This is a genomic window from Streptomyces sp. ICBB 8177 (genome assembly GCF_003144095.1).
Taxonomy (GTDB): Bacteria; Actinomycetota; Actinomycetes; order Streptomycetales; family Streptomycetaceae; genus Streptantibioticus_D.
On record NZ_NSKH01000024.1, the window covers coordinates 134,455 to 246,324 of the forward strand.

Annotated in this window: 106 protein-coding genes, 1 tRNA gene and 3 pseudogenes; 50 read left to right on the forward strand and 60 right to left on the reverse strand. The window is 71.7% G+C overall.

The annotated features are described in order from the left end of the window. Positions 1-205: 205 nt before the first annotated feature. A complete protein-coding gene (locus CK485_RS26815) occupies positions 206-1,090 on the reverse strand; it encodes an alpha/beta hydrolase (RefSeq protein ID WP_109454526.1) in 885 nt (294 codons plus the stop codon). A 122-nt stretch (positions 1,091-1,212) separates the two neighbouring features. Here CK485_RS26815 and CK485_RS26820 point away from each other — a divergent pair, with 122 nt between their 5' ends. Both CK485_RS26820 and CK485_RS26825 read left to right on the forward strand, forming a co-directional pair. Then, a complete protein-coding gene (locus tag CK485_RS26820) occupies positions 1,213-2,217 on the forward strand; it encodes an aldo/keto reductase family protein (protein WP_109454527.1) in 1,005 nt (334 codons plus the stop codon). Positions 2,218-2,381: 164 nt separating this feature from the next. Next, a complete protein-coding gene (locus CK485_RS26825; protein ID WP_241968666.1) occupies positions 2,382-3,158 on the forward strand; it encodes a VOC family protein in 777 nt (258 codons plus the stop codon). A gap of 46 nt (positions 3,159-3,204) precedes the next feature. Here the strand turns inward: CK485_RS26825 and CK485_RS26830 are convergent, their stop codons facing one another. The 3 genes from CK485_RS26830 to CK485_RS26845 form a co-directional block, all read right to left on the reverse strand. Beyond that, on the reverse strand, positions 3,205-3,966 hold the full coding sequence (locus tag CK485_RS26830) for a DUF4239 domain-containing protein (RefSeq protein WP_109454529.1): 762 nt from the start codon (positions 3,964-3,966) through the stop codon (positions 3,205-3,207). A gap of 58 nt (positions 3,967-4,024) precedes the next feature. Next, complete coding sequence (locus tag CK485_RS28865; protein WP_158288251.1) at positions 4,025-4,882, reverse strand: hypothetical protein; 858 nt, start codon at positions 4,880-4,882, stop codon at positions 4,025-4,027. Between the two features lie 398 nt (positions 4,883-5,280). Continuing rightward, positions 5,281-5,478 (reverse strand): hypothetical protein, encoded by a 198-nt coding sequence (locus CK485_RS26845; protein WP_241968634.1) that lies wholly within the window; start codon positions 5,476-5,478, stop codon positions 5,281-5,283. 255 nt (positions 5,479-5,733) lie between these two features. Between CK485_RS26845 and CK485_RS26850 the strand changes: the two genes are divergently transcribed. Then, positions 5,734-6,141: a hypothetical protein gene (locus CK485_RS26850; RefSeq protein ID WP_109454532.1), complete on the forward strand. Its 408-nt coding sequence runs from the start codon at positions 5,734-5,736 to the stop codon at positions 6,139-6,141. Between the two features lie 195 nt (positions 6,142-6,336). Next, complete coding sequence (locus CK485_RS26855; RefSeq protein WP_109454533.1) at positions 6,337-6,528, forward strand: hypothetical protein; 192 nt, start codon at positions 6,337-6,339, stop codon at positions 6,526-6,528. Positions 6,529-6,707: 179 nt separating this feature from the next. Here the strand turns inward: CK485_RS26855 and hpnH are convergent, their stop codons facing one another. Continuing rightward, a complete protein-coding gene (gene hpnH, locus CK485_RS26860; RefSeq protein ID WP_109454534.1) occupies positions 6,708-7,712 on the reverse strand; it encodes an adenosyl-hopene transferase HpnH in 1,005 nt (334 codons plus the stop codon). A gap of 117 nt (positions 7,713-7,829) precedes the next feature. Here hpnH and CK485_RS26865 point away from each other — a divergent pair, with 117 nt between their 5' ends. Beyond that, positions 7,830-8,480 (forward strand): TetR family transcriptional regulator, encoded by a 651-nt coding sequence (locus tag CK485_RS26865; protein WP_109454535.1) that lies wholly within the window; start codon positions 7,830-7,832, stop codon positions 8,478-8,480. Between the two features lie 27 nt (positions 8,481-8,507). Here CK485_RS26865 and CK485_RS26870 read toward each other — a convergent pair whose 3' ends face one another. Genes CK485_RS26870 through CK485_RS26885 form a run of 4 tightly spaced genes read right to left on the reverse strand, consistent with a single transcriptional unit; the run spans position 8,508 to position 12,626 of the window. Then, the gene (locus CK485_RS26870) at positions 8,508-9,776 is read right to left on the reverse strand and encodes a histidine kinase (RefSeq protein WP_109454778.1); all 1,269 of its coding nucleotides are present in this window, start codon (positions 9,774-9,776) and stop codon (positions 8,508-8,510) included. Then, positions 9,773-11,299: a cation acetate symporter gene (locus CK485_RS26875; protein ID WP_109454536.1), complete on the reverse strand. Its 1,527-nt coding sequence runs from the start codon at positions 11,297-11,299 to the stop codon at positions 9,773-9,775. Before CK485_RS26875 ends, CK485_RS26870 begins: the two co-directional genes overlap by 4 nt. Next, complete coding sequence (locus tag CK485_RS26880) at positions 11,296-11,712, reverse strand: hypothetical protein (protein ID WP_109454537.1); 417 nt, start codon at positions 11,710-11,712, stop codon at positions 11,296-11,298. The genes CK485_RS26875 and CK485_RS26880 overlap by 4 nt, the downstream gene beginning before the upstream one ends. After that, a complete protein-coding gene (locus tag CK485_RS26885) occupies positions 11,709-12,626 on the reverse strand; it encodes a LytTR family DNA-binding domain-containing protein (RefSeq protein WP_241968635.1) in 918 nt (305 codons plus the stop codon). The genes CK485_RS26880 and CK485_RS26885 overlap by 4 nt, the downstream gene beginning before the upstream one ends. A 371-nt stretch (positions 12,627-12,997) precedes the next feature. On the opposite strand from CK485_RS26885, the gene CK485_RS26890 reads away from it, so the two are divergent. The 6 genes from CK485_RS26890 (at position 12,998) to CK485_RS26915 (ending at position 19,260) form a co-directional block, all read left to right on the forward strand. Further along, a complete protein-coding gene (locus CK485_RS26890; RefSeq protein ID WP_109454538.1) occupies positions 12,998-13,630 on the forward strand; it encodes an acetate uptake transporter family protein in 633 nt (210 codons plus the stop codon). A 62-nt stretch (positions 13,631-13,692) separates the two neighbouring features. Beyond that, positions 13,693-15,654: an acetate--CoA ligase gene (acs, locus tag CK485_RS26895; protein ID WP_109454780.1), complete on the forward strand. Its 1,962-nt coding sequence runs from the start codon at positions 13,693-13,695 to the stop codon at positions 15,652-15,654. Positions 15,655-15,981: 327 nt separating this feature from the next. Continuing rightward, positions 15,982-17,421, forward strand: a complete 1,440-nt coding sequence (nhaA, locus tag CK485_RS26900; protein ID WP_109454539.1) for a Na+/H+ antiporter NhaA — start codon at positions 15,982-15,984, stop codon at positions 17,419-17,421. Between the two features lie 70 nt (positions 17,422-17,491). After that, positions 17,492-17,968 carry a phage holin family protein gene (locus CK485_RS26905; protein WP_109454540.1) on the forward strand — a complete coding sequence of 159 codons (477 nt, stop codon included), beginning with the start codon at positions 17,492-17,494 and terminating at the stop codon, positions 17,966-17,968. Positions 17,969-18,038: 70 nt separating this feature from the next. Next, a complete protein-coding gene (locus CK485_RS26910; protein ID WP_109454541.1) occupies positions 18,039-18,959 on the forward strand; it encodes an alpha/beta hydrolase in 921 nt (306 codons plus the stop codon). A gap of 118 nt (positions 18,960-19,077) precedes the next feature. Then, positions 19,078-19,260, forward strand: a complete 183-nt coding sequence (locus CK485_RS26915; protein WP_109454542.1) for a hypothetical protein — start codon at positions 19,078-19,080, stop codon at positions 19,258-19,260. A 111-nt stretch (positions 19,261-19,371) separates the two neighbouring features. Here the strand turns inward: CK485_RS26915 and CK485_RS26920 are convergent, their stop codons facing one another. The 3 genes from CK485_RS26920 to nth are packed head-to-tail and all read right to left on the reverse strand — an operon-like array spanning position 19,372 to position 22,355. Continuing rightward, positions 19,372-20,574 (reverse strand): MarP family serine protease, encoded by a 1,203-nt coding sequence (locus CK485_RS26920; protein WP_109454543.1) that lies wholly within the window; start codon positions 20,572-20,574, stop codon positions 19,372-19,374. Between the two features lie 12 nt (positions 20,575-20,586). Then, the gene (locus tag CK485_RS26925) at positions 20,587-21,264 is read right to left on the reverse strand and encodes a CoA pyrophosphatase (RefSeq protein WP_109454544.1); all 678 of its coding nucleotides are present in this window, start codon (positions 21,262-21,264) and stop codon (positions 20,587-20,589) included. After that, a complete protein-coding gene (gene nth / locus CK485_RS26930; protein WP_109454781.1) occupies positions 21,261-22,355 on the reverse strand; it encodes an endonuclease III in 1,095 nt (364 codons plus the stop codon). Before nth ends, CK485_RS26925 begins: the two co-directional genes overlap by 4 nt. A 357-nt stretch (positions 22,356-22,712) precedes the next feature. Here nth and CK485_RS26935 point away from each other — a divergent pair, with 357 nt between their 5' ends. Beyond that, positions 22,713-23,387 carry a Crp/Fnr family transcriptional regulator gene (locus CK485_RS26935; protein ID WP_109454545.1) on the forward strand — a complete coding sequence of 225 codons (675 nt, stop codon included), beginning with the start codon at positions 22,713-22,715 and terminating at the stop codon, positions 23,385-23,387. Between the two features lie 573 nt (positions 23,388-23,960). On the opposite strand, the gene CK485_RS26940 is transcribed toward CK485_RS26935, so the two are convergent. From CK485_RS26940 to CK485_RS26955, 4 genes are all read right to left on the reverse strand, one after another. Next, on the reverse strand, positions 23,961-24,785 hold the full coding sequence (locus tag CK485_RS26940) for an MBL fold metallo-hydrolase (RefSeq protein ID WP_109454546.1): 825 nt from the start codon (positions 24,783-24,785) through the stop codon (positions 23,961-23,963). Next, positions 24,785-25,729, reverse strand: coding sequence for an NUDIX hydrolase (locus CK485_RS26945; RefSeq protein WP_109454547.1), 945 nt, complete (start codon positions 25,727-25,729; stop codon positions 24,785-24,787). The genes CK485_RS26940 and CK485_RS26945 overlap by 1 nt, the downstream gene beginning before the upstream one ends. 147 nt (positions 25,730-25,876) lie before the next feature. Further along, positions 25,877-26,341, reverse strand: a complete 465-nt coding sequence (locus tag CK485_RS26950) for a RidA family protein (RefSeq protein WP_109454548.1) — start codon at positions 26,339-26,341, stop codon at positions 25,877-25,879. Then, positions 26,338-26,499 carry a DUF4177 domain-containing protein gene (locus tag CK485_RS26955; protein WP_003975360.1) on the reverse strand — a complete coding sequence of 54 codons (162 nt, stop codon included), beginning with the start codon at positions 26,497-26,499 and terminating at the stop codon, positions 26,338-26,340. The genes CK485_RS26950 and CK485_RS26955 overlap by 4 nt, the downstream gene beginning before the upstream one ends. A gap of 184 nt (positions 26,500-26,683) precedes the next feature. On the opposite strand from CK485_RS26955, the gene CK485_RS26960 reads away from it, so the two are divergent. Then, a complete protein-coding gene (locus CK485_RS26960) occupies positions 26,684-27,694 on the forward strand; it encodes an ArsA-related P-loop ATPase (protein ID WP_109454549.1) in 1,011 nt (336 codons plus the stop codon). A 94-nt stretch (positions 27,695-27,788) separates the two neighbouring features. Next, on the forward strand, positions 27,789-29,144 hold the full coding sequence (locus CK485_RS26965; RefSeq protein WP_109454550.1) for an ArsA family ATPase: 1,356 nt from the start codon (positions 27,789-27,791) through the stop codon (positions 29,142-29,144). Here CK485_RS26965 and CK485_RS26970 read toward each other — a convergent pair. Continuing rightward, on the reverse strand, positions 29,126-29,461 hold the full coding sequence (locus tag CK485_RS26970) for a WhiB family transcriptional regulator (RefSeq protein WP_199239538.1): 336 nt from the start codon (positions 29,459-29,461) through the stop codon (positions 29,126-29,128). The genes CK485_RS26965 and CK485_RS26970 overlap by 19 nt on opposite strands. Before the next feature lie 408 nt (positions 29,462-29,869). On the opposite strand from CK485_RS26970, the gene CK485_RS26980 reads away from it, so the two are divergent. Beyond that, the gene (locus tag CK485_RS26980; RefSeq protein ID WP_109454553.1) at positions 29,870-32,131 is read left to right on the forward strand and encodes a transglycosylase domain-containing protein; all 2,262 of its coding nucleotides are present in this window, start codon (positions 29,870-29,872) and stop codon (positions 32,129-32,131) included. Positions 32,132-32,299: 168 nt separating this feature from the next. Here CK485_RS26980 and CK485_RS26985 read toward each other — a convergent pair whose 3' ends face one another. Next, positions 32,300-32,770, reverse strand: a complete 471-nt coding sequence (locus CK485_RS26985; protein ID WP_109454554.1) for a GatB/YqeY domain-containing protein — start codon at positions 32,768-32,770, stop codon at positions 32,300-32,302. Positions 32,771-32,849: 79 nt separating this feature from the next. Between CK485_RS26985 and CK485_RS26990 the strand changes: the two genes are divergently transcribed. The 3 genes from CK485_RS26990 to CK485_RS27000 all read left to right on the forward strand — a co-directional run bounded on the left by CK485_RS26990 (position 32,850) and on the right by CK485_RS27000 (position 35,153). Continuing rightward, positions 32,850-33,779: a metallophosphoesterase gene (locus CK485_RS26990; RefSeq protein ID WP_199239539.1), complete on the forward strand. Its 930-nt coding sequence runs from the start codon at positions 32,850-32,852 to the stop codon at positions 33,777-33,779. Between the two features lie 49 nt (positions 33,780-33,828). After that, a tRNA-Pro gene (locus CK485_RS26995) sits at positions 33,829-33,902 on the forward strand. Positions 33,903-34,163: 261 nt separating this feature from the next. Next, complete coding sequence (locus tag CK485_RS27000) at positions 34,164-35,153, forward strand: hypothetical protein (protein WP_109454556.1); 990 nt, start codon at positions 34,164-34,166, stop codon at positions 35,151-35,153. A 237-nt stretch (positions 35,154-35,390) separates the two neighbouring features. Here CK485_RS27000 and CK485_RS27005 read toward each other — a convergent pair whose 3' ends face one another. Next, on the reverse strand, positions 35,391-36,932 hold the full coding sequence (locus CK485_RS27005; RefSeq protein ID WP_109454557.1) for an ISL3 family transposase: 1,542 nt from the start codon (positions 36,930-36,932) through the stop codon (positions 35,391-35,393). Between the two features lie 135 nt (positions 36,933-37,067). Between CK485_RS27005 and CK485_RS27010 the strand changes: the two are divergent. Beyond that, positions 37,068-37,397 (forward strand): annotated as a pseudogene (locus CK485_RS27010) (ImmA/IrrE family metallo-endopeptidase); the annotation flags it as partial. Positions 37,398-37,607: 210 nt separating this feature from the next. On the opposite strand, the gene CK485_RS27015 reads toward CK485_RS27010, so the two are convergent. Next, positions 37,608-38,090: an ATP-binding protein gene (locus tag CK485_RS27015; protein ID WP_109454559.1), complete on the reverse strand. Its 483-nt coding sequence runs from the start codon at positions 38,088-38,090 to the stop codon at positions 37,608-37,610. A 381-nt stretch (positions 38,091-38,471) separates the two neighbouring features. Here CK485_RS27015 and CK485_RS27020 point away from each other — a divergent pair, with 381 nt between their 5' ends. Further along, positions 38,472-39,041 carry an amino acid transporter gene (locus CK485_RS27020; protein WP_109454560.1) on the forward strand — a complete coding sequence of 190 codons (570 nt, stop codon included), beginning with the start codon at positions 38,472-38,474 and terminating at the stop codon, positions 39,039-39,041. Here the strand turns inward: CK485_RS27020 and CK485_RS27025 are convergent. Genes CK485_RS27025 through CK485_RS27035 form a run of 3 tightly spaced genes read right to left on the reverse strand, consistent with a single transcriptional unit; the run spans position 39,028 to position 42,137 of the window. Next, positions 39,028-39,486 (reverse strand): DUF296 domain-containing protein, encoded by a 459-nt coding sequence (locus CK485_RS27025; protein WP_109454561.1) that lies wholly within the window; start codon positions 39,484-39,486, stop codon positions 39,028-39,030. The genes CK485_RS27020 and CK485_RS27025 overlap by 14 nt on opposite strands. A 28-nt stretch (positions 39,487-39,514) precedes the next feature. Further along, on the reverse strand, positions 39,515-40,516 hold the full coding sequence (locus tag CK485_RS27030; RefSeq protein ID WP_109454562.1) for an asparaginase: 1,002 nt from the start codon (positions 40,514-40,516) through the stop codon (positions 39,515-39,517). 58 nt (positions 40,517-40,574) lie between these two features. After that, entirely contained in the window at positions 40,575-42,137 is a 1,563-nt protein-coding gene (locus CK485_RS27035) for a helix-turn-helix transcriptional regulator (RefSeq protein ID WP_158288252.1), read from the reverse strand. A 156-nt stretch (positions 42,138-42,293) separates the two neighbouring features. Between CK485_RS27035 and CK485_RS29190 the strand changes: the two genes are divergently transcribed. The 11 genes from CK485_RS29190 to CK485_RS27085 all read left to right on the forward strand — a co-directional run bounded on the left by CK485_RS29190 (position 42,294) and on the right by CK485_RS27085 (position 51,321). After that, positions 42,294-43,055, forward strand: coding sequence for a hypothetical protein (locus CK485_RS29190; protein ID WP_199239540.1), 762 nt, complete (start codon positions 42,294-42,296; stop codon positions 43,053-43,055). After that, positions 43,052-43,738, forward strand: a complete 687-nt coding sequence (locus CK485_RS27045; protein ID WP_109454564.1) for a dTMP kinase — start codon at positions 43,052-43,054, stop codon at positions 43,736-43,738. Before CK485_RS29190 ends, CK485_RS27045 begins: the two co-directional genes overlap by 4 nt. Next, positions 43,731-44,600, forward strand: coding sequence for an isocitrate lyase/phosphoenolpyruvate mutase family protein (locus tag CK485_RS27050; protein WP_199239541.1), 870 nt, complete (start codon positions 43,731-43,733; stop codon positions 44,598-44,600). Before CK485_RS27045 ends, CK485_RS27050 begins: the two co-directional genes overlap by 8 nt. Positions 44,601-44,629: 29 nt before the next feature. After that, positions 44,630-45,061, forward strand: coding sequence for an NUDIX domain-containing protein (locus tag CK485_RS27055; protein ID WP_241968636.1), 432 nt, complete (start codon positions 44,630-44,632; stop codon positions 45,059-45,061). Positions 45,062-45,066: 5 nt separating this feature from the next. Beyond that, entirely contained in the window at positions 45,067-45,732 is a 666-nt protein-coding gene (locus CK485_RS27060) for a TylF/MycF/NovP-related O-methyltransferase (protein WP_109454784.1), read from the forward strand. Next, the gene (locus CK485_RS27065) at positions 45,729-46,652 is read left to right on the forward strand and encodes an NAD(P)-dependent oxidoreductase (RefSeq protein WP_109454566.1); all 924 of its coding nucleotides are present in this window, start codon (positions 45,729-45,731) and stop codon (positions 46,650-46,652) included. Before CK485_RS27060 ends, CK485_RS27065 begins: the two co-directional genes overlap by 4 nt. Beyond that, entirely contained in the window at positions 46,649-47,515 is an 867-nt protein-coding gene (locus CK485_RS27070) for a hypothetical protein (RefSeq protein ID WP_109454567.1), read from the forward strand. The genes CK485_RS27065 and CK485_RS27070 overlap by 4 nt, the downstream gene beginning before the upstream one ends. Positions 47,516-47,545: 30 nt before the next feature. Beyond that, positions 47,546-49,405, forward strand: coding sequence for a radical SAM protein (locus CK485_RS27075; protein ID WP_109454568.1), 1,860 nt, complete (start codon positions 47,546-47,548; stop codon positions 49,403-49,405). Beyond that, entirely contained in the window at positions 49,402-50,121 is a 720-nt protein-coding gene (locus CK485_RS27080) for a 2OG-Fe(II) oxygenase (protein ID WP_109454569.1), read from the forward strand. The genes CK485_RS27075 and CK485_RS27080 overlap by 4 nt, the downstream gene beginning before the upstream one ends. A gap of 90 nt (positions 50,122-50,211) precedes the next feature. Beyond that, the gene (locus CK485_RS28870) at positions 50,212-50,373 is read left to right on the forward strand and encodes a hypothetical protein (RefSeq protein WP_158288253.1); all 162 of its coding nucleotides are present in this window, start codon (positions 50,212-50,214) and stop codon (positions 50,371-50,373) included. Between the two features lie 57 nt (positions 50,374-50,430). Further along, positions 50,431-51,321 carry an HEXXH motif-containing putative peptide modification protein gene (locus CK485_RS27085; protein ID WP_109454570.1) on the forward strand — a complete coding sequence of 297 codons (891 nt, stop codon included), beginning with the start codon at positions 50,431-50,433 and terminating at the stop codon, positions 51,319-51,321. Positions 51,322-51,381: 60 nt separating this feature from the next. On the opposite strand, the pseudogene CK485_RS29905 reads toward CK485_RS27085, so the two are convergent. Continuing rightward, positions 51,382-51,981 (reverse strand): annotated as a pseudogene (locus tag CK485_RS29905) (glutamate--tRNA ligase); the annotation flags it as partial. A 535-nt stretch (positions 51,982-52,516) separates the two neighbouring features. On the opposite strand from CK485_RS29905, the gene CK485_RS27100 reads away from it, so the two are divergent. Next, positions 52,517-53,866 carry a DNA cytosine methyltransferase gene (locus tag CK485_RS27100; RefSeq protein WP_109454571.1) on the forward strand — a complete coding sequence of 450 codons (1,350 nt, stop codon included), beginning with the start codon at positions 52,517-52,519 and terminating at the stop codon, positions 53,864-53,866. Continuing rightward, a complete protein-coding gene (locus CK485_RS27105; protein WP_240509689.1) occupies positions 53,863-54,660 on the forward strand; it encodes a very short patch repair endonuclease in 798 nt (265 codons plus the stop codon). Before CK485_RS27100 ends, CK485_RS27105 begins: the two co-directional genes overlap by 4 nt. Here CK485_RS27105 and CK485_RS27110 read toward each other — a convergent pair. Next, positions 54,645-54,833 (reverse strand): hypothetical protein, encoded by a 189-nt coding sequence (locus CK485_RS27110; RefSeq protein WP_046422080.1) that lies wholly within the window; start codon positions 54,831-54,833, stop codon positions 54,645-54,647. The genes CK485_RS27105 and CK485_RS27110 overlap by 16 nt on opposite strands. 118 nt (positions 54,834-54,951) lie before the next feature. On the opposite strand from CK485_RS27110, the gene CK485_RS27115 reads away from it, so the two are divergent. Genes CK485_RS27115 through CK485_RS27130 form a run of 4 tightly spaced genes read left to right on the forward strand, consistent with a single transcriptional unit; the run spans position 54,952 to position 61,124 of the window. Then, positions 54,952-57,480, forward strand: a complete 2,529-nt coding sequence (locus CK485_RS27115) for an ATP-binding protein (protein ID WP_241968637.1) — start codon at positions 54,952-54,954, stop codon at positions 57,478-57,480. After that, positions 57,477-59,147 carry a DEAD/DEAH box helicase family protein gene (locus CK485_RS27120; protein ID WP_109454572.1) on the forward strand — a complete coding sequence of 557 codons (1,671 nt, stop codon included), beginning with the start codon at positions 57,477-57,479 and terminating at the stop codon, positions 59,145-59,147. The genes CK485_RS27115 and CK485_RS27120 overlap by 4 nt, the downstream gene beginning before the upstream one ends. Then, positions 59,144-59,743 carry a hypothetical protein gene (locus CK485_RS27125; protein ID WP_109454573.1) on the forward strand — a complete coding sequence of 200 codons (600 nt, stop codon included), beginning with the start codon at positions 59,144-59,146 and terminating at the stop codon, positions 59,741-59,743. Before CK485_RS27120 ends, CK485_RS27125 begins: the two co-directional genes overlap by 4 nt. Positions 59,744-59,756: 13 nt before the next feature. Further along, a complete protein-coding gene (locus CK485_RS27130; protein ID WP_158288255.1) occupies positions 59,757-61,124 on the forward strand; it encodes a sigma factor-like helix-turn-helix DNA-binding protein in 1,368 nt (455 codons plus the stop codon). Between the two features lie 510 nt (positions 61,125-61,634). Here CK485_RS27130 and CK485_RS27135 read toward each other — a convergent pair. Continuing rightward, positions 61,635-62,030 (reverse strand): nuclear transport factor 2 family protein, encoded by a 396-nt coding sequence (locus CK485_RS27135; protein WP_109454575.1) that lies wholly within the window; start codon positions 62,028-62,030, stop codon positions 61,635-61,637. Positions 62,031-62,141: 111 nt separating this feature from the next. After that, the gene (locus CK485_RS27140; protein ID WP_109454576.1) at positions 62,142-62,921 is read right to left on the reverse strand and encodes an alpha/beta hydrolase; all 780 of its coding nucleotides are present in this window, start codon (positions 62,919-62,921) and stop codon (positions 62,142-62,144) included. Positions 62,922-63,249: 328 nt separating this feature from the next. On the opposite strand from CK485_RS27140, the gene CK485_RS27145 reads away from it, so the two are divergent. Next, the gene (locus CK485_RS27145) at positions 63,250-63,546 is read left to right on the forward strand and encodes a hypothetical protein (protein ID WP_109454577.1); all 297 of its coding nucleotides are present in this window, start codon (positions 63,250-63,252) and stop codon (positions 63,544-63,546) included. A gap of 207 nt (positions 63,547-63,753) precedes the next feature. After that, positions 63,754-64,314, forward strand: coding sequence for a DUF1990 domain-containing protein (locus tag CK485_RS27150; RefSeq protein ID WP_109454786.1), 561 nt, complete (start codon positions 63,754-63,756; stop codon positions 64,312-64,314). A 61-nt stretch (positions 64,315-64,375) separates the two neighbouring features. Here CK485_RS27150 and CK485_RS29910 read toward each other — a convergent pair whose 3' ends face one another. From CK485_RS29910 to CK485_RS27165, 3 genes are all read right to left on the reverse strand, one after another. Further along, entirely contained in the window at positions 64,376-65,593 is a 1,218-nt protein-coding gene (locus CK485_RS29910; RefSeq protein WP_109454578.1) for a M23 family metallopeptidase, read from the reverse strand. A gap of 208 nt (positions 65,594-65,801) precedes the next feature. Beyond that, on the reverse strand, positions 65,802-66,560 hold the full coding sequence (locus CK485_RS27160; RefSeq protein WP_109454579.1) for a helix-turn-helix transcriptional regulator: 759 nt from the start codon (positions 66,558-66,560) through the stop codon (positions 65,802-65,804). Between the two features lie 49 nt (positions 66,561-66,609). Continuing rightward, positions 66,610-67,695, reverse strand: coding sequence for a class I SAM-dependent methyltransferase (locus CK485_RS27165; protein WP_109454580.1), 1,086 nt, complete (start codon positions 67,693-67,695; stop codon positions 66,610-66,612). 159 nt (positions 67,696-67,854) lie between these two features. Between CK485_RS27165 and CK485_RS27170 the strand changes: the two genes are divergently transcribed. Together CK485_RS27170 and CK485_RS27175 are read left to right on the forward strand one after the other, a co-directional pair. After that, on the forward strand, positions 67,855-68,046 hold the full coding sequence (locus tag CK485_RS27170; protein WP_109454581.1) for a DUF1059 domain-containing protein: 192 nt from the start codon (positions 67,855-67,857) through the stop codon (positions 68,044-68,046). A gap of 243 nt (positions 68,047-68,289) precedes the next feature. Continuing rightward, a complete protein-coding gene (locus CK485_RS27175; RefSeq protein ID WP_109454582.1) occupies positions 68,290-70,134 on the forward strand; it encodes a prolyl oligopeptidase family serine peptidase in 1,845 nt (614 codons plus the stop codon). A gap of 10 nt (positions 70,135-70,144) precedes the next feature. Here the strand turns inward: CK485_RS27175 and CK485_RS27180 are convergent, their stop codons facing one another. The 9 genes from CK485_RS27180 to CK485_RS27220 all read right to left on the reverse strand — a co-directional run bounded on the left by CK485_RS27180 (position 70,145) and on the right by CK485_RS27220 (position 80,367). Continuing rightward, the gene (locus CK485_RS27180; RefSeq protein WP_109454583.1) at positions 70,145-71,044 is read right to left on the reverse strand and encodes an SURF1 family protein; all 900 of its coding nucleotides are present in this window, start codon (positions 71,042-71,044) and stop codon (positions 70,145-70,147) included. A gap of 55 nt (positions 71,045-71,099) precedes the next feature. After that, complete coding sequence (locus tag CK485_RS27185; RefSeq protein WP_109454584.1) at positions 71,100-72,296, reverse strand: hypothetical protein; 1,197 nt, start codon at positions 72,294-72,296, stop codon at positions 71,100-71,102. After that, positions 72,293-72,958: a SigE family RNA polymerase sigma factor gene (locus CK485_RS27190; RefSeq protein WP_241968638.1), complete on the reverse strand. Its 666-nt coding sequence runs from the start codon at positions 72,956-72,958 to the stop codon at positions 72,293-72,295. The genes CK485_RS27185 and CK485_RS27190 overlap by 4 nt, the downstream gene beginning before the upstream one ends. 290 nt (positions 72,959-73,248) lie before the next feature. Beyond that, complete coding sequence (locus CK485_RS27195; protein WP_109454585.1) at positions 73,249-74,370, reverse strand: aspartate-semialdehyde dehydrogenase; 1,122 nt, start codon at positions 74,368-74,370, stop codon at positions 73,249-73,251. Beyond that, positions 74,367-75,638: an aspartate kinase gene (locus CK485_RS27200; RefSeq protein WP_109454586.1), complete on the reverse strand. Its 1,272-nt coding sequence runs from the start codon at positions 75,636-75,638 to the stop codon at positions 74,367-74,369. The genes CK485_RS27195 and CK485_RS27200 overlap by 4 nt, the downstream gene beginning before the upstream one ends. 315 nt (positions 75,639-75,953) lie before the next feature. Next, complete coding sequence (locus CK485_RS27205) at positions 75,954-76,787, reverse strand: DUF5063 domain-containing protein (RefSeq protein ID WP_342673506.1); 834 nt, start codon at positions 76,785-76,787, stop codon at positions 75,954-75,956. Further along, the gene (recR, locus tag CK485_RS27210) at positions 76,780-77,379 is read right to left on the reverse strand and encodes a recombination mediator RecR (protein ID WP_109454587.1); all 600 of its coding nucleotides are present in this window, start codon (positions 77,377-77,379) and stop codon (positions 76,780-76,782) included. The genes CK485_RS27205 and recR overlap by 8 nt, the downstream gene beginning before the upstream one ends. Before the next feature lie 74 nt (positions 77,380-77,453). Next, positions 77,454-77,798 (reverse strand): YbaB/EbfC family nucleoid-associated protein, encoded by a 345-nt coding sequence (locus tag CK485_RS27215; protein WP_109454588.1) that lies wholly within the window; start codon positions 77,796-77,798, stop codon positions 77,454-77,456. 292 nt (positions 77,799-78,090) lie between these two features. Next, positions 78,091-80,367 carry a DNA polymerase III subunit gamma and tau gene (locus tag CK485_RS27220; RefSeq protein WP_109454589.1) on the reverse strand — a complete coding sequence of 759 codons (2,277 nt, stop codon included), beginning with the start codon at positions 80,365-80,367 and terminating at the stop codon, positions 78,091-78,093. 230 nt (positions 80,368-80,597) lie between these two features. Here CK485_RS27220 and CK485_RS29205 point away from each other — a divergent pair, with 230 nt between their 5' ends. Next, positions 80,598-83,489: a family 2 encapsulin nanocompartment cargo protein terpene cyclase gene (locus CK485_RS29205; protein ID WP_275124693.1), complete on the forward strand. Its 2,892-nt coding sequence runs from the start codon at positions 80,598-80,600 to the stop codon at positions 83,487-83,489. Positions 83,490-83,505: 16 nt separating this feature from the next. On the opposite strand, the gene CK485_RS27230 is transcribed toward CK485_RS29205, so the two are convergent. The 8 genes from CK485_RS27230 to CK485_RS27270 form a co-directional block, all read right to left on the reverse strand. Then, on the reverse strand, positions 83,506-84,123 hold the full coding sequence (locus CK485_RS27230) for an HhH-GPD-type base excision DNA repair protein (protein WP_109454590.1): 618 nt from the start codon (positions 84,121-84,123) through the stop codon (positions 83,506-83,508). A gap of 60 nt (positions 84,124-84,183) precedes the next feature. Continuing rightward, a complete protein-coding gene (locus CK485_RS27235; protein WP_109454591.1) occupies positions 84,184-85,812 on the reverse strand; it encodes a hydrolase in 1,629 nt (542 codons plus the stop codon). Positions 85,813-86,053: 241 nt separating this feature from the next. Continuing rightward, positions 86,054-87,796 (reverse strand): HAMP domain-containing sensor histidine kinase, encoded by a 1,743-nt coding sequence (locus tag CK485_RS27240; RefSeq protein WP_241968639.1) that lies wholly within the window; start codon positions 87,794-87,796, stop codon positions 86,054-86,056. Between the two features lie 4 nt (positions 87,797-87,800). Further along, positions 87,801-88,541, reverse strand: coding sequence for a response regulator transcription factor (locus CK485_RS27245; protein ID WP_109454592.1), 741 nt, complete (start codon positions 88,539-88,541; stop codon positions 87,801-87,803). A 136-nt stretch (positions 88,542-88,677) separates the two neighbouring features. Further along, positions 88,678-89,496: a hypothetical protein gene (locus tag CK485_RS29210; RefSeq protein WP_199239543.1), complete on the reverse strand. Its 819-nt coding sequence runs from the start codon at positions 89,494-89,496 to the stop codon at positions 88,678-88,680. An 89-nt stretch (positions 89,497-89,585) separates the two neighbouring features. Further along, positions 89,586-90,797: an ABC transporter permease gene (locus CK485_RS27260; RefSeq protein ID WP_109454593.1), complete on the reverse strand. Its 1,212-nt coding sequence runs from the start codon at positions 90,795-90,797 to the stop codon at positions 89,586-89,588. After that, complete coding sequence (locus tag CK485_RS27265) at positions 90,794-91,678, reverse strand: ABC transporter ATP-binding protein (protein ID WP_109454594.1); 885 nt, start codon at positions 91,676-91,678, stop codon at positions 90,794-90,796. The genes CK485_RS27260 and CK485_RS27265 overlap by 4 nt, the downstream gene beginning before the upstream one ends. After that, on the reverse strand, positions 91,675-93,102 hold the full coding sequence (locus tag CK485_RS27270) for a hypothetical protein (protein ID WP_109454595.1): 1,428 nt from the start codon (positions 93,100-93,102) through the stop codon (positions 91,675-91,677). The genes CK485_RS27265 and CK485_RS27270 overlap by 4 nt, the downstream gene beginning before the upstream one ends. A gap of 262 nt (positions 93,103-93,364) precedes the next feature. Between CK485_RS27270 and CK485_RS27275 the strand changes: the two genes are divergently transcribed. Beyond that, positions 93,365-93,967, forward strand: coding sequence for a hypothetical protein (locus CK485_RS27275; RefSeq protein WP_109454596.1), 603 nt, complete (start codon positions 93,365-93,367; stop codon positions 93,965-93,967). Positions 93,968-94,096: 129 nt separating this feature from the next. Here the strand turns inward: CK485_RS27275 and CK485_RS27280 are convergent. From CK485_RS27280 to CK485_RS30230, 4 genes and pseudogenes are all read right to left on the reverse strand, one after another. Beyond that, positions 94,097-94,627, reverse strand: a pseudogene (locus CK485_RS27280) (NUDIX hydrolase). Between the two features lie 10 nt (positions 94,628-94,637). Next, positions 94,638-95,003, reverse strand: coding sequence for a hypothetical protein (locus tag CK485_RS27285; protein ID WP_109454597.1), 366 nt, complete (start codon positions 95,001-95,003; stop codon positions 94,638-94,640). Between the two features lie 198 nt (positions 95,004-95,201). Next, a complete protein-coding gene (locus tag CK485_RS30225; protein WP_342673507.1) occupies positions 95,202-95,759 on the reverse strand; it encodes a hypothetical protein in 558 nt (185 codons plus the stop codon). 140 nt (positions 95,760-95,899) lie between these two features. Continuing rightward, positions 95,900-96,271 (reverse strand): helix-turn-helix transcriptional regulator, encoded by a 372-nt coding sequence (locus CK485_RS30230; protein ID WP_342673508.1) that lies wholly within the window; start codon positions 96,269-96,271, stop codon positions 95,900-95,902. A 477-nt stretch (positions 96,272-96,748) separates the two neighbouring features. On the opposite strand from CK485_RS30230, the gene CK485_RS28880 reads away from it, so the two are divergent. Both CK485_RS28880 and CK485_RS27300 read left to right on the forward strand, forming a co-directional pair. Beyond that, positions 96,749-96,901, forward strand: coding sequence for a hypothetical protein (locus CK485_RS28880; RefSeq protein ID WP_158288256.1), 153 nt, complete (start codon positions 96,749-96,751; stop codon positions 96,899-96,901). Then, complete coding sequence (locus tag CK485_RS27300; protein WP_241968640.1) at positions 96,898-98,046, forward strand: methyltransferase domain-containing protein; 1,149 nt, start codon at positions 96,898-96,900, stop codon at positions 98,044-98,046. Before CK485_RS28880 ends, CK485_RS27300 begins: the two co-directional genes overlap by 4 nt. Before the next feature lie 99 nt (positions 98,047-98,145). Here CK485_RS27300 and CK485_RS27305 read toward each other — a convergent pair whose 3' ends face one another. The 3 genes from CK485_RS27305 to CK485_RS27315 form a co-directional block, all read right to left on the reverse strand. After that, complete coding sequence (locus CK485_RS27305) at positions 98,146-99,342, reverse strand: flotillin family protein (RefSeq protein WP_109454598.1); 1,197 nt, start codon at positions 99,340-99,342, stop codon at positions 98,146-98,148. 14 nt (positions 99,343-99,356) lie between these two features. After that, positions 99,357-99,608 carry a hypothetical protein gene (locus CK485_RS27310; protein WP_109454599.1) on the reverse strand — a complete coding sequence of 84 codons (252 nt, stop codon included), beginning with the start codon at positions 99,606-99,608 and terminating at the stop codon, positions 99,357-99,359. A 125-nt stretch (positions 99,609-99,733) separates the two neighbouring features. Next, complete coding sequence (locus CK485_RS27315) at positions 99,734-100,462, reverse strand: GntR family transcriptional regulator (RefSeq protein WP_109454600.1); 729 nt, start codon at positions 100,460-100,462, stop codon at positions 99,734-99,736. Between the two features lie 147 nt (positions 100,463-100,609). Between CK485_RS27315 and CK485_RS27320 the strand changes: the two genes are divergently transcribed. From CK485_RS27320 to CK485_RS27325, 3 genes are read left to right on the forward strand one after another with little or no spacing between them, the layout of a single operon-like run. Continuing rightward, positions 100,610-100,909 (forward strand): hypothetical protein, encoded by a 300-nt coding sequence (locus CK485_RS27320; RefSeq protein ID WP_109454601.1) that lies wholly within the window; start codon positions 100,610-100,612, stop codon positions 100,907-100,909. Then, positions 100,906-101,040: a hypothetical protein gene (locus tag CK485_RS30115; RefSeq protein WP_275124696.1), complete on the forward strand. Its 135-nt coding sequence runs from the start codon at positions 100,906-100,908 to the stop codon at positions 101,038-101,040. Before CK485_RS27320 ends, CK485_RS30115 begins: the two co-directional genes overlap by 4 nt. Continuing rightward, positions 101,037-101,432, forward strand: a complete 396-nt coding sequence (locus CK485_RS27325) for a hypothetical protein (protein ID WP_109454602.1) — start codon at positions 101,037-101,039, stop codon at positions 101,430-101,432. The genes CK485_RS30115 and CK485_RS27325 overlap by 4 nt, the downstream gene beginning before the upstream one ends. A gap of 98 nt (positions 101,433-101,530) precedes the next feature. Here CK485_RS27325 and CK485_RS27330 read toward each other — a convergent pair whose 3' ends face one another. Beyond that, positions 101,531-103,414: an FG-GAP-like repeat-containing protein gene (locus CK485_RS27330; protein ID WP_241968641.1), complete on the reverse strand. Its 1,884-nt coding sequence runs from the start codon at positions 103,412-103,414 to the stop codon at positions 101,531-101,533. Positions 103,415-103,849: 435 nt separating this feature from the next. Between CK485_RS27330 and CK485_RS29915 the strand changes: the two genes are divergently transcribed. Together CK485_RS29915 and CK485_RS27340 are read left to right on the forward strand one after the other, a co-directional pair. Then, on the forward strand, positions 103,850-105,910 hold the full coding sequence (locus tag CK485_RS29915; RefSeq protein ID WP_109454603.1) for a hypothetical protein: 2,061 nt from the start codon (positions 103,850-103,852) through the stop codon (positions 105,908-105,910). A 151-nt stretch (positions 105,911-106,061) separates the two neighbouring features. Further along, entirely contained in the window at positions 106,062-107,243 is a 1,182-nt protein-coding gene (locus CK485_RS27340) for an alpha-hydroxy-acid oxidizing protein (protein WP_109454604.1), read from the forward strand. Here the strand turns inward: CK485_RS27340 and CK485_RS27345 are convergent. From CK485_RS27345 to CK485_RS27365, 5 genes are read right to left on the reverse strand one after another with little or no spacing between them, the layout of a single operon-like run. Beyond that, positions 107,197-108,426, reverse strand: coding sequence for a HAMP domain-containing sensor histidine kinase (locus tag CK485_RS27345; protein ID WP_109454605.1), 1,230 nt, complete (start codon positions 108,424-108,426; stop codon positions 107,197-107,199). The genes CK485_RS27340 and CK485_RS27345 overlap by 47 nt on opposite strands. Continuing rightward, positions 108,423-109,091, reverse strand: coding sequence for a response regulator transcription factor (locus CK485_RS27350; protein ID WP_109454792.1), 669 nt, complete (start codon positions 109,089-109,091; stop codon positions 108,423-108,425). Before CK485_RS27350 ends, CK485_RS27345 begins: the two co-directional genes overlap by 4 nt. A 4-nt stretch (positions 109,092-109,095) precedes the next feature. Next, the gene (locus CK485_RS27355; protein WP_109454606.1) at positions 109,096-109,965 is read right to left on the reverse strand and encodes an FAD:protein FMN transferase; all 870 of its coding nucleotides are present in this window, start codon (positions 109,963-109,965) and stop codon (positions 109,096-109,098) included. Then, the gene (locus CK485_RS27360; protein ID WP_109454607.1) at positions 109,962-110,420 is read right to left on the reverse strand and encodes an FMN-binding protein; all 459 of its coding nucleotides are present in this window, start codon (positions 110,418-110,420) and stop codon (positions 109,962-109,964) included. Before CK485_RS27360 ends, CK485_RS27355 begins: the two co-directional genes overlap by 4 nt. Positions 110,421-110,451: 31 nt before the next feature. Beyond that, positions 110,452-111,831 (reverse strand): ferredoxin reductase family protein, encoded by a 1,380-nt coding sequence (locus tag CK485_RS27365; RefSeq protein ID WP_241968642.1) that lies wholly within the window; start codon positions 111,829-111,831, stop codon positions 110,452-110,454. Positions 111,832-111,870: the final 39 nt, after the last annotated feature.

A 111,870-nucleotide genomic window follows, 5' to 3' on the forward strand; every position in this document is an offset into this window, starting at 1 on the left:
GTACCCAACGCCCGCCGCGCGCACCGGCATTGTCACCGGTACGTGGGCGAGTCCCGCAGCAGGCGTGCCCGCCGCGTGGACGGGGCCCGCCCGAGCGACGGCTTCGGGCGGCCCGTCGAGGTCTCCCGGCTGGACGGCCGCCGGCCGGCCCGCTCGGGACGCGCGCTGCCGGCGTGAAGGACCGCGCCGCTCGCGGCCCGGCGGCTCACCAGCCCTCGGTGAGCCTCCGCGCCACCACCTCGGCCCCGGTGCCCATCAGGATCGTGTAGTGATTGGCTCCCGGAACCAGTTCGGTACGCAGTCCCGGAGCCCTCTCGCGCCACGCGGCGACCAGTTCCTGCGGAAGCATCCCGGGCGCCTCGCCGAACATGCCGAGTGGCGCGTAGGCCAACAGGGCGTCCACCGCTAGCCGTTGGAGGTCCTCGCCGAGCGAGGCCGCCGACGCGAGCAGGTCCCGGCCGTCGACGCGGACCGCCTCCGGCCGCACCCGGGACCTCAACCGCCCTTCGGGACCGGTCAGATCGGCGCGGACGTACGCCTCGACGTCGCCGTTCCAGTGCGGCCCCAGCGCGGGGTGGGCCCGGAAGAACTCCACGTAGGCGTCCGGACTCTCGTACGTCATCCCTAGCCGTGCGATCGCCGGGCCGAGGGAGGCGTCGAGCAGCGCGTCGAGGTCGGCACCCGCCGGGACCGGCAGCGGGAGCCCGCCGTCCACCAGCAGGACGCGGTCGAAGAGTTCGGGGCGAGCGGCGGCGGCGCGCACGGCCGCGTAGGCGCCCATGGAGTGCCCGGTCAGCGTGACGGGGGCGCCGCCGCCCAGATGCCGCGCCGCCGCGCACAGGTCCTCGGCGTGCCGCGCCAGCCCGTAGGGCCCGGGCTCCCCGGCGCTGCCGCCCCGGCCGCGCAGGTCGACGGCGACCAGGGTCCAGTCGGCGGGCAGCAGGCGGGCCACGGCGCGGAAGGCGAGCGCCGAGCCGGTGATGCCGTGCGCCGCGAGCGCGATCCGCGGTCCGTCACCGAACCGCAGGGCGTGCAGACGGCCGTCCCCGACCGGGATCGACGACTCCGCGGGCTGCTCCACCACGGCCATGGCTCTCCTCCCGTACGCCTCCGGCCACCCGGACCCCCGGGCGTCCCGGCAACCCCGGCGGCCGGACACCCGGGCGCCGCTGACGACCCGACCTCGGTCGGCTCGTTCTAGATTGAACCACCATGGAATACCGTCACCTCGGCCGCAGCGGCCTGGTCATCAGCGAGATCGCCTACGGAAACTGGCTCACCCACGGCTCCCAGGTGGAGGAGGACGCCGCGACCGCGTGCGTGCGCGCGGCGCTCGACGCCGGGATCACCAGCTTCGACACCGCCGACGTCTACGCCGGCACCCGCGCCGAATCCGTCCTCGGCCGCGCCCTGAAGGGCGAACGCCGCGAAGGGCTGGAGATCTTCACCAAGGTCTTCTGGCCGACCGGCCCCGGCCACAACGACCGCGGCCTGTCGCGCAAGCACATCATGGAGTCCATCGACAACTCGCTGCGCCGCCTCCAGACCGACCACGTCGACCTCTACCAGGCGCACCGCTTCGACCTGTCGACCCCGCTGGAGGAGACGATGGAGGCCTTCGCCGACGTGGTGCGGGCCGGCAAGGCGCACTACATCGGGGTCTCCGAGTGGACCGCCGACCAGATCCGGCGGGCGCACGCCCTCGCCCGCGAGCTGCGGGTGCCCCTGGTCTCCAGCCAGCCGCAGTACTCCATGCTGTACCGGGTCATCGAGTCCGAAGTGGTCCCCGCGTGCGAGGAGTTGGGCATCGGTCAGATCGTCTGGTCGCCGATCGCGCAGGGCGTGCTCACCGGCAAGTACCAGCCGGGCAAGCAGCCGCCCGCCGGATCGCGCGCCACCGACGACAAGGGCGGCGCCGACATGATCGGCCGCTTCCTGCGCGACGAGGTGCTCGAACGCGTGGCGCGGCTGCGCCCGCTGGCCGAAGAGACGGGCCTGTCGCTCGCCCAGCTGGCGGTCGCCTGGGTGCTGCGGCAGCCGGGTGTCTGCGCCGCGATCGTCGGCGCCTCCCGGCCCGAGCAGGTGACGGAGAACGCGAAGGCTGCGGGCGTGCGGCTGGACGCGGAGCTGCTGAAGCGGATCGACGAGATCATCGCGCCGGTCGCGGTCACCGATCCGCTCAAGACCCACGAGATGACTCCGCCCCGCCGCCTTTGAGCCTGCCCGCGGGAGCCGGGCGGCCGGACGCGAGGGCGCCCGGCCGCCCGCCCGGGGGACGGAGTCGCGCGGCGCCCTGGGAGCGGGCTTAAGCTGTACGCGGCCCTTGGGGCCTGTGTACCGGATTGCCCGCCCGCGGTCGGGAGTGTGCTGACGTGACCGGAATGCCGAAGGAGTGCGTGCCGGGGGCTCCCTGCTGGGTGAGCCTGATGGCGCGCGACCTCGACGCGGCCACGGGCTTTTACGGCCCGCTGTTCGGCTGGCACTTCGAGCCCGGGCCGGAGCGCTGGGGGCCTTATCTGCGGGTGCACTCCGGTGACTGGGAGGTCGCGGGCATCGGCGCGGTGGCGGCCCGCTGGGAGCTGCCGGTCGCGTGGACCACCTACTTCGGTACCGACAACGCCGACCGCACCGCCGACGCGATCCGCGAGCGGGGCGGGACGGTGGCGGTGGGGCCGCTGGAGTTCGACGCCGGCCGGCTGGCGCTGGCCGCCGATCCGGCGGGCGCCTCGTTCGGCGTCTGGGAGGGCGCGCAGGGCCGCCCGCAGCGCTCCCAGCCCATAGGCGCCCCGGTCTGGATCCAGTTGCGCACCCGTGACGCCTTCGCCTCCGCGCTCTTCTACGGAGGCGTGTTCGCGTGGGACGACGCCGATCCCCAGCGGTACGAGGTGGTCTGGGAGCACGACCGGGTCGTGCTGCGGGTCGACGGGCACAGCGTCGCCGCGTTGTCCGGCGGCGGCACGGAGGCGGCGGCCGACCCCCGGGTGCGGCCTCGGTGGCACGTGTACTTCTCGGTCCAGGACGTGGACGCCACGGTGGAACTCGCCGCCAAACTCGGCGGCGAGATCACCGGTGAGCCGGAGAACTCCGCCTACGGCCGGGTCGCGGGGCTGCGCGACCCGGAGGGCGGGCTGTTCTCCCTGATCAGCGGGCACTACTGAGGCGTGGACGGCCGCACGCGGCGGGGTGCCGCGCCGCGGCCGGGCCTCATACCGGGAAGTAGCTGGTGAAGGCGCTCTTGCCGACCGCGAAGACTCCGCTGAACGGCTGGTTGAGCTGCTGGATGAGCAGGATCAGGAAGACCATGAACCCGCCGAGCACCATCGCCATCACCAGATGGCTCCCACTGCGCTGAACCCCGAAGACGAACATGAACGCGAGCGTGAGGATGCCGCCGACGAACATGCCCGCCCACAGCACGTCCGACAGGCTGCTCTGCGCGTCGCTCGCACGGCCCCTGCGGGCCTGGTCCAGCGTGGAGAGCTGGGAGATGGCCTCCTGCCCGGCGTTCTGCTGGGCGGACGTGGCGTTGGCGGCCGGCGCCGTCTCGTAGGTGTCGCGCAGCTTGTCCAGCAACTGCCACCCGGCGGGCCCGAGTGACTCGTGCTTGGCCATCCGGGGCCACTCGACGGCGGTCACCTGGTGGGCGTAGGCGTTGACGGTGGTGCGGATCTCCTGCTGGCCGGCGGGCGGCAGGGCGTCGCTGAGCAGGTAGACCTGGTGCAACGCGCCGGCCTCGGTGGAGATGTCGGACTCTGCGCTGGAGTGGGTGTCCCACACCGAGACCAGGGCCAGGCCCAGGACGAGCGCGTAGATCACGCCGACCATCATCGAGATGTACTCGGCGACGTCGTCACTCGGCTCGTCGTCCGCCTTGAGCGGGAAGAAGCGGTGCTTGAGGACGACGCAGACGGCGGCCACCAGGGCGCCGCCCGCGACGATCGCTACGGTGCTGAGCAGATGGGACAAGGGTTCTCCTCGGGAGATCACCGGTGGCCGAGGTGGCGGCCGCCGGCGGGGTGGACGATCACCGGGAACGGGACATCGCGCGGGCGCCCGCGGCGACGGCGGCCACGGCGGCCGGAAGCAGGACGAGGAAGAGCGCGGCGGGCGTGCTCATCCCGCCCCCTGCGGGACTTTGCGCCTGCGGCGTCATCCGCAGGTACGCCGTGCGCGCCGTCGGCGTGGGCCTGGGCGTCGGAGGCGCGGCTGGCTTCGGCACCGGGAGGGCGACCAGGCGCGGCGCGGGCGTCGGCGCGGGGCTCGGCGGCGGCATGTGCGGCGCGGGCCTGGGCGGCGCGGGCCTGGGCGGCGCGACCGGCCGCGGCCGGGGTGTCGGCCGCGGCGCGGGCGGGACGGGCCTGCGGCAGTCGTGGTCGGCAAGCCCGGTCAGCCGCCGCAGCTCCGAGGCGTCGCCCCGGGTGCGCACGACGGCTTCGGCGCCACCCACGTCGACCACGAGCAACGGTGCGCACGCCACCCGGCGCACGGCGACCTCGCAGCCAAGCGGTCCGCCGTGGACGGCGACGGCGAACCCGATGCCGTGCGGGCAGCGCACCGCTGCCCGGGCCGCCGCGAGTCCCGGCAGCCGGAACCTGGCGTCCCCGCGCGGCATCCCGCCGTACGGGAACCCGTCATGCGGTGCGGCCTGGCCACGGCGGGACGCGGGCGTGCGCACCGCGCTCCCGTGTGCGACCCGCGGCGCCGGGCCGTGCCGGGGCATCGCGGGCATCCGGGTCGGCAGCCCGCTCATCCTGGGCATGCGCGGCATCGGCACGGGCGAGCCGCCGCCGGGCCAGCCGAGCGCCGCGCCCGCGGTCCCGGCCGCCAGCACGATGACGCAGCCCAGCAGCAGCGCCGGTGCCCCCCGGATCAACAGTCGCACCGCCCGTCCGCGGCGCCTGCCGGGTGCCGGAAGGCGCCGACGGCGTTCGTTCCACGACCGCGCGGGACCACCCGGTCGTCGTGAGGCATGACTCGGCCAGCGCACAGCGGCACCGCCCCCTCCTGCGTGCTCCCTGTGGGCACGCCGGTCACCACGGCGTGCCGCTCCCCCGGGGCGCGGCGTCCGCACCGACGCGGTCCGGCCCCCTGTGCCGCAGCCTGTCCCGGGACGTGCCGGCGCACGCCGACACGCCGGGGGAGTTCATGCGATAGGCGGACGAGGGCGGCCGGGAGGTTTGCGGGACGCGCGAGCGGGTGCGGAGCAGGTGGCGGGGGCGGGCGGGCCGGAACCCGGCGCCGGGGGCAGCGGGCCGGGACCCGGCCTCGGGGCGCAGGTGGCTAGCGCGCGTCGTCGGCGACCGGCCAGGGAGCCTGCCCGGCCAGTTCCGCCCACTCCACGTCGTCACGAGCCGGGACGCTCCGCCCAGCCAGGACCCAACCTTGGGCCAGCGCTTCGTAGATGGGCGCGTCAGGGATGCGCGGAATCGATTCTTCCCGCTTCCTGAGCGGCCTCCAGTACATCGTCATGGTGGTCATGCACCAACAACGCCGGGGCCCGGAGCGGGTCACACGAGGCCCCGCGCGTTCACCCGCTCCGGGGGCCCGGCTCACGTCTGTTCGACCCCGCTCACACCACCCGGCGACCTCCGCCGCGCCTATTACAAGACAGTGACATAGCAGGCCGCAACGATTTTCCTGTGTGCGCCGTCTAACCACCTGAGACCGCGCCAATCAGCCCGGATGAGCGGATAACGGCGCGAACCATGAAGTTCTCAGTGAAAAGGACTCGACATGATCGTCACCAAGCGGAACTCGCTGCGTCTGGCCGCCGTCGGTGCGATGGGCGCCGTCACCCTCGCGCTGGCCGGCACCACGGCGATGGCCGCGACTCCCGCCGCGCACCACCAGGCGGCCGTCACCGCGGCCCGCGCGTCGCTCACCGCCAAGCCCTCGGTCACCACCGTGAAGGCCTGGCAGCAGTTCCGGGTGACCGGCACCGCCACCGGCCTCAAGGCGGGCAGCAAGGTGACCCTCCAGCAGGTCCAGCACGGCAAGTGGGTCACCCTGCCGGCCAGCACCACCGTGACCCGCTCCGGCGCCTACTCGCTCCGCGTCGAGCTGGGTCTGAAGGGCAAGAACCAGCTGCGCATGGTCAGCGGAAGCACCGTCTCCGCGGTCTTCGACGTCACCGTGCGCTGACGGCCTCACGCCCCACTCCACCCGGATGCCCCGGCGACCGCCCGCCGGGGCATCCGCGCGCCCGTCCCCGCCCGCACACCCGGCGCGCGGGCCCGCGTGAACGTCCGCCCGTACGCATACGTACGACATGCGCCGGGCGGCGCCGCGTGCCAGCCTGGTGGCGCCCGTAGCGTTGAGTTCTCAGGAGGTACGGACATGGCTGCCGGGGACGACCTCAAGCGCGACGAGTTCAAGCGCAAGGCCAAGGAGATGGCGGAGAAGGCCCGGGCGGCGGCCCAGCGCGAGAAGGCGCGGGGCGGCGGTACGACCGGGGAGCGGGCCGAGGGCGGCGGCACTGGCACCGCACGGCGCGACGACGCCCGGGAGAGCGGATCGGGACGGCGGTAGCTGCGCGGGGCCGTCCGGGCCCGTCGCCGGGGCGGCGGGGAGTGGCGCTCCCCCGCCGTCGCCGACGGTGGTCAGGGCCCGGCCGGTGCGGGTGGGGCGGGTGCCCCGCGCGGCTGCGGCCTCGCCGCGCCTCCCACCACCTGGCCGGGCGGTCGGGGAAGATCGTGGAGAACCGGGGGTCAGTGCGCCGTGACGGCCCGCAGCGACTCCTTCAGGGAGCCCATCGTGGCCAGTACGGCCGTCGGCTCGTAGCCGCAGTGCGCCATGCAGTTGTCGCACCGCGGGTCCTTGCCCCGGCCGTACTTGTCCCAGTCGGTCTCCTCCAGCAGCTCCTGGTAGGTCTCCGCGTACCCGTCGGACATCAGGTAGCAGGGCCGCTGCCAGCCGAACAGGGAGTACGACGGGATCGCCCAGGGGGTGCACTCGAAGTCCGTGCGCCCTTCGAGGAAGTCCAGGTACAGCTCGGAGTGGTTCAGTCGCCACTTGCGGCGGCGCCCTTCGCCGAACGCCTTGCGGAACAGCTGGCGGGTCTGTTCCACGCCGAGGAAGCGGTCCTGGTCGGGCGCCTTCTCGTACGCGTAGCCCGGGGAGATCTCCATCCGGTCGACCTTCAGCTCGTCGTTGAGGTAGTCCAGCACCTCGATGACGTCCTGCGGGCTGTCGTTGTTGAAGAACGTCGAGTTGGTGTAGACGGCGAAACCCGCCGCCTTGGCCTGCCGGATGGCCTCGATCGCCTGGTCGAAGACGCCTTCCTTGCTCACCGACTCGTCGTGCCGCTCGCGCAGTCCGTCGATGTGCACCATCCAGGCGAAGTTGCGGTGCGGGCGGAACTTGTGGAGGTGCTTGGGCAGCAGCACCGCGTTGGTGCACAGCACGACGAACTTGCCGCGGGAGAGCAGCTCCCGGGTCATCACGTCGATCTGGGGATGCATCAGCGGCTCGCCACCGGCCAGCGACACCATCGGGGCGCCGCACTCCTCCACGGCTCCGATCACCTGCGCCACCGGCATCCGCTTCTTCAGCACTCCGGCGGGGTGCTGGATCTTGCCGCAGCCGTTGCACTTGAGATTGCAGGCGAAGAGCGGTTCCACCTCGACGATGAGCGGGAACTTCTCCCGGCGCAGCAGCTTCTGCTTGACCAGATAGGTGCCCATCTTGACGGTGAGGTTGAGCGGGAGTCCCATCGCGTCTCCGTTCCCGAGCCGCCGCGGGCTCTGGCCGGTGCGGCGGGGACCGGTGGTGCGAAGGCCGATCCCCTCTACCCCTACCAACATACAGTCTGTATGGAACAGGATGTACGTATGAAGGGACCCCGATTCCCCGGCGGGCGGGCCAGCCGCCGCACCGAGCACGTCACCGACACCCGGCGCGCCCTGATGGAGGCGGCCAGGACGCTGTTCGCCGAGCGCGGGTACGCGGCGACCGGCACGGAGGACATCGTGGGGGCCGCCCGGGTGACGCGGGGTGCGCTCTACCACCACTTCCGCGACAAGGCGGACCTGTTCCGCGCGGTCATGGCGGAGTGCGCGCAGGAGATGGCGGAGCGACTGGTCGAGCAGGAGACCCGCAGGGCCGAGGCGCATCCCGGTGACGCCTGGCAGCTGCTGCGCAGCGGGTTCCAGTCGTTCCTGGACGCGTGCACGGACGCCGACTTCCAGCGGATCGTGCTCATCGAGGGGCCGGCCGTGCTGGGGCACAGTGCCTGGGACGCGCTGGTGGAGCAGCACGGCTACCTGCTGCTCGCGGAGGCGCTCACAGAGTCGATCCAGGAGGGCCGGATCGAGGACCTGCCGGTGGCGCCGCTGACCCGCATGCTGGCCGCGCTGATCTCCGAGGCCAGCTTGTACATCGCGCGCTCCGAGGACACCGCCCGGGCCCGTGAGGAGGCCGGGCTGGTCCTGGACCGCATGCTGGCGGGCCTGGCCAGCCCGGCCGTCGCCAGCGGCGCGTGAGCGCGGGACGCTCCGGCCGCGGGCGCGTCAGGCGGGCCAGGGCGGCGCGGCGGCGTCCGCGGGCGCGGCTCGGACACCGGGGCGGTACTTCGGGATGCGCACGGTGATCCTCATGCCCGCGCCCGGCGCGGTCTCCATGACCAGGCCGTACGCGGCGCCGTAGGTCTGGCGCAGCCGCTCGTCGACGTTGGCCAGGCCGATGCCGGTGCGGGGGCCGCCGTCGCCGCGCAGGACCGCGCGCAGCCGGACCGGGTCCATGCCCGCGCCGTCGTCCTCGATCACCACGCGCGCCTGGGCGCCCTCGTCGGCGGCGGTGATGGTGACGCGGCCGTGGTCGGCTCGGCCCTCGACGCCGTGCTTGACGGCGTTCTCCACGAGGGGTTGCAGGCACAGGAAGGGCAGCGCGACGGGCAGCACCTCCGGCGCGATCCGCAGCGTCACCGCGAGCCGGTCGCCGAAGCGGGCGCGTACCAGGGCCAAGTACCGCTCGATGGAGTGAAGTTCCTCCGCGAGTGTGGTGAAGTCGCCGCTGGAGCGGAACGAGTACCTCGTGAAGTCGGCGAATTCCAGCAGGAGTTCGCGGGCCCGTTCCGGGTCGGTCCGGACGAAGGAGGCGATGGCGGCCAGCGAGTTGAAGATGAAGTGCGGGGAGATCTGCGCCCGCAGCGCTCGCGTCTCGGCGTTGCGCAGCCGCGTGCGCAACGCGTCGAGCCCGGCCAGTTCCAGCCGCGCCGAACACCATCGGGCCGCCTCGGCGACGTCCGGCGCGATGTCGGCCGCGTCCGCACGGACGTGGACGGCCAGCGCGCCGAGCACCCTGCCCTCCACCACGAGCGGGGCCGCGACGACCCGGAGCACGGCGCCGTAGGCGTCACCGTCCCGGTGGTCCCCGGTGCCGGTGTGGCGGCCCCGCCCACCTGGGGCCGGTGCCGGTGCCGGTGCCGTGGTCACCGTGCGACCTTCGTCCAGCGCCCGGCGGACGTGCCGCATCACCTCGGCGCGCCGGCCCTCGTCCGGGCCGTCCCACGCCAGCACGGCGTGCGTGTCGGTGAGGCAGACGGCGACGGCGTCCAGCGCGGGCCGCAGCGCGCGCACCGCCTTGCGTGCCGCCGCCTCCCCCAGGCCGTTCCGCAACGGTTCACTGGCCGCCGCCGCCACGCAGCCCACCGCGGACCTGCCCGCCTGACGCCGCGGCTCCCCCGCCCCCGCCAGCCGGCCCAGCACCGCGCCCAGGACGGCGGCGCCCCCGCAGACGAGCGCGCAGACGGCGAGTGGGACCCCCGCCTGGCCGCTCACCGGCCCGCCCGGCGCCACGGACGCGGGACGCCCGCCGGTCCGCGGGGCGTCGGCAGCACGGGCTCCGGGCCGTGCAGCCGGTGCATGGCAGCCGTGGTGCCGGGCGGGATCGCGCGGCGGGTGGCGAGCGAGACCGCGGTCATGGTGGCGAAGCCCGCCGGGACCGACCAGAGCGCGGGCCACGCCATCAGGGCCTGCGGCCAGCCGTGGCGGGGCCACCCGGCGATCGTGGCGGCGACCGCGCCCAGCGCGAGGCCGCCGCCCGCCAGCATGCCCGCGGCGGCGCCCGGCGGGGTCAGCCCGCGCCACCAGATGCCCAGCAGCAGCAGGGGGCAGAACGACGAGGCGGCCACCGCGAAGGCCAGCCCGACCGTGTCGGCCACCGGCGGACCGGCCGCCGAAAGGGTGAGCGCGGCCGGCACGGCCATCGCGAGCAGCACGGCCCAGCGGAACGACCGCGCCCCGACCGAGGGCAGCACGTCCTGGGCCAGCACCCCCGCCGTCGAGACGGTCAGCCCGCTGGAGGTCGACAGGAAGGCCGCGAACGCCCCGCCGACCAGGAGCGCCCCCAGCAGTTCTCCCCCGGTGCCCCCGATCATGCGCTGCGGCAGCACGAGCACCGCCGCGTCCGGGTCCCCGGTGGCGGCCAGGTCGGGCGCGTAGACCCGGGCCAGCGCGCCGTACAGCGGCGGCAGCAGGTAGAAGGCGCCGACCAGGACGAGGACCACCAGGGTGGTGCGGCGGGCGGCGCGGCCGTGCGGGCTGGTGTAGAAGCGCACGACGACGTGCGGCAGGCCCATCGCGCCGAGGAAGGTGGCGAGGATCAGCCCGTAGGTGGCGTACAGGGGATGGGGCCCGGTGCCGCCGCCGGTGACCGCCGCGTGGACGGCGGCCGGTGCGCCGGGGCTGCCGTCGCCGTGCCAGACCAGCAGCAGGAAGACGACGGGCACCAGCAGCGCGGTCAGCTTCAGCCAGTACTGGAACGCCTGGACGAGGGTGACGCTGCGCATGCCGCCCGCGGCCACGTTGGCGGCGACCACGAGCGACACCACGGCTCCACCGGCCCAGCGCGGCGCCCCGGTCGCCGTGCGCAACGCCAGCCCCGCGCCCTGGAGTTGGGGCAGCAGGTACAGCCAGCCGATCCCGACGACCAGGACCGCGGCGATCCGGCGCACCGCCACCGACTCCAGCCGGTCCTGCGCGAAGTCCGGCAGGGTGTAAGCGCCCGACCTGCGCAGCGGGGCCGCAACGAAGACCAGGAGCACGAGGTATCCGGCCGTGTAGCCGACCGGGTACCAGAGCATGTCCGCGCCGTGCGCCAGGACCAGGCCCGCGATGCCCAGGAAGGACGCGGCGGACAGGTACTCGCCGCTGATGGCCGCCGCGTTGAGTCCGGGCCGCACGGTGCGGGACGCGACGTAGAAGTCGTCGGTGGTGCGCGAGACGCGCAGGCCGAGGGCGCCGATCAGCACGGTGGCCAGCGCCACCAGGGCGACCGCCACGACGCCGTACGCGCCGCTCACCGTGGACCGCCGTCACCGTCGAGGCGCGGGGTCAGGCGCCCCGGCGGGCAGCGATCGGCTTGGTGCCGGGCCTCGTTGGCCTCGGCCCGGGCGACGTACCAGCGGCCGATGAGGTACATCAGCGGATAGCCCACGACGCCCAGCAGCGGCCAGGTCAGGGCCACACCGCCGATCCGGGCCCGGGAGACGGCCGGTACCCGGTCCAGCAGCAGGGGCAGCGTGCCGAGCGGCACCGCGAGGGCGGCCGCGGCGGTCAGGGCGGTGCGCAACTGCGCCCGCACCAGGGCACGCAGACGCGCGTCGTCCGGCGCGGACGGCCCGGCGTCCGTCCGCCCCGCCGCACCCGGGAGACCGTACGACGGCTCGCCACGGCCGCCGGTGACCACCTCCCGCCGCGCCGGGCCGCCCGTCAACTGCCGCCCCGCACGCGGTGTCCCGCGCCGCCGCGCACCAGCAGGTCGCGCAGCTCGCGGGCGTGGCGGCGGCTCACCGACAGCCGTTCGCCGCCCACCCTCACGCTCATGTTGCCGCCGTCCGTGCGCAGTTCGTCGATGGCCCACAGCGCCACCAGATAGCGGCGGTGCACCCGGACGAACCCGCGCTCGCGCCACCGCTCCTCCAGCGCGGACAGCGCGACACGCACCAGGTGGCCGCCCGTGCCGCCGACCGTGTGCAGCCGAGCGTAGTCGCCGTGCGCCTCCGCGTACGTCACTTCGCCGGGGCGCACGAAGCGGGTGACGCCGCCGAGTTCGACCGGGATCACCTCGTCCGCGGGGGCGCCGCGGGCCGTCACCGGTGTGCCGTGCACCAATTCGTCGACCCTGCGCACGGCCTCCGCGAGACGTTCGCGGCGGACCGGCTTGAGCAGGTAGTCGACCGCCTCCAGGTCGAAGGCCCGTACGGCGAACTCCTCGTGGGCGGTGACGAAGACGATCAGCGGCGGCCGGGCGAAGCGCCCCAGCAGCCGGGCCAGGTCAAGGCCGCCGAGGCCCGGCAGCCGGATGTCGAGGAAGACCGCGTCGAACGCCCCCGGCCCGTCCGCTCCGCCGCCCTCCGCTCCGCCACCGTACGCGCCCCCTGCGCACGCCCTGTCCCCGTACGCGCCGCCGCCCGCGCCGGCCGCGTGGCTCCCGTGCCGCGTGCCGCCGGTGGACCCGTACGGATCCGGACCGCCGAAGCCGTCGCCCGGGGCGCGGCCGAGTCGGCGCAGCACGTCGGTGGCGTCGGTCGCGCCGTCGGCCCGGGCGATCCGCGGGTCCGCGCGCAGCAGATAGAGCAGTTCCCCGAGCGCGGGAACCTCGTCGTCCACGGCCAGCACGCGCAGCATGGCGCCGGAGTCTAATTGAGCCGCCGCTGTGCCGGAGGGGGCCCACCGCGTGCGTCAACCACCCGTACCGCGTCTTCACTCCTGTCGGTGTGTCAGGACCGTTCGCCGCACCGGAGTGACCGTTCGGCGACGCCCGGTGGCGGGTCCCCTCGTTGCCCGTGTGTCGCGTTCCTAGCGTGACCGCCGGGCGCCGCTGTCCACGCGGGGGCCCGCGGTTCCGCGGCGGCGGCGCGACCCGTACGCCGTCCGGCCCGCGCCCGCGCGCACGCCCGCTCGTGAGCAGCCGTGACACCGCGCGTCCGTGGATCGCGACGACCTGAACCCGACGACCCCCGACGAGCCGAAGTTCCCGACGAGACAGGAGGCCAGCCATGGCCGGTACCGTTCCGCCCGCCGTTCCCGAGACCCCGTCGAGCCCGCCGCCCGCGGCGACCACCGGGACCGGCATCGCCGATCCGGCGGCGCTGGGTCTGGGCGCGTTCGCCACCACCACGTTCGTCCTGAGCTTCTTCAACGCCAACCTCATGAGCGCCACGCTCGCGGCCGTCGTGCTGCCGCTGGCGCTGACCTTCGGGGGGTTGGCCCAACTGCTGGCCGGCATGTGGGAGTTCCGCAACCGCAACACCTTCGGCGCGACCGCCTTCACCTCCTACGGCGCGTTCTGGCTGTCGTACGCGTTCTTCGCCCGGTACGTGGCGCCGACGCTGCCGCTGGCCACCGCGCACGAGGCGACCGGCCTGTACCTGCTGGTCTGGGGAATCTTCACGCTGTACATGACGGTCGCGGCGATGCGTGTCAACGGGGCCGTGCTCGGGGTCTTCGTGGCGCTGACGGTGACGTACATCCTCCTGGCGGCGGGCGAGTTCGCGCAGTCGCCCAACCTGGCCAAGGCCGGCGGCTGGGTCGGGCTGATCACCGCGGTCATCGCCTGGTACGCGTCGTTCGCCGTCGTGACGAACTCGACGTGGAAGCGTTCTGTGGTGCCCACCTGGCCGTTGTCCTGAAGCCCGCAGCACCGACCGGCGGTACCCGACCGCACAGCACGAACCAGTCCCCAGGAGTGATGGTGTCCGACGAAACGTTGTCGAACCTGCTGCGCGAGGAGCGGCGCTTCCCGCCCCCGCCCGAGCTGGCCGCCGCCGCCAACGTGACCTCCGAGGTGTACCAGCGGGCCGCCGCCGACCGGCCGGCCTTCTGGGCGCAGCAGGCGCGCAGGCTCAGCTGGGCGACCGAACCGAAGCAGACGGTGGACTGGTCGAATCCGCCGTTCGCCAAGTGGTTCGCGGACGGTGAGCTGAACGTCGCGTACAACTGCGTGGACCGGCACGTGGAGGCGGGGCTCGGGGACCGCGTGGCGCTGCACTTCGAGGGCGAGCCCGGTGACACCCGGGACCTCACCTACGCCCAGCTCAAGGACGAGGTGTGCAAGGCGGCCAACGCGCTGACCGGGCTGGGGGTGGAGAAGGGCGACCGGGTCGCGATCTACCTGCCGATGATCCCCGAGGCGGTGATCTCGATGCTGGCCTGCGCCCGTATCGGCGCGCCGCACTCGGTGGTGTTCGGCGGCTTCTCGGCGGAGGCGCTGGCCACCCGCATCGACGACGCCGACGCCCGGGTCGTGATCACCGCGGACGGCGGCTGGCGGCGCGGCAAGCCGTCCGCGCTCAAGCCCGCGGTGGACGAGGCGCTCACCCGGCCGGGCGCCGGGCGGGTGCGCAGCGTGCTGGTCGTGCGGCGCACCGGGCAGGACGTCGCCTGGCACGAGGGGCGCGACGTGTGGTGGCACGAGGTGGTCGAGGCGCAGTCCGCCGAGCACGAGCCGCAGGCGTTCGGCGCCGAGCACCCGTTGTTCATCCTCTACACGTCCGGCACGACGGGCAAGCCCAAGGGCATCCTGCACACCTGCGGTGGCTACCTCACCCAGGTCAGCTACACCCACCACGCCGTCTTCGACCTCAAGCCCGAGACGGACGTGTACTGGTGCAGCGCGGACATCGGCTGGGTGACCGGGCACTCCTACATCGTCTACGGGCCGCTGTCGAACGGGGCGACCCAGGTGATCTACGAGGGCACGCCGGACACCCCGCACCAGGGCCGCTGGTGGGAGATCATCGGCAAGCACCGGGTGTCGCTCTTCTACACGGCTCCCACCGCGATCCGCACCTGCATGAAGTGGGGCGAGGAGATCCCGGCGCGCTTCGACCTGTCCAGCCTGCGGGTGCTGGGCAGTGTGGGCGAGCCGATCAACCCCGAGGCGTGGATGTGGTACCGCAAGAACATCGGCGGGGACCGGTGCCCGATCGTGGACACCTGGTGGCAGACCGAGACCGGCGGCATGATGATCAGCCCGCTGCCGGGCGTGACGGCCACCAAGCCCGGTTCGGCGCAGACCCCGCTGCCCGGGATCGCGGCGACCGTCGTGGACGACGAGGGCCGTGAGGTGCCGAACGGTTCGGGCGGCTATCTGGTGCTCACCGAGCCGTGGCCCGGCATGCTGCGCACGATCTGGGGCGACGACCAGCGGTACCTCGACACCTACTGGTCGCGCTTCCAGGGGCGGTACTTCGCGGGTGACGGAGCGAAGAAGGACGACGACGGCGACATCTGGCTGCTCGGCCGGGTCGACGACGTGATGCTGGTGTCGGGGCACAACATCTCCACCACCGAGGTCGAGTCCGCCCTCGTCTCGCACCCCAAAGTCGCCGAGGCGGCGGTCGTCGGAGCGACGGACCCCACGACCGGGCAGGCCATCGTCGCGTTCGTCATCCTGCGCGGCAGCGCTCAGGACAGCGACGAGCTGACGGCGGAACTGCGGGACCACGTCGCCAAGGCGCTCGGGCCGATCGCCAAGCCCAAGCGCATCCTGACCGTCGCCGAGCTGCCGAAGACCCGTTCCGGCAAGATCATGCGACGGCTGCTGCGCGATGTCGCGGAGAACCGCGAGCTGGGCGACGTCACCACCCTCACCGACAGCACGGTCATGGACCTCATCCAGACCAAGCTGCCGACCGCGTCCAGCGAGGACTGACGCCCAGGCCGCGACACGACGGCCCGCGCCAACGCGCCAACGCGACGAGATGAGGGGTGTCCGGCGACCGCGCCGGGGCACCCCTCGCTCGTACCTGCCGTGCCAGGCCGCGCCGGACGCCCCGCGTCCGTTCCAGCCGCGCCGGGCCGCGCCCGGGCCCCCTCACCCGTTCCCTCGCCGGACAGGGGACGCCCTCACCCGTTCCGGTTAAGCTGGGGGCGCCGCGTCAAGGTCGCGGCAGAGTTTCGACGGTGCGCCGGGAAGTCTGGTCGGCACGGCGTACGCGACCCCGCGTACGCCCGGTGACAGACCTGGAGGCCGACCCTCGTGACGCAGTCCCACCGACGTTCCGTCTTCCTCGGCCTCCTGCCGTTGCCCGAGCGGAACTTCGTGGCGGACGCGTTGCGCACCGAGACGGTCGGCGGGGTGCTGCTGCTGGTCGCGGCCGTGCTGGCGCTGGTCCTCGCCAACACCCCGCTCAGCCACGGCTACGACACCGTGCGGGACTTCGCCTTCGGGCCCGCCGCGTTGCACCTGCACCTGAGCGTCGCGGCCTGGGCCACCGACGGATTGCTCACCCTCTTCTTCTTCGTCGCCGGGATCGAGCTGAAGCGCGAGCTGGTGGCGGGCGAGTTGCGGGAGCCGTCCGCCGCCGCGCTGCCGGTCGTGGCAGCCGTCTGCGGCATGGTGACGCCCGCGCTGGTCTACCTCGTCGTCAACGCAACGAGCGGCGGCGACCTGAAAGGGTGGGCGGTGCCGACCGCCACCGACATCGCGTTCGCGCTGGCGGTGCTGGCCGTGATCGGGACCGCGTTGCCGTCGTCGCTGCGGGCGTTCCTGCTGACGCTGGCCGTGGTGGACGACCTGCTCGCCATCCTGATCATCGCGGTCTTCTACACCTCCACGATCCACTTTCCCGCGCTGGGCCTGGCCGTCGCCGGCCTGGTGGTCTTCTGGGTGCTGCTGCGCAGGCGGGTGCGCGGGTGGTACGTGTACGTGCCGCTGGCGCTGGTGATCTGGGCGGCGATGCACGCGAGCGGTATGCACTCCACGATCGCCGGCGTCGCGATGGGCCTGATGTTGCGCTGCGACGTGCCGGCGACGGGCCACGGCAGCGCGGAAGGGTCAGGCCCGGGCCCCCTGGCCAAGACGCCGCCGTCGCAGGCCGAGCGTGTCGAGCACCTGGTACGGCCGTTGTCGGCGGGGGTGGCCGTGCCGTTGTTCGCGGTGTTCGCCGCCGGGGTGTCGCTGTCCGGCGGCGCGCTGCGCGGGGTCTTCACCAGCCCGGAGACGCTCGGCGTGGTCCTCGGGCTGGTCGTCGGCAAGGCGGTCGGCATCTTCGGCGGCTCGTGGCTGGCGGCCCGCTTCACCAGGGCGGAGCTGAACCCGGAGCTGGCGTGGGCGGACGTGTTCGCCGTGGCGTGCCTCGCCGGGATCGGCTTCACCGTCTCGCTGCTCATCGGTGAACTCGCCTTCCCCGGCGATCCGGTGCTGGCCGCGGAGGTCAAGGCCGCGGTGCTGGTCGGCTCGGTGATAGCGGCCACCGTGGCCTGCGTCCTGCTGAAGCTGCGCAACGCCAGGTACCGCGGGCTGTGCGCGGAGGAGGAGCGCGACGACGACGAGGACGGCATCCCCGACGTCTACGTGAGCGACCGCCCGGAGTACCACCTGCGGATGGCCGAAGTGCTGGAGGCGAAGGCCGCCGAGCACCGCCGCCTCGCAGAACTGGCCGGGCGCGTGACGAACGGGGACGATGGTCCGGCATGATCGATGCATCGATGCGGGGAGAGCGGGGAGACCCGTGCCGCGGGAACCGACAACACGACGGAGGGACGCGATGAGCGCATCCGACCAGGCCGACGAGCGGAGCCTCGGCCAGCTGGTCGCGGCGGCGACGGCGGAGATGTCCGCACTCGTCCATGACGAGATCGCGCTCGCCAAGGCCGAACTGCGGCAGGACGTCAAGCGGGCCGGCATCGGCGGCGGCGCGGGAGCCGCCGCGGGCGTGCTCGGGATGTTCTCCCTGCCGATGTTCTGCTTCGCGGCGGCGTACGGGATCCACAACCTCGGGCTGGGCCTGGCCTGGTCGTTCCTGATCGTCGGCGGTGCCCTCGTGCTCCTGGTCGGGCTGCTGTCGCTCTTCGCGGTCTCCAAGTTCAAGAAGGTCAAGCCGCCGGAGAAGTCGATCTCCTCGGTCAAGCAGACCGCGGCGGCGCTGCAGAGCGTCAAGCCGCACCCCCGTGAGGTCGGTTCCGCTGAGCACCCGCAGCTGACCGTTACGCCCACGGGCGCGACCGTCGAACGCAGCGCCTGACCGGCCGGAGGCCGACGAGACCGACCGGAGGAGGACGCGCCGTCGCGCCAGATGTGACACGCTCTGCGGCATGACGGTGGCTGACTCAACAGGCGTACGCGTCGACGGCCCGTGGACGCACCGCGAGGTCGCGGCCAACGGTGCCCGCTTCCACATCGCCGAGATGGGTGACGGCCCGCTGGTGCTGCTGGTGCACGGCTTCCCGCAGTTCTGGTGGGCGTGGCGGCACCAGCTCGTCGCGCTCGCCGACGCCGGGTTCCGCGCGGTCGCCATGGACCTGCGCGGCGTGGGGGGCAGCGACCGCACCCCGCGCGGTTACGACCCGGGGAACCTGGCGCTGGACGTGACCGGGGTGATCCGTTCGCTGGGCGAGCCGGACGCCGCGCTCGTCGGGCACGACCTGGGCGGCTACCTCGCGTGGACGGCGGCCGTGATGCGGCCGAAGCTGGTGCGGCGGCTCGCGGTGTGCTCGATGCCGCATCCGCGCCGGTGGCGGTCCGCGATGCTGGCCGACTTCCGGCAGTCCGCCGACAGTTCGTACATCTGGGGGTTCCAGCGGCCCTGGCTGCCCGAGCGGCGGCTGGTGGCGGACGACGCGGCGCTGGTCGGGCGGCTGGTCCAGGAGTGGTCGGGGCCGAAGCCGCTGGACGAGGAGGCGGTGGAGACGTACCGCAGGGCGATGCTGATCCCGTCCACCGCGCACTGCTCGATCGAGCCGTACCGGTGGCTGGTGCGGTCGATGGCGCGCCCGGACGGCGTGCAGTTCTACCGTCGGATGAAACGACCGGTGCGGGTGCCGACGCTGCATCTGCACGGTTCGCTGGACCCGGTGTCGCGGACCCGCAGTGCGGCCGGTTCCGGGGAGTACGTGGAGGCGCCCTACCGCTGGCGGCTCTTCGACGGGCTGGGCCACTTCCCGCACGAGGAGGACCCGGTGGCCTTCTCGACGGAGCTGGTCAACTGGCTGAAGGACCCCGAGCCGGACCGCTGAGACGACCCGGGCACCCGCTCGTACGACTGTCTGACGATACGCCACATGCCGCGCGCATAGGCCAATTGGCCCAGCGGGAGGCGGTTATCGACCATCAGGCCCGGGCACGTAGCTCGGTATGGGCTGGACGCACGACTACCGTGACGTATCACGCAACCACCCCGGCACCGCCGCCTCGGGACGCCCCGCGCCTCCCGCGGCCCTGGCCGGCCGGGAGCAGTTGCTGCCGCTGCCGCGCATCCTGCGCCGCCGGGCGCGCTGGGTCGGCGCCCGTCTGCGGCACACCGCCCGCACCCCTTGACCAAGGCGCTCCCCCGAAGCGCGGACCGCTGAAGGGCGCAGTCCTGGGGACAACCCTGGAGGGCGCAGCCCGCGGGGGACAGCCCTGGAGGGCGCAGCCCCGGCTGCGCCCCTAGAGCGCGCAGCCCTGGGTGTCGACCTGCCTGCTCGCCGTCCTGCCCGCCGTGATGTCCGAACGCACCTCGTGGGCGGTGAGCGCGTAGCCGGTCGAGTCGTCGTCCAGGGACTTGGCGAACACGACGCCGTAGACGCGGCCGTCCGGGGTGAGCAGCGGCCCGCCGGAGTTGCCCTGGCGGACGACGGTGTAGAGCGAGTAGACGTCACGGCTGACGTTGCCGCGCCGGTAGATGTCCGGGCCGTGCGCCTGGATGCGGGCGCGCACCCTGGCCGCCTGGACGTTGTAGCCGCCGTTCTCGGGGAAGCCCGCGACGATGGCACCGTCGCCGGTGTGCGCGGGCGACATGTCGAACTTCAGCGTGGGCGCGTCGAGTGACGGCACGTCGAGCACGGCGATGTCGCGCTGCCAGTCGTACAACACGACCTTGGCCGGATACAGCCTGCCCTCGCCGCCGATCTGCACGGTGGGGGCGCTGACCCCGCCGACCACGTGCGCGTTGGTCATGATGTGGTGCGGCGAGAAGACGAAGCCCGAGCCCTCGATCACCTTGCCGCAACCGGGCGCGGTCCCGACCACCTTGACGATGCTGCGGCGTGCCCGAGTCGCCGTCGCGCTGTTCGCGAGCGCCGGGTCGGGTGCCGGGACCGAGGTGATCGGCTCGGTGGAGAACGGGGTGAAGACCTGCGGGAAGCCGTTCTGCGCGAGGACGGAGGAGAAGTCGGCGAACCACATGTCGGCGCGCTCGGGGATCATCTGGGAGACGCCGGTCAGCACCTTCGAGGCGCGCACCTCACGGCCGATGGTCGGCAGCGCGGTGCCCGCCAGCGCCGAGCCGATCAGCCAGGCGACCAGCAGCATCGCCAGCACGTTGACCAGCGCGCCGCCGGTCGCGTCGACGGCCCGGGCGGGCGACCAGGTGATGCGGGTGCGCAGCTTGTTGCCCAGATGGGTGGTGAACGCCTGGCCCACCGAGGCGCACACGATGACTATCACCACGGCGGCGATGGCGGAGGCGGTGCCCGGCTCGGTGCCGGTGCCCATCACCTGGTCCCACAGCATGGGCAGCACGTAGATGGCGATCAGACCGCCGCCCAGGAACCCCAGTACCGACAGGATGCCGACGACGAAGCCCTGCCGGTACCCGATCACGGCGAACCACACAGCGGCGAGCGACAACAGGACGTCCAGCGCGTTCACCGGAACACCGTCTCACGCGTTGGCGCTCAGAGGGACTTCCTTACCCCGGTCCCAGGGCTGTTCCCAGCCGGAGAAGTGCAGGATACGGTCGATCAACCCGGCTGTGAACCCCCAGACCAGGACATCGCAGACAGCGAACGCGGGCCCCCGGAAGCCGCTCGGATGTGTGACCGTCGTACGGTTCGCCGGGTCGGCCAGGTCCGACAGCGGAACGGTGAACACCCGTGCCGTCTCCGCCGGATCGACCGCCCGCACCGGGGTCCGCTCCCGCCACCAGCCGAGCACCGGCGTCACCACGAAACGGCTCACCGGGATGTACAGCCGGGGCAGTACGCCGAAGACCTGCACGCCCGCCGGGTCGAGGCCGGTCTCCTCGTGCGCCTCGCGCAACGCCGCCCGCACCGGGCCCTCGCCCTCCGGGTCGCCGTCCCCCGGGTCCAGCGCGCCACCGGGGAACGACGGCTGCCCGGCGTGCGAACGCAGGGAGCCTGCGCGTTCCAGCAACAGCAGCTCGGGCCCGCGCTCCCCCTCGCCCTCACCGAACAGCACGAGGACGGCGGACTGCCGGCCCCCGCCGTCCGGCGGCAGGAAGCGGCTCAGCTGTTCCGGGCGCACCGAGGCGGCCGCGTCGACCAGGGGGGCCAGCCACGACGGCAGCCCGGTGACGTCCGTACCCGGCGCGCCCGTCACTCCTGCCCCTGCGGGGACTGCCCCGGCGAGGACTGGCCCAGCGGGGGCGCCGGCGGGCCGGGAAACCCGGCCGGGGGCTTCAGGCGCTGGCCCGGGGCGCCCGCCAGCTCGTACTTCAGCAGCTTCCGGGCCTTGTCCGGGTCCGTCTCGCCCTCCCCGTACGACGGGCACAGCGGCGCGACCACGCAGGCACCGCAGGCGGGCTTGCGGGAGTGGCAGACGCGGCGGCCGTGGAAGATCAGCCGGTGCGAGAGCATCGTCCACTCGGACTCGGGGAAGAGCGAGGCGACGTCCTGCTCGACCTTCTCGGGCTCCTGGGAGTCGGTCCACCCGAAGCGGCGGGCGAGCCGCCCGAAGTGGGTGTCGACCGTCAGCCCCGGGACCCCGAACGCGTTCCCCAGCACCACGTTCGCCGTCTTCCGCCCCACGCCTGGCAGCGTGACCAGGTCCTCCATCCGGCCCGGCACCTCACCGTCGAACCGGTCGCGCAGCGCGGCGGACAACCCCAGCACGGCCTTGGCCTTCGCCCGGAAGAACCCGGTCGGGCGCAGGATCTGCTCCAGCTCCTCGGGGTCGGCGGCGGCCATGTCCTCGGGCGTGGGGTACTTCGCGAAGAGCGCGGGGGTCGTCTGGTTGACGCGCAGGTCGGTCGTCTGGGCGGACAGCACGGTGGCGACCAGGAGCTGGAAGGGGTTCTCGAAGTCCAGCTCCGGGTGGGCGTACGGGTAGGCGTCCGCCAGCTCCCGGTTGATCCGGCGCGCCCGGCGCACCAGCGCGACCCGGGACTCGGGCTTGCGGGACGTCGCGGCGGGGGCGGGCGCCTTTCCGGCGGGCGCGGGCTTCTTGGCCGAGGCCTTCTTGGCGGCGGTCTTCTTGGCGGCGGGGGCCGTCTTCTTGGCCGAGGCCTTTTCGGCGGGGGCCTTCTTGGCCGCGGGGGCCGTCTTCTTGGCCGAGGCCTTTTCGGCGGGGGCCTTCTTGGCCGCCGGGACCGTCTTCTTGGCTGAGGCGGTGTTCTTGGCCGCGGCCTTCTTGGCGGGGGCCGCCTTCTTGGCGGGGGCCGCCTTCTCGGCGGGCGCCGTGTCCTTGGCCACCGCCTTGGCGGATGCGGCCTTCCTGGCCGCCGCCGGGCGCTTCGCGGGCGCCTTCTTCGGGGCTTGTTCGCTCACAGCGGAATCCGGGGCGGCGGTCACCCGTTCGGACCCGCCACCCTGCCGCTTCTTCTGCGCACTTGGGCTATCAGGCACCCGGCCAGCCTAAGCCTCCGCACCGACAACCACGGTGGACGACAGCCGTTCGGCCCGGATCAGGGCCGTCGTCCGGCCGGGATTGCGACCCCCGCGCACGCGGGCACCCCGTCATAGGTCACACTTGTGATCGATAGCACTGTTTTACCTTCCGGCATGATGGGGACTGCCAACCGGACGGTGAAGTCAACAAGGAGAGACCTCGTGGACGACGTTCTGCGGCGCGCACCGCTCTTCGCGGCGCTCGACGACGAGCAGGCCGCTGAGCTGCGCGCCTCCATGACGGAGGTCACGCTCGCGCGTGGCGACTCGCTCTTCCACGAAGGCGACCCGGGCGACCGGCTCTACGTGGTCACCGAGGGCAAGGTGAAGCTGCACCGCACCTCGCCCGACGGGCGCGAGAACATGCTCGCGGTGCTGGGCCCCGCCGAGATGATCGGCGAGCTGTCCCTCTTCGACCCGGGCCCGCGCACCGCCACGGCGACCGCGCTGACCGAGGTCAAGCTGCTGGGCCTGGGCCACGGCGACCTCCAGCCGTGGATGAACGCCCGCCCCGAGGTCGCCGTCGCGCTGCTGCGGGCCATCGCCCGGCGCCTGCGGCGTACCAACGACAACATGTCCGACCTGGTCTTCTCGGACGTCCCCGGGCGCGTGGCCAAGGCGCTGCTCGACCTGTCGCGGCGGTTCGGCGTGCAGTCCGACGAGGGCATCCACGTCGTGCACGACCTGACGCAGGAGGAGCTGGCGCAGCTCGTCGGCGCGTCGCGCGAGACGGTGAACAAGGCGCTGGCGGACTTCGCGGGGCGCGGGTGGCTGCGGCTGGAGGCGCGGGCGGTCATCCTGCTGGACGTGGAGCGGCTGGCCAAGCGGTCGCGGTAGCCCTTCGGGTTCTTGTGGGCGGGTGTGGCTGGGGTGGGTTCGTTTTCCCCCCACCCACCCGCCCTTTCTCATGGGGGCTCCGCCCCCAAACCCCTGCGGGGGCTCCGCCCCCTGCACCCCTGTGGGCGATCCGCGCACACCCCTGGAGGCTCTGCCCCCTGCACCCCCTGCCGGCTATCGCCGCCCGCTCCGGCAAGGGAGATCAGCCCGAGCACCCGCGGGGGACCCGCCCTCTGCGCCCTGTGGGCGATCCGCGCACACGCCTGGGGCTCCGTTCTCCGGCGCTCCTGTGGGGGATCCGCGTCCGCCCCGGGAGGCGCCGCTCCTTCACCTCTGCCGACGATCCGCCACCTGCCCGGCGGAAGGCTCCGCCCGCACCCTGCGGGGGCTCGCCCTGCGCCTCTGTCGGCACTCCCGACGTCCCCGCTGGCAATCGCCGCAGACCTCAGCGGGGAGGCGCCGTCCCCTGCCGTCGGCGCGGGCCCGCCTCTCCGGAGGACCGCCACGCGCCCCGGCCGAAGGCTCCGCCTCACGCCCCCGGGGAAAGAACAGCCCCCGGCGCGAACACCCGCCTCAGATCAGGCCGTGCTCGCGGAGGTAGTCCAGTTGGGCCCGGACGGAGAGTTCCGCTGCCGGCCACAGGGTGCGGTCCACGTCCGCGTAGACCTGGGAGACGACCGCCTGGGCGGTCGTGTGGCCCTCCTCCACCGCCGTCTCGACCTGGGCCAGGCGGTTGGCGCGGTGGGCCAGGTAGAACTCGACCGCCCCCCTGGCGTCCGTGAGCACCGGGCCGTGGCCGGGGAGGATCTTTTCGACGCCGCCCTCCACCGTCAGCCTCTGGAGTGCGCGCAACGAGTCCAGGTAGTCGCCGAGCCGGCCGTCCGGGTGCGCGACGACCGTCGTACCGCGCCCCAGCACCGTGTCCCCGGTCAGCACCGCCGCGTCCGCCGGGATCTCGAAGCACAGGGAGTCCGCCGTGTGGCCCGGCGTGGCGACGACTCGCAGTTCCAGGCCGCCCACCGTGATCCCCTCACCGGCCGTCAGCCCCTCCTCCCCCAGCCGCAGCGCCGGGTCCAGCGCCCGTACCCGGGTTCCGGTCAGCTCGGCGAAGCGGGCCGCGCCCTCCGCGTGGTCGGGGTGCCCGTGGGTCAGCAGCGTCAGGCCGATCCGCTGGCCGGCGGCCTCCGCGGTCGCGATGACGTGGCGCAGATGGCCCTCGTCGAGCGGACCGGGGTCCACGACCACCGCGACCCCGGAACCGGGCTCCGACAGCAGCCAGGTGTTCGTCCCGTCCAGCGTCATCGCCGACGGGTTGGGGGCCAGCACGCAGACCGCGCGTTCGGTGGCGGGCCCGCCGATCGTGGGCCGGGGGGCGCCGGGGGGTATCGCGGCCGTCATCACTCGGCTCCTCGTCGCGTCACGGAACCGCCGTCTGCGGCGGGGTGTTCGTCCCCGGGCACGCCGTCACCGCCGCCGACCGCCTTCGCCGGCACGTGCTTGGTGAACTCGTCGTGGCCCGGCCAGGTCAGCTCGACCTCGCCGTCGACCAGCCGGGCCCGGGCCAGCACCGGCGTCAGGTCCCGTTGGCCCGACGCGGCGGCCGCCTCGGCCACCGTCGCGTACGGCAGCAGCGAGCGCAGGGTGGCGACGGTCGGCGGCATCATCAGCAACTCCGCCCGGTCGTAGCCCTCGACGGCGTCCCGGGGGAACATCCACGCGGTGCGGTCGGCCTCGCCGGACACGTCACGGGTGCGCTGGCCCTCGGGCAGCGCGGCGACGAAGAACCAGGTGTCGTAACGCCGTTCCTCGAACTCCGGCGTGATCCAGCGCGCCCAGGGAGCCAGCAGGTCCGAGCGCAGCACCAGTCCGCGCCGGGCCAGCACGTCGGCGAACGACGCCTCGCGGGCGACCAGCGCGCGGCGGTCCGCCTCCCACGCGTCGTCGGTGGTGTCCGCCACCACCGTCGAGCCGTCCGGCCCGGCGAGCAGGACCCCGGCCTCCTCGAACATCTCGCGGACCGCGGCGCACACGATGGCCTGGGCCACCCGCTCCTCGACGCCGAGCCGCGCCGCCCACTCGGCCAGCGGCGGGCCCACCCAGCCCAGCGGCCGTTCGTCGCGCGGGTCGACGCCGCCGCCCGGATACGCGTACGCGCCCCCGGCGAAGGCCATGGAGGCGCGTCGGCGCAGCATGTGGACCTGCGGGCCGCGAGGGGCGTCGCGCAGCAGCAGGACGGTCGCCGCCCGCCTCGGTTCGACCGGGGTCAGCCGGCCCTCGGCGTGGGCCCTGATCCGGTCGGGCCAGGAGGCCGGGAACCACTGTCCACCACGCGTCATGGTCATGCCCGGATGGTATCCCCCCGTACATCAGTACGGCCCGGATCGCACCACGGCCCTGACGACAGCACGGTACGGGTCGCAGTACGGCCCGGGCCGCCGGCGGGGGCTCCGCCGCGGGCCCGGGCCGTCCCGGTGCGTTCGCGAGTCCGGTCAGGCCTTCAGCTCGACCTGGATCTCCACCTCGACCGGCGCGTCCAGCGGCAGTACGGCGACTCCCACCGCGGACCGCGCGTGCACGCCGGCGTCGCCGAGGGCCGCGCCCAGCAGCTCGCTCGCGCCGTTGATCACACCGGGCTGGCCGGTGAAGTCGCTCGCCGAGGCGACGAAGCCGACGACCTTGACGACCCGGGCGATCCGGTCGAGGTCACCGACGACGGACTTGACGGCGGCCAGCGCGTTCAGCGCACAGGTGGCGGCCAGTTCCTTGGCCTCCTCCGCGGTCACCTCGGCGCCCACCTTGCCGGTGACCGACAGCTTGCCGTCCACCAGCGGCAACTGGCCCGCGGTGTAGACGTAGGAGCCGGACTGGACGGCGGGCTGGTAGGCGGCGAGCGGCGGGACGACTTCCGGCAGGCGCAGCCCCATCGCCTCCAGCTTCTCCTCGAGCGCGCTCACGCCTGCTTCTCCCGCTTGAGGTAGGCCACCAGCTGCTCGGGGTTGTTGGGGCCGGGGACGACCTGGACGAGCTCCCAGCCGTCCTCGCCCCAGGTGTCCAGAATCTGCTTGGTGGCGTGCACCAGAAGCGGCACGGTCGCGTATTCCCACTTGGTCATGGCTGCGACTGTAGTACCTGGCCACCCCCGGCACCCGCGCCTGGCCCCCGGCACAGTGCGCCCGGCACGGGCCCCGGCGCGAGGGGGCGCACTCGTCCCGCGCGCGGGCGCTCGTTCCCTCGCGTGCGCGCACGCGCGCCCACCCCATGCGTAGACGCGACCACGACTGGTTAGGCTCGGTGGAGTGAGCGCCCAGCAGCACGCCGCACCGGACCCGACGCGGCTCCACATCGTCACGGGCAAGGGCGGGACCGGTAAGACGACGGTCGCCGCCGCGCTCGCGCTCGCCCTCGCCGCCGAGGGACGCCGCACCCTGCTGGTCGAGGTGGAGGGCCGCGGCGGCATCGCCCAGCTCTTCGAGACCGAGCCGCTCCCCTACGAGGAACGCCGGATCGCGATCGTGCCCGGCGGGGGCGAGGTGCACGCGCTCGCGATCGACCCCGAACTGGCGCTCCTGGACTACCTGGAGATGTTCTACAAGCTGGGCCGGGCGGGCCGCGCCCTGAAGAAGCTGGGCGCCATCGACTTCGCCACGACCATCGCCCCCGGCCTGCGCGATGTCCTGCTGACCGGCAAGGCCTGCGAGGCGGTGCGCCGCAAGGACAAGGCCGGCTGGCGGGTGTACGACGCGGTCGTGATGGACGCGCCGCCCACCGGCCGCATCACCCGCTTCCTCAACGTCAACGACGAGGTCGCCGGGCTCGCGCGCTTCGGCCCGATATACAACCAGGCGCAGGCGGTGATGCGGGTGCTGAAGTCCCCGGAGACCGCGGTGCACCTGGTGACGCTGCTGGAGGAGATGCCGGTCCAGGAGACCGTGGACGGCGTCGCCGAACTGCGCGCCGCCGGGCTGCCGGTGGGCGCCGTCGTCGTCAACATGCTGCGTCCGGTCGTGCTGGACGACGAGGCGGTGCGGGCGGTCGCCGAGGACCGCCGCGCCGACGTCGCCAAGGCGCTGTCGCAGGCGGGTCTCGGCGGTGCCCGGCGCGGCGGTCACGCGGAACGCCTGGTGGACCCGCTGCTGGAACAGGCCCGCGAGCACGCCGAACGGGTGGTGCTGGAACGGCGCGGGCGCGCCGAGATCGGCGGCCTCGGCCTGCCGGTCCACGAACTCGGCCTGCTCGGCGACGGCGTCGACCTGGGCGGCCTGTACCGGCTCGCGGAGAGCCTGCGCGCGCAGGGGGTCCGTGGATGAGCGGCGGCACGACGCGAGGAGTCCGCGGGATGAGCTGGGCACCGGCGAGCGGAGCACGCGGGACGGACGCGTTGCCGACGAGCGGAGCACGGGAATGAGTTGGCAGCCACCGGCGCTCGACGTCGACGCCCTGCTGGACGATCCGGACACCCGGATCGTCGTCTGCTGCGGTTCCGGCGGCGTCGGCAAGACGACGACCGCCGCCGCGCTCGGCCTGCGCGCGGCGGAACGCGGCCGGGCCGCCGTGGTGCTCACCATCGACCCGGCGCGGCGGCTGGCGCAGTCGATGGGCCTCACCGAGCTGGACAACACCCCGCGCCGGGTCCCGGGCATCGACGAGTCGGCGGGCGGCAGGCTCGACGCGATGATGCTGGACATGAAGCGGACGTTCGACGACGTCGTGCTGGCCAACGCCGATCCGGAGCGCGCCCGGGCGATCCTGGAGAACCCCTTCTACCAGTCGCTGTCGGCCGGCTTCGCGGGCACGCAGGAGTACATGGCCATGGAGAAGCTTGGCCAGCTGCGGGCGCGCGACGAGTGGGACCTGATCGTCGTCGACACCCCGCCGAGCCGGTCGGCGCTGGACTTCCTGGACGCGCCCAAGCGGCTGGGGTCGTTCCTGGACGGACGGTTCATCAAGCTGCTGATGGCGCCGGCCAAGGCGGGCGGCCGGGCCGGGATGATGTTCCTGAACGCGGGGATGTCGATGATGACGGGCGCCCTCAACAAGGTGGTGGGCGCCCATCTGCTCAAGGACGTGCAGACCTTCGTGGCCGCGATGGACACGATGTTCGGCGGCTTCCGCAAGCGGGCCGACGCGACCTACCGGCTGCTCCAGACACCGGGCACCGCGTTCCTGGTGGTCGCGGCGCCCGAACGGGACGCGCTGCGCGAGGCGTCGTACTTCGTGGAACGGCTCGCGGCCGAACGCATGCCGCTCGCCGGCCTGGTGCTCAACCGGGTGCACGGCAGCGAGGCCGCCCGGCTCACCGCGGAACGCGCCCTGGCGGCGGCGGAGGCCCTGGAGGAGATGGCGGAGGAGGAGCTGCCCGATGCCGTGGAGCACGTGGACGATGCCGTGGACCCCGTGACCGTTGCCGAGGGAAGCGGGACGGACGCAAGGGAGACATCGGGCACTTCAGACGTATCGGACGGGGAGGGTGTCACAGTACCGCAACAGCCTTCCGCCGACGCCGAGTCGACTTCCGCGTACGACCCGGAGCCGGGAGCGGACCTGCCCGCGGAGCTGCTCGCCGCCGGTCTGCTGCGGTTGCACGCCGAACGCATGCAGGTGGTCGCCCGCGAGCGCCGCACCCGCGAGCGCTTCGCGTCGGTCCACCCGGACGTGGCCGTCGCCGAGGTGGCCGCGCTCCCCGGCGACGTGCACGACCTGGACGGCCTGCGCGAGGTGGGCGAGCGGCTGGCGAACGGTCAGCCCACGGCCGCGTAGTCCTCTTCGTCCTCGAGGTCCGCGGTGAGCAGGCCCATGCCGCGTTCGTACTCGTGCCGCGCGGTCTCCAGCAGCCTCCGCCAGGAGGTGACCGTGGGCCTGCGGCGCAGCAGTGCCCTGCGCTCGCGCTCCGTCATCCCGCCCCAGACGCCGAACTCGACACGGTTGTCGAGGGCGTCGGCCAGGCACTCGGTCCGCACCGGGCATCCGGTGCACACCGCCTTGGCCCTGTTCTGCGCCGCCCCCTGGACGAAGAGTTCGTCCGGATCAGTGGTGCGGCACGCTGCCTGCGCACTCCAGTCGGTAACCCAGCTCATGCTGGCGCCGTCCTCTCCCGAATCGGGGCTCCCCCACGGCGGCAGCGGCATATTCACCGCCGCCAGTTGAGGACGTTACGGAAGGCGAGCACCGCACAACAGCCCTTTCAGGCCCAATCTTGGATGGTCCGAATGGACTATGCGTGCGCGGCAGATCACCCAACGGAGTGACCAGGGTTCATAGCTGACACTCAGGACATCTCGCCGGTCATTTTCCGGTATATTCCGGACAGTTGGGACGTATTGCTGACCGAGACCTCTGGCATATGCCAGGAATCAGGACAGCTCTCATCACCCACAAGAGTGAATAACGAGGGCAGAGGACGGCCTGGGGGAGGCTCATGCGATTCACAGACTAGGCGAACAGGTGGCCGCACGTCCTCAGAATCGCCACGTAGGCTGCCCTCCATGGGTTACATGCGTTCGGGCGGGGGCCGGCCGTCGCGACCGACGGCCCGGCACGTGGCGAAGTTCCTCGGTGTCAGCGTGCTGGCGGGAGTGGTGATGGCGGGCATCGCGCTGCCCGCGACCGGCGCCCTGGGGCTGACCGCCAAGGGCACCGCGCAGCAGTTCAACGATCTGCCGGGCGAGTTGAAGCGCCCGCCGCTGAGCCAGGCCTCGCACATCCTGGACGCCAACGGCGACCTCATCGCCACCGTCTACTCCCGCGACCGCACGGTCGTGCCGCTGAACCAGATCAACCCGGTGATGCAGAAGGCCATCGTCGCCATCGAGGACTCGCGCTTCTGGCAGCACGGCCCAATCGACCCCAAGGGCATCCTGCGGGCGCTCGGCACCAACGCCCAGGACGGCGGCGTCGCCCAGGGCGCGTCCACGCTGACCCAGCAGTACGTCAAGAACGTCTTCATCGAGGAGGCGGGCGACGACCCCAAGGCGGTCGCCGAGGCCACCCAGCAGACCATCGGCCGCAAGATCAAGGAACTGAAGTACGCGATCCAGATCGAGAAGGAGCTGGGCAAGAAGCAGATCCTGAACAACTACCTGAACATCACCTTCTTCGGTGAGCAGGCGTACGGGATCGAGGCCGCCTCCGAGCGCTACTTCTCCACCCACGCGGCCGACCTGAGCCTGGACCAGTCCGCGCTGCTGGCCGGGCTCGTGCAGTCGCCCACCGGATACGACCCGCTGGAGCACCCCAAGGCGGCCACCGACCGGCGCAACACCGTGCTGATGCGCATGGCCCAGCTCGGCGACATCAGCAACGCGCAGGCGAAGGCCGCCGAGGCCCAGCCCCTCGGCCTCAAGCCCAGCACCCCGAAGAACGGCTGCATCACCGCCGTCATGGGAGCCGGCTTCTTCTGCGACTACGTGCGCGAGCAGTTCCTCAACGATCCGGCCTTCGGCTCCACCGCCCAGGCCCGCGCCAAGCGCTGGGAGACCGGCGGCATGACGATCCGCACGACGCTGGACCCGAAGGCGCAGCAGGCCGTGCAGGCGTCCATCACCAAGCACGTCTACAAGTCCGACCCGGTCGCCACCGCCGTCACCCTCGTCCAGCCCGGCACCGGCAAGATCCTCGCGATGGGGCAGTCGCGGCCGTACGGCTTCGACACCGACGAGACGCAGATCAACTACAGCGTCAACCAGACCATGGGCGGCGGCATGGGCTTCCAGTCCGGCTCGACGTTCAAGCCGATCACCGCGGCGGCGGCCATCGACAGCGGCACCGACCCCAACACCGTCGAGCCCGCGCCGTACTCGATGTCGTACCCCAGCTCGGTCAGCACCTGCGGCAAGCCCTGGGTCAACAGTGGTGGCGAATCGCTGACGAACGAGTCCAAGTCCGAGGTCGGCCCGATGAACATGAAGAAGGCGATGGCCCTGTCGGTCAACACCTACTTCGTCCAGCTCATCGGTCAGGTCGGCATCTGCCCGGTGACCCAGATGGCCTCCAAGCTGGGCGTGACGCAGTCCAACGGCGACGCCCTCCAGCAGGTCCCGTCCGTCACGCTCGGCACCCAGCTGGTCTCGCCGCTGACCATGGCCTCGGCCTACGCGACCTTCGCCAACCACGGCGTCTACTGCTCGCCGACCGCCATCGAGTCGATCACCGACGCCTCCGGCAAGTCGATCCCGGTGCCCGCCACCTCCTGCAGGCAGGCCATGTCGGCGAACACCGCGGCCACCATCAACACCCTGCTCAAGGGCGTGGTCGAAGACGGCACCGGTACGCTCGCCGGCCTCAAGGACCGTGACAGCGCGGGCAAGACCGGTACGACGGACGGCCTGAAGAACGCGTGGTTCGTCGGCTACACCTCGGACATGGCCGGCGCGGTCTGGGTCGGCGACCCCACGGGCAACCGCGACATGTACAACATCACCATCGGCGGCGTCTTCCACGCCCAGGTGATGGGTGCCGACACCCCGGGCCCGATCTGGCACGACGCGGTGAGCGGCGCCCTGGCGGGCACCTCGTCGCCCCCGCTGTCCACGGTCCAGCTCTCCGGTGACAACAACGGGGACAACGGCGGCAACGGTTCGAACACCGGCGACCAGACGCAGAACCCGCCGAGCGGCAACGGCAACGGCGGCAACCACAAGGGTCACAAGAAGCACGACCCGAACCCGTTCCCGTCCGGCTTCATCGGCGGCGGTGACAACGGCGGCGACAACGGTGACGGGGGCGACGGCGGCGGCATCTTCCCGTAGACCGACCGGGGCCGCCGAGGGGTGGCCCGGACACGACAGCGCGCGGTGCGAAGGCGTTCTTCGCACCGCGCGCTGTCGTCGTCCCGCGGCGACCGGGGCCGGCCGTCGGTTGCATCGGCCGTCGCAGAGGTGGCCGGGGGCCAGGCGCTCGAGGAGAGGTGACCGGGGTCAGGAGCCCGCGAGCTGGCGCTTGACCTCTGCCGCCACACGGCCGCCTTCCGCGCGGCCGGCGATCCTCGGGTTGGCGATCTTCATGACCGCGCCCATCGCCCGCGGTCCCTCCGCCCCGCCGGCCGTCGCCTCGCGCACCGCGTCGGCGACGATCGCGGACAGCTCCTCGTCGGAGAGTTGCTTCGGCAGATACTCGGCGAGCACCTCGCCCTCGGCCCGCTCCCGCTCCGCCTGGTCCGCGCGACCGCCCTGGGCGAACGCCTCCGCCGCCTCCCGGCGCTTCTTCGCCTCGCGGGCGATCACCTTCAGCACCTCGTCGTCGGACAGCTCGCGGGCGGACTTGCCCGCGACCTCCTCGGTGGTGACGGCCGACAGCGTCAGGCGCAGCGTGGACGAGCGCAGCTCGTCGCGGCCCTTGATGGCAGCGGTGAGGTCCTCCTGGAGGCGCTGCTTGAGCGTGGTGGTCATAGTCGCGAGTCTGCCACGTGGACGCCGGGGCGAGCGTCATGATTTCTTGCCCACACGGCGGTCTGCGACCATGGGGCGCATGCGCGCTCGTTATGGGATCCCGCTGGGAATCACGGCTGTCGGCGCGGCCGGTGTGGCGTACGCCGCCGGCTTCGAGGTTCGCTCCTTCCGGCTGCGCCGGGTCGAGGTGCCGGTGCTGAAGCCGGGGGCGCGCCCGTTGCGCGTGCTCCAGGTGTCCGACGTCCACATGGTGCGAGGCCAGGACAAGAAGCGACGCTGGTTGCAGTCGCTGGCCGGGCTGCGCCCCGACTTCGTGATCAACACCGGCGACAACCTCTCCGACCCCGAGGCCGTCCCCGACGTGCTGGACGCGCTCGGCCCGCTGCTGGAGTTCCCCGGCGCGTACGTCTTCGGTTCGAACGACTACTACGGGCCCAAGCTACGCAACCCGGCCCGCTACCTGGTGGAGAAGGCGCGGGGGCAGCACGGCCTGAACGGCAACGCCCCCGCCCGCGGCGTGATCCACAACCCGTGGGAGGACCTGCGCGACGCGTTCGACATGGCGGGCTGGACCGGCCTGAACAACGCCCGCGGCCGTCTGAAGCTCTCCGACGGCACGGAGATCGCGCTGACCGGGCTGGACGACCCGCACATCAAGCGGGACCGGTACGGGATGGTCTCCGGCGGGCCGTCGAGTGACGCGGATCTCAGTCTGGCCGTCGTCCACGCCCCGTACCTGCGCGTGCTGGACGCCTTCGCGGCGGACGGCTACCCGCTGATCCTGGCCGGCCACACCCACGGCGGCCAGCTGTGCGTCCCCTTCTACGGCGCCCTGGTCACCAACTGCGACCTGGACACCCGCCGGGTGAAGGGCCTGTCCACGCACCGCGCGGGCGGCCACCACGCCCACCTCCACGTCTCCGCGGGCTGCGGCACGAACCGCTACACCCCGGTCCGCTTCGCCTGCCCCCCGGAAGCCACGCTGCTCACCCTGACCCCGCGCCGGTAACCGGATTTCGCCTCAGCTCCCCGGTCCGCTAGAGTATTCCTCGTTGCACCGGGGTGTGGCGCAGCTTGGCAGCGCGCTTCGTTCGGGACGAAGAGGCCGTGGGTTCAAATCCCGCCACCCCGACTGGTGAAACACCTAATCAGGGGCCTGATCCGCGAGAGCGGGTCGGGCCCCTGAGTCGTTCCGGGGCCAATCTTGGGAGCCGTTTGGGAGCCGACTTCGGGATGCGGCTCCCAAACGGCTGCCCCCAGGCCCACCTGGCTCCTGCTGGGCACGACTTGTCAATCACACCAGGACCCGTGCTCCCGCAAGCCAGGTCGTCGCCTGTTACGTACCGGCAAGCTCCCAGCACGCCGAGCTGCTCGCAGGCTAGGGTCACACGTCATGGAGATCAGAAGCGAGCAACAGCTGAATCCGGTGGCCGATGAGGTCTCGGCGATCACGGCTGTAGTACGTCCCATCCTCCTGGGGATCCTCTACTCCCTCAAGGCCGAGGTCGTCGCCGAGATAGGCGAGCGAGCCGACGTTAAGTTGATGATGTTGCCGCGGCTCCGCCGTCCCGGAGACGGCGACACCGGGATCTGTTTCGAGTACGCAGCACACGACGCGGTGAGTCGCGGAGAGGACCGCGTCCTTGAGCGCGTCGAAGACGCGCTCAAGCTGTGCAAGGTTCCCGGTGGGGGCGTGAGCTCGATCCTCTTCGGAGCAGAAAAGGCTGGATCTCAGCAGCTCATTGACACCGCGAGCGAGCTGCTGACCAACGACTCTTCTCTCTTGTCAGGCACACGCGGGCGCCCCGTGAAGCTGAAGCGGCACCTGAACGCTGCGGCTGCGGCGTTCAGGAAGAAGGGGGCAGGCACTGGATTGCCACAAAGCATCAGCGGCCTCTGGCGGGCGGACCTCTTCTTGGGCTCGAACAGCGATTACTGGGTGGCGACAACCGTGAAGATCAACCCCTCGGGCCTCCGCGGGGACAAGGGGCTCCGGATCGGGATCGTGCCCGCATCTCAGGGGAAGTCCGACAAGATCTACGTGGACGACCACCGGAGTCTCGTGGTTTGCCCACTCCCCTACGACGGCAGCTTCGTCGAGACCTTCTACATGGCCTGGGAGGTCGTCATGGCATTCCTCGCCGCCGACGCGCAGCTTCCGAAGGAGGCGGCGCTGCCCAGGCCCGCGGCACGTACTGTCGCGCGCTACCTTGCCGATCGTCGTGACTACCCAGTTCTCGACGTCGTTGAGGCTCTTGCAGTACTCGCCCAGCCTGGCCTCCTGCAAACCCAGAGCGCTGCCGCCGACCTCGTGCGCTCTGGCGGAACGTCCGCCGATGTGATCACTTCGGCAGTCCTTGCACCGAGCCCGACGTTCCTCTGATCTTTCCAGCGCCCGGAGCATGTAGTTACAACACGCCCCGGACGCTCGCAATCATGCCTATACACCCATGAGTCGCCCCTGCAGCAGGGCATCCAACGTACGTACTGGTGATGTCGGGCGCATGGCCAAGCGCGCGTCGAGCGCCGACTCCCATTGCTCAGTCAGCCCGAGCTTGAGGCGCTGGGGACTGTAAATCGTTTGGCCCTGTCTCCCTTTCGGTGGTGACGGAGCGTGCCGCTATCCGAGGAGGATGCGGTGGCGAAGCAGGGTGAAGCCTGCTCGTCCGTGCATCTGGCGCGCGATCCGTTTGGTCTTGGTGTTGACGCCCTCGGTGGGGCCGTTGCTGTAGGGAAGTGTGAGGGCGGCGTTTACGGCGTCGCGGTCTCGTTCCAGCCCTCGGGTGAAGGCATGCAGGTGGGGCAGGTCGGCGCCGCGGACCTGGACGATCCAGCACGAGAGTGCGTCGGCGTTGTCGGCGTGCGGTGCAAGGAGCGGTGTGAAGTCGCGTGTGCTTGCGGCTAGTTGAGTCATCTCGGGGCAGGCGGCGGTGAGTTTGGCCAGGAGTTCGTGTTGCTCGGCCTTGAGGTTGTCGGGTCTGGTCAGCAGCATTCGGGCGAGCCTGCGCGGGGAGATGTGGCTGCGGTCGGCGTCCGCGCGGCCTTGGTTGATGTACTTGTGCAAGAGGTTCAGGCAGCCCGTGAAGCCGAGGGCTTTGATCTCTTCGAAGAGGTGCTGGACGGGGACGCCTGGATCCTCGGCCCGGCGTTTGCGCAGGCGCTCGCGGTAGGGGTCGACGAGGCTGGCGCGGTACTTGGGGACGCGGAGCATGCGCTCGGGCCGTTCGGCGCGGGCATAGCGTTTGACGGTGTTCAGGGCCAGTTCCAGGCGGCGGGCGCATTCGAGCAGGCCGACGCCCTGGTCGAGTAGGTCGTGGACCTGGTGCCAGCGTTCCAGGGTGGTCTGGGCGCGGGGTCCGTCGTAGATCGGCGCGTGCAGTACGGTGGCCCAGCAGGCGCTGTGCGCCTTGACCTCGCTCAGAGCGGCTTCGCACAGGTTGTGCCACAGATGCCACCGATCACCGACTTGCGTCGCGCGGGGCAGGGCGCGGCGGATGGCCTCGGCGTAGGTCGCGGAGCCGTCGCGGCACACGATCTCGATGTCCGGATGCTTGCGCAGCCATGCTTCCAGGGTGTCGGCCGTGCGGTCGGGCAGCACGTCGATCCTCTCGTGGGTCTCGGCATCGATGATCACGGTGGCGTAGCGGTGCCGCCGGCGCAGCGCGAAGTCGTCGACGCCGATCACGCGGGGTGCCCGCCCAGTGGGCAGCGGGATCCGCAGCAGGGTGCGAAGAGCCGTGTGACGCGAGACGCCCGCCGCGAGTATCGCCAGCAGACGTGCCCCCGCCCGGCCCGCTAACTCCTTGACCACTGCCTTGACGTGCCTGGTCAGGCGGGTCGTACGCCGCTGGTATCGGTCCAGCACTCCGGGCACCTGTTCGCGGAAGGTGTGCAGGCAGCCGTGCGTGGGACACACCAGACGCCGAACCCGCACACGGACCACCACCCGTCGTTCATCGACCGGCAGGTCCGCGACGGTCCGCCAGTGATAGCCGTGCACGCGTTCCGACGAGGCCCCGCACACCGGGCAAACCGCGGTGTCCAGCGAAGTCCGTGCCCGCACCAAGATCCGCTCACCTTCGTCGGCCACATCCTCGATGACCAGCGGGGACAGGCCCGAAAAGACAGCCGACACAAGCTCGTTGACATCCATCACACGAATGTCAACGACCTACCACGACGCTCCGTCACCACCGAAAGCGAGACAGGGCCGCTCGTTTGACAGACCCGTACCCGCCTCGAAGAACTCGAACGAGTCCAGGCGTACGCTTTCTCCGCCGCGACCTTCCAGGTCTCCGGCAGGAACATCGTCGTCACCAACCCGCTCCGAATCCCGGGCCGCAGGGCCAGCGACGTGGCCCACGAGCTCTCCCACCTCGTCCTGAAGCATGACCTCACCGAGATCCGCGAAGTCAATGGCATGCCCTTCAGGACCTGCCGCCCCGACGAGGAAGAACAAGCCACTGCCTTTGGCGGAACACTCATGCTTCCCCGCCCCCTGCTGCTCGGCGCAGTCCGCCGCCAGTGGGGGCCAGCGCAGATCGCCGAGCACTACGGAGTGACCGAAGAGATGGCCCGATACCGGTACAACACCACTGGGGTGGCCAAACAGGTCCGAGGCCGCTGACGGCGCCGGAGGTAGGCGCTGTCAGTCTGCCGCTTGCCGCCGGGACGTGGCGCGGGAGCAGGCAAGTACTTCGGTTCGCGGACTCTGCGCATGTCGGGCCGCCGCCAGCACTGAATGACGCACGCGTACGAGCGTGTGACGGTACGTCGATACGCGATCACCGACCTTCTCGACGACCTTGCGGGAGCATCTGCCGCATCGGCACCTTCGTCAGGTCTGACCGCCTCGGTTAGCCATCACAGCCGAAGCCTCGGCCAGCACCACCCAGGCCGCCTTGGTCCCGCAGTTCGTGACCTGAAACCCCCACTGTCCCTGGGTCAGCTCGTTCACGATGTGCAGGCCCCGTCCGCGCTCAGTGTGCAGCCCGCTCACTGCCTCCGACGCGGTGGCTTCCGGCGAGGACACGGCAGCCAGGTAGAGGTCCGTAGGGAGAAGAGGATTCCCGTCGTGGATCTCGCAGATGTATCTTCCGGCAACAGAGCGAAGGTGTACCTCGTACGGGCCGCGCGCGTGCTCGTGCGCGTTCGCCACGAGCTCCGAGACGGCCAGGACTCCGTCGCTGATGACGTCTCCTGACAGGCCCAGATCCTTGAGGACACGTCGCAGAACCGCGCGGGCTTCGCCGGTCGGGTTGATGGTGTGGTCGGTCCAGCGGTACACGAGGCCGAGAGCGGCGGACGGCGCGCTGATCATCGGGCGGCGGACCTCCTGTGGGTGACGTCGGTGGCCGTCTCCCGGAGCTGCAACGTGGTCGCGGAAGCGCGTCAGGCACGCCGCTGAGAGGCGTACGGCCGCAGGAAGCACCCCGGCTTCGGGCGCGCGACCCCGGGAGGATCGTGGCTCAGGCACCAGCCATGAGACCGGTCGCGAGTCACGCACTCAACGATGGCCGCCGGTGCCCCTGATGCTCATGGGCGTTTATGAGCGCGAGGGCCAGCGAGCGAAGAGGCACTCCAGCGAGACCGCCGACCCGCCGTCGGCCTGCGCTTCCGCCCGTCTGGTCACTGGGAGTATGGGCGGGTGAGTGCTGACGTGTTGGGACGCTGGGTGCCGGATCGCCCCGAGGATGTGGCCATGGTCTTCGCCAAGGCGGACTTCCCGTGGTGGATCGCCGGTGGCTACGCGATCGAACTCGCGGTCGGCCGCGAGCTGCGTGCACACGGCGATCTCGACGTCCTCGTCCTCCGGCGTGACCAGGCCCTCGTACATGAACTGCTGGCCGACTGGGACCTGTACGTGGCGGATCCGCCTGGCCAGGGGGAGTTGCGACCGTGGCGTCCTGGAGAGGTCCTTCGACCGCCGCTCCACGACATCTGGTGCCGCCGCACATCCAAGGCGCCCTGGTCGGTGCAGCTCATGCTGGACGAGGCCGAGGGAACCCAGTGGGTCTCGCGGCGCACCCCGGAGATCCGGCTCCCGATCGACATGCTCGGGCGGACGAGCAAGGCCGGCATCCCATATCTCGCGCCCGAAGTGCAGCTCTTCTACAAGGCCAAGACGACCCGGGACAAGGACGAGACCGACTTCGAAGCGGTACTGCCGCTGCTCGACGCTCCGGCACGCGCCTGGCTGACGGACGCGATCAAGGTGATCGCGCCCGGCCACCCCTGGATTCGCCGGCTCCTGCCGGTCAGCCAAACGTAAGCAGCGGAACGTCGTAGAGGTCGGGGTTCCGGGGCCGGGTCATGGTGGGCGACGTGACTTCCACGATCAGCAGCTCGCTGAGGAACTGGACCTTGGCGCTGAGAAGATGGCTCGTCCTGCCGTCGGCCGACTGGGCCTTCAGACCGGCGGAGACGTGGATGTGCGGGAGTATTCCGCCGGTGGCGGGGTCCTGGGCGAGGGTGCCGGCGCCGAACGCCTCGACGTTGGTTACGTACGCCTTCGCCCAGACCGGTGCGTCCGGGTCCGCGAGCTTCTCGCAAGCACCCACGATCTCGGCCTCCGCGAAGGCTCCGATGAACGAGGGGATGTAGCCCTGCCGGACGCCGTTGTCCCGGCAGAAGGTGGACAGCGCCTCAAAGAAGTCCTCCCCGTGGTCGAAGGTGACGCCGAAGGTACGGCCGACGGTCAGCTCGTGAGCACGCATGTGGCGGGAGTCTCCTGATGAGGTGGGATCAGCGGGCGGAGGCGGTGGTGAAGGTCTCGCGGACCGTCGCTCCGTCGGCGCCCTGGGCGAGCAGAGCGTGCAGGAGGAGCCGCGCCTGATACGGGCCGAGGTCTCCAGCGCTGATGAGCCCACGGCCGAGGAGGTCCTTCTCGGAGCCGGCGAAGCCGTACGTGTCGGACAGGACGGGCCCATTGCCGATGCGGGAGGCGAGGACCACGGGGATACGGGACGCGAGCTTGGTGAGCCCTTCGACGAGACGCTCCGGGACGTGGCCGACACCGAAGGCCGCGACCACGAGTCCGTCGCAGTTGCCGTCCCACAGGTCGAGCAGGGTGCCGTCGTCGCCGAGGGTGACGGTGTAGAGCCCGACGCGCGCCCCACGGTCGGGGGTGCCGACTAGCGGTCCGCGGGACGGCAGGCCGCCCACCATCCGCACCCGGTTCTCCGCGATCCGCGCGATCGGGCCGCTTGCTGGTGAGGTGAAGGCGGCGGGGCTGGTGGTGTGGGACTTGCGGACGGTCCGGGCCGAGTGGATCTCGTCGCCGAGTACGACGAGGCAGCCGACTCCGCTGAGTCCAGGGTCGGCGGCGGCCAGGACGGCGGCATGGAGGTTGGCCGGGCCGTCGGCGCCGGACAGAGTGGGGTTGCGCATCGCGCCGGTGACGACAACCGGCTGTTCGTGGCCGTGGTAGAGGTCGAGGAGGAAGGCGGTCTCCTCGATGGTGTCGGTGCCCTGCGTGATGACGACGCCGTTGACCTCTCCGGTCTCCAGCTCCGCCGCGATCTCGGCCGACAGTGCGGTGAGGTCCTCGAAGGTCAGGGAGGCGCCGGGCAAACGTCGGAAGTCTCGCACCTTGAGACCGATGCCACTCGTGGCCAACGCGGGTACTGCAGCGAGGAGTTCGTGGGCCGAAAGCGCCGGTACGACGCCTCCGGTGGTGGGATCCGTGGTCATGGCGATCGTGCCGCCGAGGGAAAAGACCGCCACGTTCCTGACCGACTCCGTCATTCCCCTGCTCCCCTGTCCGGACGCCGCCAAGCGCTGCCTCACGAGTGGTTCAGGCAGGCTATCGGGTCGGCGCCGTCCGGGTACGCGGAATGATCACCATCTGCTCGGCCACGAACCGGCAGGCGGCCTCCAGCCCTTCGAGGCCGAGCAACCGGCTGCGCGGCCGGGCAAGCCGCTCCGTACCGGCCGCCGACAACTGTGCGCACCGGCGACCGAGCCAGGAGGCGTCGAGGCCGAGGTACTCCGCCGTTGCCGCAAGGCGCTGCCCTGCCTGCTCGGCCGCCGTGGCCGAGTGTTGGCTGACGTGGCCCGTGACATCGGCGAACGTCCGCAGGGCTCCCGGCCGCGCGGTGACCGCGAGGCGAGACGCCCCCTCGGTTCGTACCCATGAGGCGATAACAGCCCGGCGCCCGTGGGAGAGCGCGAAGCCGTCGGTGTAAGCGAAGCCTCCGTCGTCGGTCACCCAGGTACGGATGCCGAAGGACTCCATGAGCGCGATGGCGAGGAAGAGCAGAACGCGCTCGTACGCGGGCGAGGAGGCGACAGCAGTCTCGGGGACGCAGAACCCCCGGCCGCTGGTACCGCCCGGACTCCGGGGTGCCAATCGTTCGAGGTAGCGGTATTTGTGCCGAAACAACAGCCACGTGGCAGCCTCTTCACCGCGCTGCTCCCTGGTCCAGAAGACGGGCGCGTCGCCCAGGTGGTCACGGTGGCCCAGGATGTACCGGGCGGCGGTCTCCGAGCCGATCAGCATCCGGGAGACTTCCGTCAGGCTCTGGTCGGAGGCAACTGGCGAGCCTGGGGAAACGGTGAGCGACGCCAGCGATGTGTACAGGGCTTGGTCGTCGCCGAGAAGTGCCGCCTCGAAGCCGGACACGGCCCAGAGGATGCCGTAGGTCAGATCGTCCAGTTCGTACGCGGCGGGGATGTCGACCGGAGTGGAGGCGGTAGCGCGTATGCCGCTCGACCGGGCGTCGGCGACGAACTGCCGGACCGCCCCGTCCACCGTGCGGTTCGCGACGACGAGCGCGCGCATCGGCATGGCGCGCCAGGCATCCAGCTCCGGGCGGGAGTCGAGCCTCAGGCTGTCCCCGAGGAAGGAGGCCGCGGGAAGGGTCAACACAGGAAGCGCTGTCGTCGGGACGGACCGGCCGGCAGGTAACAGAAGCTGGCCCGGCCCTTCGGACAGCGTCGCGTACCCACGGGCTCCGGTACCCGCCGTTCCCGGTCGGCCCGTGGAGTCCGGGATGTGCGGATCGGCCGTGGGCAGGAGCCCGAGCAGCTCCTCCGGGATTCCGAGCGCATCGGTCCACTGGACGAACTGCCGTCGGTCACGGATCTGTTTGAGCCCTCGTTCCAGTCTGCTGACCTCGGCCTGGTCGATGCTGACCATCCGCGCCACGCCGGCCTGGGAGAGGCCCGTGTGCTTCCTGAACAGCTTGACGACGGTGCCGAGTTCCCATGCAGCCACGGCTCGCCGGACCGTCGGATCACGCCAGAAGGCCGGGTCGGCCCGTCGGGTGGCCGGCCCGTCCTGGCACGAGGCGCATCGTGTACCGGCATTGAAGCGGCTGAGAAGGGCACCGCAGCGCGTACACCGCCGCTGTCCGCTGTCGACCATGGTCGGCATTCTCCCTCGCTCTGTGATCACCCGGGCACGTTCCGCTGATGGGGCTCATAAACACTCATAGGCGTGGGCCTTCGTGGCGGCCATCGTGGTGGAGCACCGCCGACCGGAGCCGCGTGCCGCGACTCCCCGGACGTGAGGATCCGACCTGTGACCTCCTTGACCCTGCCACCCCGGCCTCCCGGTTCCCCGCCGCTCGCCCATGCCTGGCAGACGCTGGCGGACGGGCTGCTGACCCAGCGGCTCCATCTTCATCTCGACGAATGGCGGGCTGCTGTCGCCGAGGAGAAGGCGCTGCCGGACGTGCCGGGCGCCGATGTCTCCGTGCTGGCCCGACGCCCGTCGCCGCTGCCAGCAAGCGGCGAGTCCGCGATGGCGCTGCTGGGGGACGCCGGGCTCGGCTTCTGGTGGGAGCTGCCCCAGCGGCACGGAACGGAGTCGCGGAACCAGCGCGGGGAACTTCACCGCGCCGCAGACACCGCTGCCCAGAATCTCCTCGTCGAGCAGTCCGGGGCGTCCTGGTCCGACGCTGTGATCGCCGTCAGCGGCGCCGCCGCGTGGTGGGTGGGCTTCTTCGCGGTCATCCGCCACCGCGGGGTGCACCACCTCACGCTGGAGCCGCACCCGAGCCCGGTCCATGAGCAGGCCCTGGGCACCGCCGTGAGCGTCGTGGCCCACGGCATGGCCACGCGGGTGCTGGAGACAGCGCTGCGCGACTCCGCCGACGACCCGGCCCTCCGCGCCGCGTACTGCCGGGCCATCGAGGCCGGCATCTGCGCCGAGCCCGAGCTGCCCCGCCTCATCGACGAGTTGGCGGAGCTGCGGCTGGTGGACCTGGTATCCACCGCGGCCCGCTGGCGGGGCCGCTTCACCAAGTACGCCGGCGGCACGGGGGCAGGGCAGGTCGAATGAAACACCGCTATCCGTTCATCGTCATCGAGGGGCTCGACGGCACCGGCAAGACGACGCTACGCAAGGGCCTGTTCCGGCTCTGGGAGGGGCTCTACGGCGTCACCCCGCTGTGCGTGCTCACCACCAACTTCCTCGCGGCCGACCAGGCCGCCGCCATCGTCACCGGCAAGTACCAGCCGAACGCCGGGAACCGTGACGCCTACCTGTCCGCGATCGCGGCGGACAAGCGGGCCACGCTGGATCGCCTCGTGCTCCCTCAGCGACCGGCCCGGCCCGTGATCGCGGATCGCTGGCTGCTCAGCGAGCTGGCCTTCTTCGCCGTGAAGCACCGCATGAGGGCGTCGGAGACGTACGAGACGCTGGCCGCGCACCTCACCGCGGCCCCCGATCTCACGCTCGTCCTGGACCTGGAGACCGACGCCTCGATGAGCCGGGCACAGGCCCGCCAGGGAGACGCCGTCCGAGCCGACTGGGACGTGCACGACGTCCAGAGCCGGGTTCGGGAGACCTATGAGGCCGTGGTCACGAAGCCCGACCAGTTCCCGCTCCTCGGCGACGTGGTCCGCCTGGATGCCCGCCGCCCCCGGTCCGAGGTGCTGCTCTCCGCCTGGGACGTACTGCGCGATCGACAGCTGGTACCGCCCATCGGCGCCCACGCGGAAGGAGGAGAGACCTGTGACTGACGGCACGAAGGCGAGGCGTCTGCGCGAGGCCCTCGACGACAGCGAGCGGAAGCACCCGCTCCTGGCGATCGGTGCGGTGAACGCGCTCGCCGCGCACGTCGCGGCGGAGGCGGGCTTCGACGCCCTGTGGGTGAGCGGTCTGGAGGTGTCCGCGGCCTCCGGGCTGCCGGACGCCAACGTTCTGGGCCCCCGGGACCTGTCCGACGTGGTCGCCTCGCTCGGCCGTGTCACCGAACTGCCTGTCATCGTGGACATCGACAACGCGGGCGGCTCGGGGCGCACGGCGGAGCGGTTCGCGTACGACCTGATGCGCGCCGGAGCCGCGGCAGTGTGTGTCGAGGACAGCGCGTACCCCAAGTGCAACAGCTTCGCGGCCCACCGTGCCCAGGGCCTCGCCGACCGGGACCTGCTGTGCGAGCAGGTGGGGCGCATACGGAAGACCGCCGGTGACGGCCTCGTGGTCGTGGCCCGCACCGAGGCCCTGATCGCCGGCGAGGACATGACCACGGCGATCGCCCGCGCCGAGGCGTACGCCGACGCCGGAGCGGATGCGATCCTCATCCACTCCAAGGACGCCACCGGTGACCAGGCGCGGGCCATCGGACGCGCGTGGAACCACGGCGTACCGCTGGTCAGCGTGCCCACGGCGTTCCCCGACCTGAGCGCCGCCAAGCTCGGCGAGGCCGGCTTCCGCCTCTGCATCTACGCGAACCAACTCAGCCGTGCCGCCCTCGCGGGTATGCGCACCGCCGCCCTTCAGTTCCGGCGCGGAGGGAGTTTCCGCTCCACCGTCGCGGGGTCCCTCGCGGAGGTCGGCGACCTGATGCGCGTCGGCGAACCGGAGGCGCTGTCGTGCCTCTGACGCCCGAGCTGCCTCGGATCAGTGTCTCCGTGAAGGCGGCAATCGTGCGCGACGGCGCCATCCTGCTCCTGTCATACGACGACGAGGCCGGGTTCCACTACAACCTCCCGGGCGGCAAGGCCCAGGTCGGCGAGGACCTCCGCCAGGCCGTGAACCGCAAGGTCGCGCAGGAGACCGGCCTGCATGTCGTGGCCCGGCGTCTGCTGTGTGTCGTCGAGTACGTCCCCGAGTCGTGGCAGGGCGAGTTCGGGGACGTACAGAAGGTTCAGGTCAACTTCCTCGCCGAGCAGGTGGACGACGCCGAGCCGCGTATGCCGGAACCGCCGGACCCCATCCAGGTGGGCTTCGAGTGGGTTCCGCTGGAACGTCTGGGCGACGTGTACCTGCTGCCCCGGATCAACCGCCCGCTGTCGGCGGCGTTGAGCGGGAAGCTCGCCGACCCCTTCGTGGACAGGTGGTGACCTTCATGGATCCAACGCTGAAGGATCTGCAGGAGTGGCTACTGCGGGAGCACTCAGGGACGGTCTGTGCCGACCGGCTCCACGTGATCGCCGCCGAGCTCGCCGACATGTCCGCCGGCGGCGTGCCGGGCGCCGTGGTCGAACTCGGCTGCTACAGGGGCGCGATGGCCCTCTGGATCCGTAGCGTGCTCGACTCGCTGGGCGACCGCGAGCGCCAGATCCACGTCTACGACTCCTTCCAGGGCATGCCCGCGCCCGGCGCCGAGGACTCGGACCACCTGGCGGCGGGCGAGCTCCGGTCATCCCCGGACGACGTGCGCGCCACGCACGCGGCCTGGGGCAAGCCGGCGCCGGTCATCCATCCGGGGTGGTTCGACGAGACCCTTCCCAAGGAGCTGCCCGACGAGATCGCGTTCGCCTACCTGGACGGCGACTTCTACGACTCGACCCTCACGGGACTCACGCACTGCGTCACCCGCCTGGTGGCGACGGGGGTGCTGCTCGTCGACGACTACGCGGACACGGCGGTCAATCCACGAGCCTGGGACGGGCTCCCCGGGGTGAAGCGCGCCTGCGACGCGTACTTCGGCGCGCCGTCGCCCGTGACCGTCGTCGTGGGCGAGGGTGATCTGGCCTTCGGCCGGTACGAGAAGCCGGGGTCCCTCGGATGAGCGCAGTCCTCGTGGTGCGCGGAGCGGCGGATGCGGGTGCGATCCGCCGCGCGCTGCCAGCCGTCCCCGTGCACGATTTGCTGGACCTGAACTGGCCTCTGCCAGCCGACGCGGCCGTGGTCGTCCTGCGTTCCGGTGTCCGACTCGGCGAGCGGGAGCTCGACGCACTGCCTCGCCTGCGGCACGTCGTACGGACCGGCTCCGGCATCGACCACATCGACGTGAGCGCCCTCCAGCGTCGTGGGATCACGCTGCACCGCAACGCCGACGCCGGCGCAGCCGCTGTGGGCGAGTGGGTCCTCGCCGCTGCCCTCGCCCTGGCCCGGCGGATTCCCCTGGGTCAGCACGCGCTCATGCTCGGCCGCCACGAGAAGGAGGCGTGCATGGGTGTCTCACTCGGCACCCTGGCCGCAGGCGTCTGGGGCGCGGGCCCGGTGGGGCTGGCCGCCGGCCGGGCCCTCGCCCCACGTGTGGCACGCACGGCCTACGCCGCATGGCCGTCGAATCCCCCCGGTCTGCGGGTGGTGTCGCAAGCGGCGCTCATGGAGCAGTCGCAGGTGCACGTGGTCGCCCTGCCACTGCGTGCCACGACCCGGCAATTCATCAGCGAGGAATTCCTGGCACGCGTCGCTCCGCAGCAGCCCCTGCTGATCTGCGCCGGGCGGCTGGAGACTCTCGATGTCTCCGCCTGTCTGCGGGCGTTGGCGGACGGCGGACTCTCGGGCCTCGCACTCGACCCGGTCGAGCGGGAGCACCTACCGCTCCTCACCGGCTCCACGGTGCCGCTCAACCTCCTGGCCTCGCCCCACATCGGCGCCCAGCGGTCCGACGTGCGCGGAACGCTCGACCGATGGGCCGTCGATCTCCTCAGGGAGATCACCGCCGACGACGAGATCCTCATCGAAGGAGGCCGCCGGTGAACCCATCAGCACAGCTGCGCCGGGAGATCGCTGACGGAGTCGCCCGGGAGCTGCTCGTCTCCGGCCTGGCTCATGAGGTCTGGCTGGAGGGAGCGCTCGCTTGCGGCTTCGCCCACGCGGCCAGCGACATCGACCTGCGCGCCATCGTGTACGGCGACCCTCCGGTGTGGGAGTCGCGCATCGTGGACGGCGTCCGTGTCGACCTCCAGGCGGCGGCGCCGCAGCAGGCGGAGGAACTCCGACACCTGCTCCGCTCCTTCGACGTCCGCCGCGATGACCTCGGATCGTTTCGCCGAGTACGCGCCTCGATGCACGACCTCATGTGTCTGCGCACCGCTCTCTCGTACGGCTCCGGACGCTGGGACCCGGTGCTCGATGCCGGGGAGCGCCAGGGCTACCGACGCTGGTCGGTCGCCGACCAAGCGGAGGTCGCGGCGAGCCTCGCCGAGGACCTCACCGGCCTCGTCGAAGACGGCCTGGCCGAACCCGCCCGCGTCGTGTGCCGGAAGCTGGAGACCTGCGTCACCGCGCTCGAGTGCGCGGCGGCTGGTCATCCGGTCCTGGGCGACAAGTGGCTGCCGCTGCTTGCTGGCGCTCCGTTCGATCCGCCGATCGAGCCGGCCCACACAGAGACGTGGGAGTGGTTCCGCCCCGTTCAGCGACGCGTGGCCAGAGCGCTCCTGGGCTGCTGGCCCGTCGACGACCAGCTGCAGAAACCTCCCAACCTGGTTGCCCCTGACGCCGGCTGGCTACCCCAGCGGTACGCCGACGGGTGGTTCCTGCGCCGCGGCGACGTCCACATCCCCATCACCGGCGGACAACTTCTCGGGTGGCTGTCCACGGTCTCCACCGATGGCGCGTAGACCACGCCTCTCCTCCTCAGGAGTCCTCTGATGCCCGTCACCCGCACCGCCCCCATCGACCTGGAGAGTCTCTACGCCCCGCTGTCGAGCACCGGGCCGGACACGGCTGTCTCCGTCATCCTCAAGCTCCGCGGGGAGACCTGCGACATCGACTGCCTGTACTGCTTCGAGAAGCGCAAGGAGTCACCGGGCGGCGCCCGGATCAGCGCGACACAGGTCCACCGCCTCGGTTCGATCTTCTCCGGGCGTCCCCTCAGCGTCGAACTCCACGGCGGCGAGCCCCTGACCGCCGGCCGGGAACGGATCGCGGAGATCCTGGACGCGCTCGCCACACAGCCGAACGTCATCCGCGTGAGCCTCCAGACCAACGGCCTCCAACTCGACGACTCCTGGCTGGACCTGTTCGAGCGGCACTACCCGGAACTGGAGATCGGCATCTCCCTCGACGGGGACGCGCTGGGGAACTCGTGGCGAGTGGGCTACGACGGCCGCCCCACCTACCCGCGAGTGGTCGAAGCCATGAAGCTCCTCGGCCGTCGGGAACGCCGCGTCGGCGTCATCTGCGCCGTCACCCCGTACGTCCTCGGCCGGGCCTCCGAGGTCATGGAGCACCTCGCATCCTTTCCCGCCGTGACGACGGTCAGTCTTGTGCCGTGCTTCGACGCGGCGGTCACCCAGTCGACCTCAGTGGTCGGATCTCGTGCGCCGACCAGTCGGGCACTCCAGCGAAGGGCCATCGGCCCCACCGGCCCGGCCTGGGCCGTCACGCCTCGTCAATACGCCGACTTCGTGTTGGAGGCCGCCCACCACTGGGTCGCCGACGGCGTGTTCCGCCGCGTCAAGCTGGAGCCCGTCGTGTCCGTCATCCGCCGCCTGAAGGGTCTGGGGACCCGTTCCTGTCACTTCTCCGATTTGAAGTGCGACCATGTCCTCACCCTCTATCCCGATGACCGCCTGGGAAGCTGTGACGAGCTGCCCTGGCCGCAGGCCGGCCTCGCCTCCCTCGGCGACATCCACACCGAGGCGGACGTGGCCAGCGCCCAGGGCGGCTCTGCCTTGCTCCAGCAGGCACGCTCCCTGGTCACGAAGTGCACGACCTGCGACTACCGCGACACCTGCGGCGCAGGCTGCCCGGCGGTCCGGGTCCGCTTCGCCGCCGCAGGCGACGAAGACGCGTACTGCGACCACCGCATGCGCCTGATCGACGGCGTCGCCGCCCTCCTCGCCCAGCCAGACCTTCCGCCCGGTGCCGCATGCTCCCGGTTGCGCTGGCGTCCCGTCCGCCCCAACAACATGCACCACGTCACCGCCTTCCTGGCTCGCTGGGACGACCCCACCGCCCCCCGCTCGCCCGCGCGTCTCCAGGTCAGTGCCAACGGGAACATCAACACGGTCGGCCTCCCTGGCGTGCACGAGGCAGACGATCTCGACCCCCACCATCCCCAGTGGTACGAGGGCATCGAGCCCGGCATCCGCCCGGTCGTCGACGCGCTCACCTCAGGCTGGAACACCGTCACCTATGACAGCTGCCAGGGCCACGCCTACGCCGACCTCCACGGAGCCGAGCCCCGGTTCCTCTCGGTCGGCATCCTGCCGCGCGACCGCGCCGAGTACGCGCGTACAGCGGCGCGCCTGTGCCATGCCGCCAGCCGAGCCGAGTCCTCCCTGCCCGGGGCGTGTTCGCTGGTCCTCGGTCGCGGCGAACTCACGTGCCGCACCACCGGCCGGGTGTATCCGACGCTCGACCTCTATCTCGTGTCCACTGCCGGCACCACGTCGGCCGAGTACTTCGAGGACCTCGCCCAAGCGGTGCACGTACTCACGGTGGCCCTGGCCGAAGCCGCCTCTGCCCCGCCCTCCACCTCCTGCGCGTGCGGAGGCGGGCAATGATCCACATCGCCGAGACTCTGTCCATCCGTACTGTGGAGGGCTTCCTCAAGCCGGACGAGATCGAGCGACTCAACCTCGTCATGGACGACACACTCGGCTCCCTCGGGCGCGACTGGTACGGCACGGCCCGCCGCACCACCATTCACGAGATCCCCGGTCACTCCCCCGCCGAGGCGCAGGACGTCTACGAGCCGGCCGGCCGGATCGAGATGACCGAGATCCCGTACGAGGCGACCGCCCTCCTCGACCAGGCCCTGAAGCTCCACGTGGCCGCGATCACGCGCACGCTGCCGTCGGTCACCGGCCACCGGCCGTGGATCTACCTCGAATACGGGGCCGGCCAATACATCACCGCGCATGCCGACGGTATCGCCCCCGATCCCCTCACCCGTCCCCGCCAGATCGCCGCCGCGACGGTCACGCTCACGGACATCCACGACACCGGCGACGCGTTCTACGTGGAGACCACGGGCAGCGACGCCGTCTGGACCGCCGACGAGGCGCCGACCGAGGCGGGTTACGCCCAGGGGATGCGTTTCGCACACGACGGGACGGACATGTCCTCCCGCTGGTTCCGCACCATGCCCCGCACCCGATGGAGCGTCGCACCCGCTCCCGGCACGCTCGTGGTCTTCGGCAGCCAGCTCGTCCACGGCACCGAACCTGTCCGCGCTGGCCGCGTTCGCAAGTTCCTCACGCTCCTCGTCTCCGAGTAGGAAGCTTCGCCGCCATGACCGGCCCCCGCGGCCCGCCCCGCAGCGCCCTCCCCCCGACTCACGGCCCCGACCCAGAGGAGACAGCGAGCAGTGGCAGAAGACAAGACGTTCGACGAGTTCCTGGAGGCGGTCGCCTCCCTGCGCGACAGCGACCCCGTGCGCACCACCGCGCACACCTCCAACGCGGCCACCGAGACCTGGCTGGCCACCACGGTGCAGCACGACGCCGCTGAGCCCACCACCGAGTCCTGACCCGCCACGGGGCCGGGCCCGTCCCGGTCCGGCCCCGTTCCACCCCCGGAGCCCCAGATGAGCGCTCTCTCCCCGGAAGCCCCGGTCGCCCTCGATGGCATCACCGACCACCAGCGCCTACAGACCAGCCGTATCGCCTCCGTACTCGGCAACCGCCTCGGCTCATCCGCCCTCGACTACGTCGTGGGCCACCACCTACTCGAAGGCGCCGAACACGCGGCGCGCGCCCGGCACGGGGATCGCCTCGCCTGGTACCGCCGTACGACGGTACGAGACCTGACCCACCTGTCAGCCGGCCCACACCTCGTGCTCAGCCCGTGTCCCGCAGACCTGCTCCGCTCAGAGATCTCCGAAACCGCGTATTACCTCATCGGCCCCGACACCAACCCTGCCCCACCCGAGGCCCTCGGCCTCGTTGGTGCCGCGATCGCCTCCGCGACCGAGCACGGCTTCGGGACCCTGCTCACCCAGCACGCCCCCGTCGTCTGCCTGCTCAACCATCGCCGACTCGACGAGACTCTCCACAGTTGGGCCCTCACCCGCCTCCCGGGCACCGTCTTCACCGACTACACCGCCCAACCCGAGGTCCTGGCCCGTGACCTGATCCACGAGGCCGCCCACAACTGGCTCAACGACGCCCTGGCCGCGTACGACGTGAGCCTCCCCGCCGACGTCACCTTCTTCTCACCCTGGCGGGGAACTCCTCGTCCCGTCTACGGCTTCCTTCACGCCTGCTGGGCCTTCTCCCTCACCGTGATGTACGTACGGAAAGCACGGCGCAGCGCCACAGGCGCCGTCGCACCCTTCCTCGACGCCTTCCTGCGCCAGCAGGCGGCCCAGTTCGCTGCCACGGCCGAGTGCTTGGATCAGGCCCTCGCGTACGTGCCGACAAACGAAATCCGTGAACGCATCGGCCGAGCAGTCGGCGAGGTCGTGGGTCCCGCATAGCAACAGCCTGAGTTCGGTGGGGCTGGGGCAACCTCCTGGCGCAGGTCGCCTGACCAGCGGCTAAGCCTGCGCGGCCAGCTTCTTGCTGGCGGCGTCAAGACGGACCAACACGCGGTCCCGGCCAAGCAGTTCCATGGACTCGAACAGCGGGAGTCCGATCGTCCGGCCGGTGACCGCGACCCGAAGGGGCGCCTGGGCCTTGCCCAGCTTCAGCCCGTGCTTCTCGCCGACGGCGAGCAGGACGGCCTTCAGGTCGTCCGCCTTCCAGTCCGCGACGCCGGCCAGCTCGGCGGGGGCGTCCGACAGGATGTCGCCGGCACCTGCCTTCATCGCCTTGTTCCACGACACCTCGTCCTCGACCGGCTCATCGAGGAAAAGGAAGTCCACATAGCTGGTGATCTCGGAAAGCAGCGCCAGCCGGGTCTGGGCCGGGGAAGCCGCCGCCTCGAAGACGTCCTTGTCGAACGCCTCTGGCCGCCACGGCGCGTAGGGGGCCACGAGCCACGGCGCGCAGGCGGCGGACTGCTCCGGTGACAGGGCGCGGATGTACTCGCCGTTGAACGCAGTCAGCTTCTTCACGTCGAAGAAGGCCGGCGCTGTGTTCACGTCCTCGATCCGGAAGAGCTGCTCCAGCTCCTCGTACGGCCTGATCTCCCGGTCCTTCCCTATTGCCGAAGCTGTTGCTGTTCCACGGGATCTCGCCCAGGTCCTTGCGGTGGTTGATGAGCAACTGCTCCGGCGCCAGGGCCGAGAAGTCCTCCGCCACGTAGAGACAGGAGAAGGTCATGCCATTCGGCGTGATCCCACGCCGGCCCGCAGTCTTCTTGAGGTGCTGTCGAAGTCGCATCGTTAGGGACTTCTCGGCCTTCCCCACGTAGACGAAATTGTCGTGCAGGTAGAGCTGGTAGACACTGGGGCGCTACAACAGCTGCTTGATCCTCACGTCACTCAGGGGGGCCCTGGTCAGCTTGGCGAGATCCGTCGCGAGCTGATCGCCGAGTGCCTTCGGGTGAAGGTTCGGTGGAATGTCGACTCCTCCGGCCCCCTGCTGTCGCCGTCATGGCCCCCGTGGCCCTCCTCGTGCTTCTGCCGCTGTGGAGCGTACGACCTCACACGAGTTTCTGCGGCGCATGGGTCGCAATGAGCACTACTCCGCGGTATGGTTCTGGCTGCACTGAACTGCTAGGAGTGGAAAATGCAACGGACGTCGGTGGAGCTCTTCGCGGGCGGGGGCGGGCTGGTCCAAGCCAGCACGAACACCGGCTTCCGGCACCTGCTGCTGAACGAGTTCGCGAAGAGGGCGTGCGAGACGCTTGAGGGCAATCGCTTCGAGGCGTTTCCGGCGGACGTCGATTCCGATGTGCTGGCCAAGTGGCTGGACCAGATCGATGAGCAACGCGCGGAGGGCCTCGAAGCCGCAGGCGCCGTTGAGCGACCCCTGTACCCTCCCCTGGTCACCGGCGACGTCCGAGGGTTGGACATGCGCTTCCTCAGGGATCGAGATGTTGACCTTCTGGCCGGCGGGCCACCATGCCAACCGTTCAGCCTTGGTGGAGTCGCGAAGGGTGACGAGGACGAGCGGAACATGTTCCCGGAGATGTTCCGGGCGGTTCGTGAGATCCGTCCCAAGGCCGTCATCTGTGAGAACGTCCGTGGGCTCCTTCGTCCGTCCTTCAATCCCTACTTCGAGTACATCAAGCGCGAGCTGTCCCTTCCGTTCGTGAAGCGCCGAAAGGGTGCCACGTGGCAGAAGCACGACCACGCGTTGCGGGAGCGGCTCGACGCGAAGGACACCGATCCGGCGGAGACCTACGAGGTCACGCAACACGCCGTGAACGCCGCCGACTACGGGGTGCCGCAGATCCGCAACCGGGTGATCCTTCTGGCGTTCCGCGCTGACCTGGGCGTGGACCCGGATCTGGTCAAGCGCGCTGTCGCGCGCACCCACTCCCATGCGGCCCTCGCGCGGACGATCCTCGATGGCTCCTACTGGGACCGCCACAAGCAGGCAGGCGCCAAGATTCCGAAGCGCGTCATCGATCTGGTGACCTCGCGCTACGCGAACGAGCAGCTGTCGTTCGAGAGCGGGGATGAGGAGCTCCAGCCATGGCTCACCCTTCGAGACGCGGTAATGGGGCTCCCCAAGATCAACACCAGCATGTTGGACAAGACGACGGAACAGGGCGGATTCCCCGACCACATCGGGTGGCCCGGAGCCAGGATCTACGACGGGCACACGCCCAACGAACTCGACCGACCGGCCAAGACCGTCAAGGCCGGGGTGCACGGTGTGCCCGGTGGCGAGTCGGTCATGCAGCTCGACAACTTGGTGCGTGACGAGAAGACCGGCCAGTTGCGCCCCGAGCACCGCTACATGACCGTGCGCGAGACTGCCCGGGTCATGACATTCGGCGATGACTGGAGCATGGCGGGCCCGCGTGGTGAACGCATGAGGCAGCTGGGCAACGCGGTTCCCGTGAAGCTGGGCGAGGTGTTCACCAGCGCAGTCGCGAAAGCCCTCGACGACGCGGAACGGCGCTCATGAACGACGCCGCCGAATCCCGGCAAATGGGCTGGAGGGACAAGCCGCCGCCCGAGAGGGCCTGGCGGGGACGGCAGGGACGGACGAGGAAGGCGATCGTCGCCGAACAGGATCGTGCCGCGGGTGGTCGGGAGGGCCGCTATGTCAAGCGCAAAGACGGCGACTACGCGCTGGCCTCGATCACGCTGAAATTGTTGCCCAGGACTCGTCGGATCAGGGCCTATCTCCGCTGGTCGGAGGACGGGCGTTCGCCCGCCCTGTATGTCGGGGAAGTGGAGCACCTGACGCGTGCGGCGAATCTCGAACAGGCTTGGCGGATCGCCAAGGACCGGGGATTGGTTGGAGAGCGTCCTCTCCCGGAAGGGTCGTGGGCTTCATCCCCTGCCACGCGGTCAACAATGCGCGGGAACCGAGGCCGCGACACGGCACCGGAACTACGTATCCGCTCACTGCTGCACCGCGAGGGTCTGCGCTACCGAGTATCGGCGCGGCCGCTTCCCGGGGTGCGGCGAACCGCCGACCTCGTCTTCACCCGCGCCCGTGTCGCCGTCTTCGTGGACGGGTGCTTCTGGCACGGGTGCCCCGATCACTGCCGCCCAGCACGCACGAACAGTGACTTCTGGCGCGCCAAGATCGACGCAAACCGGGCCAGGGATGCCCAGACCGACCAGTTCCTGGCAGAGGCGGGATGGCGCGCCATCAGAATTTGGGAGCACGAGGATCCCGTACAAGCGGCGGGCCGGGTCGCCGCGGCCGTTCGCGACTTTGCGGCACGGAGTGATCACAACGTTCCGTGATTCAGAAGATCGTCGATGGCGTCGGAGGCCCGGCGCAGGACGATACGCCCGTCGCCGTCGCTGAACGCGAGCAAGTCGTCCCCAACGTTGATGCCGGCCTCGGCCAACAGCCCCAACGGTAGTTCGACGCGTCCATCGGGCTCTACGGATACCTCGGCGGGTTCACGGATCACGGGAGGAGTCTCCCAAGGACCGCCGGCGTCTGCCACCGACGCTGCGGATCGTCGGGGGACCTTGCGATTGCGACGGTTGGCGACTGGATCCCGCAACGTGCCGTAGACCCTCAAGTGGATGGAGTGGCAGGGAACTTACCGCCGATTGTCAGTGGCGCCCTCTACCCTCTTCATCACGCGTACGGCTCTACCCGAGCCGCGCGCCGAAACGCTGCCCGCGGCAGGGCTTCCTTCGGCGTGCCCACGCGAGACGAGGACAGGGGGTCCACCTATGAAGATCACTCCTTCCGCGCGTGTGCTGCGCATGCTCGGTGAGATCGAGTTCGACGAGTGGCAGTGCATCGCGGAGCTGATCGACAACGCCTTCGACGACTTCACGGAGATCCATCGATCCGGGACCCCCTGGGCAGGCGGGTATCGCGTCAGCGTCGAGCTCCCCGACTCCGCGCAGGGCCAGCTCGTGATCACCGACACCGGTCGCGGCATGACGTACGACCGGCTGGAGCGGGCCGTGCGGGCCGGCTGGTCGGGTAACGACATGCACGACAAGCTCGGCCTCTTCGGCATGGGGTTCAACGTCTCGACGGCGCGGCTCGGCAAGCGCACGCGCGTCCTCACCACGCGCCAGGGCGACACCGAGTGGATCGGTGTGGAGATCGACCTGGACCGCATCGGGGACGACTTCGAGGCCGAGGACATCACGGAGCCGAAGGCCGATCCCAACGAGCACGGCACGCGTATCGTCATCAGCCGCCTGCATCCCACGCGCGCTCGATGGCTGCAGAAGAACGGCTCGGCCCTGCGTAACATCCTGGGACAGGTCTACTCCTGGATCTTCCTGAACCGTCCGTTCGAGCTGTGGGTCGGCGGCTTCCAGGTGAAGCCTGTCCGGCACTGCCGTTGGGGAGACGACCGCTCGGTCCTCTACAACAACAAGGAGCGCATTCCCGCCTACATCGAGATCGACCAGAAGCTGGAGAACGGTCTCGCCTGTGGTGACTGCGGACAGTGGCAGCTCACTGATCGCGACGCCTGCGAGGACTGCGGGAGCGATCGGCTCACCGTTCGTGAGCGCCGGGTGCACGGGTGGCTCGGCATCCAGCGTTACATGCACAAGCACGATTATGGAATCGACTTCCTGCGCAACGGCCGCAAGATCCTCCGCTGGGACAAGCAGCTGTTCACCTGGCGCAACCCTGACGGAGCGGTGGGCAACGAGGAGCCGGAGTATCCGGTGGACCTCGCCCACCAGGGTGGCCGCATCATCGGGGAGATCCACCTCGACCACGTCCCGGTCACGTACCAGAAGGACGCCTTCGAGTACGGCGACCGCAGCTGGCGCTCGGCCGTCGAGATCGTAAGGGGGGTCGCGCCGCTGCTGCCCCAGCGCGCGGCGAACCTTGAGTACGAGGAGAACACCAGCCCGCTCGCGCTCCTCTTCAAGGGATACCGTCGCAACGACGCCGGTCTGCGGTACCTGGTCCCGGGAGACGGCCGCAAGCCGATCCACGACGACACCCGTCGGTGGGGACATGAGTTCCACCGGGGCAACCCCGACTACCAGACCGATGAGCGCTGGTGGCAGGCGGTCGTGGACCACGAGGCGACCAAGAGCAGGGGCAAGAACGCGAAGGCGGCCGCCGTCACCCCGGGAAAGCCCGACGAGGCGGCCGTGATGGAGGCGCTTGGTTTCGACGGCGCGGAGATCGGCAGTCCGAGTTCCCCCGCGACCGATCCGGACGAGACGAAGCCCGGTGCCCAGGCGCAGCCCCCGAAGGACGGCGAGTCCGCTCCCGCCGCGCCGACCCCGGAGAAGCGTAAGGAGACGCGGCAGGAACGCGTCACGCGCTACATGGAGAACTCGACCACCTATCCGTCCCTGAGCCGTTCCTTCGGCCACCCGCGCGTCGGCTTCGTCGAGGTCGAGGCGCGTCGGCTCACGGTGGGAAGCCTGACCGACGAGAACCTCCACCCCACTCCCGTCCTGCTGGACCAGCGCGGCGGCAACACTCTCGTGGCATTCCTCGACCTCGAGCATCCGATCTTCCAGAGGTTCGGAGCGGACCCGGCGGATCTGCTGCTCGCGGAGATCGCCGTGCTGCTCAGGGTGCAGACGAGTTCGGAGTGGAGCCACTCGGAGCTCATCGCGGCGATCCGGGCGGAGTCGCTGCCCGCCAGCGCTCTGGATGCCGAGATGATCAGTGCCGAGGCCAAGGAACTGCTGGCTGAGGTCCGTCGCCGGATGGCGTCCGAGCTGGACCGCGCCGGCGAGCCGGAGAAGGCGTTTCAGTTTCTCTCGCCCGATGAACTCACCCACACCGAGCACACCATGATCGCCAACGGCAAGGTCACCCGTACGACCGACCTCGGTGCGAGCGGTGAGTTCCTGCTGCATGTGCCCGCCCTTTTCCTGGTTCGTCTCGTCGAGTCGCTGCCGTCGCTGTTCATGGACAACCGCGTCTTCCAGGGTGTCTACGAGGGTGTCGCCTCCGCGTCCGCGCGGCGGCTCAGCCTCGCGCGCACGGTCGGTTACCTCTCCGATGTCGCGACGCAGGCGACCTACGCCGGGGCCAGCCTTCCGGACCAGCTGCTGCGGACGAGGCTGAGTATTCGTCTGCTGGCCGACGACCTCGCGGAGGAGAAGTGAGCGCCGTCTTCCTCTCGGCGGACGAGTTGCTGAGGGGAGGGCCAGCGGGTCTCACGCATGCCGTCGAACGGGCCCTCTGGTACCTCGGCTTCAACGACGTGCGTGTCATCGACGGCGCCGGCGACCAGGGCGCGGATCTCTTGGCGGTACGCGGTCGGGAGCAGTGGGTCTTCCAGTGCAAGTGGAAGGCTGGAGGGAAGGTCGACCGGAGCGGTGTCGACGACCTTGAGCGCGCGCGTACGCGCTACCGCGCGGACAAGGCCATCCTGGTCACCAACACCGACATCAACGCGGCGGCGGAGGCCCGCCGCGTGGCGCTCAACGGAGTCGGCGTGCCGATCACCGTCTGGCACGGGGCGACCCTGCGGTCGATCGGGGACCGCATGCCCGAGACCGTTCCCGCGAAGTACGCCCTGCGCCCGTACCAGGCCGAGGCGGCGGACGCGGTGGTCCGGGACCTCGACGCCAACAGCACCGCGCTGCTCGTCCTCGCGACGGGTCTGGGGAAGACGGTGGTGGGCGGGGAGATCATCAGCCGTCACCTCAAGACCAATCCGAACGCCAGGATTCTCGTCGTCGCGCACATGAAGGACCTCGTCGCGCAGCTCGAGAAGGCGATGTGGCGGCACATCCCCAAGTACGTTCCCACGCGCCTGCTCACGGGAGAAAGCCGACCCGAAAGCCTCGACGGAGTCGTGGTCGGAACGGTCGAGTCCGTTCTCAGTGCCGTACGCGTGGGCTACCGACCCGACCTCATCATGATCGATGAGACGCATCACGTGGCCGAGACCGGCAGGTTTGCGGAATTGCTCGACCTGTGTGGGAATGCTGAGCAGTTCGGCGTGACGGCGACACCCTGGCGCGGCGACAAGTTCGACATCACCTCCCGCTTCGGATATCCGAGCTTCAAGATGGGCATCGCGGAGGGTATGGCCGCCGGCTTCCTCTCCGCTGTCGACTACCGGCTGTACGTCGACAACGTCGACTGGAACGTCGTCCGGGACGCCAGCGTGCACGGTCAGTCGATCAAGGACCTCAACAAGTCCCTGTTCCTGCCGCAGCGCGACGAGGAGATCATCGAGCACTTCCGTGAGGCGTGGCGGACCACGACGGAACCGAGGGCCATCGTCTTCTGTCAGACCATCGAGCACGCCGAGCACATGGCCCGGTTGTTCGCCTCGTCCGACGCGGCGTGGGCCAACGCGTCCTTCCTGCACAGCGCACTCCCGCGGCAGCGACGCCAGGTCCTGCTGAACGAGTTCCGGCTCGGCCGGGTGCCGGTGATCACGTGTGTCGATGTCTTCAACGAGGGTGTCGACGTCCCGGACGTGAACCTCATCGCCTTCCTGCGGGTCACACACAGCCGGCGGATCTTCGTCCAGCAACTCGGCCGCGGACTCCGACTCAGCCCTGGCAAGGAGGCCCTGAGGGTCCTCGACTTCGTGACCGACATCCGCAGGGTGGCGGCGACCTTGGACCTCCGGCGATCGCTGGAGGCCCAGGAGAGCGAGCACCTGCGCGTACGAATGCCGCACGCCTCCCGTATCCAATTCAGCGACGAGACCGTCGGGTCGCTGATGGACCACTGGATCCAGGACGCGGCGGACCTTGAGACCAAGGCGGACGAGGTTCGCCTTCAGTTCCCTCTGACGACTGGAATCGAATGACCAAGTACGCGATCCCCTCGGACCTGGAAGAAGAGGTCGTGCGTCTCCTCTACAGGCGGGCCGCCGACCTCAACTGGACCTATCTCACGGACACCGAGCGCACCCGTCACTATCAGGCGTGGACCTCCGACCCCGAGGTGGGAGGACGGCTCCTCCCGTTCATCGGGAAGCCGGAGAACGTCCGGCCGTGGCTCAAGGACAGGCCCATGAAGGAGTACATCCGGGCGACTTACGGGGTGGGCAAGTGGGCTCCGCTCGTGGTCAAGCCGGCCACTCCGGTCAGCGCTCTCGTCGACAAGGCCCTCGGTCACGGCTGGAACGTCGACCTTGAGACGCTCGACATCAAGCCGCTTTGCGTGACGATTCGCCACGAGGAGGACGAGGAGATGGAGCGGCGCTTCGCCTGGGCGCCCATGCGCGACTTCAAGCATCTCGCGTGGGCGGCCATCGCGTCGCAGGCCGGCGGCGACCCCCTGCCGTGGGTCATCTGCACGGTGGACTCATTCGTTCGGAAGATCACCCCGGAGCAGAAGGCGACCAACGAGCGGATCGCGAAGCGGCTTGGTCTGATCAGCGCGCACGTCACCGATGGCTGAACGGGGCTCCGCCATGACGAGGGACGACGACTGGCTTCAAGCTGCTTTCGGTGCGCTTCCTGCCCGGTCACGTCGCATGATCGAGGATCGCGCCGACGGGAAGACCCTCGGAAGTATCGGGCAGGAGCATGAGGTGAGCCGCGAACGGGTCCGCCAGTTGCTCCTGAAGGCGCAGGAGCATCTCTGTCTTGTCGCCGACGCCTTCGTGGATGACTGGCGTGATCGGCTCACCACCCTCACCGAGCGCTCGGCCGTGCCCCAGTCCGAGGTGTCGGCGTTGTTGGGCGTACGTGACCAGGTGGCCGTGGAGCCTCTTGTCGAAGCGGTCGGGGCTGAGCACCCATTGACGTGGGCTGGTCGTCTGCGCGGCTGGTGGACCCGCAGCCCTGGCGCACTGGAAGTGCTGATTCGGCGAGGAGTGGAGGAGGCGCCGCTGCGTGGGGAGGACGTAGCGGTGACCTTCGCGGCTGCCGGAGTACCGGACGAGGTCCCCTTGCTGGATCTGCTCGGACATCCGGATAGCCCTCTGGTGCCTGGCTTCGGGGGAACTTGGCTGCGCCGTCGCGCCCGCGGAAGGGACGCGGCCTACCTCTTCCTCCTGGCGAATGGCGAACCCTGCCGCGCGGAGGAGTTGCTGGCGCCGACTGGGATCAGGCGGAAGTCCGCTGTCGCCGAGGCGCTCAGGCGGGACGAGAGGTTCGTGCAGCTCCGTCTGGAGGGTAAGTGGGCGCTGGCCGAATGGCCTCACCTGAATGTCACTCCGTACCCGAACGCCATGGAGGCCCTCGTCGCTGTGCTGACCGAACTGGGGCCGCTACCCAAGGACGCACTCTTCGTGAAGGTCGGCGAGCGCTACCCGGTGACCCTGTGGCGCCTGCACCAATGCCTGCTGGACGACAGGGTGGGCATCACGGAGGATGGCTTGATCGAGCTGGTCGCGCGAGGTGCTACCCCAATCGAGGAGAGCGAGCCGGCACGGCCGGCGAGGATGGCCGTCGATCCTGCGGGAAACGTCTTCGGCGTCCGACTCACGGTGGACAAGGACATCCTTCGGGGTAGCGGCGTCGTCGTCAGCAGCTGGCTCACATGGCAGCTCGGAATGCGACAGGCCCCTATGGTCAGGACCTTCTCCATCGCCGGTCACCCCACACCGATCGTCCTCAAGCGGGCGACGAGCGCGGCCCAGATCTCCAGCCTGCGGGTGCTGGTGAAGGAGAACGGAATGGTGGGCGGCTGCGAATTCGTCCTCTTCCTCCGCACGGACGACTCGACGGCCCGCATCGAGCACGCGTGCACCCAACACATCTGCCCTGCGGCGATCGGGTCTGCCAGGACAGATGTGAGACCGCCGGGCGACTCCGCTCTTGAGCTGTCGCCGTAGGAGTTCGGTGAACCCCTGACGAGGGGCCGCATGGGGCAACGGGAGAAACGATGTTGGCGGCCGTGCGGGTTAGGCTCTTCCTCTCGGGAGCCCGGGGGGTCGGGCTCCGCTGCAACAGGCTGTCAAACGTCCAGCGAGTTAGCGGACAGGATGGCACGGACCGGGTCTGGCTGGCACTGAGGCAGTCGACGGGACTCACCCTGGGAGCCATCTGGGAGCCGACCCGCTCCCCCGAGCCCCCTCTAAGCCACGTGGCACCAACCGATGCCACCCTTCCGACCTGCGGAAACGCCATCGAAGCTGGCAGGCTCACCAACCGAACCTCATTCGGGACGAAGAGGCCGTGGGTTCAAATCCCGCCACCCCGACCAGTGAAACACCGCATCAGGGCCACATACCCACGTGGGTATGTGGCCCTGATCCGTTCTGCGTGACCCATGGAGTGACGACCCAACCACCGGCCGACCCCGACGATCTCCTCGATGGATCGGGGGAGCTCCCGCGGGAGACTCACGAGGCCCAGAACGCGTCCTCGGCTTCCTGATCAGCCTGGTACTCCCGGAACTCGACGGCCCGTCCGCCGACCACACGCCACACATGGACCTCCGATGCGGACCAGGACTCACCGTGCCGCTCGGCTGACACCTTGCTGAGGACGACGACGCGTTCCCCGGCGGCGAGGATCTCCTCGGCTTCGACCTTGAGGGTCCCGCCGGAGAGCTCCTGGCAGAGGCCGAAGAACTTCAGGACCTCGTCAGGGCCGTGATAGTCGCCGGACAAGGGGCTCCGGCCAGGGACGTGCCAGGTGATGTCGGAGTCGAAGACCTGCAGGACGGCCGACAGGTCACCCGCAGCGAAGGCGCGATACCCCTCGCCGATCAGTTCCGCGTTCGATGGGGTCTGCATGGTGGTTCCTCGCCTTTCAGCGTCTGGATGTCAGGTGGCCTTCAAACCCACGCGGGGAGGCGCGACGACGGCCGCCCCGCGGACGGGACGGAGTCCCGCGAGGTGCCCACGTCAGGCAGACTGCTCGCAGCGCTCGACGAACGTGTGGAGTCTCTCGGCGAACCGTTCGGGATGGACGAGGTGGACGAAATGCCCCTCGCCGAGCCAGGTCTCGTATTCCGCATCCGGGAGCCGTTCGAGCCGTGCGCGTTCTCCGTCGGTTACGGGCCGTCCGAAGACGGCGAGGCACGGGGCCTCGATGCCGCGCGTCGCGCCGTCGATCCACGCCTGCAGGTCGGCCGGTTCGGTGTCCAGGACCCGGGCCCAGTAGCCGAGCACCACGTCCTGCCGGACCTCGTGGGTGGCCAGCACCAGAGCGCGGGTCGGCTCCGGAATGCGATCGAGCCCGAGGCTGTCCTCGAACTTCCGCCACACCTGCTCGAAGGCCGGCCCACGCAGCATCGGCGCGATCTGATGGAGCATCTGCGCGAACGGGAGAACCTCGGTCGCCTGGTCGACCATGACCACACCTCGCACGGGATGGGCGGAGGCGTAGAGCGCCGCGAGACCAGCCGACATGGAGTGGCCCACGACGACAGGGCGCTCGACGCTCAGCGAGTCCAGCAGCCGGTGGAGCTGGTGAGCGACGTCTTCCAGGTCCGTGGGCTCGCCCCCACTGTCGCCGTGGGCCGGCAGGTCGACCGCGATGCTGGTGACCGCACCGTCCAGTCGCTGGGTGATCGGACGCCAGGTGCGGCGATCGAAGGTGAGCCCGTGCAGAAAGACGACCGGCGTGCCGCTTCCCTCCATGTCGTAGGCCAAGCTGGGCGCCGGGGCATTCGCGGTTGCCATGGGCGCACCTCCTTGGAGAGGGTCCGCTACAGCAACAAGGTAACGCGGTTGCCCAGTGGGCGCCGCTGGTCTCAGTGAACAACCGTTCCGGGAATGTGGTGCCGCCGCGTCGAGTCGGTCGCCTGCCCCGCACGCGTCAGCGTCACCGAGAACGACCGTTCACCGGCTGACGTCCCAGCCGACACGGGCCGGGTGCGCCGACCCTCACCGCCGCGCACGTTCGGTCCCCGTGGGATGCGGCGGCCGGGATGTCGGCGCACGCTGTAGGCAGTTTCCCACCGCGGACCTCACAGGACCGACGGGTTCCCATGAAGGAGGGGAGATCGCCGTGCGCACCCTGATGACCGTTCAGATCGACTCGGCAGCCGGAAGCCGCGCCGTCGAATCCGGCGCGATGCAGCAGACCCTGGAACACCTGGTGCAGCAGATTGAGCCCGAGGCGGCCTTCTTCTCCCCGGTCGACGGCTTGCGAACCGCCTTCTTCCTCTTCGACCTCAAGGACCCCTCCGACCTTCCCCGTCTGGTGGAACCAGCCTTCCGCGACTTCAACGCCCGGGTGCACCTCACGCCAGCGATGAATCTCGACGACCTCAGGGCCGGCATGCAGAAGCTCGGGAAGGCCTAGCTTCGCGAACGGTTCGTCCGGATGACATCGAGTCGGCGGGTGGCCGTGTCCGGGGGACGAGGCCCGCGAGCGTGCCAATCCGTCAGGGGGTCCGGCGGTCCGGTTGAAGCGGTGACCGACGGAATCGGCGGACGACATGCCGCTGTGACGTGGCGCGAGGCCATGGTGATCGTGGCGGCGGCCCACCAACCGCCGTACAACTGTCGGATGCCACCGAACGCCCTGCGCCTCCGCTACCGCGCCGCTTGCGCCGCCGTGCCCACCTACCCGGAGATCGGCGCCACCCGGTCGGCCTCACTGCCGCCGGGCTACGCGTGGCTCCGGCGCCGCGTCCACCTCGGTCACGGGGTCGCGGTGCTGGAGCGCGCCGGGGCGTACGTGCTCGGATGGGGCACCCAGTTGGGCTCGGGGTTCGGGGTCCACCCGCCGCCTGCCCGGGTCGCGGCCGGGGCGACCGCGCTGCTGCGGATCGGCCTGCCCGGGCTGCGGGCGGCCCGGCTGGTGATCCCGTGCCGGGTGGTGTGGACCGTCGAGGAGCCCGACCGCATCGGCTTCGCCTACGGCACGCTGCCCGGGCATCCGGAGTGCGGCGAGGAGTCCTTCGTGGTGAGCATGGACGCGGACGGCGAGGTGTGGTTCGAGGTGACCGCCTTCTCCCGGCCGGCGGCCTGGTACGCGCGACTCGGCCGACCGGTGGCGGCGGTGCTGCAACACCTGGCGGTCGAACGGTACTTGCGGGTGGTGGCACGGGCGGCGGCGTCGAGCTGAGGACTTCGGTCGACCGCCGCTCCTTCGTGCCCGCCTCCCGGTGGCGGTCCGCGTGGTGCGGTCAGTGGTGGATCACGCGGCCGCGGTGGAAGTGGCCGCCGACGTCCTCGAACGCCAAGTCCAGTCCCACACCGTCTCGTTCGGCGTGCAGGTGCAGGTGGGGCTCGGTGGTGTTGCCCGAGTTGCCGACCTCGCCGACGAGTTGGCCCGCCCGGACCGTCTGGCCGGTGGTGACCGCCACGCTGCCGGGCCGCAGGTGGGCCATCTTGACGATCTCGTGGCCGGTGTCGATGAAGACGTGGTTGCCGTACAGCGGTCCGAAGCGGATGCGGCCGGGCTCCTGGTCGGGCAGCCCGTCGGCGGCGGAGACCACGGTGCCGTCGCAGGGGGCGTACAGCTTCGCGCCGTAGATGACGTACGACTCCGGTCCGCCGCCCGAACGCCCGTCGCCGTCAAGCCCGTTGACGAGCCTGTGCGGACGCCTGCTGCCGTGCGCCGGGTCCACCGCGACGATGTCGAGCGCCCCGCGCTGCTCGCGAAAGGCGACGTGGTGGTTGAGGCCCTTGCCGCCGCCCTGCGCCACGTACCACGTGCCGCCCTTGAGCGGGAAGCACAGCGGCGTGCCCCAGCGGTGCCCGCGCTGCCTGGCCAGCGACCAGACGACGCCCACGCAGAGGGTCACCGCGACGCACAGGCCCGGCAGCGAGTGACCGGACGGCAGGTGCGCCGCCCGCCATCCGGAGGCCAACGCGGCCGCCAGGCCGGCCCGGAGGGACCAGCGGACGGTACGGCGCATCGCCGCGGGCTCCCCGTAGCCCTCGAACACCACGTAGCCGGTGACCGAAGCGACCAGGTCGGTGAGCCAGGACGATCCCGTGCCCTCCGTCCAGCAGCACCACAGACCCCAGGCGAGCCCTGCGCCCCAGATCGCCATGCCCAGCGACACCCGGATGCCGGGCGGCACGCGGAACGCGGAGTGCCTGTAGGGATCGCCGTCGATGAGCAGTCCGGTCAGCACGCCGTCGTCGCCGGTCACCGCCCACCCCAGCGACTGCCCGCTCTCGCCTCGGATCACCAGGCCGTCCGGCCCCTCTTCGACGGCGGTGATCGCGCCGGTGCGCTCGCGGGTGGCGGCGACGATCGCCTCCAGGCGCTCGCGTCCCACCTTGCGCACGACGCGCGGTGCGAGGCGTTCCCACTCGTCCGGGTCCGCGGTCAGGAAGCGGTGGAGCGCGGCGGCCGGTGACGCGGCGCCATCGTGCCGGTACGGGTCCTGCATGTGTCCCCCCTCAGGTACCGGTGCGCGGCCGCGGTCGCGAGCCACCGGTCGGCGGGCGGCCCTGCGGGGCCGCGCTCGCCGTCGGGGAGGACGGTGGGGTCCGTACGAGGGTTGCGTGGCGGGCGGTGCCTGTGGCCGTGGTCACCTCGTCGGCGCGCGGGCCTCAGGCCGGCGTCCGATCGGCCTGGTGGGTCCCGGAGTCGCCCGGTCAGGGCCCCCGTCGCCGCAGCCAGCGGGTCGCTGCCTCGACCCGGCCGTGGGCGCCGAGCTTCGGGTAGGCGTGTTCCAGGTGCTTGTCGACGGTGCGGGGGCTGACGCCCAGGCGGTGGCTGATCTGCCGGTCGGTCAGCCCCCGCGCCAGCAGGTCGAGCACCGCCGCCTCGCGCGGGGTGACCCCGTCCGCCGCGTCACGCGGGGGCGTCGCCGGGCCCGCTTGCGTCGAGAGGCGGACCAGCGCGTGGCTGAGGCGGCTGCGCAGCAGGGCGGCCGCCTCCAGATCGGCGTCGTCGAAGTCGCGCGTGGAGCGGTTCACCGCGACGCAGACGCTGCGCGGCCCCCGCGGTCCGCGCCCGGCCGGGAACGCCATCGCCAACTGGTACTCGGCGCCGATCGGCCGGTACACCTCCGCGTACGCGTCCAGCCGCCGGGTGGCGGCCCGCGTCTGGAGGTCGGAGCGCCGCATCGGGACGCCCGATCCCACGGTGGTGTGCGCGACGAGCGGATCACGGGCCCGGTGCGCGGCGAAGGCGGCCAGTTCCTCCGGGGAGAGAAGGTGCTCCGGCAGACTCACCAACGGCGCCCCGGGAACGAACGGCCGCACGGACCACACCAGGCTGTCCCCGGGCACGGTGCGCAGCAGCAACGGCAGCAGCGCCGGGAGGAGCGTCTCCTCGTCGACGGCGTCTATCAGGAGGTCGACGACCGCGAGGATGCGACGCAGCCCGGCCTCCCCGGGCGCGGCGGTCACCCTTCAAGCTTCCGCCCGCCCCGCCCGGGCGGTCAAGCCCCGCCGGGGGCTACCTGCTCACCTCGTAGACCCTGTTGACCGGGGACTCCGCGGCCAGCCGCCAGTGCGTCAGACCCGCGCGGCCTGCCAGCTCGCGCATGGCGTCCTCGCCCGCGTGGTTGCCCATCGCGCTGGGCCCGTGCTGGGCGAGGGCGGCGGGCAGGCACAGGGCGACGGAGGCGTTGACGATGGCCCGGCGGATGGGGTGGCCGTTCTCCCGTACGTCGTCCGAGACGTTGGGCTCGACGATCATGCAGCTCCCGTCGGCCGCCAGCGTCTCCCCGACGTGCCGCAGGGCCTCGCCCGGGTCGCCCATGTCGTGCAGGCAGTCGAAGAAGGTGACCAGGTCGTAGTCCTCGCCGGGGAAGTCCTGCGCCGTCGCCACGTCGAACTCCACCCGGTCCGCCAGCCCCTCCCGTACCGCGATCCCCCGGGCCGACTCGACGGAGGGGCGGTGGAAGTCGAAGCCGTGGAAGGAGGACGCGGGGTACTCGCGCGCCATCAGCATCGTCGAGTACCCGTATCCGCAGCCCACGTCGGCCACCTTGGCGCCGTCGGCCAGCCTGCGCCCGCCGTCCTCCAGCGCGGGCAGCCACTCGGGCACCAGCGCCGCGGTGTAGCCGGGCCGGAAGAACTTGGCGGTGCCCGCGAACAGAGCCGGGCCGTGTGCCTCCCAGCCCACGCCGTCGCCGGTGCGGAACGCCTCCAGCAGCGCGTCCTCGGTGCCGTACAGCGCCTGCAGCATGGTGAAGAACCCGGCCGCGTAGGTGGGCACGCTCGCGTCGGCGAGCACGGCGGCGTGCTCGTCCGGCAGCGTGTAGGTGTCGTCCTCGGCGTCGTACGTGACGTACTCGCCGGCCACCTGCGCCGCCAGCCATTCGCGTACGTAACGCTCCATCAGGCCCGCGCGGTCGGCGAGTTGGGCCGAGGTCAGCGGGCCCGCTCCGGCCATCGCGGTGTAGAGCCCGAGCCGGTCGCCGATCGACGTGCACAGCCCCGACATCGCGGCGGCCCCGTCGGTGACCACCTGCTCCAGGAACTCCATCACCTTGTCTTCGTCCACGTGCCGCTCGGGCGCCGGCGTCCGCGTCGCCATGGCGGTCCACCTCCCGGTGGTCGGGTCGTGCCCCTCCGCTCCAACGGCTTCCACTCCAGCAGGGCGCGGGGCGCGGGGCCATACGGGGTTTCCCGTACAGCGTGGGGCGGGGCGGCGCGTCGAGACTGGGGGTACGGAACAGGACCCGGGAGGTCCATCATGCGCAAGACGATCGACTGCCGTGACTATCCCAGCGAGGTCAACTGCTCGCTGGCCATCTCCGGTGAGGAGGACGAGGTGGTGCGCGCCGCCGCGGAGCACGCCGCCTCCGTCCACAGCGAGCAGGACACCCCCGCCCTGCGCGAGGGCATCCGCTCGATGCTCAAGGACGAGGCGCCCCAGCACGTGTGACCCGGCACCTGTGACCCGGCACGGGTGATCCGGGGCGCGTGCTCCGGGACGAATGATCCGGCACGGGTGATCCGGCACGGGTGATCCGGGGCGCGTGCTCCGGCACGGGTGACTCGGCGTGTGTGCTCCGGCACGGGTGATCCGGCCGCTTCGGCCTGTCCGGCGGGTGCGGGCCGCCCGCTCGGCCACGTCTGACCCGACGCAGCCTGCCCCGCTCGCGGCGGATCGGGTTTGATGGACGGTATGAGTGATGTCTTGGCCGGCATGCCGGAGTGGGAGAAGCGGTTCCGGGCGCCGCGGGTGGGGCTACCGGAGTGGGCGCAGGACGCCCCTGACCGTTCGTTGTTCGTCTCCAACGCCACGGGGACGTACGAGCTGTACGCCTGGGACCGCGCGACCGGCGCGCGACGGCAGGTGACCGACCGGCCGAACGGCACGACCGACGGCACGCTGACGCCGGACGGCGAGTGGGTGTGGTGGTTCTCCGACACCGACGGCGACGAGTTCGGCGTGTGGATGCGCCAGTCGTTCCACGGGGGCGAGGACGTCCCGGCCGCGCCCGGGGTGGCCGCCGCCTACCCCGCGGGCGTCGCGCTGGGCCGCGACGGGCTCGCGGTGGTCGGCTGCTCGACGGACGACGAGGGCACCACGGTGTACGTGCTGCGGCCGGGCGCCGAGCCGGTGGAGATCTACCGCCACGAGCAGTCCGCGGGCGTCGGCGACCTCAGCGAGGACGGCACGCTGCTGGTGATCGAGCACACCGAGCACGGCGACGCGATGCACAGCGCGCTGCGCGTGGTCGACCTCGACGGCCGCACGGTCGCCGAGCTGGACGACACCGAGGGCGGCACCCGCGAACTCGGCCTGGAGTGCCTGGGGTTCGCCCCGGTCGCCGGGGACACCCGGCTGCTCGTCGGCCACCAGCGGCGCGGGCGCTGGGAGCCCGCGCTGTGGGACGTGGCGAGCGGCGCGCTGACGGAACTGGCGATCGACCTGCCCGGCGACATCAGCGCCGACTGGTACCCGGACGGCTCGGCCCTGCTGGTCGAGCACACCTACCGGGGCCGCAGCGAGCTGTGGCGCCACGAGCTGGCGACCGGCGCGCTCACCCGCATCCCCACCGACCCCGGCACCATCGGCGGCGCCACCGCCCGCCCGGACGGCACGGTGGAGTTCCTGTGGTCGTCGGCCGCGCTGCCGCCGCAGGTGCGCTCCGACCGGGGCGGCCTCGTGCTGGAGGCGCCGGGCTTCACCGCTCCGGCGTCGGTTCCGGTCGAGGACGTCTGGGTGGAAGGTCCGGGCGGCCCGGTGCACGCGCTGGTGCAGCGGCCCGAGGGCGAGGGCCCGTTCCCGACCGTCTTCGACATCCACGGCGGCCCCGCCTGGCACGACAGCGACGCCTTCGCGGCGGCCCCGGCGGCCTGGATCGACCACGGCTACGCGGTGGTGCGCGTCAACTACCGCGGCTCCACCGGTTACGGGCGCGAGTGGACGGACGCGCTGAAGATCCGCGTGGGCCTGATCGAGCTGGAGGACATCGCGGCGGTACGCGCCTGGGCGGTGGACAGCGGGCTCGCCGACCCGTCGCGGCTGGTGCTGTCCGGCGGTTCGTGGGGCGGCTACCTGACGCTGCTGGGTCTGGGCACCCAGCCGGAGGCGTGGTCGGTGGGGCTCGCGGCGGTGCCGGTGGCGGACTACCTGGCCAGCTACGAGGACGAGATGGAGCCGTTGAAGGCGCTGGACCGCACGATGTTCGGCGGCTCCCCGCAGGAGGTGCCCGAGCGCTACACCGCGTCGTCGCCGATCACCTACGTGGAGGCCGTGCGGGCGCCGGTCTTCATCTCGGCCGGCACCAACGACCCGCGCTGCCCGATACGGCAGATCGACAACTACGTGGGGCGGCTGGCGGAGCTGGGCAGGACCCACGAGGTCTACCGCTACGACGCCGGGCACGGCTCGCTCGTCGTCGAGGAACGGATCAAGCAGCTGCGGCTGGAGCTGGCGTTCGCCGAGAAGCACCTGGGCGGCGCCCCGGGCTCCGGCGAACGGCCCCCGCTGAGCGGCGTGGGCTCGGCACCGCAGTCCTGACGCGGGTGGCTCAAGGGGTGGCGGGGTGCGAGGCGGCGGCGTCCGCCTCCGCCTCGTCGCCCGCCTCCGCCCCGTCGTCCGCGCCCGCCTCGTCGGTCGGATCGCCGTCCGGCTTCGGCTCCGTGTCGTCCTCGTCCGGGATCAGGCCCAGCGCCCGGTCCCGGACGACCTCCGCCTCACGGCGGGCCAGCCGGACCCAGATGAAGACCACGAAGCCCGCGAAGACGAACCACTCGCCGGTGTAGCCGAGGTTCTGGAACGCCTGCATGTCGAGCCCGGTGTTGGGCGGCGCGGCGGGCGGCACCGCCTTCATCGGCGCCGCGGCGTCGACCAGCGTGATCCACCCGTTGTAGACCGGGTACGGCACCAGGTTGACCAGCGAGGCGGCGCTGATCATGCCGACCTGTCCGGCGGGCAGCCCGCCGTCGGAGTCCACCCCGTCGTCGCCCGGTGCCTCCGAGGCCTGGAGGGTGCCGGTGACGGTGACCTGCCCCGCGGGGGGCGCCGGAACGTGTCCGGGGTGGTCGGCGTCGCCGGGCAGCCAGCCGCGCACCACGGGCAGCGTGCCGCCGTCGGTGCGCAGCAGCCCGAGCACGTAGAAGCCGCTCCGGTTGTCGACGTAGCGGTCCGGCACGAGGTACTGGTGGGCGAGGTCGTAGTGCCCGGTCACGGTGACGTTCCGCCCCGAGGTGGCCTGGTCGACCGGGGTCTTCACGGTCGGCAGGGCCCGGTTCAGCGGGATGGCGGGGGCGGTGCCGGGGCGCGGTGCGTGCTCGGCGGTGCGGTGCTGGGCGACGCGGGCGTCGAACCGGCTCAGCTGCCAGGTCCCCATGAAGACGCAGAAGGGGATGGCGAGGAGCGAGACAAGGGTGATCCCGAGCCAGCGGGGGGTCAGCAGGAACCGGTACACGTCTCAACGGTAAGGGGGCACGGCAGGCCGCCCGGACCCGCCCCCCGGCTCCCGGCTACGGGACGGGCAGCGCCTCGGTGCGGTAGACGGTCCCGGCGCAGGCCGAGGGCAGGGTGACGGCGGGGGCGGGGCCGCCCTGGGTGGTCACGTCGGTCAGCGCGACGCCCTCGCCGGACGGTGTGCTGGTGGGCGCCGCACCCCCGCCGGCGTCCCCCGTGCCGTCGCCGGGGGCCGCGCCGGTGCCGTCGCCCGAGCCGCCGGACGCGCCGCCCGATCCGTCCGCGCCGCCCGAGGCGGGGGGCGGGTCGGTGGCGCAGCCCGAGGTGCCGCCGCCGGGGGCGGGGACGAAGGCGAAGCGGACCTGGTAGGCCTGGCCGGGCGGCACCACCACGGAGTCCGGCTCGGTCGCCGGGTCTGGCAGCGCGGTCGCCGGATCGCCCTCGGTGTGCTGGACGACCTGGATCCTGGAGGCGTCGGCCGCGCCCTGGGCGGTGACCGACAGGGTGCCGCCGTCGCTCACCGTGCAGCTGGTGTGCGAGACGTTGACGACGCGGAACGAGCCGTAGACGCGGCCCTGCTGGTCGGGGGCGGCGGCCTGCGCGGTGCCGTCGCCGAGCTGGGTGCGCGAGCAGGCGGGCGAGGTGACGAAGGTGGCCGTGGGCAGCGCCGCGCCGGACGGGCTGTCGGAGGCGCCGGGCGACGGTGAGCCGCCGGCGGAGCCCGAGGGGGACGCGGCCGGCCCGGCGGTGACGGTCGCGGGAACGCCGGGCAGGCCGCCGTCGGCGTCCGGGGTGCCGCCACCGTCCACACCGGGGCTGCTGCCGTCGCCCTGGGCACCGGAGGCGCGCGCGACGCCCGCGTTGTCCATGCCGCCGCCGGAGGTGACGTGCAGCAGCGCGGGCACGGCGGCGCCGACCAGCAGCACGCTCGCCGCGGCGCCCACCACGGCCTGCCGCCGTCTCGCCCGCCGCGCGGGCACGCCACGGCGCAGCCGCTCCAGCGCCTCGGGGCACGGGTCGACGTCGCGCACGGCGTCGCGCATCAGGCGGCGCAGCTCGTCCTCCCCGAAGGGCGCGCCGAGGGCGTCACCGCAGGGCGACTCGTCGCGCGGGGCTCGGGCGCCGTGGCCGGAGCCGTCGGGGCCGCTGCCCTCGTAGCCGGAGTCGTCGTGGGCGCGGTCGCCGTGCGCGGCTCTGTCGCGCGGGGTGTCGTCTTCCGCCATGCCTTCCTGGCCGAAGGGGTCTGTGGTCATGCCGGGGTCTCCATGGCGACACGGAGGGCCGCGATGCCGCGGGACCCGTACGCCTTGACGGAGCCTACGGATATGCCCAGCGTCTCGGCCACCTGAGCCTCGGTCATGTCGGCGAAGTACCGCAGCACCAGCACCTCGCGCTGGCGCCGTTGCAGGCCGCGCATCGAGCGGATGAGCTGGTCGCGTTCCAGCTGCTCGTAGGCGCCCTCCTCGGCGCTGGCCATGTCCGGCATCGGCTTGGACAGCAGCTTCAGGCCCAGGATGCGGCGGCGCAGCGCGGAGCGGGAGAGGTTGACGACCGTCTGGCGCAGGTAGGCGAGGGTCTTCTCGGGCTCGCGGACCCGGCCGCGGGCGGAGTGCACCCGGATGAACGCCTCCTGGACGACGTCCTCGCAGGAGGCGGTGTCGTCCAGCAGCAGCGCGGCGAGGCCGAGCAGCGAACGGTAGTGGGCGCGGTAGGTCTCGGTGAGGTGGTCGACCGTGGTGCCCGCGGTCATCGCGTCGTCAGCGCCCGCCGCGGTGGCACTCACCGGGGCGTCCGCCGGCGCGTGCGCGACCGGCCAGGGCGCGATCACCGGCAGACCGCCCGAGGGACGGGACGCACGCAACGGCGCGGGAGCGCTCCCCGCCCGTCCCAGCGGCGCCGTGAAGGGCGTTGCCATGCCGAGTGCCTCTGCCACGACTGTTGGACTCCCGCCCACCCGCAAGGGTTGTACGAGATCCGCATGCGAACCAACTCATCCCCACTGCCCCGGTCTGCGCCGACAACCCGATACGCCCCCGTTACCGCCGATACGAGGCCGCCGGTACGAAAAAACACGCTCCCCGCCCAACTGCCGTGGCAGCAGGGCGGGGAGCGTCATTGTCGAACGTCCGAGCGGTCCGCTTCAAGCGGTACAGACCACAGACTTCGTCACAAGTCCTTCACAAGACCGGTCGTCCGGCAGGGCTTTCAGGCGCCGGTCAGTTCGGCGGCGACCAGCTCGGCGATTTGAGCGGTGTTCAGCGCGGCCCCCTTGCGGAGGTTGTCGCCGCACAGGAACAGCTCCAGCGCGTACGGGTCGTCGAGCGACCGGCGGACCCGGCCGACCCAGGTCGGGTCGGTGCCCACCGCGTCGGCGGGGGTGGGGAACTCGCCCTCGGCCGGGTTGTCGCAGACCACGACGCCCGGCGCGCTGCCCAGGATCTCGTGCGCCCGGGCCACCGACACCTCGTTCTCGAACCGCGCGTGGACGGTGAGCGAGTGCGTGGTGATGACGGGGACGCGCACACAGGTCGCGTTGACCCGCAGGTCGGGCAGGCCGAGGATCTTGCGGGACTCGTTGCGGACCTTCAGCTCCTCGCTGGACCAGCCCTCGTCCTTCAGCGAGCCCGCCCACGGCACCACGTTGAGCGCCAGCGGCGCCGGGAACGGGCCGAAGTCACCGACGGCGCGCCGCACGTCGCCGGGCTGGGTGCCCAGGGAGGTGCCGCCCACCTTGGCGATCTGCTCGCGCAGGGTGTCGATGCCGGGCTGGCCCGCGCCGGACGCCGCCTGGTAGGAGGAGACGACCAGCTCGGACAGGCCGAACTCGGCGTGCAGCGCGCCCAGCGCCACGATCATCGACAGCGTGGTGCAGTTGGGGTTGGAGATGATGCCGCGCGGACGCACCCGCGCCGCGTGCGCGTTGACCTCCGGGACCACCAGCGGCACGTCGTCGTCCATGCGGAACGCGCCGGAGTTGTCCACCGCCACCGCGCCCTTGGAGGCCGCGATCGGCGCCCACTGCGCGGAGACCTCGTCCGGCACGTCGAACATCGCGACGTCGACGCCCTCGAACGCCTCCTCGCTCAGCGCGACGACCTCGACCTCCTCGCCGCGCACGACGAGCCTGCGCCCGGCGGAGCGCGGGGAGGCGATCAGCCGGATCTCGCCCCAGACGTCCTCGCGCGAGGAGAGGATGCCCAGCATCACGGTCCCGACCGCGCCGGTGGCACCGACGACGGCCAAAGTGGGCTTCGGCACGGAGTGCCGTCCGTCAGGGGTGGCGGCCGGGTGACGGGTGGGCTTCCTGCCCTTGGGGAACGCGGTCATCGGCCCGTCCCTCCGTAGACCACGGCCTCGTCGCTCTCGGTGTCGAGACCGAAGGCCGTGTGGACGGCGCGGACCGCCTCGTTGACGTCGTCGGCGCGGGTGACCACCGAGATGCGGATCTCGGAGGTGGAGATCAGCTCGATGTTGACGCCCGCGTTGGACAGCGCCTCGAAGAACGTCGCGGTGACGCCGGGGTTGGTCTTCATGCCGGCGCCGACCAGCGAGATCTTGGCGATCTGGTCGTCGTAGCGCAGCGAGTCGAAGCCGACCTGGGGGCGGGTGCGCTCCAGGGCCTGGACCGCCTTGCGGCCGTCGGTCTTCGGCAGGGTGAAGGAGATGTCGGTCAGACCGGTCGAGGCGGCCGACACGTTCTGCACGACCATGTCGATGTTGATCTGCGCGTCGGCGATCGCGCGGAAGATCGTCGCGGCCTCGCCCGGCTTGTCCGGTACGCCGACGACCGTGACCTTCGCCTCGGACGTGTCGTGCGCGACCCCCGAAATGATCGCCTGCTCCATCGGGTGGCCCCCTAGCGGTTCGTTGCTGACCCAGGTCCCGCGCAGTCCGGAGAAGGACGAGCGCACGTGGATCGGGATGTTGTATCGGCGCGCGTATTCCACGCAGCGGTGCAGCAGCACCTTGGATCCGGACGAGGCCAGCTCCAGCATGTCCTCGAAGGAGATCCAGTCGATCTTGCGGGCCTTCTTCACCACCCGCGGGTCGGCGGTGAAGACGCCGTCGACGTCCGTGTAGATCTCGCACACCTCGGCGTCGAGCGCGGCGGCCAGCGCCACGGCCGTGGTGTCCGAGCCGCCCCGGCCGAGCGTGGTGATGTCCTTCTTGTCGTGGGACACCCCCTGGAAACCGGCGACGATGGCGATGTTGCCCTCGTCCAGCGCGGTGCGGATGCGGCCCGGTGTGACGTCGATGATCCGGGCCTTGTTGTGGACCGAGTCGGTGATGACCCCGGCCTGGCTCCCGGTGAAGGACTGCGCCTCGTGACCGAGGTTTTTGATCGCCATCGCCAGCAGGGCCATGGAGATCCGCTCTCCGGCGGTCAGCAGCATGTCGAACTCGCGTCCGGCAGGGATCGGAGATACCTGCTGGGCGAGATCGATCAACTCGTCCGTCGTGTCACCCATCGCCGACACCACGACGACCACCTGGTGGCCGCTCTTCTTGGCATCGACGATCCGCTTGGCGACGCGCTTGATGCCCTCGGCATCCGCAACGGATGAGCCGCCGTACTTCTGCACGACAAGGCCCACGTGCGCTCCTCGCAACTGTGTTTTCTGGGGCATTCCCCCAGACCCCCGCGAGGGGGAATGCGTTCGGCTCAGTCTAACGAGCGGGCGCGATCCGCCCCGGGCGTATCACATCGTGAGACTTGCCGCTCACTACATGATCACACCGGCGCGGGCGCGCACCGCTCGGCCGCTTCAGCTGCGGAGCATGCCCGCTCCTCGCGACGGCACACGGAGACGTAAGACAGGTCACACGGGTGGGCGACGCGCTGTCCCCGTCACACGCCCGGGCGGACGCGTCACGTGCGTGGGCGACGCTTCACGCGCGTGGGCGGCGCGTCACACACGTGGGCGGCGCAGGCCCAGCGGTTCGGCGATCTCGGCGGCCATCACCCGGCCCGCCTCCTCCGCCAGCGTCTCGTCGCCGGCCGAAGCGTCGGTGTCGGTGTCCAGGCCGTCCAGCTCGTCCAGCGGCGAGTCCAGCCGTACGTGCGCCACGAGCGACTGGAGCGCCCGCAGCGAGGCGCTGGCGGTCGGGCCCCAGTTGGACAGGTAGGAGAACTGCCACCACCACAGCGCCTCGCTGACCCGGCCCTCCCGGTAGTGGGCGAGGCCGTGCGACAGGTCGGTCACCACGTCCGCGAGGTCGTCGGAGATCCGGCAGGCCACCGGCATGCTGCGCGGCACGTACGGGTCGAAGACCTCGGAGTAGACGTCGATCGGCTCCAGCAGGCGGGCGAGGTTCTCCCGCAGCTGGTCGGCGTCCGGCTCCGGACCCGCGTCGGGCTCGTAGCGCTCGTCCGGGACGATGTCCTCGTGCGCGCCGAGCCGGCCGCCCGCCAGCATCAGCTGGGAGACCTCCAGCAACAGGAACGGCACCGCGCTGTCGGGCTCGTCGCCCTTGGCGACCTCCCGAACGGCCACGATGAAGCTCTCGATCTGGTCGGCGATCTGCACCGCGAAGTCGTCCGGGGCGCCGGAGCCGGCCCGTCCGCGCGAGGCGGCGTGCGCGGCGGCCGGGCGGCCGGAACCCGCGCTCGGCGCGGCGTGTGCCGTGACGCGCGCCGTGTCGTTCGTCTTGCCGTTCGACTTGTCGTTCGCCGACGTGGCAGTCGTGGCGGGCGTCGGCCGGGGCTCGCCCGGGGCGTTGCCGCGGGCCGCTGTGTCAGACATCGAGCAGTCGTCTCCCTTCGAAGGCGCGTCCGAGCGTGACCTCGTCGGCGTACTCCAGGTCGCCCCCCACGGGCAGCCCGCTGGCCAGCCGCGTCACCTTCAGGCCCATGGGCTTCACCATGCGCGCGAGGTAGGTCGCGGTGGCCTCTCCCTCCAGATTGGGGTCCGTGGCCAGGATCAGCTCGGTGACCGTGCCGTCAGCGAGCCTGGCCAGCAGTTCCCGTATCCGCAGATCGTCCGGGCCGACGCCCTCGATCGGGCTGATCGCCCCGCCCAGCACGTGGTAGCGGCCCCGGAACTCCCGGGTCCGCTCCACCGCCACGACGTCCTTCGGCTCCTCGACGACGCAGATCACCGAGGGGTCGCGGCGCGGGTCCTGGCAGACCCGGCACTGCTCGTCCTGCGCCACGTTGCCGCAGACACCGCAGAACCGCACCTTCTCCTTGACCTCGGCGAGCGCGTGCGCCAACCGCCGGACGTCGGCCGGGTCGGCCTGGAGGATGTGGAAGGCGATCCGCTGCGCGCTCTTGGGCCCGACGCCGGGCAGCCTGCCCAGTTCGTCGATGAGGTCCTGGACCACGCCTTCGTACACGAAAACGCCTTCTCTCTGTGCCTTCTGCGGTTCTGCGGTTCAGCTCGACGGGCTTCGGTCGTTGTCGGCCCGGGTCAGAACGGCAGGCCGGGGATGCCGCCCCCGCCGCCCAGACCCTGGGCCAGCGGGCCGAGCTTCTGCTGCTGGAGCGCCTGCGCCGCCGCGTTGCCGTCGCGCACCGCGGCGAGGATCAGGTCGGCCAGCGTCTCGGTGTCGTCCGGGTCCACCGCGTCGGGCGCGATCACCAGGCCGACCAGCTCGCCCGCCCCGCTGACGGTGGCCTTCACCAGCCCGCCGCCCGCGGTGCCCTCGACCTTCGCCTCGGCCAGCTCGGCCTGGGCGTCGGCGAGATCCTGCTGCATCTTCTGGGCCTGCTTGAGCAGCTGCTGCATGTTGGGCTGACCACCACCGGGGATCACGGGTTCGCTCCTGCCGTACGACAACGTTCCAACGTATGCGGTAGGGCGAGCCTACGTGCTCCAACGGCGGAGCGCGCTACGCCGTGCGGAGGATCCAGCGCGGCGGAACGCGCGCCGTGCGCCCGCCCTTTCACCACCACTACCAGGAGTACGCCGACGGCATGGCGGCAGGGTCATCCCTTCGTCAACTTTCCCTTACCGACTGATGACGTTGACCGGCCGGCGGCTGATGGCGTTGACCGGGCGGGCACCGGCCGAGGGGTCGGCCGGGCGGGCGGGGCCCGGCCAGGGGTCACTCGTTGACGATCTCCTCGATCACCGTGGCGCCGAGCTCGCGGACGATCAGGTCGTGGCCGGTGAGCGCGGTGTCGTCGAGGTCGGGGTCGTCCTCCTCCGGGATGTCGTCCTCGATCGAGACGACCGGGGGCGGCTCCGGCGCGGAGGGCGCCGCGGAGCGCGACGGCTCGGGCCCGGACGACGGCTGCTGCGGCGGCTGCGGTCCCCGGGGCGGCCCGCTCGGGCCGGACTGCGCCGGGGGCGCGGACGGCGCGAAGGAGGCGGAAGGGGCGGCGCCGGCCGGTCCCGCGGCGGACGGGCGCGACGGGCCGGGGAAGCCTCCGCCCTGCGGCCCGGAGGACCCGGACGGCCCGAAGCCTCCCTGGCCTCCCCCTCCCCCGCTGCCGCCAGACGGGTCGACCAGCGCCTCGATCTTCCACTCGACGTGCAGCAGGTCGTTGACCGCCTGGCGCAGGACGTCCTCGCTGCCGCCGCTGACGAAGCTGTCGCGGGCACCCGGGTTGGCGAACCCGAGCTGGAGCGTCGTCCCGTCGAACCCGACGACCTGCGCGTTCTGGCTCAGCAGGATCCAGGTGAAGCGGCGGCGGTTCTTGACCGCTTCGAGGATGTCGGGCCACATCTGGCGCACCCGGGACGGATCGCCCGCGACAGCCCCGGCACCGCTCGGGGCAGGCGCCTGCCCGGACGCGGCCGTCGCGGGGGCGGGCGCCTGCGCGGGCGCCGCCGGGGACGACGGCGGCGCGGCCGGGGACGACGGCGGGGTGGCGGTGGGCCAGGCCCCCGGCGCGGGGCTCGGGGCGCCCCCGGAACCGGGCCGCGCGGCGGTCGGCCAGGCCCCGGGGACCCGGGCGGCGGAAGCGGCCGGGGCGTCCGCCGACGCCGTTGCGGCGGGAGCCGGAGGAGTGGGAGGAGCGTCGGCCGCCGGGACCGGGGCGGCCGGGGCGGCGGGCACGGCGGGCGCGGGAGGCGTGGCGGGGGCGGGCACCTGGCCCGGGCCGCCCGGAGCGGGCCGCACCGCCGCCCGGGCCTCCGCGGGGCCGTTCACCGAACCGGTCGCCTGCGCGCCGCCGCCCGGCTCGGGCGCGTAACCCGTGGGCGCCGCGAGTCCACCCGCCAGGGCCTGCCGCTCCAGCCGGTCCAGCCGGGCGGCGACGGCGCGTTCGTCGCCGTAGGCGGCGGGCAGCAGCACGCGGGCGCAGATCAGCTCCAGTTGGAGGCGCGGCGAGGTGGCACCGCGCATCTCGGTCAGACCGGCGTTGACCAGGTCCGCGGCGCGGCTCAGCTCGGCGGCGCCGAAGACCGAGGCCTGGGCCGCCATCCGCTCGACCACGTCGGCCGGGGCGTCTATCAACCCCTTCTCACCCGCGTCCGGGACGGCGGCCAGGATGACCAGGTCACGCAGCCGCTCCAGCAGGTCGGCGACGAAACGGCGCGGGTCGTGGCCGCCCTCGATGACGCGGTCGACGACCTCGAAGGCCGCCGCGCCGTCACCCGCGGCGAAGGCGTCCACCACGTCGTCCAGCAGCGCGCCGTCGGTGTAGCCGAGCAGCGCGGTGGCCATCGCGTACGTCACGCCGGACTCGCCCGCGCCGGCGAGCAGCTGGTCCATCACCGACATCGAGTCACGGACCGAGCCCGCACCGGCCCGGACGACCAGCGGGTACACGCCGTCCTCGACCGCGATGGCCTCCCGGGCGCAGACCTCGGCCAGGTAGTCGCGCAGCGTGCCCGGCGGGACCAGGCGGAACGGGTAGTGGTGGGTGCGCGACCGGATCGTGCCGATGACCTTCTCCGGCTCGGTGGTCGCGAAGATGAACTTCAGGTGCTCCGGCGGCTCCTCGACGACCTTCAGCAGGGCGTTGAAGCCCGCCGAGGTGACCATGTGGGCCTCGTCGATGATGTAGATCTTGTACCGGCTGGACGCGGGCCCGAAGAAGGCCTTCTCCCGCAGGTCGCGCGCGTCGTCCACGCCGCCGTGCGACGCGGCGTCGATCTCGATGACGTCGATCGAGCCCGGCCCGTTGCGCGCCAGGTCGCGGCAGGAACGGCACTCGCCGCACGGCGTCGGCGTGGGCCCCTGCTCGCAGTTCAGGCACCGGGCGAGGATCCGCGCGCTGGTCGTCTTGCCGCAGCCGCGCGGACCGCTGAACAGGTACGCGTGGTTGACCCGGTTGTTGCGCAGCGCCTGCGACAACGGGTCGGTGACGTGCTCCTGCCCGATGACCTCGGCGAAGGACTCGGGACGGTAGCGGCGGTACAGAGCGAGAGACACGCTTACGACGATATCGGGGCCCACCGACAACCGGCGCCGTCCGAGGCGGCCACCCGTCCGGCCCGGGCCCGCTCCCCGTGCCGGACGCCCTGCCCTCACTCGGACGAGTGGTTGTTTGTATGACCATTGGCGACACGGAGTAAGCATCCGTGACCATGGGTAGCTGGCGGGTGAAGCGAGCGGCCGGGGGGCCGAGCGTCCGAATGGCACGGAATGGCCGGGGGGCCGAGATGAGTACGACACAGCGCACGCCGCACACACGGCAGGCCGAGCAGGTGGAGCGGTCCGGGCCGCCCGCGCCGTGGCGGTCGGCCGGTGAGCATCCGGCGGACCACCCGGCACTGCGCAGGACCGGCAGGCTCCCCGAGCCACCGGTGGCTCTACCGCAGCCTTCGGTCCCGGTGCCCCAGCCGTCGAGCGCCGTGCCGAGGCCACCGTCCGCGATCCCCCGGGCGGCACCGGACGGCCCGCGTGCGGCACCGGATGCCTCGCGCGCCGCACCGCTCAGCGCCGCGCCGAATGCCCTGCGCACCGCACCGCCCGGCGCCGCGCGGCCGCGGGCCGCCCGCCCGGGAGGATGCCCACCGGCCCACCCGGCCCACCCGGCACCGCCCGGCCTGACCGTGCCGTCCGGCGTCCACGGCGAGGCGGCACCGGAAGAGGGGGACGGGGCACGGGAGCTGAGAGAGCCCGAGAGGTCGAAGGGACAGGAGCCAGGACGGCCCGAAGGGTCGAAGGAGCCGAAGGGGCAGCCCTTCCGGCTCCCCGAGTTCTACATGCCGTACCCGGCCCGGCTGAACCCGCACCTGGAGGAGGCCCGCCGCCACACCAAGGAGTGGGCGCGCGGCATGGGCATGCTGGAGGGCTCCGGCGTCTGGGACGAGCGCGACCTCGACGCCCACGACTACGCGCTGCTGTGCGCGTACACCCATCCCGACTGCTCGGCCGCCGAACTCTCCCTGGTCACCGACTGGTACGTGTGGGTCTTCTTCTTCGACGACCACTTCCTGGAGGTCTTCAAGCGCCCCCAGGACCGCGAGGGCGGCAAGCGCTACCTCGACCGGCTGCCCGCCTTCATGCCCATGGACCTGTCGGCCGGCATGCCGGAGCCGGCCAACCCCGTCGAGGCGGGCCTCGCCGACCTGTGGGCCCGCACCGTGCCCGACATGTCGCTGGACTGGCGGGCCCGGTTCGCCGAGAGCACCGAGAACCTGCTCAACGAGTCCCTGTGGGAACTGTCCAACATCAACGCCGACCGGATCGCCAACCCGGTCGAGTACATCGAGATGCGCCGGAAGGTCGGCGGCGCGCCCTGGTCGGCGGGACTGGTCGAGCACGCGACGGCCGAGGTGCCCGCCCGGGTGGCCCGCTCCCGTCCGCTGCTGGTGCTGCGCGACACCTTCTCCGACGGGGTCCACCTGCGCAACGACCTGTTCTCCTACCAGCGTGAGGTGGAGGACGAGGGCGAGCTGAGCAACGGCGTGCTGGTGCTGGAGAAGTTCCTCGGCTGCTCCACGCAGGAGTCCGCCGAGGCGGTCAACGACCTGCTCACCTCACGGCTGCACCAGTTCGAGAACACCGTCCTGACCGAACTCGGCCCGCTCTTCGCCGAGTTCGGCCTCGACCCGGCCGAGTGCGCCGCCGTGCTGGCCTACGTCAAGGGGCTCCAGGACTGGCAGTCCGGCGGCCACGAGTGGCACATGCGCTCCAGCCGTTACATGAACGGCACCGACGGCACCGCCGCGTCCGGCTTCTCGGCGTCGTCGGCCACGCCCGCCGGATCGGGCGGGGCCCCGCCGCTGACGAGGAACGGCTTCCCGTTCCTGCCCGTGGGGTTGGGCACGAGCGCGGCGGACCTGGGGCTGACCACCGGACGCCGGATCGAGGCGGCGCGGGCGCGGCGGTTCAGCCACGTGCCGCACCAGCGCGTCGGGCCGTCGCTGCTGCCGGACTTCGACATGCCGTTCCCGCTTTCCCTGAGCCCGCACCTGAAGGCGTCGCGGCGCGGCACGGTGGAGTGGTGCGAACGGATGGGGATGCTGGGACCGCAGCCGGGGGTGCCGCACTCGCACGTGTGGGACGCGCGCCGGTGCGCCGACATCGACCTGCCGCTGTGCGCCGCGGGCATCCACCCGGACGCCTCGCCGGAGGAACTCGACCTGTCCTCGCACTGGTTGGCGTGGGGCACCTACGGCGACGACTACTACCCGGTGGTCTTCGGCCGCACCCGGGACTTCGCCGGGGCCAAGGTCTGCACCGACCGGCTGCGGGACTTCATGCCGCTGGACTCCGCGTCGACGCCGGTACCGCTGAACGCGCTCGAACGCGGCCTGGCCGACCTGTGGTCGCGCACGGCGGGCCCGATGGAGCCGGAGGCCCGGCAGTCGTTCCGCACGGCCATCGAGGACATGCTCGACAGCTGGCTGTGGGAGTTGCACAACCAGGCCCTCAATCGCGTCCCCGATCCGGTGGACTACATCGAGATGCGCCGCAAGACCTTCGGCTCGGACCTGACGATGAGCCTGTGCCGGCTGGCGCACGGCAGGCGGGTGCCGCCCGAGGTCTACCGCAGCGGCCCGATGCGCTCGCTGGAGAACGCGGCCGCCGACTACGCGTGCCTGCTCAACGACGTCTTCTCGTACCAGAAGGAGATCGAGTTCGAGGGCGAGGTGCACAACGGCGTGCTGGTCGTGCAGGACTTCTTCGACTGCGACTACCCGACCGCGCTCGGCATCGTCGACGACCTGATGAAGGGACGGATGCGGCAGTTCCAGCACGTCGCCCAGCACGAACTGCCCGTACTGTACGAGGACTTCGGTCTCGACGCCGAGACACGCGGCATTCTCGACGGCTACGTGCACGAGCTGGAGAACTGGCTGGCCGGCATCCTCAACTGGCACCGGGGATGCGTGCGTTACCGCGAGGAGGACCTGCTGGGACTGCTCGCCCCGGCCGATCCGGTGGGCGGGCCGAGGGGCCTGGGCATGTCGGCCGCACGCGTCGGGGCGCCGGCCGCTCCGCTGGTCCAGGCGCTGGCCGCTCCGCTGGTCCAGGCGCCGACCGCACGGCTCGTTCCGGCGTCGGCCTCACGGCACGTCCCGGTCTCGGCCATACGCCGCTGACGCCGCCCCGGCGCGCCTACTCGGCGGGCTCGGCGGACTTCGCGGGGCTCGCGGACTTCGCCGCCTTGGCCGCGCGCTTGGCCTCCTGCTTGAAGGCGCGCACCTTGGCGAGCGACTCGGGTCCTGTGATGTCGGCGGCCGAGCGGTACGAGCCGTGCTCGCCGTAGGGTCCGGCCGCCTCGCGCCAGCCGGGCGGGGTCACGCCGTACTGCTTGCCCAGCAGCGCCAGGAAGATCTGCGCCTTCTGCCTGCCGAAGCCGGGCAGGGCGTTGAGCCTGGCGAGCAGGTCCCTGCCGGAGGCGGCGTCGCGCCAGACGGCGGCGGCGTCGCCGTCGTAGTGCTCGACGAGGTACTGGCACAGCTGCTGCACGCGCTTGGCCATCGAGCCCGGGTAGCGGTGCACCGCGGGCTTGGCGGAGAGCAGGGCGGCGAACGCCTCGGGGTCTTCGGCGGCGATGCGGTGCGCGTCCAGGTCGTCGTCGCCGAGCCGGCGGGCGATGGTGTACGGGCCGGAGAACGCCCACTCCATCGGCACCTGCTGGTCCAGCAGCATGCCGGTGAGCGCCGCCAGCGGGCTGCGGCCGAGCAGCGCGTCCGCGGCGGGGTCCTGGGCGAGGTGGATCGTGTGGTTCATACCGCCGATGATCCCCTCGCCCGGGCCCCGCCGCAGCCGCTGCGGCGGTCGGCGCGGCGGTCAGCCGACGTTCAGCGCGGTGTCGTCGATGACGAACGAGGTCTGCTTCTGCGAGTCCTCGGTGCCGGTGAACCTCACGGTGACCGTCTGGCCCGCGTAGCCGCTCAGGTCGAAGGTGCGCTGGGTGTAGCCGCTCGCCGCGTTCAGGTTCGAGTACGTGGCGAGGGTGCCCAGCACGCTGCCGGAGCTGTTGACCACCTGGGCCTTGAGGGTGTCGTACGCGGTCGAGGAGGTGGTCTCCGCGGTGTCGATGTGCAGCCAGAAGGACAGGCTCGCCGAGCAGCCGGACGGAATGGTGACCGTCTGCGCGAGCGTCGCGGTGTTGGCGTCGCCGTAGCCGTTGAGCCAGGCCTTGTAGGAGCCGGAGTGGGCGGGCTCCTTGCTGCTGTTGGTGATGACGCCGCTGGTGGCCGTCCAGCCCGTGTTGCCGGACTCGAAGCCGGGGTTGGCGAGCAGCTGGCCGGAGGAGCAGGTGCCCCCACCGCCGGTCGTGGTGCCGCCGGTCGTCGTCCCGCCCGTGGTCGTGCCACCGGTCGTGGTCCCGCCCGTGGTCGTGCCACCGGTCGAGGTACCGCCGGTCGTCGTCCCGCCGCCGCCGGTCGCACCGGAGAGCCAGGCGGTGGCGTTCAGGGCCAGGGCGGCGTTGCTGGCGGTGTTCCAGCCGTCGTACAGCGTCTTGCCGGACTCGCCGGTTCCGTCGTCGATGGTCGAGCTGTCGCCCCAGATCGCCACCCGGCCGGAGCCGAAGGTGGAGGTGGCGAAGAACGCGCCGGTGTCACCGCTGTAACCGGTGCGGTAGACCAGGCCCTTGACCGAGGAGTTGTCGGACGGCTTGAGGGTGAAGGTCGTGCCGTCGTTGATGGAGCTTCCGGCCACCGCGCCGAACGGGCCGTTGAGCACCGGGTCGCTGGGGTCGCTGATCGCCTTGGGGCTGTCGGAGCTGATGTCGAGCAGGTCGACGGAGAACCCGAACGGGTCGGAGGAGTCGACGCTGTTGTTGGTCATCAGGTCGTTGATGATCTTCGGCGAGTCGGCGCCGTCGTTGTTGCGGTCGCTGCCGTTGTGGTCGGAGATCAGGAAGAGCCCGCCGCCGTTGCGCACGAACTCCATCAGCGCGGTCTTCTCCGCCGAGGTGAGCAGGATGTTGGGCTCGGGCAGGACGAAGGCGTCGAAGTTCTTCAGGTCCAGCGCGCCGGAGGTGCCGTAGGTGATGCTGTCGCCGGACGGCAGGGTGTCGAGCGTGTAGTCGCCGGTCTTCTGGAGGGCGACGCCCCAGGAGGAGATGGCGCCGGTCCAGTCCGTCTCCTTGGTGGGGTCGGGGTTCTGGGCCGTCGGGTCCGGCTGGCTGGTGCTGATGATCCAGTCGGCGTTGCCGGCCGTCTCCGCCTTGGTGTCGTCGAACAGCACGCGGCGGGTGCCGCTGGAGGCGGCGGGCCTGGCGGCCGTGCCGTCCGTGTGGGCTCTCGACGCCGCCTGTGCCGCGAGGCTGGTGCGCGGGGTCGCCGCGTCGGCCTGCTGCACGGCCGCGCAGGCGGCGGCCACGGCCACGGCGGCCAGCGCGCCGACGACGCGCCGGGAGGGTCGAGCCGGTCGAGCCGGTCGGGCCGTGGGTCTGATGGGTCCGGGCATCCGTCATACCTTCCGTGTGGGGTGGTAGGTGGCGGTGCGGGTGCGAAGGGGATTCTTCGCGCGTAGAACGTGGGGTGGGCTGCCCCGCGTCGACGAGCGGGTGAAACGTACATGACAATCTGCCCACGGGACAACGCTTCCGCACCCACCCCACAGGTTCGGCGGCAGGCCCCGCGGGGGCGAGGAGCGGCCCCCTCCGGGGCGAGGCGGGCCGGACGCGGCCGGACCCACCCGGCCCGCGCTACGCCGTCGTCGGAGGGTCGGTCGCGGCGAGCGGGAGGCTGACCCGGAAGACCGCGCCGCTGCCCGGGGCGGTCTCCAGGTCCACCCGGCCGTGGTGGGCGGTGACCAGCGCGGAGACGATGGCCAGACCAAGACCCGCGCCGCCGCCCTCCTGGCGGCTGCGGGAGGCGTCGACCCGGTAGAAGCGCTCGAAGACCCGGGCCGCCTGTTGCGGCGTCAGCCCCGGCCCCTCGTCGGCGACCTCCAGCACGCCGCGGCCGGCCACCGTACCCACTCCGATCCGCACCGGCGTGCCCTTCGGGGTGTGCGCGACGGCGTTGCCGACCAGGTTGGCGATCACCTGCCGCAGCCGTGCCTCGTCGCCCAGCACGAGGGCGGGACCGGGCGGGGCGCCGTCGCCGCCGGGGCCGGTCAGGGCGACCGGGCGGGTCGCGTCCAGCGCGGTCGTGTCGTGCAGCGCGTCGGCGGCCAGGGTGCGCAGGTCCATCGGGGCCAGTTGCAGGGGGCGTTGCTCGTCCATCCGGGCCAGCGTCAGCAGGTCCTCGACCAGCCCGCCCATCCGCACCGCCTCGCTCTCGATGCGGGCCATCGTGCGCTTGACGTCCGCCTCCTCGCTGAGCGCGCCCATGCGGTACAGCTCGGCGAAGCCGCGTATCCCGGCGAGCGGCGTGCGCAGCTCGTGGCTGGCGTCGGCGACGAACCGCCGCATCCGGTCCTCGGACTCGGCACGGGCGGCGAACGCGGACTCGATCTGCGCCAGCATCCCGTTCAGGGCGCTGGACAGGCGTCCGGCCTCGGTGCGCGGGGAGGCCTCGGGCATCCGGTGCGACAGCGGGCGCCCGGCGGCGATCTCGGCGGCCGTCGCCTCGATCCTGCGCAGCGGCCCGAGCCCCGCCCGTACCGCGAACCAGCCCGCGATCCCCAGCAGCGCCACGACGACCGCGCCGATCAGCAGGAACGCGGTGTGCAGACGCGAGGTCGTGGTGGTCACGTCGTCAAGTGAGGAGGCCACGACGACCCCGGCGGGCAGCCCGGTGGGTTCCTGCGCGGCGGCGGCCCCCACGGCGGCGTGACCCGACGCCTGAGGCGACGACGAGACCCCCGGCGACCCCGATGTCACCGCTGACGACGCCGACGCGTTCGACCCGTTCTCCGCCGCGCCGGAGGCCGCCGCGCCGAAGCCGGTCCCCCCTGAGGTGCCCGCGCCGCCGGGGGCCGTGGTCGCGTCCACCGGCAGGATCAGCACCCGCCAGCTGCCACCGCCGTGGTCGCTCGGCACGTCGAACGGCGCGTCCATGTGCGCCTTGAGCTGCGCCGCGTCCATCGTGGGCCACAGAGGGCGCGGGTCCCCGGCGGCGACCGGGTCGCGCAGTTGCTCGGCGATGCCGCCGTCCGCCGCGGCGAAGGCGACCACGTACTGGCTGGGCAGCCAGGCGCGCCCGCCGTCGCCGCGCACCCTCGGCTCGGGCACGCCCTCGACGGCGAGCCGGCGCGCAAGCGGCCGTCCGAAGCGCTCCAGCTGCTGGTCGACGCGCTGCACCAGCTTGCCCTGCACCGAGCCCAGCACCACCGTGTCGCTCACCGTCAGCCCCAGCGCGGCCAGCGCCAGCGACAGCAGCACCAACCGGGAACGCAGCGACAGCGCGGACGGCCGCGACGACGCGAGCAGCCGGCCCGCCTTCCGGCCGAGCAGCCCCAGCACGCCCGCCGAGCGGGGCGCCCGTACCGTTGACGCCGTCACCGCGTCAGCCCTGCGGCTTGCGCAGCACGTAGCCGATGCCGCGCACGGTGTGGATGAGCTTGGGCGCGCCGCCGTCGCCGGAGTCGACCTTGCGGCGCAGGTAGGAGATGTACGACTCGACGATGCTCAGGTCGCCGCCGAAGTCGTAGGCCCACACGTGGTCGAGGATCTGCGGCTTGGACACCACCCGGCCCGCGTTGGCCATCAGGTACTCCAGCAGCTTGAACTCGGTCGGCGACAGCGACACCGGCCGGCCGCCGCGCAGCACCTGATGGCCCACCGGGTCCAGTTCCAGGTCGCCGACCACCAGCGTGCCGTCCTCCTCCGGCCCGCCGGTGCGGCGCAGGATGGCCCGGATGCGGGCGATCAGCTCCTCCAGGCTGAACGGCTTGGTGACGTAGTCGTCGCCGCCCGCGGTCAGCCCGGAGACCTTGTCCTCCACGCCGTCCTTGGCGGTAAGGAAGATCACCGGGAGCCGGTCGCGGGCCGCCGCCGCGCTCCTGCCGTACGCGCCGGACTCCTCACGCAGCCGCCGCACCACCGCGAAGCCGTCCATGTCGGGCAGCATCACGTCCAGCACGACCAGGTCGGGCCGCTCCTTGGCGACCGCCGCGAGCGCCTCGTTCCCCGAGGCCGCCGAGGCGACCTTGAACCCGGCGAAGCGCAGGGAGGCGGAGAGCAGTTCCCTGATGTTGGGTTCGTCGTCCACGACCAGCAGGCTGGCCTCGGGTGCGGATGCGTCCATGGTCGTTGCGGCCCCTGGGGAGATTGCGGGCGTGGGTCGCGCGCGGTCGGTACGGGCGAGCGCACGGTACGCCCGCAGTCTTTGGAATCCCTGAGACGTCCTCGGTGCCTGCGACGTCCATACCTGAAACGTCGCGTCAGCCGTTGCCGCCGCCGGAGGCACCGGCGCCCGTGCCGCCCCCACCGCCGAAGCCGCCACCACCGAACCCACCACCGCCGAAGCCGGTGCTCGCGCCCTCGGTGACCGTCGTCGCCGCGATGTCGCCGGAGGAGTCCTGGGTGCCGCGCACGGTGACGGTCTGGCCGGGCTGGAGGTCGGACGTCCTGCCCGGCTTCGCCTCGGTCACCTGGGTGGACTTGCCGGTGGTGACCTTCACGATGTCGCCCTGGGCGTCGGTCACGTAGATCGTGCTGCCGTCGACCAGCTTCACCGTGCCCATGGTCAGGCCGGAGCCGGAACCGGAGCCGCTTCGGCCGGCGCCCGCGGAGGCACCGCTCCCGCCGAAGCGGCCCGCCGCACCGTAGGCACCCGTGCCGCTGCCGGTGCCCGTCGCTCCGCGCGCCCCGGCGGCGAACGTGCCGCCCGCGTGCCCGGAGCCGTTCAGATCGCTCTTCTCCACCAGCGCGCCGCCCGCGAACGCCAGCGCGGCGACCACCGCGCCGGACAGCGCCAGCGTCAGCCACGGCAGCTTGCGGCGCGGCGGCGCGGCCAGTTCGGCGGAGATGTCGCGGGCGTCCGGCGGCTCGGCGAGGACCGACTCCGGGTCGGTGACCGGCTCGACCGCGGTGGCGACCACGCCCGCGTCGTCCATCGTGGCGAGCACGGCGGTGGGCTCTCCCCCGGTTTCGTTCCTGGGTTCGTCCCTGGATTCGTCCCTGGGTTCGTCGAGCAAGGTGTCGGACGGCGCCGGGTGGTGGGCGTCCGCCTTCACGAGATCGGTGCGGCGTCGGGCCATGTCCGGTTCTCCTGTCCGTACGGGAGTCGAGTCGTCGAGTCGTGAGGAAGGGATGGAGGGGTGGTGGTCGCAGGCCTGCGGCGGCGCCGCTACTCGTGCCGCAGTGCCTCGATCGGCCGCAGGCTCGCCGCCCGGTTGGCGGGGTAGCTGCCGAAGAACAGCCCGATCGCGACGGCGATGGCGAACGCGCCGACCACCGACTCCGGGATGACCACCGGCGTGATGCCCACGATCTTGAAGCGGGAGCCGAGCAGGCCCACGGCCACACCGAGTCCGCCGCCGATCAGCGACAGCAGCGTCGACTCGGCGAGGAACTGGCCGAGGATGACGCCCTTGGGCGCGCCGATCGCCTTGCGGATGCCGATCTCACGGGTCCGTTCTGCGACGGTGACCAGCATGATGTTGGTGATGCCGATGCCGCCGACCAGCAGCGAGATCGCGGCGACCGCGCCCAGCAGCACGGTGAACGTCTGGTTGGTGGACGCCTGCGTGGTCAGCAGCGACGCCTGGTTGCTGACCTGGAAGTCCAGCGCGGTCGGGTCGCTGATGCCGTGCTGGCCCATCAGCACCGTGGTGATCTCGTTCTGCGCGGCGGTCGTCGCGGAGGCCGACTTCGCCTCGACCAGGATCTGGTTGAGCGAACCGAAGCCGGTGAACGCGTTCTGCACGGTCGGCAGCGGCGCGACCACCACGTCGTCCGGGTCCTGGAACCCGGTGCCGCCCTTGGTCTCCAGGACGCCGACCACGGTGAACGGCGTGCCGCCGAGCACCATCTGCTTGCCGACCGGGTTCACCGTGCCGAACACGTCGGTGGCCGTGGTCGAGCCGATCACCGCGACCTTGCGGGAGCCCAGCACGTCGTCGTCGCTGAAGTAGTCGCCCTTGGCGACCTTGCTGTTGGACGCCTCGAAGTAGGCCGGGTAGGTGCCGACGACCTGGCTGACGGTGTGCGAGGTGCCCTGGTAGACCGCGGTCTGCGAGGTGGTGACCTCGGGCGCGACCGACTCGATGTCCGGCGCCTGCTTCGGGTCGGCCAGCGCCTTGGCGTCGTCCACGGTCAGCGGCTTGATCGTGGTCGCGGTGGACTGGCCGCCGAAGCCGCCGCCGGAGGTGACGGTCAGCGAGTTGGTGCCCAGCTTCTCGATGGAGTCCTTGACCGCCTGCGACGAGCCGTTGCCCACCGCCAGCAGCAGGATGACCGCGGCGACACCGATGAGCACCCCGAGCATGGTCAGCGCGGAACGCACCTTGTTCGCCGCCAGGCCCGCCACGGCGAACCGCAGCGTCTGCAACGGATTCATCGCCCGCCTCCCGGGGCCGCCGCGAAGGCGGCGGGATCACGCAGCGCGGGCGGTGGTCCGTCCACCGGCGCCTGCCGTACGTCGTCCACCACGCGGCCGTCGACCAGCCGCAGCACCCGCTTGGCGTGCCGGGCCACCTCGTCCTCGTGGGTGATCAACACGACCGTGCGGCCGGACGCGTTGAGCCGGTCGATGATGGCCAGCACCTCCTCGGTGCTGCGGCTGTCGAGGTTGCCGGTCGGCTCGTCGGCCAGCAGCATCGCGGGCGCGGTGACCAGGGCGCGGGCGACCGCCACGCGCTGCTGCTGGCCGCCGGACAGCTCGTTGGGGCGGTGGTCCATCCGGTCGCCGAGACCCACCAGGGTCAGCGCCGCCTCGGCCCGCCGCCGGCGTTCCGCGGACCTCACCCCGGCGTACGCCAGCGGCAGTTCGACCTGGTCGAGCGCGGGAGTGCGCGGGATCAGGTTGAACGACTGGAAGACGAAGCCGATCTTTCGGTTGCGCACCAGCGACAACTGGTGCTCGTCCAGCCCGCCGACGTCGATGCCGTCCAGCAGGTAGCGGCCGTGGCTGGGCACGTCGAGACAGCCGAGGATGTTCATCAGCGTCGACTTGCCCGAGCCCGAACTTCCCATCACCGCCACGAAGTCGCCCTGCTCGACGGACAGGTCGACGCCGAGCGGCTCGCCGCCCTCCGGGTCGTCCGGGCCCTTCAGGGCGTGGACGGACGCCTCGCCGTGCCCGTACACCTTGCGCAGCGCGCGTACCTCGATGACCGGCGGCGGGCCCCAAGGGCCTTGCGCGTCAAGGGAGTCGGGGACAGAGGCGGGCGCGGGCCCCGCGTCCGCGCCCCGGCGGCGCTGCCGCGCGGACCCGATCATCCGCGGCCCCCGCCACCGGACCGGATCCCGCCGCCGGTGCGCCCGCCACCGAAGCCGCCACGGCTGCCGCCACCGCCCAGACCGCCGGGGAACGAGCCGCTGGGGAAGCCGTTGCTGCCGGTCGAGGCGACCGAGGCGATCTGCACCGTCTCGCCCTGCGTCAGGCCGCTGGTGATCTGGTCGTCGGTGTCGCCCTCGACGCCCACGGTGACGTCGACCCGCTGCGTGGAGCCGTCCGCCTTGACGACGGTCACCGTGCGGTCGGTGCCGGTGCCGCTGACCGCGGCGGTCGGCACGTACAGGGCGCCGGACGCCTCGCCGGTGACGACCTGGACGGTCGCGCTCATGCCGGTGCGCAGGTTCGCGGTGGAGCTGGTGATGGCCAGGGTGGCCGCGTACTGGACGGCGCTGCCGGAGCTGCTGCCGCCCCCGCCGCCTCCCGAGCCGGAACCGCTGCTGACCGGGAGCGAACTGACCGACACCATTTTCGCGTTGAGGGTGGTGCCGGACTCCGCGTTGAGGCTGACGGTGGCCGCCTGGCCGGGCTTGACCTTGAGCGCGTCGGTCTCGGAGAAGTCCGCGGTGACCTCCATGCCGGTCGGGTTGGTGATGACCACGAAGCCGGTGGGGGCGGAGGACGAGGAGGAGCTGGAGGACGAGCCGCTGCTCGCGTTGCCGCTGCCTGAGCCGCTGGAGCCGCTTGAGCCGCTTGAGCCCGACACCGTGTCGCCGACCTTGCCGGCCACCGAGGCGACGGTGCCGCCGACCGGGGCCGTGAGCACGGTGCCGTCCACGGCGCGCTGCGCGGCGTCCACCGCGTCCTGCGCCTGGGTGACGCTCGCCTCGGCCTGCGCGAGTTGCGCGGGGTCGACGGTGGTGGTCAAGGCGGCGTCGGTGGCGGTGGCGGTCGTGGTGCCGCTCGTCAGGTAGGAGGAGTCACGGGCCCCGCCGCCGTTCGAGCCACCGTTGGAGCCGCCGTTCGAACCACCGGAACCCGTTGAACCGGATCCGGACCCGGAGGTGGTTGTGGTGCTCTCCCCCTCCTCGACCTTGGTCAGATTGGCCTGGGCGGCGGTGAGGTTGGCCTCGTCCTCGCTGAGCGTCTCGTTCGCGGAGGTCGGGTCGACCTTGGCGAGCGTCTCGCCCTTGGTGACCTTGTCGCCGGGCTTGACGTCGACCTCGGTGAGCGTGCCGCCCGTGGTGAAGTCGACGCCCGCGTCGGTGGGCGACGTCAGCGATCCGGAACCGGAGACCGTGGCCAGCACGGTCCCCTTGGCAACGGTCGCGGTACGCGTGCTCGTGTGCGCGGAACCGCCGCCGCCGCTGTTCACCGCCGCGTAGGAACCGGCGGCGGCAGCGAGGAGCACCACGCCGAGCACCGAGTTCATCAGGACGGCCCTGCGCCGCCGTGGGAGCACCTTCATGCCGCGCATCCTGACCGCCCGCTCCAGTGAACCCCTGGGAGCGATCTGGGAGTTCGCTGGCAGCGCGAGCGCGTGCGTGCGACACGAGGGCGGGGGCGGAACGGTTGATACAGGGAGCAACCCCACTCGACGAACCGGCGCCGCCCCGGCACGATTCCCAGGAAACTCCCAGGTCGTTCCCAGGGGTCCTCCATGCCGGTGCGGTTCAGTCGTGCGGAATCCGTTCCCGAGCCGTTTTCGAACCCACGAGGAGACCGCGCCCATGACGACCCGGACCATCCCGACGGCGCTGCGGGCCGCCGCGTCCGTAGCCGTCATCGCCTCGGGCGCGCTGCTGCTGACCGCGTGCTCGTCGTCCTCGTCCTCCTCCGCGTCGTCGAACGCGTCGGCGTCGGCGTCCTCCTCCTCAGCGGGCGGGCGTCAGCAGATGGCCGCGTACACGCAGTGCCTGTCGCAGCACGGTGTCAAGATCACCCGGCCCTCGGGCCGCCCGAGCGCGCGGCCGAGCGGCGGCTTCCGCCACGGTGGCGGTGGCGGCGGCGGGTTCGGCGGCTTCGGCTTCGGCGGCGGGGCGTCGGCGAACCCGGCGATGCAGAAGGCCGCGCAGGCCTGCGCGAGTCTGCGTCCGCAGTTCAAGGGCGGCGGCGGCAACAGTGCCTACGCGACGGCGTTCAAGGCGTTCACGGGGTGCCTGAAGGACCACGGCGTCAACCTCCCGTCCGCCTCCTCCGGCACGATGGGCGGCGGCACGCGCGGCCTCAACACCTCGGACCCGAAGACCGCGGCGGCCTACAAGACCTGCAAGCCCCTCCTCCCCCAGCGGGGCCCCGGCAACCCGACGGCTAGCGCAACCCCGTCGGCGTAGCAGCCCGCCCCCTCGCCTTCCGCGAATCAGTTGTCACCCCCTTGTCTCCGGCAACAACCTCAGGTTGACAATTCGTTGTCTCCGACAAGGGGGTGACAACTGATTCACGGGGAACGAGGCGTGCCGCCGTCAGCTGCTCCGGATGTGGTGGAGCATCAGCAGGGCGGCGACGGCGTTGGCCGACCGGATCTCACCGCGGGTCACCAGGTCCGGCACGTCCTTGAGCGGCACCCACTCCCGGCGCTCCGACTCGAAGGCGTCCTCCGGGTCGCCGACGTATTCGGCATCCTGGGCCCAGAAGACCTAGTGGCGGGCGTCGGTCAGCCCATGCTGCGGCTCGACCATCATCAACTCCCGCAACGGCCCCGGTCGCCAGCCCGTCTCCTCCAGCATCTCCCGCGCGGCGGCGTCCGCCGGCTCCTCCCCGTCCTCGACCACGCCGGCGGCCAGTTCGTAGCTCCACGTGCCGGTGATGAAGCGATGCCGCCACAGCAGGAGGACCTCGTCGGCGTCGTTGACGACGGTCGCCAGAGCCACCGGCCGCTGCCGGATGACGTAGTGGTCCAGGTGGCGGCCGTCAGGCAGTTCCACGTCAGCGAGGTTCACCCGAAGCCACGGGTTCTCGTACACGGTGTGCTCGCCGAGATTCGTCCACCGCACCGCGCGACCCTTAACGCGCCGACTTCTCGATTGCCTCGAAGATGTCCGCGTCGGTCTCCCTCTGCCACAGCGGGAGTTCTGGCCAGTCCGCCACGTAGCCCGGCTTCGGGTTTTCGAAGTGCTTGAACATCTGAGCGGTCCAGCAGGTGGCGACGAAGCGGCTCTTCTGCTCGCGGGACAGCCGGTCCGTCCTGGCGTCACTGACCTCGACGAACCGACGCACCTGCTCGTACACCGCTTGCGCCGCATCGCGTTCCCACTGCGGGGTGTCGTCCCACGGGGTCACGTATCCGGCCTTCGGCTCACCGGGAAAGTGCCGCCGCACGCCCTCGATCCAGGCCTCCCGGAACAGTCGTGCACCCTCGGTCTGCGACATGCCCACCTCTTCCGTCACGGTGTCCTCAGCGAGGCGATCTCCGCCTCCAACTCGGCCAATCGCCGGTCCCGTTTGTGACGGGGCCGAACTCGGCGCACAGCTCTCGGAGTCTACGAGTCAGGTAGCCGGAAGACGAGGCGCGAGCGAGTTCGACGGCCTCCCGGCCATACGACACCGCTTGTTCCAGGTCGCACCGCTTCACGCCGACGGCGCGAGGTCTGTCAACACAGCACCCCTTCTGCGATATGACTGCCCAGCGGCCAGGGCAGTGTTCCCCAGAGCCAAACTGAGCGTCGTCTCCGCACTTTCCAAACGCTCTAGTCGCACGTACCTGGCACCGCGCTCCTCCGCGAGACGAGAGCCATCGAACCTGAGCCATCCGCCGTTGCTAACGACCGGAGTGAGGTCCCGGACCTTCTCCGCACGGTCCAACGCGTCTTCGCAGGCTCGAAGTTCGCCCATACCGGCGTACGCCTCCGCTTGGACCGACGCGACCCAATGACGGGTCGGGAGCGCGCTGTCCCCATGCTCAGCCAGCCTCTCAGCCACACCAAGCATCTGTGACGCCTGGCCATAGCGGTGCTCTGCCATGTCAACATAGGCATGCCGTACCAAGGCGCATGCCCACAAGTCATAGGCCCCGGCCTCCCTGCTGAGCGATGCTGCGAGGACGTAGGAGGCCGCGGCGTCGTCATAGCGGTTCGCGTCGAAGGCCACCTCACCGGCCAACTGGAGGAGGTCTGCCGCAGCGGTCATGAGCGGCGGAATGTTCCCACGGCCAGCGGTCATCGCCTCGTTGACCGCTACGAGTTGGTCGCGGGCGAACCGTGCGTACGGATTGCTTCGACCTCGCCAGTTGGTAGACCTGCCAGAGATGACTGTTCATCCGGCTGAATTCAGTGGGCGTCGCCCGTCGAACACCCGTAGCGAGGGCTTCGGTTTCTTCGGCGGGAAGAGCGGCAAGTGCTCCGCTGAGGGCGAGCGAGCGAAGAAACGCGGCGAATCATCTCGTCATGCTCTCCGGCATTCGGGCGAACTTCGGCTTCGTGCGTGGTTTCTGCCCCGTCTGCTGTTCGGGACGTCGACAGGAGTGCATCGAGTTCTTGGAGGCTGACGTCCAACGCGGCCGCCAAACGCCGTCGCTGCGGTGGTTGAGGGGCGATCCTCCCGGCCTCCCAGCGCCCGACCGTCGTACGGTCCACGCCGAGTAACTCGGCCAGCTTCTCCTGACTGTAGCCCAGCACCCTGCGCCTCTTCGCCAATCCCATGGCCGAACCTTCCCACAACGCGAGGCTTTCGCAGACCGTGCGCGGGTCTGCGTCAAGTCTGCCGCACTGATGCCGTGGTTACCCACGTCTTCGCGCGCTTTCCTGATGCAGCGGAGGATGAGCACGGTGAGCCCGGGAGGAGTTGCCATGGCCACAGGAGATCCCGACCCAGAAGGCGAGTTGAACAGTTGTTCCCGAAGTCGAGAACGGCTCAGCGAACAGCGAGTCCTCATGACGTACAGAGTCTCTCGTGATTCCGGACGTACTTGGGAGCAGTCACCCAGGTGCTTGGGGACGACCACCTGCCGATCCTGGACAACCCACGTCGCTATCCACCCTGCGCGTGCCCACGTTGTTCAGGCGTGGCCGACGGCCCCGGTCGCGCAACGACAGTCTGGCCAGTTGCGGACCTGTAGGAGCGAGCCATCGTCTCCAGCGGGTCCAACCACACCGAAGGATCGAAACCAAAGGAGAAGCATGCGAATCGCAGCGATCAGGCACATGGACACCAGCGGAGCGTTCGCGCAAGGCGACGAGGAGAAGGACAAGCTGCCGGGGCAGCCGTGGACGCCGCAGCCGCCCTCGCCGGACGGTGGTAGTCCTCAGGGTGACGGGAAGCACCGCAAGTGACCGACACGGACACCGGCCGCCCCAGCGACGAGTTGGGGCGGTACCTCCTTGATCGCGGTGACATGACATCGGACTGGGCCGTGCCTTTCGCCGCCGTGCCGCGTGCGGCGTTCCTGCCCGACCGGATGTGGGTCTGGGACATGGAGACACAGGGGACTGAACTCCACGACAAGCAAGATGACTTGGCCGCTTGGACCCGTGCCGCCTACCGTGACGCGCCGATCGTCACCCAGTGGGACGACGGCCGGCACGCCGGGTCCACGGCCGGGAGGCTCGCCACCAGCTCGGCGTCGATGCCCTCCGTGGTCCTGAGCATGCTGCGGGACCTCGACGTCGTGGACGGTGTGCGGGTACTGGAGATCGGCACCGGCACGGGCTGGAACGCGGGGCTCCTGTGTGCCCGCCGGGGCGAGGCGAACGTCGTCACCGTCGAGGTCGACGCCCAGGTGGCCGCCACCGCACGCACCGCGCTGGGCAGAGCCGGGCTGCGGCCCGCCGTCGTCTGCGGTGACGGCGCGGCCGGATACGGTGTCCGCGCACCGTACGACCGCGTGATCGCCACCGTGGGCGTGCGTAGCGTGCCGTACGCGTGGATCGAGCAGACCCGCCCCGGCGGAATCGTGCTCACCCCCTGGGGCACGCACTACAGCAACCAGGAGGCCCTGGCCCGCCTCACGGTGGACGAGGACGGCACGGCGTCGGGTCCGTTCCTGCGGCCGGTCGAGTTCATGACCCTGCGCGGCCAGCGTCTCGACTGGGGGCGGTTCTCCGGCCACGTTCCGGAGGACTACGCGTCGATTCCTGCCGTGCGGAGAAGCTGCGTCACCTTGGCCGAACTGACCGGCACCGCCCAGCAGTTCGTGTGCGGGCTGCGGATGCACCGGTGCGCCCAGGTCGTCAACGGGCGCCGCGTCTGGCTCTTCGACATGGACTCGACGTCCTGGGTTCTGGCGGAGTTCCCGGAGGAAGACGGCCCACCGCTGGTGAGGCAGTTGGGGCCGCGACCCTTGTGGGACGAGTTGCTATGCGTCCTCGAATGGTGGAGACGGGGAGGCTCGCCGGGCCCCCGCCACTTCGGGCTGACGGTCACTCCCAACGGTCAGTCGGCATGGCTTCTCGACCGCGCCAACGCCTGGGTCGTGTGACTACGCGGGACTCTTGTCTCCGGCCCGCGTGCCGAAGGCCCCCGTCGCGGTGGGCGCGCTGGGGGCCTTCGGGGTGAGGCGGCGTCAAAAGGGCTCGCCTCAGCGGATGTTCACCGGGCCGTCGTCGTCCGAAGTGCCGTCCTGCGGGCGGGTCTTGGCCGTGCCCAGGTAGCGCTGGAGCTGTGCGCCGGGGGCCGGAGAGGAAGACGCGCCGTCCGCGCCGCTGAGGTTGCGGCGGACCGAGTCCAGGATCGTCAGGCCCTGGCCGACCAGGCCCGCCGCGATCTCGCCCAGGCCGTCCGCGCCGTTGAGGACGTTGACGTTCGCGCCGGCCAGGCCCGCCGACGCCTCCTTGACGATCTGCGGCAGCTGGTCGATCAGCATGCGGTCGAGCGCGACGCGGTCGTGCGAGGCGGCGGCCTCTGCCTGGATCTTCATCCGTTCGGCCTCGGCCAGCGCCAGCACCCGGATGCGCTCGGCCTCCGCCTGCGCGGGCTTGACCACCTCGGCGACCAGCTGCTGCTGCCGCAACTGGGCCGCGCGCTCTGCCAGTTCGGTCTGCGCCGCCAGCACCTCCTGCTGGGCGTGCGCCTGCGCCAGCGGTCCGGCCTGCGCGGCCTGCGCCTGGACGCGGTCCACCTCGGCGTTGTACTGCGCCTGCACGACCGCGGTCTGCCGGGCGTACTCGGCCTGGTTGCGGGCCGCCTCCTGCTGCGCCTCCACCGACTGCTGGGTGGCCTGCGCCTGCGCGATCTGCGCCTGCCGCTGGATGGCCGCCTTGTGCGGGGCGGACATCGCGTCGATGTAACCGGTGTCCCCGTCGTCGATCGACTGGATCTGCAACGAGTCCACGATCAGGCCGATCTTGGCCATCTCCGCCTTGGACGTCTCCAGCACCTCGGTGGCGAGCTTCTGCCGTTCGGTGACGATCTCCTCGACCGTCATCGAGCCGATGATGGCCCGCAGGTGGCCCGCGAAGATGCGGCCGGTCAGGATCGACATCTGGTCCTGGTCGGACAGGAAGCGCTGACCGGCGTTGACGATGCTCTCGTTGTCGTTGCCGACCTTGAACGCGATCACGGCCTTCACCGTCAGCGCGATGCCCTGCTTGGTCACGCACTTCTCTGCGACCTCCGCCTCGCACATCGCGAGGGTGAGGAAGCGGACCTTGCGGAACACGGGGAGGACGAACTTGCCGTGCCCCGTCACCACCCGGAACGGAGCACCCCCCTGGCCCCGCCTGCCCCCCGAGATCAGCATCGCCTCGTCAGGGGCGGGAACGCGGTAACCGAACATCCTTCGTCGTCTCCTCAACCAGCGTCGCCGGCGTCACCGGCCAACGCGTCCAACGGATCGGCCCATTCGATGACGTCGACCTGGCGGGTGCCCCGGGACTCGACCACCAGGACGTTCGCTCCCTTGGGCAGCGGCTCCGCGGACCAGGCGAGGAACGCCTCCGATCCGCCCCGGACCCGCACCAGCACCTCGCCGGGCCCGTCGGCCCCGCGAGTGCCGATGAGCAGCACCCCCGCGCAACCGACCACAGCCTCGTCCGACGCCATTGACGGCCATCCCCCATCGTTCCTGGTCCTGGTTCCGACCTTAGCGCTCCGCGAGATCGACGCCCATGGTGGTGAGGTCACGAGTCGGGGGGCGCCCACCGCCAGCGGCCCGAGCCCGGACGGCCTCAGTGGCGCTCGTGCCCCAGCCCGATCTCGTACGCGATCTCCAGCCGCACGTCCGGCACCGTGATGTCGGCCGTCTCGACCGGGCGGCCGTCCGCCGCGTAGTACGTGCGCTCGATGTGCAGCAGCAGGTCACCGGGGGCGATGCCGAGCAGCGCCGCCTCCGCGGTGGTGGCCCGTCCGGGACGCGGCACCTCCACGGCCCTGGTGATCTCGATGCCGATGCTGCGCATCCGCTCGACCACGCCCTTGCCCTTCATCGGGCCCAGCTCCGGCAGCACGATCGGGGTGCGGCCGGTGATCGCCATCGGCTCCCAGCTCTCCGCCAGGTGGACCGGCTGACGGTCGGTGAGGAACTCGTACCGCGTCCGTACGCACATGTCCCCCTCGGCGATGTCCAGCCTGCGGGCGATGCGGGCCGGGGCCGGGGTGTGCGCCTCGCTGTGGAACTCGCGTGCGGCGCCGCCGCCCGGGGTGGCCTCACCACGCGAACGCACCATCCGGTGCCGCTCGCGCGGCTCGCGCACGTACGTGCCGGAGCCCGCCCGGCCCTCCAGCAGGCCCTCGACGATGAGCAGGTCGACCGCGCGCTGCGTCACGTTCCGCCCGACGCCGTACTCCTCGGCGAGGCGGGCGCGTGACGGCAGGCGTTCGCCGGTGGCCCACTCCCCGCCCCTGACCCGGGCGCGCAGGGCCTCGGCGACCTCGAGGTAGGGGGCCTCGCGTGCCATCCGCCGTCTCCCGACTGCCGTGTGCCGTCTACCGGTTGGTGCGCTCTTGGGTGCCTTTGCTCCGTTGACAAAGCTACTGCATCAGGTACAAGCTGCTTAAGCAGCATTACCATGTGTGATCACCGGCCGCCTCACCTGGGGACATTCGTGCGTTCACCCGAAGCCCGCGCCCGCGAGGTCGCCGACCGGCTGGCGGCCGCGACCGGCACCGAGGCCCGCACCCTCGCGACCCCGGAGGCCATCCGGGTCGAGGTCTACGTCCCCGACGAGATCCCGGAGCCGCTGCACACCGCCCTCGTCGACGCCCTGCGCCGCGCCGACCGCTACGGGCACGCGCGCACGGCGGACGCGGCGGTGGCGTGGGCGGAGATCACCCGTACCGGCCGGGGCGACGTGCCCGGCGAAGAGCACGACCACCCACCCCAGCCCCAGGAGGGAACGCCATGAGGATCGAGATCCTGACGCACGCAGGCGGCGACGGCGGCGACAGCCTCCCCGGCCAGCCCTGGCAGCCCCCGCAGGAGCCGCCGAGCCCGGACGGCGGCAGCCCCGAGGGGGACGGGAAGCACCGCAGGTGACCGTGCGCGACACGGCGCGAGCGCGGCCCACCCGGCAGGAGCTGGGCCGCGCCCTGCGCGCCTCGGGTGCGCTGGGTCAGGCCTGGGTGCCCGCTTTCGAAGCGGTCGACCGGGCCGCGTTCCTGCCCGACGTGATGTGGCCGTACGACATGGCGACCGGCGCCAGTGCCACGGTGGACCGGCGCACCGATCCGGACGCCTGGTTCGCCTGCGCCGACCGCGATGTACCGATCACCACGCAGTGGGACGACGGCGCGCACGAAGGACCGGCGCCGGGGAGGGTCGCCACCTCGTCGTCGTCCATGCCGTCGGTCGTCTTCCGGATGCTGGACGACCTCGCGCTGGTCCTCGCCGTCGGAACGCCTTCACAAGAAGTTCGCGGGGAACACTGAAGATCCACACATATGTTTGTCTGCATGATTTCGGTCTCAGCCCCCGGTCTTTCCCGATTCATTGCCCTGACGCGCCGGGGGTTCCCCGGGTCAGACGTTCACGCGCCGGGGAAGACCAGCGACTGCTCGCCGCCCAGGGTGGCCGGGGTGGTGTCCTGGAAGAGGGAGGCCGAGCCGTCCGGCCAGCGGGCGAGGATGTCGTCGGCGGAGGCGTTCGCCGTGTAGGCGCCGACCGTCATCGCCGCCGCGGACTTCCAGCGGGCGTTGGCGTTCAGCAGGCGGTGCTCGGTGCCCAGGCGGGACTGCGAGGTGGCCGGGTAGACGTCGAGTTCGCCGTCGATCCAGCGCACGGCCACGTCCCAGTTGGCGCCCGCGCCGCCGAAGTGGCCGGCCGCCACCGACACCGCGTACTTCCACGTGGCGTTGGGGGCCAGCAGCCGGTGCTTGGTGCCGAAGGTGTTCGCGCCCACGCCGGTGTAGACGTCGACCTCGCCGTTGCTCCAGCGCACCAGCAGGTCGCTGACGTAACTGCCGTTGTGGAACTGGCCACCCGTGATCTGCGCGGCGTTCTTCCACGCCGATCCCGGCTTCGCCATCACGACCTCGTGGCCGAGCCCGGACGAGCCGAGATCGGGGAAGAGGCTGACGTGCCCGTCCGCCCAGCGCACCATCAGGTCGTACTGACCGCTGCCCGCGAAGTCGCCGGCCGTGATGGTGGCCGCCTGCTTCCACGCGGCGTTCGGCGCCTTGAGCTGCTTCTCCGGCAGGAAGCCGCCGTTGCCGTCGCCGGGGTAGAGGGTGACCTCGCCGTCGTCCCACACCACGACCAGGTCGCCGTGGTGGTCACCGGTGAAGTCGCCGGACGCCAGCAGCTTGGCGTGCTTCCACAGCGCCGCCCCGCCGGGCAGCTTGGGCTGGAGGCCGGTGTACGGGGGCAGCGGCGTGGGCGGCTGCTGCTGTCCCGCGACCGCCCGGGCGAGCAGCGCGGCGGCGTCGGAGCCGAAGTACGTGCCGTAGCTGATGTAGTTGACGTCCTGGTCGTTGCCGCCGCCGTTGTAGCCGCCGAGGTCGCCGATGACGTGGCCGGAGGTGGCGCCGTCCGCGTAGTCGGTGATCCAGGGACTGCCGGAGACGCCGCCGTAGTAGCCGCCGCAGGTCATCGACATCTGCCGGAAGCCGGGCAACTGGGTCGTCGGCACCGTGCACTTGATGGCCGAGCCGTTCGGGTTGTGTCCGTAGGCGGGGTAGCCGACGACGGTCACGTGCGGGTTGTCGTACGTCGTGGGCTCGGTGAAGGTCAGCCCGCCGCCGACCGCGTCCTGCACCTGCTGCCCCTTCTGGTTGGGCGCCAGCGTGGCGAACGCCGTGTCCAGGTCGGAGGTGGGGCCCTTGGTGGTGTGCGAGCCCGGATCGGGGGTGTAGCGCGGGTCGATGTAGACCTGCTGCACGGGGAAGATGCCGTACGGCTGGCCGGCGGGCGCGGCGCCCATCACGAAGTCCGGCACGAAGACGTAGTTGGCGTGGATGCCCAGGCCGCAGTGGGCGGCGGTGAGGATGACGTCGCGGGCCGGGGTGTCGATGACGCTGCCGGTGCAGGTCCAGTCGGTGCCGGTGGGGCCGTCGGAGCCGAAGAAGGTGCCGACCAGCGGCGTGCCGCGGAAGAACGTGCCCTGCGGGACGCCCGCCCCCTTCGGCGTCATCGGCCGCATGCCGCCGCCGGTCCGCGCGTCCAGCGGGCGGGCGTTCGCCATCCGCTGGGCCGTCCAGTACGAGGCGGCGGCGCGCGCCTTGGCCCCGGGGTCGGCGGCGGGACGCCTTGAAGCAGCGGCACCGGAGGCGTGGTGGGCGGCGGACGGGGCGGCCGGTTCGTGGTGGGCCGGAGAGGCGGCGGAGGCCTGCGCCCCGGTGAGTCCGAGGACCGCCGCACAGACGGCGGCCAGCGCCGCCAGACGCGACGAGCGTCGCGAGTACCGCGAAGACAAAGGAGTGTTCCCCCCAAGCGATGAAACGATCCGCGCGGCAGTGGTCCCGCGCCGTCACATACGCCTGCCGCGGCCGTGGTGTTCAACCGGCGGAGGCGGTGCCTCCGCCGCTGTCACGCAGCGGACATCAGCGGCACAACGGCACCACACCGACATCTCACAGCCACTGAACAGGCAAATGTGATCGCCGGATTGTCGCACAAGGAAGTAGAGTGCCCAGGCTCGAACACTCTCTTCACACACCGGACACGTTCTCCGCGTCGTCGTGGTGTCCGGCCGTGCGCGACAGCACCACACCACGCGCGCGGGTGCGCACCCCACCTCGCACCGTCCTCGTCGAAGACAGTCGCACCGTCCTTTTCAGAACAGAAGGGCACTTACTTGCGCTCGACCGAAAGTCCCACGGGGGGACCCGGCGGCAGACGCGGACGGCGGGTGGCCTCGGCCGCGACCGCCGCGCTGTCCACCGCCGCACTCGTCTCCGGCGGCCTGCTCGCTGCGACCCCGTCGCTCGCCGCCGCACCGGCCGCGCCCACCACGGCCCCGCACACCGCGACCGCGCACACCACGGCTCCGGCCGCGCGCACCGCGGCCACCCGCGCCGCGGCCCCGGCCGCCACGCACTCCACCCCGGTCACGCACTCCGCCGTGGCCGTCAGGCACCTGTGCGCGCAGCCGACCAGGCCGGGCGAGATGGCCTGCCTCGCCGAGGCACGCACCGACGTCGTCCAGCGGATGAGCGTCGCCCCGAACGCCACGCCGTCCGGCTACGGCCCGGCGGACCTGCACAGCGCCTACAACCTGCCGTCCGGCAGCGCCGGCGCGGGCCAGACCGTGGCCATCGTGGACGCCCAGGACGACCCCAACGCCGAGGCCGACCTCGCCGCGTACCGCGCGCAGTACGGACTGCCGGCCTGCACCACCGCCGACGGCTGCTTCCACAAGGTGGACCAGAACGGCGGCACCAGCTACCCGGCCGCCGACGCCGGCTGGGCCGGCGAGATCTCGCTCGACCTCGACATGGTCAGCGCGACCTGCCCGCAGTGCCACATCCTGCTGGTCGAGGCCAACTCGCCGTCGATGGACGACCTGGGCACCGCGGTCGACCGCGCCGTGGCCATGGGCGCCAAGTACGTCTCCAACTCCTACGGCGGCTCCGAGGACCCCAGCGAGGTCAAGGCCGACCTGGCGTACTTCGACCACCCGGGCGTGGCCATCACCGCCAGCGCCGGCGACACCGCCTACGGCGCGCAGTACCCGGCCGCCTCCCCGTTCGTCACCTCCGTGGGCGGCACGGCGCTCAGCCACGCCGCCAACTCCCGCGGCTGGAGCGAGTCGGTGTGGTCGACCAGCGCCGCCGAGGGCACCGGCTCCGGCTGCTCGGCGGACGAGGCCAAGCCGTCCTGGCAGAAGGACACCGGCTGCTCGCACCGGACCATCTCGGACGTCTCCGCCGTCGCCGACCCGGCCACCGGCGTCGCCGTCTACGACACGTACCAGGCCTCCGGCTGGGACGTCTACGGCGGCACCAGCGCCTCGTCGCCGATCATCGCCTCGGTCTACGCGCTGGCGGGCACGCCGGCCGCCGGCACCGTCCCGGCTTCGTACCCGTACGCGGACACCGCGGCCCTCAACGACGTGACCTCCGGCTCCAACGGCTCCTGCGGCGGCAGTTACCTGTGCACCGCGGGCACCGGCTACGACGGCCCGACCGGCCTCGGCACCCCCAACGGCACCGCGGCCTTCACCGCCCCGGCGGGCAACGGCACCACCCTGGCCTCCGGCCAGGAGCTGCTGCCGGGCCAGAGCCTGAGCAACGCCGCGATGACGCTGACCATGCAGACCGACGGCAACCTCGTCGCGTACCTGAAGACCGGCGCCAGCGGCAACGGCCCCGCGGTGTGGTCCAGCCACACCAACGGCAACACCGGCGCGTACGCGGTCATGCAGATGGACGGCAACTTCGTCGTCTACAAGAAGGGCGGCGGCCCCGCGAGCGGCGGCGCGCTGTGGTCCAGCGGCTCCTACGGCCACGGCGGCGCGTACGCCTCGCTCCAGTCGGACGGCAACCTCGTCGTCTACAAGGGCAGCAGCGCGCTGTGGTCGAGCGGCACCTGGCGCCGGTCGGCGACCATCGCCTCCAACACCAAGATGACCGCCGGCTGGTGGACGCAGAGCACCACCACCCGTCTGGTCGTGCAGGCGGACGGCAACCTGGTGCTGTACCGCAACAGTGACGGCGTGGCGCTGTGGTCGGCCAAGTCCAGCGGCAACGCGGGCGCGTACGCCTACATGCAGAGCGACGGCAACTTCGTCGTCTACAAGTCCACCGGCGCCCCCGGCAAGGGCGGCGCGCTGTGGTCCAGCGGCACCTACGGCAACACCGGCGCGTACGCGATCGCCCAGAACGACGGCAACCTCGTCGTGTACAAGAAGGGCGGCAGCGCCACCGCGGGCGGCCAGCTGTGGTCCACCGGCACCTCCGGCAAGGTCTGACCGAAGGCCTTCCACCGCACCCAGCCCGCCCCGCCCGGCCTCGACCGCCGGGCGGGGCGGGCGTTTTCACGCATGGGTACGGCAGGCGCGGGCCGTGCGTCATCATGGCGGCCACCACATCGTTGACCGACGAGCGCAGCGGAGGCCTCAGATGGGCCAGCCCTACGGCGGCTACCAGGACGAGATCTACCTCAACGGACTGGCCGGGATCGTCCCGTCCTATCCGCTCACGTTCGAGGGCCTTCAGGCCGGTGCGCGTGCCGCGTTGCCACCCTCGGTGTGGTCCTACGTGGCGGGCGGCGCCGGCGACGAGCACACCCAGCGCGCCAACGCGGCGGCCTTCACCCGCTGGGGCCTGGTGCCGCGGATGTTCGTCGGCGCCACCCGACGCGACCTGTCGGTCGAGCTGTTCGGCACGCGGTGGCCGTCGCCGGTGTTCATGGCGCCGATCGGTGTGATCGGGCTGTGCGCGCAGGACGGGCACGGCGACCTGGCGACCGCCGACGCCGCCGCCCGCACCGGCGTGCCGATGGTCGCCTCGACGCTGTCCGCCGATCCGCTGGAGGACGTGGCGGCGCGCTTCGGACAGACCCCCGGCTTCTTCCAGCTCTACACCCCGACCGACCGGGCGCTGGCCGAGAGCCTGGTGCACCGGGCGGAGCGCGCCGGGTTCCGCGGCATCGTGGTCACCCTCGACACCTGGATCACCGGCTGGCGCCCGCGCGACCTGTCCACGGGCAACTTCCCCCAATTGCGCGGGAATTGTCTCGTCAACTACACCACCGACCCGGTATTCCGGGCGAGTCTGCCCCGGCCACCCGAGCAGGACCCGCAAGGGGCGGTGCTGCGCTGGACGCAGGTCTTCGGCAACCCGCTCACCTGGGACGACCTGCCCTGGCTGCGCTCGCTCACCCAACTGCCGCTGATCGTGAAGGGGTTGTGCCACCCGGAAGACGTGCGACGGGCGAAGGACCTCGGCGTGGACGGCGTCTACTGCTCCAACCACGGCGGCCGCCAGGCCAACGGCGGCCTCGCGGCGCTGGACGCGCTGCCCGGCGTGGTCGAGGCGGCGGACGGGCTGCCGGTGCTGTTCGACTCCGGGGTGCGCTCCGGCACGGACGTCGTCAAGGCGCTCGCCCTCGGCGCGAGCGCGGTGGGCATCGGCCGCCCCTACGCGTACGGGCTGGCGCTGGGCGGGACCGACGGCGTGGTCCACGTCCTGCGCTCGTTCCTGGCGGAGGCCGACCTGCTGATGGCGGTCGACGGCTATCCCACGCCGGACGCGCTCAGGCAGGACGGGGCGCTGCGTCCGGTGCCGGGAGGCGCAGGGTGACCACGAGGCCGCCGGTGGACGGCGCCCGGAGCGTGACCCGGCCGCCGTGCGCCTCGGTGACGGCCCGCACGATGGACAGGCCCAGGCCCGTGCCGTCCGCGCGGCCCGAACGGGTGTGGCGGCCCCGGTGGAACGGCTCGAACAACTCCTCGGCCGTGCCGTCGTCCAGCACCGGGCCGTCGTTGCGCACGACCAGCTCCGCCTGACCGGATTCCGTGCGGCGGGTGGTGACGCTCAGCAGCCCGCCGTCGCGGTTGTACTTGACCGCGTTCTCCACGATGTTGCCGACCGCGATGCCCAGCAGCGCCACGTTGCCGCGCACCGGGGCCGCAGGCAGGTCGGCGGTCAGGCGCAGGCCGCGTTCCGCCCGCCGCAGCTCCACCTGGTCCAGCGCCTCGGCGGCGAGGTCGGCCAGGTCGTCCACCTCGTCCTCGGTCATCCGCTGCTCGGAGCGGGCGAGGACCAGCAGCGCGTCGGTGAGCCGCTGGGCGTGAAGGGTGGACTGGCTGACGTCCTGCGCCATCGTGCGCCACTGCTCCTCGGTGACGCTGGGCTTGGCGAGGGTGACCTCGACGGCGGCCCGGGTCAGCGCGAGCGGGGTGCGCAGCTCGTGGCTGGCGTTGGCGACGAAGCGGCGCTGCGCGGCGAACGCGGCGTCCAGCCGCTCCAGCATCCGGTCGAATGTGTCGCCCAGCTCCTTCAACTCGTCCGCCGGACCAGGCAGGTTGAGGCGTTCGTGCAGCGTGGTGCCGGTGGCCCGGCGGGCGGCTGCGGTGATCGCGGCGATCGGCCGCAGCATCCTTCCCGCGATCCACCAGCCCAGCAGCGCCGACACCGCGACCACCACCAGCAGCAGCACCAGCGCGATGCGCAGCAGGTGAGAGGCGGCGGCGTCGCGGATCTGGTCGCTGAGCCCCACGAAGTGGTCGTGGTCGGGGTCGAGGCGGCTGGGGATCTCGCTGTCGGGCAGCGGCCTGAACAGCAGGTGGTAGAACGCGGTCGTCATCGCCAGCACCAGCACGCCGCCGCCGAGGGTGAACAGGCCCGCGTAGATCAGGGTGAGGCGCGTCCTGATGGTCAGCGCGGGCTTGGGCACCCGCTCCGCGAGGCGGCGCAGCCGAGCGCGCGAATTCGCCAGCGGGCCGGAGGGGGGCGCGGACGTGGTTTCCGGCGGGGGTGTCATGGCCGCGCGATCCGGTACCCGGCGCCGACCACCGTCTCGATGGGATCGGGCGCGCCCAGCTTGCGCCGCAGCCGGTTGACGGTGACCCGGACGGTGTTGGTGAACGGGTCGGCGTGCTCGTCCCACGCCCGCTCCAGCAGTTGCTCCTGGCTGAGCACGGCGCCGTCGGCCGCCAGCAGCAGCCGCAGCACGGTGAACTCCTTCGCGGTCAGCGCGACCGGCCGCCCGGCGCGCAGCACGACGCGGCGCAGGGTGTCCATGGTGATGTCACCGTCGCCCCAGGTCAGCACCGCGCTGTGGGAGCGGCCGCGGCGGCCCAGCGCCTGCACGCGCAGCACCAGTTCCGCGAACGAGAACGGCTTGCCCAGGTAGTCGTCGGCGCCCAGGGTCAGCCCGTCGACCCGGTCGTCGGTTCCGGACAGGGCGGTCAGCATGAGGATCATCGGCGCGTCGGCCCGCCCGGACAGCGCCCGGCACACGTCGTCGCCGGACAGCCCTGGCAGGTCGCGGTCGAGGACGAGGACCTGGTAGCCCTCGTTGACGCCGAGCTTGTCCAGGGCGTCGGCGCCGTCGTGGCTGACGTCCACCGCCATGCCACGGTCGCGCAGCCCCTCGGCGATCCGGGCGGCCAGGCGTTCCTCGTCCTCCACGACAAGAATGCGCATGCTGTCATCCTCCGTCAGGACCGCGCGGGGCGGCAGCCGGGGCCACGTCACGCCGCGAACCGTCGAGGCCGTCGACCCGGCGCACCTGTCCGGCCGGGTCCACGGTGAGCGACCAGTACCCGTCGCGCCGGGCCAGCGCCTCCAGCCAGGCGTGGGCGTCGTCCACGCGGTCCGCGGTGGCCGCCCTCGCCATGGCCGCGGTCGCGTAGCCGTCGGCCAGCGCGAGATCGGGGCCGACGACGGTGACCTGCGCGAGCCCGGCGGCCGGGCGCCCGGTGCCGGGGTGCCACACGTGGAAGCCGCGTTCCGCCGTGCCCGAGGTGGCCACCGCGGCGTCACTCAGCGGGAGCACCGCCAGCACGCCGCCGGGCCGGTGCGGATCGGTCACGCCCACCCGCCAGGGCCCGCCGCCCCACCCGCCGCGCACCCGTACGTCGCCTCCCGCGTTGAGGGCGAAGGCGGCCAGGCGTTCCGCGAGCAGGGCGGCGGCGCGTTCCGCGGCCCAGCCCTTGACGGCGCCGCACGGGTCGAAGCCCGGCGGGTCGCCGACCGCCCAGGCGTCGAACGCGCCGCCGCTGTCCGCGTGCAGCCGGTCGCACAACCGCAGGACCTCGGTCAGCAGCGGCCCTTCCGGGTGCCCGGGCAGGTCGGCGGTGCGCAGCCGGCCGTCCCTGATCCGGCTGACCGGGCTGTCCGGCCGGTACGGGGAGAAGACCTCGTCCAGCCGCCGCAGTTCGTCGAACGCCTCGCGCGCGGCGGCCCGGAACGCCTCCTCGCCGACCGCGCCGGGCGCCGCGAGGGAGACGACGGTGCCCATGACGTGGGTGACGGCTGTGCGCAGCGGGCCCGGCCGGCTCCGGACCGCGGAAGTCATCGGCGGGCCGCGTCCAGGGCGGCCTGGAGGGAGCGGGCGTACCCGCTGGAGGTGTAGGTGGCGCCGGAGACCACGTCGATGTCGGCGCCCTGGGCGGTCAGCGCCTCCGACCTGAGCACCGGCAGCGCGTAGGCGTCGATCTGGTCGCTGCGACCGCCGTGCGTCTGCTGGAGCACGGTCACGTCGGTGAGCTTGCCGCCGCGCACGACGGCCTCGACCTGGACGGTGCCGTAGGGGGTCTGTTCGGCGGCACCGGTGAAGGTGCCGGTGGCGGCGGACGTGGCCCGGGGGGCGGTCGTGGTCGTGGGGGCGGCCGGGGTGCCGGAGGCCGGTCCCGCGGCGCGGTCGGCGCCGGTCAGGGCGGAGCGGGGCCGGCCGCCCGTCTCTGCCCTGACCCCGATCAGCAGCGCGACCGAACAGCCGGTCAACGCGAGGGCGGCGGTGGTCGCACGCATGATGTCGTCCCTCCTCAGGGATCGCCGGGTGTCAGAACGCGAACGCCTCGGTGCGGATGCGGCGCGCGGGCACGCCGGCCCGGCGCAGTTCGGCTCGTACGAACGCGGTCCAGCCGGCCGGACCGCACAGGTAGACGTCGCGCTCGGCCAGAGCGGGGACCATCGCGCGCAGGCGGTCGGCGCGCAGCGGGTCGTCGGCGGGACCGCCGCGCGGACCGACGACGGCGAGCAGGCCGAACCCGCGGGCCTGCGCGATCCGGCGCAGCTCGGCGTGGAGCACGAGGTCCTCGGGCCGGGAGGCGCGCTGGACCAGCAGCACGCCGCCGTCCCCGCTGCCGCTGTCGTGCCGACCGTCGTGGTGACCGGGGCCACCCCGGGCCGCCGCGGGCAGCGTCTCGTACAGCGCGCGCAGCGGTGTGACACCCGCGCCCGCCGCCAGCAGCAGCACGGGCCGCGCGGGCCGCGCCGTCGCCCCCCAGCGCCGCCGCGCGGTGAACGCGCCGTACGGGCCCTCGAACCACACCCGCGTGCCCGGCCGCAGCCGCGCCACGGCCCCGCTCGCGTCGCCGAGCGCCTTCACGGTGATCCGCAGGGCGTCCGGCGTGGGCGCGGCCGACAGCGAGTACGGGTGCGACTGCCACCACTGGCCGCGGGCGAGGAAGCGCCACCGCAGGAACTGCCCGGCTCGCGCCCCCAGCCGGTCCAGGTCGCGCCCGGTGAGGTGGACGGAGACCACGCCCGGCCCCTCGGCCACCACCGCGGCCACCCGCACGCCGTGCCGCAGCGAGCGGTACAGCGGCAGCCCGAGGCGGAAGACCACGACGGCGGCGCCCACCACGACGTGCGCGGCCGACCACAGCAGGCGGTTGCGCGGGGAGGCGGAGAACTCCGTGCCGACCGCGAACTCGTGGGAGAACGCCAGCGCGATCGCCACGTACGCGAGCAGGTGGACGTGGTACCAGGACTCGTAGGCGACCCTGCGCCGTATCGCGCGCGCGGAGACCACGCCGATCAGGCCCAGCAGCCCGAGCGAGACCGCCGCGAGCCACACGTCGGTGTAGCCGGTCACGACCGCCCAGGTCTCGGTCAGCGGGTCGGTGTGCCCCTGCCAGGCGTAGCCGCAGACGATCAGGACGGCGTGCGCGAAGGCCAGGGCGACGGTGTACTCCCCGAGCGCGCGGTGCAGCCGGGCCACGGTGTCCGAGCCGATCCGGTTCTCCAGCCACGGCACGCGGGCCATCAGGGCGACCAGGACCAGCAGGAGGTAGGCGGCGAGCAGTCCGGCGATCCGCCCGGCGGCGCTCAGGTCGGCCGCCGGGGAGTCCAGCGAGCCGGGGATGGTGTTCTGCCACCACACGAACGCGACCGGCAGTGCCCCCGCGACGATCACGGCCGTCAGCACGACTGGCATGGGCTCGCGGTGCGGGGCGGGGCGCGAGGGTGCGGCCCG

What these genes read in the sequence shown, in the direction of transcription:
- CK485_RS26865 (WP_109454535.1), top strand. Translation starts at nt 7,830, where the DNA reads ATGAAGGGACCCCGATTCCCCGGCGGGCGGGCCAGCCGCCGCACCGAG.
- CK485_RS27150 (WP_109454786.1), top strand. Translation starts at nt 63,754, where the DNA reads ATGCCACCGAACGCCCTGCGCCTCCGCTACCGCGCCGCTTGCGCCGCC.
- CK485_RS28880 (WP_158288256.1), top strand. Translation starts at nt 96,749, where the DNA reads ATGCGAATCGCAGCGATCAGGCACATGGACACCAGCGGAGCGTTCGCG.
- CK485_RS27135 (WP_109454575.1), bottom strand. Translation starts at nt 62,030, where the DNA reads ATGCAGACCCCATCGAACGCGGAACTGATCGGCGAGGGGTATCGCGCC.
- CK485_RS27185 (WP_109454584.1), bottom strand. Translation starts at nt 72,296, where the DNA reads ATGACCACAGACCCCTTCGGCCAGGAAGGCATGGCGGAAGACGACACC.
- CK485_RS30225 (WP_342673507.1), bottom strand. Translation starts at nt 95,759, where the DNA reads ATGACCGCTGCGGCAGACCTCCTCCAGTTGGCCGGTGAGGTGGCCTTC.
- CK485_RS27350 (WP_109454792.1), bottom strand. Translation starts at nt 109,091, where the DNA reads ATGCGCATTCTTGTCGTGGAGGACGAGGAACGCCTGGCCGCCCGGATC.
- CK485_RS27230 (WP_109454590.1), bottom strand. Translation starts at nt 84,123, where the DNA reads ATGAACCACACGATCCACCTCGCCCAGGACCCCGCCGCGGACGCGCTG.
- CK485_RS26965 (WP_109454550.1), top strand. Translation starts at nt 27,789, where the DNA reads ATGAGTTGGCAGCCACCGGCGCTCGACGTCGACGCCCTGCTGGACGAT.
- CK485_RS26820 (WP_109454527.1), top strand. Translation starts at nt 1,213, where the DNA reads ATGGAATACCGTCACCTCGGCCGCAGCGGCCTGGTCATCAGCGAGATC.
- CK485_RS27285 (WP_109454597.1), bottom strand. Translation starts at nt 95,003, where the DNA reads ATGTCGCAGACCGAGGGTGCACGACTGTTCCGGGAGGCCTGGATCGAG.
- CK485_RS27030 (WP_109454562.1), bottom strand. Translation starts at nt 40,516, where the DNA reads ATGACGGAGTCGGTCAGGAACGTGGCGGTCTTTTCCCTCGGCGGCACG.
- CK485_RS26985 (WP_109454554.1), bottom strand. Translation starts at nt 32,770, where the DNA reads ATGACCACCACGCTCAAGCAGCGCCTCCAGGAGGACCTCACCGCTGCC.
- CK485_RS26855 (WP_109454533.1), top strand. Translation starts at nt 6,337, where the DNA reads ATGGCTGCCGGGGACGACCTCAAGCGCGACGAGTTCAAGCGCAAGGCC.
- CK485_RS27305 (WP_109454598.1), bottom strand. Translation starts at nt 99,342, where the DNA reads ATGTTCGGTTACCGCGTTCCCGCCCCTGACGAGGCGATGCTGATCTCG.
- CK485_RS27025 (WP_109454561.1), bottom strand. Translation starts at nt 39,486, where the DNA reads ATGCGTGCTCACGAGCTGACCGTCGGCCGTACCTTCGGCGTCACCTTC.
- CK485_RS27205 (WP_342673506.1), bottom strand. Translation starts at nt 76,787, where the DNA reads ATGTCTGACACAGCGGCCCGCGGCAACGCCCCGGGCGAGCCCCGGCCG.
- CK485_RS27195 (WP_109454585.1), bottom strand. Translation starts at nt 74,370, where the DNA reads ATGACCGCGTTCCCCAAGGGCAGGAAGCCCACCCGTCACCCGGCCGCC.
- CK485_RS26890 (WP_109454538.1), top strand. Translation starts at nt 12,998, where the DNA reads ATGGCCGGTACCGTTCCGCCCGCCGTTCCCGAGACCCCGTCGAGCCCG.
- CK485_RS26825 (WP_241968666.1), top strand. Translation starts at nt 2,382, where the DNA reads ATGCCGAAGGAGTGCGTGCCGGGGGCTCCCTGCTGGGTGAGCCTGATG.
- CK485_RS26955 (WP_003975360.1), bottom strand. Translation starts at nt 26,499, where the DNA reads ATGACCAAGTGGGAATACGCGACCGTGCCGCTTCTGGTGCACGCCACC.
- CK485_RS27235 (WP_109454591.1), bottom strand. Translation starts at nt 85,812, where the DNA reads ATGCCCGGACCCATCAGACCCACGGCCCGACCGGCTCGACCGGCTCGA.
- CK485_RS26850 (WP_109454532.1), top strand. Translation starts at nt 5,734, where the DNA reads ATGATCGTCACCAAGCGGAACTCGCTGCGTCTGGCCGCCGTCGGTGCG.
- CK485_RS27265 (WP_109454594.1), bottom strand. Translation starts at nt 91,678, where the DNA reads ATGATCGGGTCCGCGCGGCAGCGCCGCCGGGGCGCGGACGCGGGGCCC.
- CK485_RS27125 (WP_109454573.1), top strand. Translation starts at nt 59,144, where the DNA reads ATGACCAAGTACGCGATCCCCTCGGACCTGGAAGAAGAGGTCGTGCGT.
- CK485_RS27045 (WP_109454564.1), top strand. Translation starts at nt 43,052, where the DNA reads ATGAAACACCGCTATCCGTTCATCGTCATCGAGGGGCTCGACGGCACC.
- CK485_RS27175 (WP_109454582.1), top strand. Translation starts at nt 68,290, where the DNA reads ATGAGTGATGTCTTGGCCGGCATGCCGGAGTGGGAGAAGCGGTTCCGG.
- CK485_RS27360 (WP_109454607.1), bottom strand. Translation starts at nt 110,420, where the DNA reads ATGCGTGCGACCACCGCCGCCCTCGCGTTGACCGGCTGTTCGGTCGCG.
- CK485_RS29910 (WP_109454578.1), bottom strand. Translation starts at nt 65,593, where the DNA reads ATGCAGGACCCGTACCGGCACGATGGCGCCGCGTCACCGGCCGCCGCG.
- CK485_RS27000 (WP_109454556.1), top strand. Translation starts at nt 34,164, where the DNA reads ATGGAGATCAGAAGCGAGCAACAGCTGAATCCGGTGGCCGATGAGGTC.
- CK485_RS26815 (WP_109454526.1), bottom strand. Translation starts at nt 1,090, where the DNA reads ATGGCCGTGGTGGAGCAGCCCGCGGAGTCGTCGATCCCGGTCGGGGAC.
- CK485_RS26910 (WP_109454541.1), top strand. Translation starts at nt 18,039, where the DNA reads ATGACGGTGGCTGACTCAACAGGCGTACGCGTCGACGGCCCGTGGACG.
- CK485_RS27310 (WP_109454599.1), bottom strand. Translation starts at nt 99,608, where the DNA reads ATGGCGTCGGACGAGGCTGTGGTCGGTTGCGCGGGGGTGCTGCTCATC.
- CK485_RS27245 (WP_109454592.1), bottom strand. Translation starts at nt 88,541, where the DNA reads ATGGACGCATCCGCACCCGAGGCCAGCCTGCTGGTCGTGGACGACGAA.
- CK485_RS26940 (WP_109454546.1), bottom strand. Translation starts at nt 24,785, where the DNA reads ATGACGGCCGCGATACCCCCCGGCGCCCCCCGGCCCACGATCGGCGGG.
- CK485_RS27115 (WP_241968637.1), top strand. Translation starts at nt 54,952, where the DNA reads ATGGAGTGGCAGGGAACTTACCGCCGATTGTCAGTGGCGCCCTCTACC.
- CK485_RS26845 (WP_241968634.1), bottom strand. Translation starts at nt 5,478, where the DNA reads ATGACCACCATGACGATGTACTGGAGGCCGCTCAGGAAGCGGGAAGAA.
- CK485_RS27165 (WP_109454580.1), bottom strand. Translation starts at nt 67,695, where the DNA reads ATGGCGACGCGGACGCCGGCGCCCGAGCGGCACGTGGACGAAGACAAG.
- CK485_RS27035 (WP_158288252.1), bottom strand. Translation starts at nt 42,137, where the DNA reads ATGGTCGACAGCGGACAGCGGCGGTGTACGCGCTGCGGTGCCCTTCTC.
- CK485_RS27080 (WP_109454569.1), top strand. Translation starts at nt 49,402, where the DNA reads ATGATCCACATCGCCGAGACTCTGTCCATCCGTACTGTGGAGGGCTTC.
- CK485_RS26990 (WP_199239539.1), top strand. Translation starts at nt 32,850, where the DNA reads ATGCGCGCTCGTTATGGGATCCCGCTGGGAATCACGGCTGTCGGCGCG.
- CK485_RS29205 (WP_275124693.1), top strand. Translation starts at nt 80,598, where the DNA reads ATGAGTACGACACAGCGCACGCCGCACACACGGCAGGCCGAGCAGGTG.
- CK485_RS27140 (WP_109454576.1), bottom strand. Translation starts at nt 62,921, where the DNA reads ATGGCAACCGCGAATGCCCCGGCGCCCAGCTTGGCCTACGACATGGAG.
- CK485_RS27085 (WP_109454570.1), top strand. Translation starts at nt 50,431, where the DNA reads ATGAGCGCTCTCTCCCCGGAAGCCCCGGTCGCCCTCGATGGCATCACC.
- CK485_RS27340 (WP_109454604.1), top strand. Translation starts at nt 106,062, where the DNA reads ATGGGCCAGCCCTACGGCGGCTACCAGGACGAGATCTACCTCAACGGA.
- CK485_RS26970 (WP_199239538.1), bottom strand. Translation starts at nt 29,461, where the DNA reads ATGAGCTGGGTTACCGACTGGAGTGCGCAGGCAGCGTGCCGCACCACT.
- CK485_RS27190 (WP_241968638.1), bottom strand. Translation starts at nt 72,958, where the DNA reads ATGGCAACGCCCTTCACGGCGCCGCTGGGACGGGCGGGGAGCGCTCCC.
- CK485_RS30115 (WP_275124696.1), top strand. Translation starts at nt 100,906, where the DNA reads ATGAGGATCGAGATCCTGACGCACGCAGGCGGCGACGGCGGCGACAGC.
- CK485_RS26905 (WP_109454540.1), top strand. Translation starts at nt 17,492, where the DNA reads ATGAGCGCATCCGACCAGGCCGACGAGCGGAGCCTCGGCCAGCTGGTC.
- CK485_RS27355 (WP_109454606.1), bottom strand. Translation starts at nt 109,965, where the DNA reads ATGACTTCCGCGGTCCGGAGCCGGCCGGGCCCGCTGCGCACAGCCGTC.
- CK485_RS27105 (WP_240509689.1), top strand. Translation starts at nt 53,863, where the DNA reads ATGAACGACGCCGCCGAATCCCGGCAAATGGGCTGGAGGGACAAGCCG.
- hpnH (WP_109454534.1), bottom strand. Translation starts at nt 7,712, where the DNA reads ATGGGACTCCCGCTCAACCTCACCGTCAAGATGGGCACCTATCTGGTC.
- CK485_RS27015 (WP_109454559.1), bottom strand. Translation starts at nt 38,090, where the DNA reads ATGATCAGCGCGCCGTCCGCCGCTCTCGGCCTCGTGTACCGCTGGACC.
- CK485_RS26945 (WP_109454547.1), bottom strand. Translation starts at nt 25,729, where the DNA reads ATGACCATGACGCGTGGTGGACAGTGGTTCCCGGCCTCCTGGCCCGAC.
- CK485_RS27020 (WP_109454560.1), top strand. Translation starts at nt 38,472, where the DNA reads ATGGTCTTCGCCAAGGCGGACTTCCCGTGGTGGATCGCCGGTGGCTAC.
- CK485_RS26915 (WP_109454542.1), top strand. Translation starts at nt 19,078, where the DNA reads ATGGGCTGGACGCACGACTACCGTGACGTATCACGCAACCACCCCGGC.
- CK485_RS27365 (WP_241968642.1), bottom strand. Translation starts at nt 111,831, where the DNA reads ATGCCAGTCGTGCTGACGGCCGTGATCGTCGCGGGGGCACTGCCGGTC.
- CK485_RS27170 (WP_109454581.1), top strand. Translation starts at nt 67,855, where the DNA reads ATGCGCAAGACGATCGACTGCCGTGACTATCCCAGCGAGGTCAACTGC.
- CK485_RS26980 (WP_109454553.1), top strand. Translation starts at nt 29,870, where the DNA reads ATGGGTTACATGCGTTCGGGCGGGGGCCGGCCGTCGCGACCGACGGCC.
- CK485_RS26885 (WP_241968635.1), bottom strand. Translation starts at nt 12,626, where the DNA reads ATGCTGCGCGTGCTGGCCGTGGACGACGAGGTTCCCGCGCTCGGGGAA.
- CK485_RS29210 (WP_199239543.1), bottom strand. Translation starts at nt 89,496, where the DNA reads ATGGCCCGACGCCGCACCGATCTCGTGAAGGCGGACGCCCACCACCCG.
- CK485_RS27060 (WP_109454784.1), top strand. Translation starts at nt 45,067, where the DNA reads ATGGATCCAACGCTGAAGGATCTGCAGGAGTGGCTACTGCGGGAGCAC.
- CK485_RS27065 (WP_109454566.1), top strand. Translation starts at nt 45,729, where the DNA reads ATGAGCGCAGTCCTCGTGGTGCGCGGAGCGGCGGATGCGGGTGCGATC.
- CK485_RS27100 (WP_109454571.1), top strand. Translation starts at nt 52,517, where the DNA reads ATGCAACGGACGTCGGTGGAGCTCTTCGCGGGCGGGGGCGGGCTGGTC.
- CK485_RS27275 (WP_109454596.1), top strand. Translation starts at nt 93,365, where the DNA reads ATGACGACCCGGACCATCCCGACGGCGCTGCGGGCCGCCGCGTCCGTA.
- CK485_RS27075 (WP_109454568.1), top strand. Translation starts at nt 47,546, where the DNA reads ATGCCCGTCACCCGCACCGCCCCCATCGACCTGGAGAGTCTCTACGCC.
- CK485_RS27270 (WP_109454595.1), bottom strand. Translation starts at nt 93,102, where the DNA reads ATGAAGGTGCTCCCACGGCGGCGCAGGGCCGTCCTGATGAACTCGGTG.
- CK485_RS27315 (WP_109454600.1), bottom strand. Translation starts at nt 100,462, where the DNA reads ATGGCACGCGAGGCCCCCTACCTCGAGGTCGCCGAGGCCCTGCGCGCC.
- CK485_RS27260 (WP_109454593.1), bottom strand. Translation starts at nt 90,797, where the DNA reads ATGAATCCGTTGCAGACGCTGCGGTTCGCCGTGGCGGGCCTGGCGGCG.
- CK485_RS27345 (WP_109454605.1), bottom strand. Translation starts at nt 108,426, where the DNA reads ATGACACCCCCGCCGGAAACCACGTCCGCGCCCCCCTCCGGCCCGCTG.
- CK485_RS30230 (WP_342673508.1), bottom strand. Translation starts at nt 96,271, where the DNA reads ATGGGATTGGCGAAGAGGCGCAGGGTGCTGGGCTACAGTCAGGAGAAG.
- CK485_RS27130 (WP_158288255.1), top strand. Translation starts at nt 59,757, where the DNA reads ATGACGAGGGACGACGACTGGCTTCAAGCTGCTTTCGGTGCGCTTCCT.